Origin of the sequence: Kitasatospora sp. NPDC087861, from assembly GCF_044742585.1 — a bacterium.
Taxonomy (GTDB): Bacteria; Actinomycetota; Actinomycetes; order Streptomycetales; family Streptomycetaceae; genus Kitasatospora.
This window is the reverse complement of the sequence record NZ_JBIUUS010000007.1, coordinates 1-109,103: the sequence shown is the minus strand read 5'-3', so window position 1 is coordinate 109,103 and position 109,103 is coordinate 1. Positions and strand designations below refer to the sequence as shown.

The following is a 109,103-nucleotide window of genomic DNA, read 5'->3' as shown; positions in this document are numbered from 1 at the left end:
GACAATTGTCAGCAGGTCCGGGCGGGTCCGGGCGGGTCCGGGCAGGTCGGGGCGGGGAAGAGCGGGGCGGGGAAGAGCGGGGCCGCCGCCCGGCGGGGCCGGGCGGCGGCTGGTGGTGGTGCGGTGGGGCTCAGGCGCAGGTGGTGAAGGTGGGGCTGGTGTTGGCGATGTAGAGGGTGGCGCCGCCGCTGGGGTCGGAGGTGAGCGGGACGGTGATGGTGTCCTCGGCGGTCCAGGGGATGCCGCGGGCGTCGAAGGTCCAGGTGCCGGTGACCTTGCGGGCGAGCTCGGCCAGCGTCACCCAGCCGTACTGCTGCGGCGGGACGGAGACGGTGACGGCGTTGTTGACGGTGGTCGAGCCCTGCCAGACGTTGCTGTAGTTGACAGCGGTCTTGACCGCGGTGGTGAAGACGCCGCCGGGGGCGCCGCCGGAGATCTCCGCCCCGATCTCGCCGCCGATGCTGCTGGACCAGCCGCTCATGTTGGTGACCGCGAAGTTCTGCTGGGCGGCGCTGCTGGTGTTGTTGAACCAGACCGAGGAGACGCAGATCTTCGGCAGCGGCGCCGCGGGGGCCTCGCTCTTCAGCGCCCAGGAGCAGGAGGAGACGTCCTTCTGGCACTGCTTGGCGGCGTGGTCGATCGCCAGGCTGCGGGCAGCCTGCGGGAAGCCGGTGGACCACTGCTGGTTGGCGGTGCCGTTGCAGGTGTACTGGTCGGTCCAGGCGTCGTCGTAGTTGGCGCCGAGCAGCAGGTCCAGGCAGGTGTTGTCGCCCAGGTGGCGGATCATGAACGCGTCGTCGGACCCGGGGGCCGGCTGCAGGAACCACCGCTGGCTGGCCTGGCCGGCGCAGGTCTGCTGGCGCAGGGCCGGGGTGAAGAAGGCCAGGTCGATGCACTTGCCGGTGTCGTTGTTGACGATGGTGAAGGAGTAGTCGGACGGGTCGACGCTCAGCCGCCAGGACTGGTGGTAGCCGGGCGCGGAGTTGGTGACGATGTAGGCGCCGTCGCCCATCGAGCCGTTCTGCACGTCGAGTTGGCGGCCGTTGCTGAGGGACTTGAGGGTCAGGCACTGCTGCGGGGAGGCGCAGGCCGCGGCCGGGGCCGCGGCGGCCCGGGCGGTCGCGAACGGGGCGGCGGTGAAGCCCAGGGCGGCGCAACAGGTCACCAGGACGGCCGCGATCAGGCGCAGCCAGGGAGCCGGGCGGCTCGGGGTGGTGGTGGAGGGCACTGGGTCGGGTCCTTTCGTCGGGAAATGGGAGAGGGAGGAGGGAGAAGGAAAGGGAGGGCGGCGCGGTGGGCGGGTCAGGCGGCGGCGAAGGCCGCTTCCAGGCGCGGGACGTAGTCCACGAGGTCCTGCGCCCAGCAGCCCGGGCTGTGGCCGCCGTTGCAGTGGGGGCCCCAGGCCGCGCCGTCGCCGTAGTCGACGTAGTGGTAGGTCAGGTGGAGGGCGTCCAGGCGGTCCTTGACGCGCTTGGCGGTGCCCTCGGCCCAGAACTCCATGTCGGCGGCGCTGCCGTTGCCGTTGCCGGTGTAGACCGCGATGCCGGTGTCGGCCAGCAGACCCATCCGGGAGGCCGGGTCCGCGGCGTTCCAGCGCCAGTCGGCGTTGAACACCGGGTAGGGCGTTCCGAAGATCGCGTCGCTGGAGACCGTGGGGCCGAAGTCGAGGCCGCAGGGCTGCCCGTTGCTGGGCCCGCACAGCACGGTGCCGACGTTGGTCAGGGTGGCGACCACGGCGCCGCGGATGATCATCTCGTTCGCGGAGAGGTCGTTGGCGCCGGACATGGTGAGGACCTGGCCGAACAGCTGGGGGCGGTCCTGGGCGTAGTGCAGGGCGCCGAAGCCGCCCATCGACAGGCCGCCGACGGCCCGGCTCCTGCGGCCCGTCAGGGTGCGCAGGTTGGCGTCGATGAACGGGACGACCTGGTCGAGGTGGAAGGTCTCCCAGTTCTGCGCCCCGGCGGCGGTGCCCTGGTCGAGCCAGTCGGTGTACCAGCCGCGCAGGCCGCCGTCCGGGATGACGGTGATCATCGACTGCGCGGCGGTGAGGGCGGGGTAGGCCAGGGCCGGGTCGCTCGGGTTGTCCGAGGCGCCGTGCAGGAAGTAGAGGACCGGGTAGCGCTTGGCCGGGTCGGCCGCGTAGCCGGCGGGCAGCAGGATCCGGATGGTGTGCTCCCCGGCGACCTGGGGCGTGGTCACGGTGATCACGAAGTTGGTGGCGCTGCCGGTGGCGGCGCCGACCTGGGTGAGCCCGAAGCCGTCCTTCATCGGCGGCGGGGCACCGGCCTCGGCGCGCGCGGCGGGCACGCCCAGCAGCAGGAGGCAGGCGGCCAGGGCGGCGACGGCCGTCCTGGCGCGCCGCAGCAGGGCGCGCCGGGGCGTTGCGGGCGGGCGCCGGGCGGGCAGGGCTGGGGTCATGGTCGTCCTTGGCCGTGAGGGTGCCGTTCCCGGGGGAACCGCTGGAGCTGTCTGGACACCGACAACTCTTGCGAGGTCACCTCGCCGTCCGCCAGAGCACCCGGCGGCGCACCTGGGCCACTGGCGCATGTGCGCCACCGGTGCGGGTAGCCTCCGACGGTCCGTGCGCCCGGGCGGCACCGACCACCCGGGCGGCACCGACGAGATGACACACCGACACGATGACGGGGGGCGTCGTGCACGACGTGCTGGATCCCGACTCCGAGCGCGGCCGGGTCTACCACTGCCTGGTCGGCCGGCCACGGGCGCGGGTACCGGAACTGGCGGACGGGGCGGGCCTGGACGAGGACACCGTCCTGGCCGTGCTCAGGGACCTCGCGGACGAGGGCGTCGCCGTGGCCTTCGACACCGCCGGCACCACCGACGACCGCGACCACGCCTGGGAGGCGCTGCCGCCCGGCCGGGTGGTCGAGGCGGTGCTGCACAGCGACGCCGTCCGCCAGGCCACCGCGCGCCGGGCCGGGGCGGAGCTGGAACGCCTCTACCGCTTCGCCCGGCGCGACGCCGGCACCTACGGCGCCCTGGAGGTGGTCGAGGACGTCGCCCAGGTGCTGGCGGCCAGCCGCCGCCTCCAGCTCGCCGCCCGCCACCAGGTACGGGTCATCGACGTGCCGCCCTACTCCGGCAGTTCGGCCTTCTACCTCGACCAGGAGGTGCTGCAGCGCCAGCGGATGGCCGCCGGGGTCGTCTACCGCTCGATCTACCACGGCTGCGCCTTCGACGACCCGGTCGCCGGCCCCAACATGGCGCGCATGATCGAGGCGGGCGAGCAGGCCCGCACGCTGGACGAGCCGCCGCTCAAGCTGGCCCTGGGCGACGACGACCTGGCGATCGTCACGCTGGCGGCCGACGGCCGCCCCGGCGTCGTCTCGCTGCTGATCCGGCCCTCCAGCCTGCTGCGGGCCCTGGCCGCGGTGTTCGAGACGCTGTGGCGGCTGGCCGTGCCGGCCTCGGTGTCCGCCGTCGACCTGCAGATCGACGACCGGGACCGCCGCATCCTCACCCTGATGGCCAGCGGCGCCACCGACGACGCCATCGCCCGGCGGCTGGGCCTGGGGCGGCGCACGGTGGTGCGCCGTGTCTCGGCGCTGCTGGCCCAGTTGGGCGCCACCACGCGTTTCCAGGCGGGCGTGCAGGCGGCCCGGCGCGGCTGGTTGTGAGCCGGTCGCGCCGGGCCGGACCCCTGGGGGGTGGGGGTCAGGGAAGGGTGGTCAGCAGGTGCCCGCCGCGCGGTCGCGCACGACCAGGTCGGTGCGGCCGGGGGTGGAGTCCAGCCAGACCACCCGGGTGCCCTGGTCGGCCGCGGGCTGGTCCTGGCCGCCCCGGTTGCAGGAGAGGCGCTGCGGGGTGCCGCCGCCGAGCGGGAGCTGCCAGAGCTTGGGCAGCGCGGAGTTGGTCCAGCCGCCGGCGGGCTTGGTGCTCTCGACCTTGTAGGTGACGGCCTGGTCGGAGGCGGCGAGGTTGCTGCCGATCGTCGGGGCGTTCGGCGCGTCGGCGGCCAGCACCTCGTTCACGCCGGAGCCGTCCAGGGCGCCGGAGCGGATGGCGGCGTGGGCGCCGATGCGGTTGGGGGCGTCCATCCACAGCAGCCGTCCGCCGGCGAGCCGGGCGGAGGAGGCGGTGCTCGCGGCGGCGCCGGGGGCGGCGTGCGCGGTGTACTGCGCGGTGACCTTGCCGGCGGCGATCGAGTAGACGGTCGGCGCGGTGACGTGCTGCTGTCCGTCCTGCCAGGACTCGGTCCAGGCGAGGTAGCCGTCCTTGAGGGTGAGGTCGTCCGGGTGGTGCCCGTCGGCCAGCGGCAGTTCGACCGCGGGGGCCCCGTCGTGGGACAGCCAGATGCCGGTGCGGCCGGAGCCGTTCACCGTGAAGGCGATGTCGCCGCCGGAGATCTGGGCGCTTCCGGGTTCCTGCCCGGGGGCGAGGAACAGGCTGCGGACCGGGCCGGCGCCGGACAGCGGTGCGGTCAGCAACTCCCGGCTGTGGTCCTGGGCGGTGGTGCCGATGGCCTTCCACACGGCGTTGGTGCCGTCGGTGGCGGGCCAGCTGTGGTAGCGGCCGTCGTCCGGGCTGAGCCGGACGGGAGTGCCGCGCCCGGTGGTGGAGCCGGTGTACAGCGCGGTGGTCTTGCTGTCGTTGCCGCCGCCCGTGCCCTTGACCGGGTCGGGGGCGGGGGCCATCGCCACCCAGTGCCCGCCGGCGGCGGCCGGTGGGGCCATCGAGTAGGAGAGGCTGCGCGCCAGCGTGCGGCTGTCCATGCCGATCCGGCTCTCCCAGCCGGTGCGGATTCCGTGCCCGTCGAACGCGGCTGCCACGGTGCGCAGTTGGGCGGGGCTGAGGCCGAGGTCACGGCCGGCCGCGAGTGCCGCGTTGCGCCCGGCCACGAAGTCGTCGAGCGGGGTGAGGTAGGCGGTGAGCGCCCGGTAGACCACCCGGTCGGCGGTGAGCGGGTCGAGGGTGCGCCGGATGTCCCAGAGCGCGCCGCTGAAGATGGTGGCGTTGAGGTGTTGCCCGCCGTTGTCGATGGTGCCGCCGAGGTAGTCGTTCACGGTGGTGCGGTGGTCGTCCATCCGGCGGTCCGCGCAGGCCTGCGGGGTGCCGGTGCGGCACTTGCTCTCGCCGAGCAGCGCGGCCGCCGGGTCGTTCATGGACATGCCGCGGGCGGTGACCTCGATGGCGTTGCCGAAGTAGTCGGCGATCGCCTCGTTCATCGCGCCGGCCTGTCCCATGCCGGCCAGGTCGGCGGTGTTCGATATGACGCCGTGGGTCATCTCGTGCCCGGCGATGTCGAGGGCGGCGGAGAACGGGTAGTAGTTGGGGCCCCCGCTGCCGTAGATCATCTTCTTCCCGTCCCAGTAGGCGTTGGCGTAGGGGGCGCCGTCCTGGGTCACGTTGACGACGGAGGTGATCGCGCCGCCCTTGCCGTCCAGGCCGTTGCGGCCGAGCCGGTCGTGGTAGAAGTCGTACACGATACCGGCGTTGACGCTGGCGTCGGTGGCGCCGCTGGTGCCGGTGGAGGCCGGGAAGCCCGGGCCGGGGGAGTGGGCCGGGGGGAGGTCGGCGGGGATGCCGCCGCCGAAGTCCATCTCGTCCCGGCCGCCCGCGTCGTAGGTGGTGATGGCGGCGGGCCGGGTGAGGTCGGTGAGCTGGTAACTGCCGTCCGGCAGGCGGGCGATGTTCACCTTGGCGGAGTTGCCGCGGGCGTCCGGCGCGGTCCCGGTGGCGGGTTCGAGGCCGGCCGCGGCGGGCGCGGCGGCGGCGCGCTGGTCGGTGCCGCCCGCCGGGTGCGGGGCGCGGGTGTCGTAGGCGAGGGCGACCACGCCGACGGTGGCGTCCACGAAGACCTCGCGGGCCTGCGGCCCCCCGGTCGCCGGGTCGGTGGCGTGCACGGTGAAGCGCTGGGCGAGCCGGCCGGCGCCGTCCGGCAGGACGACCAGGCCGTGGTCCTCGGCGGTGGCCGCGGCCCGGGCCTTCGGGTCCTGGACCGAGCCGAGCGCCGCGTCCCGCAGGGCGGCGGCCGGGACGGTGGCGGTGGTCGGCGCGGTCAGGCCGGTGAAGTACCGGCCGCCGACCGACTCGACGCGCTGCCCGGCGCCCTCGCCCGTCAGGTGCACCAGGTACTGCGCGCCGAACACGGGCACGCCGTCGTGGCGCTGCTCGAACCTGACGGTGCGCCGGCCGTCGGCGGTGCTCTCGGAGCCGACCTCGGCCAGCTCGCCGGGGTCGACGTGGTAGCGGTCGGCGTGGGCCGCGAGGTGGGCGCGGGCGGCGTCGGCGGGGCTGCCGACGGCCGGCTCGGCCAGGCCGGTGACCAACTGCGGGGCGGCGGTGTCCTGACCGGCCACCAGGGAGGGCACCGGGTCGGGGGCGGCCGCGGGCCCGGCCAGGGCGGGCGGCGCGGCCAGGGCCAGCGCCACCACGGCGGTGGCGCCGATGCCGAGTGCTGTGGACGTGCGGGAACGACGGGGCACGGAGGTCCTCTCGCAGGAGCCGGACGGTGGTCGCGGCAGGCCGGCCGCGCCGGACCACCGCGACGATCACGATAAGTCATCCGACTGCATATGTCGATAGACTTTCTATTCGGTCCGGGGTGCGACCCGGACCCCGGAACCCGAGCCCCGGAGACCCCAACCCGCCCTGCCCGACGAGCGATTCGTTCAAGACGCCACGACACCCCCCGGCCGACACTGGCCCGCATGACCGATCGCGCCTTCACCCCCGCCGCCGGCCGCCTCGGCCCCGTACGCCTCTACGACCCCATCGTCTCCCTCACCCGCGAACGCCTGTGGCGCAGCCTGCTCGCCATGCACGTGGCCCCCCGCCCCGACGACGTGATCCTCGACGTCGGCTGCGGCACCGGCTCACTGGCCGTCCTCCTCGGCCGCGTCGAACCACGCGCCCGCGTCATCGGCGTCGACCCCGACCCCAGCACCCTCGACGTGGCCCGCCGCAAGGCCGCCGCCGCCGGGGTGGCCCCCGAATGGCGGATCGGCATGGGCGACGCCGTCGCCGACCTCGTGGGCGCCGAAACGGCCGACACCGTCGTCTCCAGCCTCGTCCTCCACCAGTGCCCGATCCCCATGAAACAGGCGATCCTCGCCTCCATGCACACGGCGCTGCGCCCCGGCGGCAAGCTCGTCATCGCCGACTTCGGGCGCCAGCGCACGGCCGCCATGCGCCTGGCGTTCCGCATCGTGCAACTGGCGGACGGCAAGGAGGACACCCAGCCCAACGCCGACGGCATCCTGCCCCGGCTGATCACCGAGGCCGGATTCCACGGCGTGCGCGAGACCGAGACCGTCTCGACGCTCACCGGCTCGCTGTCGTTCTACGTCGCCCGCCGGGGCTGAACCGCCGGTCGGCGCTGAACTTCCCGCCAGGGAATGGCAGTTCGGGACGGGGTCGGGCCGTCCGCCGCGCACGCGTCGCGCAGCACCGGAAGCACCACCGACGGCGTCAACCCCGTCATCTCCCGCATCTGCCGGCTGAAGTGCGCCTGGTCCGCGAAGCCGCCCGCCAGCGCCGCCTCGGAGAGCGTGCGCCCCTCACCCAGCGCGGCGGCCGCGCGGGCCAGCCGCCGCCAGATCCGCCAGCGCGCCAGCGGCACCCCCAACTGCCGCCGCGCCAAAGCCCGCAGGCGCTGCGGCGAGAGCCCCACCCGCGCGGCCAGCCCCGGCAGCGCGACCCGATGATCCGTCAGCGCCTCCATCGCCGCCCACAACCGCGCGTCCACCTCGGCCGACGGCAGCACCCCGGCCGGGCGGACGTCCTCCTCCACCAGGTCCCGCCACTGGGGCGCCACGGTGACACCGTCGCCGCACCCCGCCCGCAGCCGGTCCGCGAACGCGCAGTGCGGATCGACGAAGAACGCCACCATCTCCCGGACCGGCGCCATCCGGTGCCACACCATCGGCGCCACCACCACCGCCGCGCCCCGGTGGCGGACCCCAGCCCCGTCCACGATCGTCACCTCACCCCCCGCCGCCGCGACGGCGACCTGGAACGCGGCGTGCCGATGCAGCACGCTGTCCGCCAACGGCCCCCGGTACAGCGCGTACCCCGCGCCCACGACGAAGCGCCGCCCCGTCCCCTCCCGTTGCCCCATCCGCCCGATGCTGCCAGAGCACGGCCCCCGCCACCCCCGGTTCCGGCCCTACTGCCCCAACAGGCCCACCTCGCGGGCCTTCCAGGCCAGGAACGCCGAGAACCGGATCGCGCCCAGCAGCCCGGCCAGGGCGAGCACGCCCCAGAACGGGATCCCGAGCAGGCTCGGCCGACCCGTGATCATCCGCCCGCCGTCGAGCCACACCCTGGTCTCATGGCCGTCCGGATACAGCTCATCCGTCGGCCGTTCCTCGCTGAACTCCCGGCCGTCGACGCTCCAGTGGTACGTGCAGCCGTAAATGTCGCGGCCGTGGTCCTGGTCGTCCAGCTGGCGGCCCGTCGTCCGGCAGGCGGTCACGGTGGCCACCACCCTGCGCGGCTCGTGCAGCCGGGTCCGCACGCCGGAGGCGGCCTGGGCCGCCGCGAACACCGTGCCCAGGGCGAGCACCAGCAGCAGCACCAGCGCCACGCAGGAGACGACGTAGTCGCCGACGGAGACCTGACGCAGCAGCGGCAGCGAGGCGCCGACGGCCGCCAGCAGCGCGACCCCGCACACCACCAGCCACCACCGCCGATCACCCGGCAGATCCTGCGACCCGGCCCACACCACCGGCACGGCCGCCGCCCCCAGCACCGCCACCCCCGCCACCACGCCCACCGCGCACCGCCGGTGCAGCGCCCCCCACTCCACGGAAGCCTTGCGCACCACCCCGCCCCCTTCCCCCGACTCCTCCCATCCTCCCGCCGGCCACCCCCGCCGGCCCACCCCAACACCGCCGCTGCGCCCGAGCGGTGACAGACCCGCGACATCGTCACACCCGGGGCCCTCCCGCCGGAGGCCCCCTCAGTCGTGCAGCACGGTGATCCCCAGCATCCGCGCCCCGCCCTCCGTCCGGGGCCGGTGCCGGCTGCCCGGCGCGAACACCACGTAACTGCCCGCCCCGTGCCGCTCGTTCCCCTCGATCACCTCGCCGCTCAGCACGTAGTACCGCTCCTCGGTGGCGTGCACGTCCACGTCCGGCCACTCGCTGCCCGGGGCGAAGTCGATCAGCCAACCGCTCGCGTACCCGGTCACCGGCAGCCTGCGCCGCACGATCCCGGGCGCCACGTCCACCGGCGCCACCTCCTCGACCCGCACCACCGTCTTCAGGTCCCGCATCTCACTGTTTTCGCTCATGTGACCACTGTGGCCGCGCCCGCCCCCACCGGCCGAGAGTCCGAAAAGACATCCTCGGGTACATTCCTGCCATGACATCCGCCGCGAACCGCCACCGGGTGGTGGCCCTGCTCAACGCGCCCCAGTCGCCCTTCGAACTCGCCTGCGCCGCCGAGGTCTTCGGCACCCGGCGGGCCGGCCTGCCCGACCACTACGACTTTCAGGTGTGCGCCGCCCAGCCCGGACCCGTGCCCACCACTATCGGCTCCCCCCTGCTCGTCGACGCCGGACTGGACGCCCTGACCCGCGCGGATACCGTCGTCGTCCCCGGCTGGCAGCCACCCGGCGACCCCGTACCGGCCGCGGTCCTGGACGCGCTGCGCGCCGCGCACCGCCGCGGCGCCAGGATCGTCTCGATCTGCACCGGCGCCTTCGCCCTCGCCCAGGCCGGACTCCTCGACGGCCGCCGCGCCACCACCCACTGGGGCCGCACCGCCCAACTCGCCGCCGCCCACCCCACCGTCCAGGTCGACCAGGACGTCCTGTACGTCGACCACGGCGACGTCGCGACCAGCGCCGGCAGCGGCGCGGGCATCGACCTGTGCCTGCACCTGCTGCGCCGCGACCACGGCGCGGCCTACGCCGCCCAGGTCGCCCGGCACATGGTCCTGCCCCCGCACCGGGAGGGCAGCCAGCTCCAGTACGCCGCTCTTCCCACCCCCGCCCGGGTCGACGAGTCCCTGGCACCCCTCCTGGACTGGGCCGCCGCCCGCCTCGACTCCCGCCTCACCCTCGACACCCTCGCCCACCACGCCGGCCTCTCCAGCCGCACCCTCGCCCGCCGCTTCACCGAACAACTCGGCACCAGCCCCGGCCAGTGGCTGCTGCACCGGCGCATCGACGCCGCACGCGCGCTGCTGGAACAGACCGACCTGCCGGTGGAGGCCATCGCCACCCGGGTCGGCCTCGCCTCCGCCGTCAACCTGCGCCGCCGCTTCCACACCGCCCTCGGCACCACCCCCGGCGCCTACCGCCGCACCTTCGGCAGCCCTGGCGGACCGTGACCCCGGCCCCTCTCCTGCGGTCCGATGTCACGGTGCCAGGCCGCGCCCGGTCTTCACCGGTGAACAGGGCGCGGCCGACACCCGCGCCGCCCGGCTGGAGAAGAGGGACGAGCCATGGAGACCGTGACCGTGCGACGGGTCGTCGAGGCGCCGATCACCGAGGTGTTCGACTGGTGCGCCACGACCACCAACTACACCCGCTCCCCGTACGTGCTCAGGGCGCGGCTGGCCCGGCCCGGCCAGGGCGCGCCCTACGGGGTGGGCGCCGTGCGGCTGCACACCTGGCTGATCGGCCGGTTCCACGAGCGGATCACCGCCTACAACGCCCCGCACGACTTCGACTACACCGTCGACCGCAGCTTCCCGCCGGCCCGGCACGAGCTCGGCCGGATGACCTTCGAGGAGGTCCCCGAGGGCACCCTGGTGGTCTGGACGACCGGCTTCGAGCTCCCCGTCCCCCTCATCGGCGCGGCCCTCGCCCGCCGGATCGCCAAACCCGTCATCGCCCACGTCTTCGGCACCATCCTCGACGCCGCCGCCACCGAACTCGGCGGCCGCTGACCGAACGCCGCCGAGTCGGCAGGCGACCCGGTCAGCCCGGCGGGTTCGGCCGGTTCAGGCCGCGGTCGTAGGCGAAGATCACGGCCTGTACCCGGTCCCGGGCGCCGATCTTCGCCAGCACCCGGCTGACGTGCGTCTTGACGGTCGACTCCGCGAGCACCAGCCGCCGGGCGATCTCGCCGTTGGTCCAGCCCCGGCCGACGGCGACCAGGATCTCGCGCTCGCGCTCGGTCAGGGCGTTCAGCCGCGGATCGTCCTCGGCGGCCGTACCGGGCGGGCGCACCGGCAGGTGGTGGGCGTAGGCGTCCAGGAGGCGCCGGGTGACGGCGGGGGCGACGACGGCGTCGCCCTCGGAGACGGCGCGGATCCCGGCGAGGAGCTCCTCCGGGCGGGCGTCCTTGAGGAGGAACCCGCTGGCGCCCGCGCGCAGCGCGGCGTGGGCGTACTCGTCGAGGTCGAAGGTGGTCAGGACCAGGATGCGCGAGCGCCCGCCGGTGGCGACGATGCGGCGGGTGGCCTCGATGCCGTCCATGCCGGGCATGCGGATGTCCATGAGGACGACGTCGGGCCGCAGGTCGGCCGTCAGGCGCACGGCCTCGGCGCCGTGCGCGGCCTCGCCGACGACCTCGGTGCCGGGCTGGCTCTCCAGCAGCATCCGGAAGCCGTACCGCTGCAGGGGCTGGTCGTCGACGATGAGGACGGTGGTCACGTCAGGCTGCCTGTCGGGTCGGGGGTGAGGTCGAGGACGGCCTCCACGGTCCATCCTGCCCCGGGTCCGGGGCCGGCGGCGACGGTGCCGCCGTACAGGGCCGCGCGTTCGCGCATGCCCGTCAGGCCGTGCCCCTCCTCGCCCGTCGGCCCGCTCCGCGCGGCCCCGCCGGGCGGACCGCCGTCCTGCACCCGCACCCGCAGCCGGCCGCCCTCGGCCGCCAGCGTCACGTGCGCCCGGGTGTCGGGTCCGGCGTGCTTGAGGGTGTTGGTGAGCGCCTCCTGGACGATGCGGTAGGCCATCAGCTGCACCCCGCGGTCCAGCCGCTCCAGCTCGCCGCGCGCGGTGTACACCACCTGCGGCCCCGCGGCGCGGATGCGCGCGCACAGCCCGTCGAGGTCGGCGATGCCCGGCTGCGGGGTGAACTCGGGGTCCTGCTCGCCCTGGTCGCGCAGGACGCCGAGCATGCGCCGCAGCTCGCCCAGCGCCTGCCGGCTGGTCTCACCGATCAGCAGCAGCGCCTCCCGGCCCCGCTCGGGGGAGGCCTCGGCCGCGTACGCGCCGCCGTCGGCCAGGGTGACGATCACGGACAGGTTGTGGCCGATGATGTCGTGCATCTCCCGGGCCACCCGGGTGCGCTCGGTGGCCGTGGCCAGCCGGCTGCGCTGGTCGCGCTCGACCTCCAGGCGCGCCGCGCGCTCGCGCAGCCCGGCCAGCTGGGCCCGGCGGATGCGCACCGCGATGCCGACGGCCACGGCCGCCGTCGCCGCGCTGAACAGGAAGAACAACGCGTCCCCGACCGGCAGCCCGCCGGACAGCTCCACCGCGACCAGGGCCGCGGCGCCGGCCATCGCCGCGCACGCCCAGGCCAGGTGCCGCAGGCTCCCGTGCAGGGCCAGGCTGTAGAGGGCGACGAGCAGGGCGACGTCCGCGCGCAGCGCCACCCCCAGCGACCACTGCAGCACGAACACGGCCATGACCGCCGCGAAAGCCGCCGCAGGCCGCCGCCGGCGCCACAGCAGCGGCACCACCAGACCCGCCTGCAGGGCCAGCATTGCCGCCACGGGCGGCCGGGTGAAGACGATCCGGTGCTCGCGCGCCCCCCACTCGCCGCCGTCGTGGATCAGGTCCGGGACGCAGAACAGCAGGAACACCGCGGCCACCACGGCGGTGTCCAGCACCCACGGGTGGTCGCGGTCCGCCTGCCGCGCCCGCTGCCCGATCCGGGCCAGCCGGGCGAACACCGGGTGCCCCGACAGCGGGTCGCTCCCCGCGCCCGCGGCGGCGGTGTCGTACTCGCTCATGGCGTCACCTTCGTCCAGCTCGTCCAGCTCGTCCAGAACGGGCCCGGTGCGGCACCCGGCGGGCCGGGTACCGCACCGGAACGTGCACGGAGTCTCTCAGGCGTCGCTGCGCACCAGGCGCACGGCCGCGCCGGCCAGGGCGAGCACCGTCCACAGCAGGAAGACCACCAGCCCGGCGGCGGGCGACAGCGTGGTCGCGTCGTGGTGCAGGGCGAACATCGCCTCGCCCGCGTGGCTGGGCAGGTAGGGGCTGATGTGGGTCTGCCAGGAGGAGGGCAGCAGCGAGATCAGGCCGGGGACCAGCATCAGCGAGGCCACCAGGACGGAGATGCCGCCCGCCACCGAGCGCAGCAGCGCCCCCAGGGCGACGCCGATCACGCCCACCAGGGCGAGGTAGAGCCCGGCCCCCAGCAGACCGCGCAGGACACCGGCGTCCGAGAAGGTCATCGCCGCGCGGGTGCCGGAGAGGATGCCGCTGTCGGCCAGGAAGGCGGTGAACACCCCGACGGTGCCGAGCAGCAGCACGATCAGGCCGTACACCGTCGCCTTGGACCACAGCACCGGCAGGCGGCGCGGCACGGCGGCCAGGGTGGAGCGGATCATGCCGGTGGAGTACTCGCCGGCGGCGACCAGCACGCCGAGGACGCCGAGCGCCAGCTGGGCGAAGTTGGTGCCGAACAGCGACAGGCTCAGGGCGCTGGCGTCGGCGAAGTCGCGGTCCATCGGGCGGCCCGAGGTGATCCTCGACTTGAACTGGAACGCGGCGATCAGGCCGAAGGCGACCAGGAACAGCAGGCCCAGGCCGAGCGTGATCCAGGTGGAGCGCAGCGACCACAGCTTGGCCCACTCCGAGCGCAGCACGCGCGCGGGGGTCACCCGGTAGGCGGGGCGCGCGGGCCGCTGGGCGGCGGCCGCGGGGGTCTGGCTCGGTGCGACGGTGCTCATGCCGCGCTCCTCGGGGACTCGGCGCCGGCGCCCGCGGCGGCGGACTCGGCTGTGGTGGTGGTGCCGTGGTACTCCACGGCGTCCCTGGTCAGGTCCATGAACGCCTCCTCCAGGGAGACCGTGCGGGTGGCGAGCTCGAACAGGGCGATGCCCTGCTCGGCGGCCCTGAGCCCGATCGTGCGCGCGGGCAGGCCGGTGACCAGTAGTTCCTCCGACCCGGCCCGTCCGGTGACCTCCACGCCCGGCCCGGCCAGCGCCGCACGCAGCCGGGCCGGATCGGCGCTGGCCACCTTCACGACGTCCCCGCCGGCCTGGCGGACCAGCTCCTGCACGGTGGTGTCGGCCAGCAGCCGGCCCCGTCCGACGATGATCAGGTGGTCCGCGACCAGGGCGACCTCGCTCATCAGGTGCGAGGACACGAAGACCGTGCGGCCCTCGGCGGCGAGCGAGGTGAGGAGGTTGCGGATCCACAGGACGCCCTCCGGGTCGAGGCCGTTGACCGGCTCGTCCAGCATCACGGTGGCGGGGTCGCCCAGCAGCGCCGCCGCGATGCCCAGCCGCTGTCCCATGCCCAGCGAGAACGCCCCGGCGCGCTTCCTGGCCACCGACTGCAGCCCGGTCAGCTCGATCACCTCCTCCACCCGGGCGCGCGGGATGCCGTGGGTGTGGGCCTGGGCCATGAGGTGGTTGAACGCGGAGCGCCCGGGGTGGATCGACTTGGCCTCCAGCAGCGCCCCGACCTCCTGCAGCGGCGCCGCGTGCGCGGCGTAGCGGTGGCCGTTGACGCGCACCGAGCCGCTGGTGGGCGCATCCAGTCCGACGATCATCCGCATGGTGGTGGACTTCCCGGCGCCGTTGGGCCCGAGGAAGCCGGTGACCGTGCCGGGCCTGACCGTGAAGTCGAGCCGGTCGACGGCGGTCTTCTCGCCGTACCGCTTCGTCAGCTGGTGCGCCTCGATCATCGCTCACCCCTACGCTCCGGGGCCGGACCGTCCCGGCCTTCCTCACCCTCCACGCTAGGTGCGGCGGCGGCGCGATCCGTGGTACCCCGGACCGATCATCGGAGGGAGTGCGGTACCGCGGTACCACGCCCGGAGCGCCTGTTGCGGTTGCATCACGACGTGTCCGATTCATCGAGTATTGGACCGGAGTGCGGCGATTAACTTTGTTGGCAGTGGTGTGGACGGTCTCTCATAATCCCTGTTGAGACGCGTGATGGACGGTCCGGAGAACCGCTGGGGGAGCGGTTTGCGAGGGAGTCCGTGCGCGAGATCCCACATTTTCCCGGGGGAGTTCCTTGTCCGCGCCCGAAAACGACATGGCCGCCGTACCGGAGCAGCACGCCGTTGCACCGGAGCAGGCCGCCGTACCGGAGCAGCATGCCGTTGCACCGGAGCATGCCGCCGTACCGGAGCCGGTCGCCGTACTGGAGCCGGCCGCGCGCCGGCTGCCGCGCGCCGTCGGCGTCGTGCTGGCCACCGCCGGCCTGCTCGCCGTCACGACGGCCAGCGCCGCGGTGACCGTCGCCGTCGGCAGACCGGACGCCCGCCCGGCGGCCGCCGCCGCACCCGCACCGGCCACCACGGCCCCGACGAGCCCGAGCCCCACCCCCTCCGCCACCCCGGTGCCCGTGCCGAGCGCCGCCCCGACCACTCCCAAGCCGGCCAGCACGGTCAAGGGCACGGTCAACGGCGGCAAGCACGAGGGCGACCTGCGCTACTTCCTGCTCCCGATCCCGGCCGGCGGCGAGTCCTACGGGCCCGCGGACGGGATGACCATGAGCAACGACGACGTCGCCGACCTGTTCGGCAAGCAGGACGGCATCATGGACGTCCTCGGCTCGTACGGGTACCAGACGGGCGCCACCCGGACGTACCGGACGGCCGACGGCAAGTCCGAAGTGACCGTCACCCTGCTGCGCTTCGGCTCCACCGCGATGGCGGGCCGGTTCGTCAAGGGATACACCGTCAAGTCGCAGGACCCGATCGACATCGACGGCGACCCGGACGCCCACGGCTACGTGCACAAGCCCAAGCAGCAGGCGTTCACCGGCTCGATGACCGGCATCTCCAGCCAGGGCGACGTCCAGTACACGATCGACGTCGAGGTGAAGGGCGCGCCCGACAGGGCGCTGCTGAGCGAGCTGATGAAGCGCCAGCGCGAGTGGCTCACCTCCGGCGGCTGAGCCCACCGCCCGCCCCGACGCCGTCATCCTTCCCTCCTCCGCTGGAGCCACCCCATGACCACCGAACCCGCGCTGCCCCCACCCGGCGACGCACCGGCCCCCGCCGCTTCACCGCAGCCCCAAGTTACTCCCGGCGAACCGCAGTTCACTGCCGAGGCGCCCGACGCCCTCCGCTGCGCACCGGCCCTCGACGCGCCGCTGCCCGGCTTCCCGCCGGTCGGCCCCGAGCAGGCGCCCCGCGCCCCGCGCCGCCCGCGCCCGGTGCTGCTGGCGGTGTCCGGCCTGGTGCTGGGCACCCTGGTCGGCGGCGGCGTCGGCTACGCCGTCCAGGCCCAGCGCCCGCCGACGCCACTGCCGCCGATCCAGGTCGCGCGCCCGTCCTACCCGGCCCAGGCGGTCGACCCGGCCGCCCTCGCCGCCCAGCAGCCCAAGCCGCTGGCCATCGACGGCGACCTGGTCAAACTGCTGATCAGCGCCCCGGACGGCAGTACCGCCTGGGCTGACTACCCGGACAAGCCGAGCTGGATGTCGGTCGGCGAAGTATCCGATCACAGCGGCACCGCCGCCCGCGATTTCAAGGACCTGAACACACGCGGCTTCCGGCGCGCGGCCGAGGTGGACTGGAAGAAGGGCGACGCCAAGTACCGCGTGTTGCTGATCCAGTACGCGCCGGACCGCGCCAACGAGGCCGCCGTGTACACCGCCTTCGCCCGCAACCTGGAGTCGTTCGCCGACGGCGCCAACGGCGGCTACCAGGTGGAGAAGGAGCCCGGCCACTGGAACGAGAGCACCGAGCAGTTCTACTACGGCAGCGCCCTCGCCCAACGCGGCACGGTGGTGATGGTGGTGGAGGTCTTCGACACCAAGCCGGTGAACCCCGAGGTCGTGAAGGACCTCGCCAAGCAGCAGTGGGAGCGGCTGGTATGACCGACAACACCGTGACCGACAACACCGTGACCGGCAACACCGTGACCGAGACCCCGGCCCCCGAGCCGGTCCCGCCCACCGCCGGTGAGCCGGCCGCCGAGCACCAGCCCACCGCGCCGCGCCCCGCCTCCCGCCGCCTGCTGCGCGCGGGCGCCGCGACGGCCGCAGCGGCGCTGGCCGGGGTGGCCATCGGCATCGGCATCATCAAGACCCAGTACGACGAGCCGGCTCCGGCCACCGCCGCCGGGCCGTCGGCCGCGCCCGCCCCGGCCGCGACCGCCACGCCGTTCGGCGCCAAGTCCAACGGCAACCACTTCGGTTCGCTGCGCGACCTGTTGCTGCCCGTCCCGGCCGGCTACGAACTCGGCCCGGACGAGGGCGGGTACGGCAACGACACCGAGCTCGGCGCCGAGCGGCTGTCCGCCGACCTGGACGCCGAGCTCCAGCAGATCCCCAAGGACAAGCGCGACAAGCTCCGCTCCTACTGGGACGGGCTGCACGTCAAGGCCACCGGCGTGCGGACGTACCGCACCGGCGAGGGCGACCTGGTGGTCGGTCTGAAGCTGCGCCAGTTCAACCAGCAGGAGGTGCAGAAGCTCAACGAGTACACCGCGGTCTTCACCGGTGACACCGGCCTGTTCCGGATCGGCCCGGAGATCCCGGGCCACCCCGAGGCGCACTGCTACCTGATGCCGGCGCCGCCGTCCGCGCCGATCGACTACCTGGAGTGCTCGGCCGCCGAGGGCGACCTCCTGGTGGTCATGAACGTCGAGGGCGTGGCGCCGCTGCCCAAGGACCGGATCGTCGCCCTCTTCACCATGCAGCTCGACCGTCTCGCACGCCCCGGAGCGTCCGCATGACCGACCACGCCACCCCGCACGCCCCTGCGGACCCCTTCGCCGAGGTTTCCGCGGAGACCCCCGCGGAGACCCCTGAGGAGCACGAGGCCCGCCTCGCCCGGCGCCGGGCGAGGCGCGGGGCGGCGGCGCGCTGGGCCACCGCGACCCTGGTGTTCGCCCTCGCGGGCACCGGCGCCGCGCTGGCCGTCACCGCCCCCGAGCGCACCGACCTCCCCGGCCTGGCCACCCCGGGCGACGGCCGCTACACCTTCCCGCCGCTGACGCTGCCGCCGCTGCCCTCCGGCAGCAGCGCGCCGGACCGGACGGGCAGGAACGTCCTGCACACCGCGGACCTGCGGTACCTGCTGCTGCCCGCCCCCAAGGAAGCCGGCGGCACCCTCACCCCGGCGCTCTACCCGATCCCCACAGCCGCAGCCACCGCCTCCCCGTCGGCGAGTGCGACCCCGGCCCCGAGCCCGACCGCCTCCCCGTCCGCGAGCGCGAGCCCGTCCACGGCCCCCTCCGGCCAGGCCCCGGCCGAATGGGTCACCTGCGACGCGATCCTCGCCGAGCAGCAGGACCCGGCCAAGCTGCGCGAGCTGCTCCTGCGGGACGCCTGCCGCGCGGCCACCGTCCGGGAGTGGACGGCCTCCGACGGCACCCGCACCCAGATCCGGCTGCTCCGCTTCGGCGCCTCCTTCGAGTCCTGGGACGTCTTCTCCGCCCTGCGCTCCGACGCCCGCTCCAAGGCCCTGCCCGGCGCGAAGACCACCTCCCACGGTGTCTGGGACACCGTCGAGGGCGTCCACCTGGACGCCCAGGAGAGCTCGGCGACGGGCGCCAAGGGCACCCCGACCGCCCGCATCGCCTACCTCGGCGCCTCCGACCTCGTCGCCGTCATCACCATGACCAACCCCGACGGCGTCCCGGCCGCCGCTTTCCGCCAGGTGGTCACCCTCCAGTCCGACCTCCTCGCCTGACACCGGCCCGCCGCCTGCTCGCCCTACGCCGTGATCCGCGCGGCGGCGGGGCGGTGGTCGCTGGCGGTGGCGGGCAGGGTCCACGCGGCGGTGGCGGGGAGGTCCCGGGTCATGACGTGGTCGATCCGGGCCAGCGGGAAGGCCGACGGCCAGGTGAACCCGAAGCCGTCGCCGGCGGTGTCCTGCGCGGAGCTCAGCCGGCTGGTGAGCGGGCCGAGTTCGCGGTCCCCGGCGGCGGTGTTGAGGTCGCCCAGGAGCAGCACCCTGCGCAGGGGCTCCTCGTCCAGCGCCTGGCCGAGCGCGGCGAGGTTGCGGTTGCGGTGGCCGGTGGCGAAGCCGCTGACGGTGAGCCGGACGGAGGCGAGGTGGACGACGTACACGGCCAACGGCCCGCCGGGGCCCTGGACTTCGGCCCGCAGGGAGCGGCTCCAGCCGGGGTCGATGGTCAGCCGCCGAACCCTTCCTCCGGGGCCGCGGCCGCACCGCCCAGACCGACCCCGCCCGCCGCGGCCACGGCCTCGGCCTGGCCATCGTCGCCGCCATCACCGACACCCACCACGGCGAACTGCGCCTCACCCCCGGCCCCGCCGGCGGCCTGCGCGCCACCCTCAGCCTGCCCGGCCGCTGAGCCGGACCCTGAGCCGGCCGCTGAGCCGGACCCTGAGCCGCCTGCCGGGCCGCCCCCTCACCCGGCCGGCTGCCCGGGGCGCCCCGGGACCCACAGCGGCACCGGGGCGCCGCAGTCCATGTACCGGGCCGCGTCCTGCGCCAGCCACCCGCTGACCCGGGCCGGGTCGTCCTCGCTCAGCTCCACCAGCGCGGCGGCGGCGATCCGGGCGCAGGACAGCATCAGCGCGAGGGTGTCCTGGCGGCGGTGCCGCTCCCGGACGTACGCCTCACCCCGCTCGTCGATGCGCCGGCCGTGGCACTCCCGATCCGCCGCCGAAGCCCGCCCGCCGTCCGCGCTGACCGCCTGGACGCCGTGCCAGACCAGGGCGAGCGCCGCGGGTTCGGCCGGGTGCGTCACACCCTCCCGGCCCGCCTGCTCCCGCGCCTCCGCCGACCGCCCGCCCAGCCACTCCAGCACCGCCGGACCGTCCCCCGCCCGCGCCCGTAGGACCAGCTCCGCCGCCCGGAACACCAGCGCCCGCAGCACCGCCCCCGCCGGCACCCGCAGCCCCGGCGCCGACGACTCGCCGAACGCCAGCCACGCGTCCGCGAACGACGCCGCCCGCATCCGCCCCAGCCACGCCGGCGCCCCCGCCACCCCGCCCAACCACTCGTCCGTACCCAGACGAACCAGGCCCGCGGCAGCAAGCTGCGCCGCATCCCCGTCCAGTCCGAGCAGCCGTCCACTCCTCAACGCGCACCCCCGTCGGCGTCATCAACCCGTGCCGGCACATCCCACCACACCAGGACGCGAACGAACTAGACAGGGCCCCGACAAAAGTCCGGGACGGCTTCCGGCGGCCCGGTCGGCCCGGGACCGGCGGAAGCCGCGCACCCGGCCCACCCGGCCTGACTCGCTGCGCACCGGTCGGGGCCCGCCGCCCGGTACCGACCAGCGGCGCCTCCTCGCCGGAGAACGACGCCGGGAACGCGGCCCCCGCGATCGCCGCCGGCTCCTCGGCTACCTCCTGGGCCTGGACGCGGCGGAAGATTCGCCGGGACTCACCGGATCGGGTGGTCGCGCCGTGGCGATCCGGGCACCGCCGAAGGATTCCTGACGCATCGTCAGGAATTCTTCGGTGACGGCGGGTCTACCGGGTGAGCTCGGCCGGCGCGTCCAGTCGCGTCAGCTTCCGCGGGTTCGCCACCGCGTGGATCCGGGTGACCCGCCCGTTCTCCACGACGAGGCTGACCGTGGCCAGGCGGCCGTCGAGCTCGACCCGGCCGGCGGGCTCGCCGTTGAGCCACACGGTCGACACCACCCGGTCCGGGCGCGCGAGCAGCGCCGCCACGAGCTCGGCCCCGTGGATCGGAGCGCGGGCGGCGGCCGCGAGCCCGCCACCGTCGGCGATGAAGACCACGTCCGGGGCCATGACCTCCATCAGCTCCTGCACCCGCCCGGTGCGCAGCGCGGCCAGGAACCGCTCCACCACGGCCCTCTGCTCCGACCGGCTCACCGGTATCCGGGGCCGCCGGGCCGCTACGTGCCCACGGGCCCGCCGGGCGATCTGGCGCACCGCGGCCGGGGACTTCCCGACGGCCTCCGCGATCTCCTCGTACGGCACCTCGAAGACCTCGCGGAGCACGAAGACCGCCCGCTCCACCGGCCCGAGCGTCTCCAGCACGGTCAGCATCGCGATCGAGACGCTCTCCGCGAGCTCGACGTCCTCGGCGACGTCGGGGCTGGTCAGCAGCGGCTCCGGCAGCCACTCGCCGACGTACTCCTCGCGGCTGCGCGAGAGCGTCCGCAGCCGGTTGAGCGCCTGCCGGGTGACGGTCCGCACGAGGTACGCCCGCGGGTCGCGCACCTGCGCCCGGTCGACGTCGGCCCACCGCAGCCAGGACTCCTGCAGCACGTCCTCCGCGTCGGCGGCCGACCCGAGCATCTCGTAGGCGACCGTGAACAGCAGGCTGCGGTGGGCGACGAACGGGTCCCGGGTCATGCCGCGGGCGCCGCGCCGGACGGCTCGGGACGCGTGGCCAACGGAATCTCGCAGGCATCGGAGAAGCCCTGCGAGGTGACCCCGTTCGCGGCGTTGTTCCTGGTCGCCATGTTGACGAAGGCGATGTACGCGGTGAGTTCGACCATCGCCGCCGGGCCGAGCCGTCCGAGCAGGCCCGCGTACAGCTCGTCGGTGACGGTCGGCGGGGTGTTCGTCATGGCCTCGGCGTACTCCAGGACGTCCCGCTCCAGCGGGGTGAACACCTCCGACTCCCGCCAGCGCGGCACCTGGCTCGCCTTGGTGAGGTCCAGGTCCTGGTGCTGGGCCTGGAAGTAGCCGACGTCCAGGCACCAGCTGCAGCCGACCTGCGCCGCGACGGCCATGTGCGCGAACGACTTGAGGCCCGCGTCGGCCGCGTCCCACTCGCCCAGCTTGGCCGAGAACTCCAGATTGGACGTGGCGACCTTGGGGCTGTGCCACACCACCTCGATGGGCTCGGGCACTTCGCCGAGCTGCTTGACCAGGTTCTCGCTGAGCTCGACGGGAAGCTCCGCCTTCGGAACGCGTGGCGCCATGATGGTGTTCTCCTCGTGCGTGGGTGTGGTGCGTGTGCGTGTTCGACATGAAGACACCGCAGGGCCCTCGCGTGTGACAGCGCCGGCCTGGTGCTCGGCCGCCACTCTCGGTGCGGCCGTCGTTGCGCGAGCGCGCGTACCCGGAGAAACAGCGACAAACCGACCAAAACATGAATTCAATGTCGTATGTCGGGTAAAAAAAGACCGTGCAGCGGCCGCCGGAGGCCAGTCGGCCGCTCCCGCACCCCGCCGGGTGCCACCGGGACCACCGCTCCGAGCAGCCGGGCCCGGGTCCCGCGGGAAGGAAGCCCGCGACGCGCGAGCACGAGCCGTCGGCGCCGCCGGGCGTTCGCCCGATGCCCAGGAGACAGCAACCGTGTCCACCTCACCGGAAACCGTTCACCGTGCCGTCGCGCGGTCCGGCATCCCGCCCGACCTGCCCCCGCGCCCCACCGAGGCCGAGCTGCGGTCGATGGGCAAGTTCGAGGCGCGCGAACTCAGCGACGCGCTGTTCGAGCGCCTGGCCGGCCTCGCCCGCGAGACCCGCGCCTACAGCTACGTGCGCGGCACGATCATCGAGCTCAACATGCCGCTGGTCCGCTTCATCGCGGCCCGCTTCCGGCACCGCGCCGAGGACATGGACGACATCCTCCAGGTCGGCACGATCGGCCTGATCAAGGCCGTCGACGGCTACGACCCGTACCGCGGCACCGAGTTCGTCACCTACGCCATCCCCACCATCGCCGGCGAGATCAAGCGCTTCTTCCGCGACACCTCCTGGCCGGTCCGGGTCCCGCGCAGCATGCAGGAGCTGTACCTGGCCGTCGTCCGCGACTCCGACCGGCTGGAGCAGGAACTCGGCCGCCTCCCGCACCCCGAGGAGATCGCCGAGGACCTCCACCTCACCGTCGAGCAGACCACCGAGGGACTGGCCGCCGCCCGCGCCTGCCGCCCCAACTCCCTGGACGCGCTGCGCGACCAGGACGCCGACGAGACCGGCAGCGCCATGCTCGACCGACTCGGCTCCTGCGACCCCGGCATCGAACTCGCCGACTTCCGCACCGCCGTACGCCCCCTGCTCGCCCGGCTGCCGCGCCGCGAGCAGGCCATCCTCAAGCTCCGCTTCTGGGACGGCTGGACCCAGTCCGAGATCGCCGAACGCATCGGCGTCTCCCAGATGCACGTCTCCCGGCTGCTCACCGCCACCCTGACCCGGTTGCGCGAGCAACTGGAGGACCGCGACGCCCCGGGCTGGGCGGACGACCCGCAGGACCCGGACTGACGTCCCCGTCTGCTCGGCGCGACCCGCCGGCCGGGGCCGGGACGAAGGGAACCGAGACGAAGGGAACCGAGACCATGACCCGCCGACCGCCCGCCACGGACCCCGCCCCCGGGCCGGTCGGGCTCACCGTGCAGGCCCGGCCGTGGGCCCGGGGCACCGTCCTCGCCCTGTACGGGGAACTCGACCTCGACTCGGTCGACGCCCTGTGGGCGGCCCTCGACGCCGCCCTGGCCGCGCCCGCCGCCGTCGTCGTGATCGACTGCGCCGGGCTGGAGTTCTGCGACTCCACCGGGCTCGACGCGATGTTCCGGGCCCAGGACCGCGCGGCGGCCCGGGGCAGCCGGATCGAACTGGCCCGACCCCGGCCGCCGGTGCTGCGGATGCTCGAACTGACCGGTGCGACCGACGTCCTCCCGGTCCGGGACGTCCCGCCGTCCGGGCCTGGTCGGCCAACCGGTCGGGAGTGAACTCCACGCGGCACAGGGAGTGACCGAGGGTGGTCACGGGAGCCCGAATCCGTCGATGCTTCCCCGGGTCCCGCCACACCCGAGCGGCCGGCCGGGAAAGCCCCGGTCCGGCCATGGCCGCGTCGGCCATACCGGTCGGCACGATCGCCGTCATGGCCTGATCGGGGCCCGAACGGTGCTCACCGTTCGGGTACGACGGCCCGGCTCGGGAGGAGAATCGGCACAGGGCGGGAAACGAACGGGAGGCCGGTCATGAGGAGCCTCAATCGCCGCTACGCGGTGACCTTGCCGGGACCGATCGGCGGACACGCGCCGCCGGCCGTCGTGGTGGTCCACGCCACCGACGCCGTCGGGCCCGGTGGAACCCTCGTCTGGGAGAACGCGGACGGTGACCTGCGGGTCGAGATATTCGGCGAGGTGGCCACCGTCCTGACGGCGCCCGCCGGCGTCCTGCCGCACCCCTGCCTGCAGGCGGTACCCCTGCCGTGAGTGCCCGGCCGGCCCCGGTCGGCGCCTCACGGGCAGGGGCGGGGACCGCGGGACCGTTCGGAACCCGATGGTTCCGGTTGCCACCGCCGTTGCCGCCGTGGTCGGCGTCGCGACCACCGCCGGCCAGGGGACCTCGTCCACGACAACGGCAACGGCAGCCGGAGGGACGTGACCGTCTCCTCCGGCAGGTGGGGGCAGAGCCTGTCGTGGCGGATCTGCCGTTCGGGCGGCGGCGGTTGCCCGCCCTGGCTCTACGAGACCGCCTGACCCGGTCCCTCACGCGGCAGCCCGGTCCTGGCTCCTCCCGATGCCGGGCACCCGCCGCGTGTGCGCGCACCTGGGCGCCTACGCGGCTCTCAGCGCGCAAGCCACCCTGGGTGACCTGGCCGGCCAGGACGGCACCTCGCCGGCCTACGCACAGAGCGACCAGATCCGACCCGCCGTCAACACCTGCCTGGCGTCCGCGACGACGCTCTGGCTGCCGGTGTACGCGCTGGCGGCAGCCCTCCTGACCGCGCTCGGCGGCTGGCTGGTGGGCAGGGCCGGCGCGAGGCGGACGGCAACCGGGGACCGGTGACGAGGGTCCTCCGGGCCCGCTACGGACGCCCGGCTTCCGCCGCCCCGACGCCGTGCCCCGATGCCGGGCCCCGCGAGCGGGCTCAGGCGGGCAGCTTCGTGTCGACGATGAAGCTGATCTCGATGGCCTGGCCGGGGAAGGCCAGTTCGGTGACACCGAGGACCGTGCTGGCCGGGCGGTGGCCGCCGCAGTACGCCCGGACCGAAAGCGCGGACCCGGACGGCGCCCGTTCCGGGCCCGGGTCACCGGCCGGGGGCGGCGTCGTCCAGGATGGCGAGCAGGCGGGCGTGGACGGTGGCGGCGGCCTCGCGGGTGACCGGGTCGGTGTCGTCCAGGTGGCCGGCGATCAGCTCGGCGGCTGCGGCCAGGACCGGGACGGGGACGGTGGCCTCGCGCAGGTGGCGGAGCTGGGAGGCGGCCCGTTCGCCGGGCGTGGCCGTGGTGGGGGCGTGGGGGATCAGGGCGCTGATGCCCCGGGGGAACTGCTGACTGCCGGTCATCCGTCCATTCTCCCGTGCGCAGGCCGGGTGGTGATCACCACGGGGCCGGCTCCGCGCCCGTGCCCGTCTGCCAGAATCGCCGCATGGCTGAGCACGACGACGACCGTGGCTATCTGCTGGACAACAGGCAGAAGGAGGCCGGTACCCGCTTCGGCGCCCTCGCCGAGCTGTTCGACCCGGTGACGTTCCGGCACGTCGACCGGCTCGGCATCGGCGCTGGCATGCGGTGCTGGGAGGTCGGCGCCGGCGGCCCCTCCGTCCCGATCGGCCTGGCCGAACGCGTCGGTCCGACGGGGACGGTCGTCGCGACCGACATCGACGTGTCCTGGACCCGGGACGTCGCCGGAGACGTGATCGAGGTGCTGTCCCACGACGTGGCGGCCGATCCGCCGCCGCCCGGCGGATTCGACCTCGTGCACGCCCGGCTGGTCCTGGTGCACGTCACCGACCGCGCCGAGGCCCTGCGCCGGATGGTCCAGGCGCTACGGCCCGGCGGCTGGCTGCTCCTGGAGGACGCCGACCCCGGGCTGCAGCCGCTGCTGTGCCCGGACGAGTCCGGCCCCGAACAGCGGCTCGCCAACCGGCTGCGCTCCGGCTTCCGCACCCTGATGGCGGCCCGCGGCGCGGACCTCGCGTACGGGCGGACCCTTCCCCGGGTGCTGCGCGAAGCCGGGCTGGAGGACGTGCAGGCCGACGCGTACTTCCCGATCACCTCCCCGGCGTGCGCCGTCCTGGAGGACGCGACGGTCCGCCAGATCCGCCACCAGCTCACCGGGCACGGCCTCGCCACCGACGAGGAGATCGACCGCCACCTGGCGAACGTCGCCACCGGGCGACTCGACCTCGCCACCGCCCCGATGATCTCCGCGTGGGCCCGCCGCCCGTGACCCCGCCGCCGCGGGCCGGCGGCTCCGGGTGGCCCGGGCGCGCGCCCGGCCGTCCGCACGCCCGGCCGTCCGCACCAGCTGGCACGGGCCCGTCGGCGCGACGCCGGGCGGCGCCGCTGGTGGCGCTCCACGTCCCGCCCGCCCGGGAGCTCCCGGGCGGGCGGGACGAGGCCTTCGCCGCACGCGCCTCGCGGCCTACAGCGCCTGCATCGGGCCGGGCTTGATCACCGCGAACGGGGCGCCCTGCGCGTCGGCGACCACCGACATCCGCCCGGCCACCATGTCGAACGGCGGGGCGAGGACGCTGCCGCCGCGCTTGACCAGGGCGTCCACGGTGGAGTCCACGTCGTCGACCGAGAAGTAGGTCAGCCAGTGCGCGGGGGTGCCGGGCGGGTCGTTGGCGAGCAGCGTGAGGCCGCCGACGGTGCGGCCGCCGACCCGCAGCTCCCAGTACTGCTCGGCGCCCTCCGCGGGCTCGATCTCGATGCCGAACGCCTCGCCGTAGAAGGCGGTGGCGCCGGGCGCGTCGTTGGTGTGCAGCTCGTTCCAGGTCAGGGCGCCGGCCTCGTTGACGACCCGGGCGCCGAAGAACTCGCCGGGCTGCCAGACGCCGAACACGGCGCCCTGCGGGTCGGCGGCGATCAGCATCCTGCCGAGCGTGCCGACGTCCATGACCGGGATCAGCAGGGTGCCGCCCGCGGCGACGATCGCGTCCTGGGTGGCCTGGGCGTCGGTGCTGGCCAGGTAGCTGGTCCACACGGTCGGCGGGGTCGGCATCCCCTCGGGGGCCATCGCCGGGCCGATGCCGGCGGCGGCCCTGCCGTTCAGCTCGCAGACCGCGTACCCGCCGAACTCGGCCGGGCCGACCTGCCCCTGCCAGCCGAACAGGTCGCGGTAGAGGTCCAGCGCCGCCTGCTGGTCCTTCGCCATCAGATCGACCCAGCACGGGGTACCGGTCGCGTACGCAGTGGTGACTTCGGGCATCTCTCGCTCTTCCTGGTGAGGCCCCCCGGCAGTCACCCTGGCGTCGCGGACCGGAGTCCGCCACCCGACACGCCGCCCTCGCCGCCTGCCGCCTGCCCGCCACCGTCCCCGTAGGCCGGCGGTGGCCCCGGCGGCCCGACGACCGAAAGCCCTTTCGAGGTGGGCGCCGTTCATGGCAGGCTTCGGCCCGCCCGCACCACCATCACCGCAGGGAGCCGTTCCACCGTGCGCCGAAGCATCCTCCTGGCCACCGCCGCAACCGCCGCCGCCCTGGCCGCGCTCACCGGCTGCGACGGCGGCGACCGGTCCGCGCCGTCCGTCGCGGCCGCCGTGCCGGGGGCCTTCGACCCGGCGCAGGCCGTGGCGAACGCGGGCAAGGAGCCGTACGCCGTCTCGGTCCGGGCGACGGGCGAGCCCGACGGCGGGGTGATCACGGCGCGGCAGAACCTCAACACGGTGAACACCGGCCGCCGGGAGCAGAAGCGCGCCGACGGCACGACCCTGGAGTTCGTCACCACCGCCGACGCCGAGTTCATCCGCGGTCACGACGCCAGTGGCAGCTGGCTGAAGACCCGGAGGTCCTCCGGCGTCTCGGAGTTCGACTTCGGCGGCTTCGCCCCGCTGCTGCTCGCCCAGGGGCCGGCCGCCCGCAAGGGCATGGAGACCCGGGACGGCGTCCCGGTCTACCACCTCGCCGGCCACCTGGGCCTGGAGCAGCTCGCCCAGGCGTCCGCCCCGACCCACGCCATGGCGAAGGTCCAGGGCCTCACGGGCATCGACCTCGACCAGTGGATCGACGCGCAGGGCCGCACCCGCTACGTCGAGGAGCGGATGGTGCTGGAGGGGAAGGCGGTCGTCGCCAGGATGACCTTCAGCGACTTCGGCCCGGCCGAGACCTTCGACGCCCCGACCGGGACCATCGTCTGACCGCACCCGGCAGGCCGGGCGGCGACCGTCCTCGGCCGCGTCAGACGCACTGACGCGGGCCCGAGCCGGCGCTCCCGGCGCTCCCGGCACCCTCCGTGCTCCCGGCGCCCTCCGCGCCCCCGGCGACGTCGGCCGTCCGGCCCAAGGGAGCGGCGTCCTCGGACAGCATCGTGATCCGGACCTGGCGCACGTACCGGTCGACCAGGTGGCGCAGCACGCTGACGGTGGCGGCGACGTCCGGCTCCGGGATGCCGTCCAGCGCGTTGGTCAGGCCGGTGATGTTGGCCTGTTTCAGACGGTTGAGCATCGCCCGGCCCTCGGCCGTGAGCGCCACCTGCCGGGCCCGGCGGTCCAGCGTGTCCGGGGTGCGCTCCACCAGCTGCTGGCCCTGCAGCCGGTCGATCTGCCGCGTGACGTGGGAGGGCTTGACCATCAGCCGGGCGGCCAGGTCGCCCACCCGGCTGGCCTCCTCGGCCTCGGCGAGCGCGCGTAGGAGGTAGACGTCCGAGCGGGCCGCCGTGATGCCGGCCCGGGCCGTCTGGCGTTCGTGTTCCTGCGAACGGGTCAGCAGGTAGGCCAGCGAGGCCAGCACCGCCTCCAGTTCCGAGGTGGCGGTCCGATTGTCTGTCGCGTCTGGCATGGGGGGAACTGTAGCGATCCCGCCCGGGTGGTGGCCCTGGTGTCGACCTCTGACCGGTTTTCGGACAGATTCGTCCGTCGCCCGATGGGCCCTTTCGTCACCACGGACCGCGAGTTAGCGTGACGGTAAGTTAGTTGCTTAGGGCACATAACTGTCCTGGGTGCTACCCCCACGGCACCGCGGGCCCATCCGCTCGGCGCCGTCGGCATATCCCGCTCCGAGAAGGGAGCCCATGATGGCCACTGCCGCTCAGACCCCCCGGTTCACCCACCCCGCCGCCCGCGGCGCCTGCCCGTTCGCCCCGCCGCCGGCCTACCAGCAGGCCCGGCAGGAGGAGCCGATCAGCCGCATCTCGCTCTGGGACGGCGCCCCCAGCTGGCTGGTCACCCGCCACGAGGACATCAAGGCCGTGCTCAGCGACGCCCGCTTCAGCTCGGACGCCACCCGCTCCGGCTTCCCGTTCGTCAGCGCCGGCGCCCGGCAGCTGGGCACCGGTCAGCTCACCTTCCTCCGGATGGACGACCCGGAGCACGCCCGCCTGCGCCGGATGCTCACCGGCGAATTCATGATCAAGAAGGTCGAGGCGCTGCGCCCCGAAGTCCAGCGCATCGCCGACGAGCTGCTGGACGCGATGACCGACGGCCGCTCCTCCGGCGACCTGGTCCGCGAGTTCGCGCTCCCGCTGCCGTCCCTGGTCATCTGCCTGCTGCTCGGCGTTCCCTACCAGGACCACGACTTCTTCCAGGAGTGCAGCCGGGTCCTGCTGAGCCGCGAGGCGACGGTCGAGGAGGTGCGGGGCGCGCAGGACCGCCTGGTCGACTACCTGATCAAGCTCACCGACGCCAAGCGCACCGAGCCCGACGACGGCATCCTCAGCCGCCTGGTGGCCCGCGGCGAGCTGAGCACCGAGGAGATCGGTGCGATGGGCCGGCTGCTGCTGGTCGCCGGGCACGAGACCACGGCGAACATGACCGCGCTCTCCGTCCTGGCCCTGCTGCAGAACCCCGACCAGCTCGCCCACCTGCGCGCGCACCCGGAGTCGGTCGCCGGCGCGGTCGAGGAACTGCTGCGCTACCTGACCATCGTGCACTCCGGTCTGACCCGGGTCGCCGCCGAGGACGTCACCGTGGGCGGGGTCCGGATCCGGGCGGGCGAGGGCGTGATCTGCATGGTCAGCGCCGCGAACCGGGACGAGCAGCAGTTCCCGGGCGGAGACGGGCTCGACCTCTCCCGCGACGCGCGCCGGCACCTGGCGTTCGGCTTCGGCGTCCACCAGTGCCTGGGGCAGCCGCTGGCCCGGCTGGAACTGCAGATCGCGCTGAACACCATCCTGCGGCGGCTGCCCGAACTGCGCCTGGCCGTACCGTTCGAGGAGGTCCGCTTCCGCGGCGAGATGCTCATCTACGGCGTCCACGAGCTGCCGCTCGCCTGGTGACGCGGCGTCACCGGAACCGGCCCGGCTGACCGGCCGTCACCTCCACCGCCGGCCCCGCCGCGCTTCCCACCCCACCCGACCCCACCACCCGCCGCCCCCGGCGGAGTCCGAACCAGCCATGTCCCGAAGGGAAACCCATGCTCGTCCACATCGACCAGGAGAAGTGCTGCGGCGCCGGGCACTGCGTGCTCGCCGCCCCCGAGGTCTTCGACCAGCGGGACGAGGACGGCATCGTCGTCCTGCTCGATGCCGAGCCGCCCGCCGAACTCCACCAGGGCGTCCAGGACGCCGCCGCGGTCTGCCCGGCCGCGGCGATCCGCCTGGAGCGGGTGTGACCGCTCTGCGGGAGGTGGCCGTCGTCGGGGCCGGCGCGGCGGGCCTGCACGCCGTCGAGGCGCTGCGCCGGGCCGGCTACGACGGCCGCCTCACCCTGATCGGTGCCGAGACCGAGCCGCCCTACGACCGGCCGCCGCTGTCCAAGCACCTGCTCGGCGGGCAGTGGCAGCCGGACCGCCTGGCGCTGCGCGCCCCGCAGGCCCTGCGCGAGCTCGACCTCGATCTGCGCCTGGGGGTACGGGCCGAGCGCCTGGACCGCCAGGGCCGGGCCGTGCAGCTGGCCGACGGCCACCGGGTGCGCTGCGAGGCCGTCATCCTGGCCACCGGCGTGCGCCCGCGCCGGCTGCCCGGCGCCGAGGCGCCGCTGGCCGGGGCCCACGTCCTGCGCACCCTCGCGGACGCCCTCGCCCTGCGCGATGAACTGCGCCCGAGCGTAAGGCTGTTGGTGGTCGGCGGCGGGCTGCTCGGGGCCGAGGCCGCGGCCACCGCCGTCGGACTCGGCGCCGAGGTGACCTGGCTGGTCTCCACCGCCGCACCGCTGGCCGCCGTGCTGGGCACCGAGACGGCCGCGCTGCTGGCCGGCCTGCACCGCGAGCACGGGGTGCGGATCCGCCAGGGCGTGGCCCGGGCGGTCACCGAACGGCACGGCCGCGCCACCGGCGTCCGGCTGGCCGACGGCTCCCACGTCGCCGCCGACGCCGTCCTGATGGCCATCGGATCCGAACCGGCCACCGAGTGGCTGGCCGACAGCGGCGTCCCGCTGGACGACGGCGTGGCCTGCGACGCCTACTGCGCCGCCGGCCCCGGCGTCTGGGCGGCCGGCGACGCCGCCTCCTGGCCCGACCCGCGCACCGGCCGCCGCCGGCGCCTCGAACAGCGCACCAACGCCACCGAACAGGCACTGCACGCCGCCCGCAACCTCCTGGCCGGCCCGGACAGCGCCCGCCAGCCCTACGACCCGGTCCCGTACCTGTGGACCGACCAGTACGGGCTGCGGGTCCAGGCCTACGGCAGCCCGGGCGACGCCGACCGGTTCGAGGTGGTCGACGGCAGCCTCACCGAGCGGCGCTTCGCCGCCGCCTGCGCACGCGACGGGCTGCTCCGCGGAGCGGTCGGCATCGCCTGCGCCCGGGCGCTGCGCGGCCAGCTGCGCGCGCAGCTGGCCGCGCACGGCCCGTGGCCGCCCGGGGCGCAGTGAGCCCAGCCGGGGCGGCGCGGCAGTACCCCCCCGCGTCGACGGGCGCTCAGGGCGCGCAGCAGCCGTCCCGCCGCAGGGCCTGGCCGATCGCGTACCAGTCCTCGTCCCGGCCCGCCGCCCCCTGCGCCGCCGCCCCCTCCAGCGGCCGGGCCTGATCGCCCACCAGGTCCTGGCGGCGGTGGACGAAGCCGTCGCGCATCACCCACGACGTGCGGGCCAGGTCCGCGAAGTCGCGGAACGGATCGCCCTCGACCACCGTCAGATCCGCCAGCTTGCCCGCCTCCACCGTGCCGAGGTCGTCCTCGACCCCGAACAGCCGGGCCGGCACCACCGTCGCGCTGCGCAGCGCCTGGGCCGCGGACAGCCCGGCGTAGCGGTGCAGCGCGCGCAGCCCGAGGTGCACCTGGAGGCCGATCGGCGTGAGCGGGGCGTCCGTGCCCATGGCCAGGGCCCCGCCGTCGTCCAGGATCCTGCGGTAGACCGCCATCTCCAGCTGCACGGCGCGCCGCTGCTGCGCCGTGGCCGCCGTCCGGGCCTGGCGCTGCACGCCGACGGCGTCCCACGGGGGCATCAGCGCGGTGACCCGGGCGTCCTCGGCCAGTGACGGGTCGTCACCGAGCAGGTAGAACGCGGAGAAGGGGGTGATGACGACGGCGAAGTCGCCGCCGCGGTAGATCTCGTGGACGTCCTGGTAGGTGTGTCCGGTGGGGGAGAGCACCCGGCCGTACTCCTGCCGCTGGGTGGCCGACAGGTGGGTCGTCAGGTCCTGCCCCAGCTGGACCCCGGGCGTCAGCAGGTGGCTGCCGGCCGGGACGCCGAGGCGCTCGTGCGCCGTCCGGGCCGCCTGCGCCATGATCCAGCCGGGCGCGCGCACGTACGTCTTGACGAAGTCGTAGTCGAGCGCCACGGCACGCTCCAGGCTGCGCCGCACGCCCTCGGGGGTGCGGTGGGCGCGGCCCATGCTGTACGCGACGCGGGCGCCGTCGAGCAGCTCGCCGGTGGTGAGGAACCGGGGCCCGTCCATCACCCCGGCGTCGACGGACTCGCGGATGCGCGCCTGCTCGTAGGCGAAGCCTCCCAGCGACGCGGTGCCGGTGATCCCGTAGGCCAGGTTCAGGCGGGTCTGGCGCCCGCCGTAGGTGTTCTGGTACGGGTGCGTGTGGGCGTCCCACAGGCCCGGCAGGACGGTGCAGCCGGTGGCGTCGATCAGCCGCTCTCCCGCGCGGCGCGCGCCCGGGCGGTGCGGCTCGACGGCGGTGATGCGGTTGCCGGAGACGACGATGTCGACGTCCTCGCGGACGTTGTCGCCGGTGCCGTCCCAGAGCCGGGCGGCGTGGATGCGGGTGACGTCGGAGCGGGGCGGCAGGCTGCGGGACGTGCGCAGGGGGAGGGCGACGGTGCGCAGGCCGGTGCCGTCCGGGCCGATCAGCCGCAGCCGTCCGTTGGAGAGGTAGAGCAGCCGGGTGGAGTCGCCCGACCAGGAGGGGTGGTCGGCCGCCTCGTCGGTGAGCCGACGCGGCCGGCCCGTGGGCGAGCCGTCCGGCCCGACCGGCAGGACCCAGAGGGCGGATTCCACGACGAGCGCCAGCCGCGCGCCGTCGGGCGACCAGACCGGTCCGCTGTCGCAGCGGTCGGAGACCGAGGTGTGCGGCAGCGGCAGGAAGGCCGTGGAGCCCTTGTCGCGGGTGTCGATCACGCGGATGACGTTGTAGCCCTCGCGGAAGCGCTGGTTGAGGCGGTTGCGGTCGCACAGCGCGAGGTAGCGGCCGTCGGGGGACCAACTGGGCCGTCCCGGAAGGCCGTTGCCGCCCAGTGGCGCGGCGAGCAGGGTCTCCGTCCCGGTGGCGAGGTCGACGAGGAGGAGGTTGCCGGTGACGTCCTGGCAGGCCAGCCGGGTGCCGTCGGGGGAGAGCGCCGGGTTGAAGCGGCCTCCCGTGGCGAGCACCGTGTCGGCGCCGCCCTCCAGCGTCAGCCGGTGGACCGCGGCCAGGCCGTCGCCGCCGCTGCCACCGCCGTCGGACACGTACAGGACGCTGCGGCCGTCCCTGCTCCACGAGGGCATCTGCACGTAGTGGGAGGGGTCCGCCTGGAGGAGCTTGCGGGGCTGACCGCCGATCGGCAGCAGCCACAGGGCGTTGAGCGCGCAGAAGACGACGGAGCGCCCGTCGGGGGAGAGCGCGGGCAGGTGGACGCCGAGCACGGCCCGGTCGTCGGTGGAGTCGAAGTCGCGCACCTTGCGCCGGTACTCGGGGCGGCTCGGCACGTCCGTCCGGGCGGTGAACGGGATCTGCCCGGCCGTGTCCAGCGCGGGGGAGCGGTCGGTGATCCGGCCGTCGGCGAAGTAGACGAGCCCGCCGTCGGGAGTCCAGCAGGGCGGCAGCGGGGAGACGTCCTCGCCGCCGGAGACCACCTCGCCGTCGACGGCCAGCGAGGCGCTGGCCGCGGTGTAGGAGGTGGCGGCGGAGGCGTCGCCGACCCACACGTACGCCAGCCGGCCGTCCCGGGACACCACGGGGCAGACCACGCTGCCGCTGTCCACCGTGCGCTGGACGCTCACCGGCCCGCCCGAGGCCGACACGGAGGCGATGGTCCGAGCGCCGGCGCCGTCCGCGCGGACGAAGAGGATCCGGTCGCCGTCCGGGTGCCAGGAGGGGTCGTAGTCCTCGACCCCGGCCCGGTCGGTCAGACGCGCCAGCCTGCCGGTGGCGACCTCCACGGTCCACACGTCGTACGAGCCGCCGGACACCGCGTCACCCGCGCGCTCGGAGGCGAAGGCGAGGTGCGATCCGTCCGGGGACCAGGCCGCGCCCCGGTCGTCCCACGGCCCCGAGGTCAGCTGCCGCAGGTTCGTCCCGTCCGGGGACATCGTCCACAGGTGGAAGCCCCCGTCCTGGTACGCGCAGAAGGCGAGGGCCGAACCGTCCGGCGACCACGCCGGGCGCGTCGGCTCCAGCCCGGGGACGGTCAGCGCGGTCGCCGCGCCGCCGCCCCGCGCCAGCGCCCACAGGACGCCCTGGACCTCGATGACCAGCCGCCCGCCGTCGGGAGAGAGGGCGACGGCGGCGTTGGTGCCCTCCGTGAACGCCACCGTCCTCGACCGGCGCCCGGCCGCGGCGCCCGCCCCCTCGGCGCCCGCGCCCGCCGGGAAGGGACCGAGCGCGGCACCGGCACCCGCGAGTGCCGCCGCCCCGATGAACCCCCGCCGACTGACCCCCCGCGCGTGCCCACTCCTGGAGAACGACACACCCTCTCCCTTCCACCACGACCAGAGCGCGTTGCGCCGATGCGATCGCCACCGCCCGCCACACGGCCGGGCGGCAGCCCCGAAACCGCCCGCCGCCGCGCACCCGCGCGCCCCCGCGGTCAGGCGGGTCCAACCGTCCTCATTATTGTTCGGGGCTCGAACAGAACAACACCCCCTCCAGCACGCCGAGGCATCAACGCCCCACCCACCACCGAGAATTCACCCCTCCTGCCGCAGGCTGCCCGCAGTCGCGGCCGGGCCGATGTCCGGAAAACCCACCGGGCCGTCCGTATCGCCCCTCGGACCGGCCCGGTCCCCGCGTCTACGGTCGAGGCCATGAACGAGCCCCTCGGCCCCGACGACCTCGCCGCCTACCACGAGAACGGCTTCCTCCTGGTCAGGAACCTGATCAGCGGACAGGAGGCGGCGACACTGCGGGAGGAGTGCCACGCCCTCGCCGCCCGCCTCGACTCCGACGCCGACCCGACCTGGGCCAGCGCGCGCACCGTCACGGGAGCGTCCGCCGCACGCACCACCCTCAAGCACGCCCACGACACCCAGTTCCACTCGGCGGCATTCGCCCGGCTGCTGGTCGACCCCAGGTTCACCGACGTCGCGGCCGCGCTCCTCGGCGGGCCCAACGTCCAGCTGCACCACACGAAGATGTTCATCAAGCCGCCGGAGACCGGCTCGCCCTTCCCCCTGCACCAGGACCACCCGTTCTTCCCGCACGCCCGGCACACCGTCGCCGCCGCGGTCTTCCACTTCGACGACGCCCCGCAGGAGAAGGGCTGCATCCGGGCCGTCCCCGGCAGCCACCGCAAGGGCCCGCTGCCCCACGTCGAGGACGGCAGCTGGCACCTGCCGCCCGACACCTGGCGCCTCCAGGACGCCCGGCCGTGCCCGGCCCGGGCCGGCGACGTCCTGTTCTTCAACTACCTCACCGTGCACGGCTCGGGGCTGAACACCTCCGACCAGGCCCGCACCACCTGGCTGGTACAGTTCCGCGACCCCGAGGACCGGCCCACCACGGACGAGCACACCTGGTCCCTCGGCCAGGGCATGATGCTGCGCGGGATCGACCCCACCGCGCGCCGGACGGACGGGGCAGGCGAACCGAGGTGACCGAACTGGCCCGGACGGGCGCCGCCCTGCCCCTGCTCAACTCCGTACGGCTGGGCACCACCCTCGCCGGCCGACGGGTCGAGTTCGTCGACTGGGGGTTCTACCCGCCCGAGCCATGGCGCAACTACTGGCACAGCCACTCCTACTTCGAGCTCTGCTACGCCTACGCCGGACGCGGGACGTTCCGGATCGGCGGGCGGGAACACCCGGTCGAGGCCGGCCGGCTGTTCCTGGCCCGCCCCGGCGACGTCCACGAGATCACCACCGACCCCCGGGACCCGCTCGGCATCGTCTTCTGGTCCTGGACGATGGTCCCCGAACGCGCTCCACGCGGCGCCGCACCCGGCTCCCCGGACACCGCCGCCCTCCTCGACACCCTCGCGGCCGGCCCGCGCCACGTCGTCCCGGCCGCCGAGACCCCGCTGCCCCGGCTGCTGGTGACACTCGCCGAAGAGGCCGCGGCCCCGGGCCCCGCCAGCCCCGACCTGCTGGCCGCCCTCGCCCCCGCACTGGTACTCAGCTGCGCCCGCGCCGTCGCCGGCCGGCCCGCCGCCCCGCGCCCGACGCCCGCGCCGGGCGGACGCGCGGCGGCGACCGTCGCCCGGATGACCCGTTACCTCGACGACAACTTCGACCGCCCGGTCCGGGTACGGGACGTCGCCACCCAGGTCCACCTGAGCGAACGCCACGCGGCACGGCTCTTCCAGCAGGAGACGGGGTGCACGATCATCGCCTACCTGACCCGCCACCGGCTGGGCATCGCCGCGCAGCGCCTGGCCGATCCCGCGCTGCGCGCGCTGTCCGTCGCGGCCGTCGCCCGCTCCTGCGGCTACGCGGACACCCGGCACTTCAGCACCGCGTTCCGGCGGCACTGGGGCGCACTCCCGACCCAGGTACGGGCCCGGGGCGGCACCACGCACGGCCTGCCCGCCGACCGCGGCGCCGCCGTGCCCGGGGGCTTCCTCGGCCGGCCGGCCGAATCAGCCGAATGACCCGAAGCATCTCCTTGACCGACCGACTGTTCGCCGAATCCCCACGTCCAGAAAAACGATCGTCAACGAACACCAGCACCTTCGACGAAGCCCCCGACCGCCGACTGCCCCGGGCTCCCGAGGGGCAGTGATGGTGATGTGCGCCCGTCGGCGCCCGGGATTTCCGGGCGGTGGTGACGGGGCCAGGGGAAGGGGCCGGCGATGGCTGAACGGCGTGTGGGTGTCCTGTTGTCCTCGGCGGCTTTCGCCGTCCGTCTCGCCTGGCTGGCCGACCGGCGGGCGCTGATCCACGTGGTCCTGGTGCAGGTCCTCCTGGCGGCCGGGGTGGCCGGGGGACTGGTCGTGGCGCAGCGCGTGTTCGGCTCGGTGCTGGCACAGGGGCCGGCGGCGGCCGGGCGCTCGCCCGTGCTGGTGCCGGCCGTGATCGTGCTGCTGGTGACGGGCGCCGCGGCCGGCGCCCTGCGGCTGTCCGGGGCGGCGCGGATGGCGGTGCTGACGGCCAAGGTGGACCGCCTGGTGGCGGGGATGGTGCTGGAGGCCGCGGTGGCGGCCGAACTGCCGCGCTTCGAGGAGCCCGACTTCCACGACGGGCTGCAGCGGGCGGTCTTCGCCTCGCGCCGCCAGCCCGCCATGGCCGTCGTCCTCCTCGTCACGGCCTTCCAGGCGGCCCTGACCGTGGTGGCCGTGGGAGGGGCCTTCGTGGTCATGGCGTGGTGGCTGCTCCCGCTCGTGCTGCTCAGCGGTCCTCGCCGGCTACGCGGCCCACGCGTCCGCGGAGGCGGGGGCGATCCCGCTGCTGTGCGGAGCCGCCGTGCGGGACGGGGATCGGCACGACGGGGAGCAGGCGGTGCTCTTCCCCCGCGCCTGGATGTCCGACCTCGTCAAACGCGCCCGGCAGCTGGAACGGGCCGGCTGGCGGCTGCGGCCCGAGCCCTACACCGTGCTGCGCCCCGCCCCCGGCACCGGCGCCCTCCACCTGGCCGACCCGGACCGGTCCGGCCGGCCCGGCCCGGCGGTCACCGCGGTCCTGACCCAGGCACCCCAGGCCGGCGCCCCGCCGACCCGGGCCTGGCTGCTGGCGTCCATCGTCAACTGGATCGCCCGCCCCGCCACCGCCGACGCCGTCCACGCGCTGGCGGCAGCCCTGCGGCCCCTGCCCGTCCACACCGGCACCTGGCAGGACGCCCTCGCACACCTGACGGACCTGCACGCCCCTGCGGGCGGCCTCGGCTAGCCGCGACGGACGGTGGCCCCGGCGGCTCCTCGGATGCCAGGATCGGCGGGTCCGTGCGGGCCCCGCGAGACCACACCACCGCGGCCCCGCGCGGCCCGCAGGCTCACCGGGTCGGGCGGGGCAGGCCGGTGCGCTTGGCGGTGACCAGGATCGGGGTGGTCTCGACGGTGGAGATCCGCTCCAGGGCGCCGACGGTCTCGGTCAGGAAGGCGTACAGGGCGCTGAGATCGGCCACGGCCACCGCCAGCAGGAGATTGGCGGGGCCCGTGGTGGCGGCGGCGAAGCGGACCCGGGGGTGGCGGCCGAGCGCTTCGCCGGTGGCGTCCAGCGCGCCGGGGCTGACGGTCAGCCAGAGCAGCGCCTCGGCGTGGCAGCCGAGCAGCGCCAGGTCCAGCTCGGTGGCCAGCCGGACCACCCGGCCGCGGATCAGCGCGTCCATCCGGCGCCGGGCGGTGAGCGGGCTGAGGCCGGTCCGGGCGGCGAGTTCGGTGTAGCCGGCCCGGCCGTTCGCGCTCAGCGCCTCGACCAAGGGGTCGTCGAGCAGCGGTTCCGCCGGCTCGGGTGCGCCGCTCGACGGCGGGTCGGCCGAGAGTGGGTCGGCCGAGAGTGGGTCGGCCGAGAGCGGATCGGCCGCGTGGAGCAGCGAGGTCTCCCGCTCGGAGAGCAGGCCGGCACTCCAGGAGAACGAGGTCGGGAAGACCCGCAGCAGCGTGTGCGAGGTCCAGGAGGCGACGGCGGCGGTCGCGGGCAGGTCGCGCAGCAGCAGGGTGTCGCGGGCCTCGGGGCCGTCCAGGAAGAGGATCGTACTGATCTCGTCGCCGCCGCCCAGCACGTCCACCCAGACCGTGTCGGGCCGGCGGGCCAAGGTGGCGGCCACCACCCGGACCCGGTTCGGACGGCAGCGCACCCGCAGCGCCAGCGGGATCAGGGCGGGGAACCGGACGGGGTTGCGTACCGCGGTGGCCCGCAGCGTGCCGTCGGCGTACAGCGGGCCGGCCCGGCGGACGACCGTGCGCTCGGACAGGTCCAGGCAGTGCGCGAGCGTACGCCAGGAAGCACGGGGCGCGATCAGCAGCGCGGCGGCGATCCTGCGGTCGGTCCCGTCGAGTGAATGGCGCACCTTCGGCACTCTAGGGCACTGCCGCGTCCGCTTTTCATCACCGAACGAGCCAATACTGGCCGATCCCTTCGGCAGGCCGTACACCTGAACTGTCCAGCACGGCACGACGAGAGGGGACGGGACGGCGATGACGAACGGATCGAACGGATCGAACGGGACGGGCGGGACGAACGGGAGGGACGGCCGCGGAACGGGCCCGGTGCTCACCACCGGGCAGGGCCGGCTGCGCGGCACGCTGGAGGGCGCGGTGGCGGCCTTCCAGGGCATCCCGTACGCGGCCTCCCCGGTGGGCGCGCTGCGCTTCGCCGCACCGCACCCGCAGCCCGCCTGGAGCGGGGTCCGGGACGCGCTGCGCCCGGGCCCGGCGGTGCCGCAGGATCCGTCCCGGCTGGAGGCCGTGATGGGGGAGCGCGAGCCGGACTGGGACGAGGACGGTTGCCTCACCCTCAACGTCTGGACGCCCCGCCAGGCCCTGCCCGCCCCCGCCGGTGCCCCCGCGACCGACACCCCCGCGCTGCGCCCGGTGCTGCTCTGGTTCCACGGCGGCGGCTTCAGCAGCGGCTGCGGCGGCTGGGACCGGTACCACGGCGCCCGCCTCGCCGAACTCGGCGGCATCGTCGTGGTCACCGCCAACTACCGCCTGGGGCCGCTGGGTTACCTGTACCTGCCGGAGTTCGGCGCGGACAACCCCGGCTGCCGCGACCAGGGCGCCGCGCTGCGCTGGGTCCGGGAGAACATCGCCGCGTTCGGCGGCGACCCCGAGTCGATCACGGTCGGCGGCCAGTCGGCCGGCGCCTATTCGGCCCTCGCGCTGGCGCTCGACCCCGCCACCGGCGGCTCCATCCGCCGGGTGATCGCCCAGAGCGGCCCGTGGGGCCTGCGCCCGCAGGACCCGGCGGACGCCGCCGCCACCGCCACCGCCTACCTGCGCCTGCTCGGCCTGGCCGGGGACCGGAGCGGCTACGAGGAACTGCGCGCCCTGCCCGTCCAGCGCCTGCTGGAGGCCTACCGCCAGCTGGCGGCCGACCGTGGCACGCCCGGCGACCCGACCCCGCTCATGTACCCCGTCCTCGGCGGTGCGGGACTCCCGCAGCCCCTGCTCGCGGCGGCCGGCGCCGGCGGCCTGGGCGGCAAGGAGCTGCTGCTCGGCACGGTCACGGACGAGATGACGGCCTTCGGCCACCGCGGACCCGAGGGCGAGGCCGCCGCGGACCGGTTCTTCGGCGTCGGCGGTACGGAGCTGGCCGAGTACCGCGCCGCCCAGGGCACCCCGGCGTACGTCTACCGCTTCGCCCGCCGGCCGCCCACCGACGACCTCGGCCTCGGCGCCACCCACTGTGCCGAACTGCCCTTCCTCTTCGGGACCTTCGACGCCTACTCGGACGCCCCGATGCTGGGCGCCGTCAGCGCCTCGGACCGCGCCCTGGCCGCCGACTTCGCCGGCGCGCTCGCCGCGTTCACGGCCACCGGCGCCCCGGGCGGCGACTGGGCGCCGTACCACAGCGGCGCCGACGTCGAACGGTTCGGCTGACGGCGCCGCCCACCCGGCCCATGCCCGGCCCGGCGCCCACGTCCGGCGCACGTTCAGGAACCCGGCCGGGTGACGCCGCGCCGCGCCCGCCGGTGGACGCGCCGTCCGCCGCACCGGATCCCCGCCCCTGCCGGACCGGCTCCCGTGCACCGGTGTGCCGCCCGGCCGTCCATCCCTCCGGAGTACCACCGCTCGCGCGGCCCGTCGCCAGGCCGTAGGACGGACACGGCGGGCGGGCCGCGCGGAGGAGCGTACCGGGATGCAGATCGTTGTCGACCTCAATCGCTGCCAGGCGTACGCCCAGTGCGTGTTCCTCGCCCCTGACGTGTTCGAACTGCACGGCGAGGAGTCCCTGATGTTCACACCGGCCGTCCCCGACGGGCAGCAGGAGCGCGTCCTCCGGGCGGCGGCGGCCTGCCCGGTGCAGGCCATCCTCGTCGGCGAGCCGGCCGGTCCCGCGGCCCGATGAACGGCGTCGAGCGGATCGTCGTCGTCGGCGCCTCGCTGGCCGGCCTGCGGGCCGCCGAGACGCTGCGCGCGCAGGGCTACGCCGGCTCGCTGACCGTGGTGGGGGAGGAGCCCCACCCCCCGTACGACAGACCGCCGCTGTCCAAGCAGGTGCTGCTCGGACGGGTCCACGCCCTGGACGTCGGGCTGCCGCGCCGCCGGGCCGTCGAAGCGCGCTGGAAGCTCGGGGTGCGCGCCGACCGGGTCGACCCGGAGGAGCGGCGGGTGATCCTCGCCGACGGCGAACACCTCCCCTACGACCGGCTGCTGATCGCCACCGGAACCCGCGCCCGCCCCTGGCCGAAACCCGCCCAGGCCGCGCTGGACGGCGTCCTCACCCTGCGCACGGCCGACGACGCGGCCCGCCTCACCGAACGCCTCGACGCCGGGCCCCGCCGGGTGCTGGTGATCGGTGCCGGGTTCACCGGCTCCGAGATCGCCTCCGCCTGCCGCGAGCGCGGCCTGGAGGTGACGGTCGCCGAACGCGGCCCCGTCCCGCTCGTCGGCGCGCTGGGCGGGGCGCTCGGCGCCTTCGCCGCGGCGGCGCAGCGCGCCCACGGTGTCGATCTGCGCTGCGGCGTGACGGTCACCGCGCTCAGGAGCGAGAACGGCCGGTTCACCGGCGCCGACTTCTCCGACGGCGGCCGGATCGACGCCGATGTCGCGGTCGTCGCCCTGGGCGCCGTGCGCAACACCGAATGGCTCGAAGGATCGGGCCTGGCCGCCGGCCCCAGGGGCGTCGCCTGCGACGCGGGGTGCCGCGCCTTCACCATGTACGGGATCGTCACCGACGACGTCTTCGTCGCCGGGGACGTCGCCCGCTTCCCGCACCCGCTCTTCGAGTACCAGATGCTCTCCCTCGAACACTGGGGCAACGCGGTCGCCCAGGCCGAGGTCGCCGCCCACAACATGGTCAGCCCGGCACCGCGCCGGCGGCCGCACCTGACCGTCCCCGCCTTCTGGTCGAGCCAGTTCGGCCTCAACATCAAGTCCGTGGGCGTACCGACCTTCTCCGACCAGGTGGTGCTCGCCCAGGGCTCGTTGCAGGAGGGCCGCTTCGTCGCCGTCTACGGCTACCGGGGGCGCATCACCGCGGCCGTCAGCGTCAACCGCGCCAAGTGGCTGGAGCACTACCAGTACCTCATCGAGACGTCCGCACCGTTTCCCCCCGCGCCCGGCGCCGCCGACCGGCCCGCCGTTCCGGTGACCGTCCCCTCCGACGTGCCCGACCCGCACCTGCTGTCGCACGGACCGACCGTGGCCCTCACCGGGCACCTGCCGGACCGGCACCTGACCCTGGTCCGGCCCGGACGCCCCGGACCGCCGCCCCCCGCCGACGAGGAAACCCCCGGATGACCCCCGACACCCTCCTGCGCCGCATCAACGACTACACGAACCGTGCCGACCCCTACCCGCTCTACGCCGAACTGCGCGAGAACGGCGTGGTGCGCCAGGACGACGGCGCCTACCTCGTGGGCACCTACTACGAGATCGCCGCCCTGCTCCACGACCCCCGGGTCAGCTCGGACCAGCGCAGCCGGAAGGATCCGGACCCCACCTTCACCCAGGACGGCCTGACGCCCGCCTTCATCAGACTCGACGACCCCGAGCACGACCGGCTGCGCCGCCTCGCGATGCGCCCCTTCGGCCCGCCGCACTCCCCGGGGCGGATCGACGCCCTCCACGGCGACATCACCCGCATCGCCGAGGAACTGATCGACGCCTTCCCGGACAAGGGCCGGATCGACCTCGTCGACGACTTCGCCTACCCGCTCCCCATCACCGTGATCAGCCGGCTCATGGGCGTGCCCCACGAGGACGTGCCCCGCGTCCGCGCCTGGACCAACGCCGTCATCGCCGGCTTCGACCCGACGCCCGGTCAGGACCCGGAGCGGCGCCGGCAGGAGGCCCGGCAGGCCCGCATCGCGATGGGCCGGTACCTGGGGGGCCTGGCCGAGGAACGCCGCAGCCACCCCACCGCCGACCTGCTCTCCGCCCTGGCCAACGACGACGGCCCCGAAGGCCGCCTCACCCCGGAGGAGTTGATGTCCACGGCGGTCCTGCTGCTGATCGCCGGACACGAGACCACCGTCAACCTGATCACCAACGGCATGCTCACCCTCCTGCGCCACCCCGAGGCCCTGGAGCGGCTGCGGGCCGATCCCGGGCTCATGCCGGGGGCGGTGGAGGAACTGCTGCGCTTCGAGCCGCCCGTCCAGTACCTGCCGCAGCGTTCACCGCTCACCGACATCGAGGTCGCGGGGGTCACCGTCCCCCGGGGCGCCCCGCTGATCCTGGTGCTCGCCTCCGGCAACCGGGACCCCCGGCGCTTCGAGGACCCGGACCGCTTCGACCCGTTGCGCAAGGACAACCAGCACCTCGGCTTCGGCAGCGGCATCCACATCTGCTACGGCGCCCCGCTCGCCCGGATCGAGGCCCAGATCGCGCTCAACGCGCTCCTGCGCCGGCTGGACGACGCCCGCCTGGCCGAGGACCCGCCGCCCTACCGGCGCAGCCCCATCCTGCGCGGCCCCCGCCACCTCCCGGTCGAGCGCGACGCGACCGGCACCACCGGCTGACGGGGCACCGCCCGCCGCCCGCCGGCGGCGCAGCCCGGTGATCGGCGCGCAGCCGCCACAGGAGGCGGACGCTTCGCCAAGTCGAGGGACGGGGGCGGATGTCACGGCGGCGAAGCACTGGCGCAGACTGGTGGCGGCTCACCCCGACCGACCGGAGGACGGAACCCATGGCCGACCGGCCCCTGACCCTGATGGCAGTGCACGCCCACCCCGACGACGAGGCCACCAGCACCGGCGGCGTCCTCGCCCGCTACGCCGCCGAGGGCGTGCGCACCGTCCTCGTCACCTGTACCGACGGCGCCTGCGGCGACGGCCCCGGCGGCGTCAAGCCGGGTGAGGACGGGCACGACCCGGCCGCCGTCGCCGCCCTGCGCCGCAAGGAGCTGGAGGTCAGCTGCCGCATCCTGGGGGTCGACCACCTCGAACTGCTCGGCTACGCCGACTCCGGGATGATGGGCTGGCCGGCCAACCATGCGCCCGGCTCGTTCTGGAGCACCCCCGTCGCCGACGGCGCCGCCCGCCTGGCCGACCTGATGCTCCGCTACCGCCCCGACGTCGTCGTCACCTACGACGAGAACGGCTTCTACGGCCACCCCGACCACATCCAGGCCAACCGGATCACCGCGGCCGCCCTGGCGCTGACCCCCGACCTGGCGCCCAAGGTGTACTGGACCACCGCGCCGCGTTCGATGATGCGGCGGTTCGGCGAGGTCATGCGCGAGTTCGGCGCGGATTGGGAGGCCCCGGAGCCGGACGGGCAGGACCCCGAGCTGCCCCCGTTCGGGCTGCCCGACGAGGAGATCACCACCTGGGTGGACACCACCGTCTTCGGCGGCCGGAAGTACGACGCGCTGCTCGCGCACTCCAGCCAGAGCGAGAACATCTTCTTCCTGCGGATGGGCAAGGAGCGGTTCACCGAGCTGATGGGCGTGGAGACCTTCGTCCGGGTCCGCGACACCACCGGCGCCGCGCTGCCCGAGCGGGACCTGTTCGCCGGACTGCGCTGACCACCCGCCGCCGGGGCGCCTCAACCGGGGCGCCTCAACCGGGGCGCCCCGGCCGGCGAGGCCGGACCGGTGCGGTCCTGAATAATCGAACCCATCCCTGAAGGAATCACTCACACGTACTGAAACACCCCGCGTCGGGTACGGCGGACCAGCCCGCCCCACGGGCAACAGCAGGATTCGCCGGACCCGGTCCGGTCGGCGGCCTACCCTACGAACGGACAGGCCGCGCGCCCGCTACGGCCGTTCGCGAAGGAGTCCCGTGTCATCACCCTGTGACCCCCGGTACGCTTCCGTCGGCGATGTGAGCACAGCGCTCATGGTGATCGACTCCCGGCTCAAAGCCGTCTACGACGGCAGGACCGGGAAGGACCCCAAGCAGCAGCAGATGCTCGACCAGTTCGCCGCATCCCTGGGCCCCACGGAGTTCAACGCGCTGTTGGACGGCACCTGCACGCTCATCTACATGTTCATGAACTGGCTGCGGACGGCCTGCGAGGACCACGACAAGGACGTCATCGAGTACACGGTGCCCGCCCTCGTGGCCACGATGCGCATGATGCCCAGGACCTTCCGTCCCGAAGTCATCCCCACCATGGCCGGCCTGCTCATCGCCGCGGGCAGCGGCCTGAGCCCCAACCTGTGGCGCGCGCAGTACGGCCCCTGGACCGATGCCGAGATGAACCCCCTGGAAGCCACGGCCACCCTGCTCGCGGAGCACGTCAACCGGATGTCCGGCGACGACCACGACTTCGCCACCCGCCTGATCACCGACGCCCTGTCCAGGGCGGACGAAGGCTGAGGCGCAGCGTCCCGCACGTGCGCGGGACGACGACCGATCCGCCTGCCGCTTGCCGCCCGGGCGGTCGGGTCGGCGGAACCCGTCACCGCCCGACCGGTCGCCGCCACCGGACGGATGCGGAGGCGGCGACCGCCCGGAGCCTCAGACCGACCGCCAGCCGAGCCAGCGGGGAGGCTCCCCCGACACACCGGTGGCCCAGCGGGTCCGGCGTTCCAGGGAGAGCCCGGTCATCGGGTGGCCGGCACCGAGCACGCGGGCGCAGTCGTCCGCCAGCACCGCGTACAGGCGGGCCGCCTCGGCGAAGTCGCCGGCCGCCCCGCTCCAGTGGGCCTGGTTGTGCCGCGCGTCCAGCACGATCTGCTCATCGGGCCCGTAGGCCCGCGCGAACTCCTCCGCCAGGACACGGTAGCGGCTCGCGGCGTCGGCGGCGGCGCCGGAGCGGCCGATCCAGTGGGCGTGCTGATGGCGGGCCAGGTAGGTCTGCTGGTGGTAGGGGCCCACCTGATTCGCGAAGCCCTCGACCACCGCGCGCTCCAGCTCCGCCGCCCGCAGGGCGTCACCGGACTCCCCGACCCAGTGGGCCTGCTGATGGCGGATGACCAGGACATCCGTGCCGTCCAGGCCCGCCTGCGCGTGGACCGCGAGCAGGGCCGCGAGCAGACGGGCCGCCTGCGCGGCGTCGCCCGCGCGGCCGACGTAGCCCGCGCGGTTGTGGCCGACGGCGAGCGCCAGCGGATGCGCCGCGCCGAACGCCTCGACGACATCCGCTGCCAGCCGCTCGTACAGGCAGGCCGCCTCGGCGTACCGGCCCGACTCCCCGACGGCGTGGGCGTGCTGATGGCGGGCCCTGAGCGTGTTCAGGTCCCGCGCGCCCAACTCCCTTGCGCTGTCGGACGCAAGGCTGTCGTACCGGCGCGCGGCCCCGGCCAGGTCACCGGAGCGGGCCCGATCGCCCGCCGCCGCATAGCGGCTCTCGAACTCGTCGGCTTCCACGGCCTGCCCCCTTCGACGGACACCACGGGATCTGCGCCGCGAGAAGCCGGCGCCGCGCTCCCGACGAGGACACCGGCTGCCGTATCACGGCGTGCGAACAGTAGTCTGGCCAGCGGCGACGATCAGGTCCAACACACGGCGTTCACCGGGGGGTGAGGCGGGCTCATGGCGGTCAACCTGGCGCAACTGCGGGCCCTGGTCGCGGTCGTGGACACCGGCGCCTTCAACGCCGCGGCATCCGTCCTGGAGGTCAGCCAGTCCGCCGTCTCCCACGCCCTGGCCTCACTCGAGCGCACCCTGGGCGCGCCCGTGGTCCACCGGGGCGCTGCGCCGATCCGCCCCACCCCGCTCGGCGCCCAGCTGCTCCCGCACGCACGCCAGGCCGTCAGCGCCGTGGACGCCGTGCTCTCCCTGGGCGCGGCGCACCGCGCGGTCCCCGGCGGAGTCGTACGCGTGGCCGCGCCACCCACCGTCTGCCGCGGCCTGCTCCCGGATCTGCTCACCACGTGGGCGCAGGCACACCCGCACCTGAAGGTGCGCGTCTTCGAGGGGGAGGACACCGAGGTCGCCCGCTGGCTCGCGAACGGGACCGCCGACCTGGCCGTCCTGGTCGACCCCGACCCGGTGCCCGACGGCGCTCTGCTGCTGCTCCACGACGAATTCCGAGCGGCGCTGGCCGGCGACCACCCGCTCGCGCACGAGCGCTCGGTGACGCTGCGCGACCTCGATGACGACCCCATGCTGCTCTCCGACGGCGGCTGCGAACGCTATCTCCGGGAACTGCACCGCCTCGACGGCAGCGTTTACGTGCCGCCCCCGCGCATCCGTGGATTCGCCACGCTCCTGGACATGGTGCGCGCCGGGGTCGGCGTCGCCGTGGTGCCCGGGCTGGCCCGGTGCATGCTGCCGGCCGGCACCGTCCTGGTGCCGCTGCGGCCGACGGTGCACCGCCGACTGCTGCTGTCGGGACCGCCGAAGCGCCCCTGGGGGCCGGCGGTGCAGACACTCATGGCGAGCGCGGCGAGCACCGGGACCGCCGTCTGATCTGCCACGCGCCCCCGCTGGCGCGAACGGGCCCGGCGCGATCCGATTTCAGACATCTTGGCAAAGGTGACGCAAAGAAAGTTTATATACATAATCACATCGGCTCCATCCTTCCGGCGGCCACACGGTCGCCGGATGCCTTCGGTGTGGGCCTCGAAACTTGCTACTCCAGGGGGACCGCCCAGTGCGCCCACGCCGCACCATGAGGCTGCTGACCGCAGGCCTCGTCACCGTTCTCGGCCTGCCCGCAGTCGCGGCCGCCGGTACGCCCGGTACGCCCGGTACGCTCCGGGTCGACAACACCGACCCGGCCAAGTGCTCGGACTCCGGCGGCCAGGGCACCCAGGCCCTGCCGTTCTGCACCATCGGCGCCGCGGCCGCGGTCGCCGGACCGGGCCAGACCGTCGAGGTGGCGGGCCGGCAGGAGTACCGGGGAGAGGTGGTGCTCACCCGCTCCGGGGAGCCGGGGCGCCCCATCACCTTCCGCGGCGTCAACGGGGGCGTCGGCGCCTGGATCGGCGGAGGACTCAAGCTCCTCGCGGTGCACGACGTGGTGGTCGAGTCGTTCTCCACCTTCCGGACCGAGGTCGCCGACTCCAGCCGGGTCACGGTCAAGAACCTGAGGGACGGCGACCTGCGGGTCACCGGGGCCGGCAGCAGCGACGTGACCCTGTCCGGCAACAACGCCCGGACGATCTCGGTGGAGGCCGGTGCCGCCGGCACCACGCTCGTGCGCAACGGCGCGAACGCGATCCGGGTCACCGACGCGCCCCGGACGACCGTCACCAACAACACGGTCACGGATGGCTGCACCGCCGGTATCGAGCTCGCCGGCAACTCCCCGCAGGCGAACCTCTTCAACAACCTGGTGCGGAACCACTTCAGCCCCGCCGCCCCGTACCAGTGCGGGAACACCGGCGGTCAGGGCGCCGAGATCGTGGTCTCGGCCGCCTCCGCCACGGGCACCCGGGCCGGCTACAACACCGTCGCCCCGTACTGGGGCAACTCCAGCAACGGCAACGCGTACTCCTGGGCCGGCACCGTGCACCAGACCCCGCAGGCACTGGCCGCCGCCACCGGCGACCAGGCCGGCGGCCACGACATCGTGGTCCAGAACTGGGCGGACGGCAGCGCCCACAACTCCGCGGTGACCGATTCCGCCGACGCCACCGCGCCGGGCTTCGTCCCGCCCGCGTTCCCGGCCGACGACCCCGACGTCGAGAACACCGGTACCGGCCTCGGGTACTACGACCGGGGCAAGGACGAGCGTCAGGAGAACGTCGGCCGGGTGTGGCTGCAGACCGATCCGGCGCGCGCGCCCTACGGCACCGAGGTCACTCTGACGGCGACCACCGAGCGCACGGTCCACTGGCCGACCTCGGTCATGAGGTACCGCTTCGACTTCGGCGACGGCAGCCCGACGGTCACCTCCGCCACCCCGAGCGTGCGCCACGCCTACGCCCGCGCCTGCGACTGCACGGCGACGGTGGGCGTGGAGACCGGCGACGGCAACGTGGTCAACAACTGGGGAACGCCCCTCAAGGTCACCACCCCCGGCCCGCTCAAGGCGTCGGCGACCGTCGGGGCGAACATCCCGGACCAGTGGGACACCTCCGACACCCCGCCGCTGGGTGTGCGGGTCGACCCGTCCGGGACATCCTCCCCCTGGGCCGTCGGCAAGGTCGTGGTGGACTACGGCGACGGCACCGTCGAGTCCAAGAACGGCCTGGACGTCTTCCTGCACGGCTACGCCTCGCCCGGTGACTACACGGTCAAGGTGACGGTCACCGACAGCACCGGTCGCACCGACACCGCCGCGTACCCCTTCCGCGCCGCGTACGCCCCGTCGCGCTTCCTGCGCATCGACCCGTACCGGCTGCTGGACACCCGCGACGACCCGGCCGTGATCCTGCGGGGCGGACAGGAGGGCGGCTTCACGATCCCGACCGGCGACGCGCCCGGCTCGAACGGTACGCCCGGCAGCATCTCCTCGGTCGTCCTCAACGTCACGGTCACCGAGGCCACCCAGGACAGCCATCTGATCGTCTGGCCCGCCGGGCAGGAGCGCCCGCAGACGTCGAACGTGAACGTGGCGGCCGGCCGGACCTCCACCAATCTGGTGACCGTGCCGATCGGCCAGGCTCACCGGATCAGCACCTACCTCAGTGCCGGCCAGGCCGAGGTGATCGTCGACGTGGTCGGCTTCTACCGGCCCAACGGTGGCTACCTGTTCACCCCGCTCGAGCCCTCGCGGCTGGTCGACACCCGTGACAGCCGCAAGCTCGGCGCCGGGGAGGTCCGCACGGTGAAGATCGCCGGCGTCGGCGCAGTCCCCGCCGACGTGGCCTCCGTCGTGCTCAACCTGACCAGCACCGGGACCAGCGCCGACACCCACCTCTCGGTCTACGCCGGCGACCGCCCCCGCCCGATCAGCTCGAACCTCAACCCCGAGCCCGGGAAGGACAAGTCCAACCAGCTCATCGTCCCGGTCGGCGCCGACGGCAGCGTGAACGTCTACAACCACGTCGGGTCCACCGACGTCATCCTGGACGTCTTCGGCTACTACGCCAACGACGGCAAGGGCAAGTTCACCCCGACCGTCCCGGTCCGGTTGACGGACACCCGGTCCAACCCGTTCGCGAAGCCCGGCCCGGACAGCACCACCGTCGTCTCCGGCATCCCCGCCGGATCCACCGCGGCCGTCCTCAACGTCACGGCCACCAACACCACCGCCGACAGCTACCTCACCGTCCACGCCGACGGCAGCCCGCGTCCGATCACCAGCAACCTGAACCTGCTGCGCGGCGCCACCGTCCCCAACCACGTCACCACGCCGGTCAGCGCCGACGGCAAGGTCGGCATCTACAACCACGTCGGCAGCACCGACATCATCGCCGACCTCTTCGGCTACTTCACCGACGCCTGGCCTGCCTCCTGAGGCTTGCTGCAGAAGTCGTGCTTCGCTCATGCACCGGCTGATGCCGGCCACGCCCGGAAAGGCGTGGCCGGCATCAGCGCGGGCCGGGTACGAGCGGATGCACGCCAGGGAAATCCGGGGCCAGCCCGGGAAAAACCGGTATCCGGGAATGGGAGGTCAGTGAAAAACGGCCGTCCCGAGCAGCCGGCCCGTCACACGATCGACGACGGCGGAGGGTCGGCGTCAGCGCTGGCGCTGGCGCACGGAGGTGAAGCCGCAGACGGGGGTGCACAGGGTGACGATGCCGCTGTACCGGTAGGTGGTCCGCCCCTTGGAGATGCTGTGCACGGTCAGTTTCTCCCGCAGGGTCGGCTGGTGACACCGCGGGCAGGAGGCGTCGACCGGCTTGCCCCAGGGCCGCTTCGGATCCAGCTTGGTGGCCGACACCGCCATCAGGACCACGGCGAGCGCGGCGCCGCCGAACCCGACCACCCGCCACACCTGGTGCGACGACTCCCGACGGTCGATCATCTCGTCGTACGAGTAGGTGCCTCCGCCGCCGTGGTTGGACCAGATCCGGCACTCGCTGTGCCGCGTCATGGTCCGGCCGTCACAGGTCGGCGCGGTGTTCGCGTCCGCCTTGCCGACCACCAGCGCCAGGAACAGGCCGATGGCGCCCAGGAACCCCAACACGACCAGCGCGGTGATCCGGCTCCGGCCGGTGTGCAGCCGATTGCGCTCCTTGACCGCCGTCTCGATCACCGCGTGCGTCATATTGCTGCCGTCGGCCGCCACCACATATCTCCTGCTTCTCGTGCCGGGAGCCGAATGCTCCCATCGACGAAGGGAGTTGACAAGAACTCGCCACCGCCGACGTGCGGTCCTGCCGGATTCGGACAGATGTGACCTCTCCCCGGGAGGCACCACTGGTCCCGGTCGGCCTGAGCAACACCTCACCGCGGGACCACCACCCCCGGATCGGCGGGCTGCCGCCCCGGCCGCCTGCGCCTTCGACAGGTCAGAAGGCACTGTCAGTGCCTCCTCGTAGTGTGTGAACAACGTTGGAGGGGGCGCCGGAAAGGCGTCGAAAGAGCGTTGGAAAAGGGTTGGAAGTATGTCTGCGAACAGGATCAACCACAAGGTCAACCACGTTTCGCTCGTGGTCGACAAGTCCGGCTCGATGCGCCAGCACGAGGCGCAACTTGTCCGCGTGGTGGACGAGTTCGTGAAGGGCCTGCAGGAGGAGTCCGACCGGCTCGGTCACGAGACCCGCATCAGCCTCTACGCTTTCGATCACGAGGTGCAGAACCTTGTCTGGGACATGGACGTCAAGCACCTGCCGTCCCTGAAGGGCCTTTACCGGGTCGACAACGGTGCGACGGCGCTGATCGAGGCGGCCGTGAAGTCCGTCGACGACCTGAAGAACATCTGGGAAGGGTACGGGGAGCACTCCTTCCTCCAGGTCGTCGTCACCGACGGCGAGGAGAACGCCTCCGGCTGCTCGCAGACCGGCCAGATGCACATCCGCATGGGTGGCCGGGGCACCGCCGTCCTGCGCACGTGGATGGACCGCATCCAGAGCGCCATGGACGACCTCCCCGACCACTGGACCTCGGCGATCCTGGTCCCGAACTCCCTGGCCAAGCGCACCGCCCAGGAGTACGGCTTCCCCGCGGGCAACATCGCGATCTGGGACGCGGACTCCAGCAAGGGCGTCGAGGAGGCCATCGGCACCGTCAAGACGGCCGCCACCAGCTTCCTGCGGGGCCGCGAACAGGGCGTGCGCGGCACCAGGAACCTGTTCGCCATGGGCCGGGACCTGAGCACCGCCGAGGTGAAGGCCAACCTCGACGCCCTGGACACCGGCAAGTACATCCTGGTCCCGGTCGACCAGCAGATGCCGATCCGCGACTTCGTCACCAGCGCCGGGCACCCCTACAAGACCGGCTGCGCCTTCTACGAGCTGTCCAAGCGCGAGAAGATCCAGGGCAACAAGCAGCTCGCCGTGGCCGAGAAGGACCCGGCCACCGGCCGGATGACGGGCAGGGTGTTCTCGGGCCCGGCGGCCCGCCAGCTCCTCGGCTTGCCGAAGTCGGAGGCCACGGTGAAGCCGGGCGACAACCCGTCGTACACCGTGTTCGTCCAATCGACCTCCGTCAACCGGAAGTTGGTGCCGGGCACCAAGCTGCTCGTCCTCCTGTAGCCGGGAGCTGCGGTCTTGTCGGCATCATCACGGCGTGCGCCGCCGCATCCTCTGGGAAATAGTAGCCATGGACATAGTAGCTATGTAATCTATTCGGCATGAGCAACGGTTCGCCGGGCCCCACGCCCGGTTTCCTGGTCTGGCGGCTCGCCAACAAGTGGCGCGTCGCGGTCGATCGGGCAGTGGCCCCGCTGGGCCTCACCCACGCGCAGTACTCACTGGTCGCGTCGCTGCACGGCATGCAGCGCGCCGGCGAGCGGCCCAGTCAGCGCCGACTCGCCGACCACACCGGTATGGAGGCGCTGTACGTCTCGAAGCTGGCGCGCGCCCTGGAGTCGGCCGGCCTGATCGAGCGCACCCGAGATCCCCGCGACCCTCGCGCCGTACAGCTCGGCCTCACCGAGCAGGGCCAGGCCGTCACGCGGCAGGCCGTCGTGGTGGTCCAGGAACTGCTCCAGCAAGTGCTGGAGCCACTCGGCGGCCTCGACGCCCCGCGCACGCGCGCCTTCACCGACGAGCTGACGACCTTGCTCGACGCGCCTCTCATTCCATCCGTACCGAACGACGAGAGCACCCGGGGGACAACACCATGACCACCACCGCATCTGCCACCACCACCGCACCTGCCACCACCGCACCCGTCGCCGACGCCCGCGCCCTCGGCCTGGCCCACTACGCCGCCCGCGGCGTCCTGGAGCACGTCCTGGCCCGGCACGCCATCACGTTCCAGCAGCAGGTCGTCCTGCGCGCCGCCGTCACCGCCGACGCCCCGCAGACGTCTGACGATCTCGTCACCCAGGTCCGGGGCTCCCTCAAGACCGGTCCGGACGACATCCGCGCCATGTTCGACGAGCTGCTGGCCAAGCAGCTGCTCGTCGCAGACGGCGCGCACCTTCGCCCCACGGACGCAGGGCGCGCGCTGATCGCCGCCGTCGGCACGGAGACCGGCCCCATCAGCGCCCGCATCTGGGGCGGGATACCCGCCGAGGACCTGGCCGCCGCCGGCCGCGTCCTCGCCCTGGTCACCGAGCGCGCCAACGCGGAGCTCGCGGAACTGACAGCCTGACCGCCCGCCCGCCGGACCGAGCCGATGGGGACGCCAGCACGCGGACCAGGCCGGGCCCGGCGTCGGGGCGGCCGCCGGCCCGGCCCGGTACGCGCGTCGGGCGGAGCCGGCCGTTGCGGTCGTGGACCGTCCGATCCACCGGACGGCCGCGCGCGGGGCGCGGGCGGTCGGCGGGCTCGCCCGGCACGTCCGCGACGGGGACGAGGGCGTGCCGGGCGAGGGTTGGCGGGCCGGCGCTCAGGTGGCGTCGGGGGCGCAGCGGGCCGACGGGGTCGGCAGTGGGAGCGGCGGCCTCGTGGTGCGCCCGACGGATCCGGACGGTGCAGGGGCGGTATCCCGGAACTCGCGGGCGGTGGCCCGGAGTACGGCGATCAGCGCCAGCAGCATCAGCACGCCGTGGGCCGGCATCGACAGGTACGGCGCCACGCCGGGCGCGATGAACTTGAGGTAGCTGCCGAAGGACGAGAGCTGGACCAGGACCGGCAGGTACCAGAGCTGCCGCGGCAGTTGGAAGGCGGCGAGCACACTGAGGATGTCCGCGATGTAGAAGTAGCGCTCGTGCATGGACGGCAGCAGGAACGGCACCGTGATCGCGAAGGCGGTGGCCAGCAGCAGGATCCTCGTTCCGGTGAGCCCCGTGCACGCGTTGCCCGCGGTGCGGTCCTCCGGTTGGGCCCGGCCCGTGCGCCGTACGGCCCGGACCGCCGGCCAGATCAGTGCCAGGACCAGCAGGCCCGCGACCAGGACGCCCGCCCGGCGCACCGGGTCCTCCTCTCCGTACGGCACCGAGACGAACTGGTAGACCGTCGGCGCGTTGAGCGTGAGGTCCCGGTAGGTCCCCGTCTGCCGCACGTACACCGTCAGCAGCTGCCAGGGGTCGGAACCGAGCAGGATTGCGGGGACGTCGAGTGCCAGGTACACGGCCGGGACGGCCAGCAGGCTCCGCCACGGTATCCGCCGGGCCAGGACGGCAACGAGCAGCAGCGGGAACAGGAAGACCGCCTGGAGCTTGAAGGCCAGGGCGATCCCGAAGAACGAGCAGGTCCACCAGGGACGGTCGCGCAGGAGATGGTAGACGCCTGCCACCAGGAAGGTGGTGAAGACCGCGTCGGACTGGGCCCACCAGCCGCTGTTGGTCACGACCGTGGGCAGGAACAGCACGACCACCGCTGCGGCGAGCGCCCGCCGGGGCCGGTGCGGCCACCGCAGCGCGACGATGCGGTAGGTGTAGTGGGCGAGCGCCAGGTCGAAGAGGATCGATAGGCACTTGACGCCCTCCATCGCCGGCACCGGCAGGTAGGTGAGCGCGGCCATGAGGTACAGGTAGGGGACGTTGTAGTCCGAGAAGTCGGCGTTGCCGAGGGCGTGGAAGCCGCCCTGCTCCGTGATGTACCGGTACCAGGGACCGAGGAAGCGGTACCAGTCCGGCGACTCGTACTCCAGCAGCAGGAACCGGACCAGGAGCGCGGACGCCACCGCCGTCACCGCGGCCAGGACCAGGACCGTCGAGTCGGCTCGGTCCGGAGGCGGTCCTTCGTTCCGGCGTGGTCCCTCAGCGGCTGTCTCGGACATCGGTCTCCCGTTCGGCTGGGCGGAAAGGTTCGCGCGGCGGGGCACGGCGCGGCGAGGCACGGCGGCGCGGGGCGGGGGTGCCGTGGTTCTTCGTGCCGAAGCTCCCGTGTGCCGCCAGGGCATGGCGGAGCGCGGCGGGGCGCCCGTCGCGCGTCGGGGCGCGGCGGGGCATGGCAAGGCAGGGCGGGGTGCCCGTCGCACGGCCCGCCTGTCGTGTTTTCGTTGTTCCTTGGGGCCGCCGGCCGCCGTACCCCTCACGGGTGGGCGTGGCGCCGGCCCCTCGCGTCAGCCCTTCGCGTCGGGCCTCAGCGGACCTCGGCCACCTGGGGGCCGTATTTCGCTTCGATCTGCGCCGCCGCGGTCTGCCACTGCGGCGTGTCGACCACCACTCCGGCGCCGTCGATGGCGACCGTCACCGCCTCGATCTCCACGCCCTTGGCCCGCCAGTCCTCCCTGTCCGCTCGGATCCGGGCGCCGAACGCCGACAGCTCGTCGCGCGAACTGGCCGCGACGGCGAACTGCAGCTTCACCGCCGGCCAGTCGGTCAACGTCGAGGCCGCTGCCGCGTCCAGGCCGCTGCCGGGGACCCGCATCACGTAGAGCGTGTTCGTGCTCGTGTCGCGGCAGGTGCCGAAGTAGTGGTCGCGGTAGCTCGCCATCGCCATGTACTCGATGGCCTGACCCGCCCGTTCCAGATCGGACTGCGCCGTCGTGGCGTACGACAGCGGCGACGGCGAGCCCGAGGACGTGGGCCAGGACGACGGGTCACCGGACGGCGGGTGATCGGTCGACGGGCCACTGGTCGACGGGCCACCGGAGGACGGCACCCCCGACGAGAAGAAGCCCGGCGAGGGGAAGCCCGGCGAGGGGAAGCCCGGCGACGGGGTACCGGACGGCGTGAGCCCACCCGGCGACGGGGAGTCCGACAGCACCTGCTTCCCGTGCTGGTGCAGGCCCAGCGTCCGCCAGCCCGTGGGCCCGTTCGCGCACTCCAGGATCACGGCGACCGAGCGCGTCGCTCCCGGCGTCGGGCTCACCAGACTCACGCCCGCACCGGCCGGGCCCGTCCGGGAGTCCCCGGAACCGCCGCCCAGCTGCGTCAGCGCCCCCGCCCCGACGGCCAGCACCGCCACCGCCGCCGCGCCCCGCACGGCCCTCTGCCGCCGCGCCCGCCGCCGCCCGGCCGCGTGCAGCTCGGCCAGCGGCGCGCTGCCACCGATCCATGCCGCACGTTCTGCGAGCCGGCCCGCCAGCTCTTCCTCGAATGCGGCCTCAGCGCTCACGGCCCCACCAACTCCCTCACCAGTTCCATTTCCTGCCGAAGCGCCTTGATCCCGCGCGCCAGGTGCGTCTTCGCCGTGGGCAGCGAACACCCCAGTTCCTCCGCCACCTGAGCGACCGGCAGATCCAGGTAGTAGCGCAGCACCACCGCCGCCCGCTGCCGCCGCGGCAGCCCGGCCAGCGCCGCCGCCAACTGGTCGTCCCACCCGCTCTCCTGGACCACCGGCCGGTCCGGCAGCACGGAGGTGAGCTCCTCCCGTCTGGTCCGGCGCCACCGCGAGACATGGGTGCGGACCATCGTCATGCGGACGTATCCCTCGGTCGCCCCCGCGTCCCGGATCACCGACCGCTTCGGGTACACCTGCACCAACGCGTCGTGCAGGAGGTCCCGGGCGTCGTGAACGTTCCCGGTGATCAAGTACGCCCCCCGCAGCAGGGTCTGGTACCGCGCCGCGACGAACTCGTCGAACGGGTCGGATCGGCAGCCCCCCGGGCGCATCGGTTCGCGCTTCATACTCCTTGGACGCACCACCGGCCGAAAACGGATGACAAGACTTCGCTATCAATTTCCGCAGGCCGGCGCCGCCGCGCCGGCGGCGTTCACCGTGAGGCACCGAGTCGGGGCCGGCCTGGCCTGCTCGCCAGGCAACGCCAGGACACCGCCCGCAAGTGGGCCAAAGCCGTCGTCCGGGACCACGACGCTCTTGCGGTGGAAGGCTTCCGGCCGAAGTTCCTCGCCAAGAGCCCGATGGCGGGGAAAGCCGCTGACGCCGCGATCGGAGCGACCAAACAGGCCCTGATCGAGATGGGCCGCAAACACGGACGAGACGTTCGTCTGGTCCACCCCGCACACACCACGATGGACTGCGCGCACTGCGATGCGAGAACCAAGCACGCACTGCCGCTGGGAATGCGCACCTACACCTGCACCACGTGCGGAGCCGTGTCCCCCAGGGACAAGAACTCCGCCTACGTGATGCTCAACCGGGCAGGTCTGAATCCGGCTGACGCTGATGGCAGAAGACCCACCGGGACGCCGTCCCGGAAGGCGGTCTGAGTCAGAAATCCACCCAGCTGAAGCCGGAATCCCCCGGCTTCAGCCGGGGAGCAGTCAAGGGTCTGGACAGCGGCGCGGGGGTCGGCCAGTCTTCACCACCATGACCCTCCCGCTCCCCGAGCCGTTCCCCGGTGTCGCGCGCACCGCGCTCTTCGAGGCGGTCACCGCGGTCGGGGACGAGGCCGTCACCCTGCTCGCCGGCTGCCGCGGTGGCACCCCGATACCCGGCGCCGAGTGGACGGTCGCCGAGGCCGCCGCCCACTTGGCGATGGCCAACGAGCTGATGGCCGCACTGGCCGCCGGCGAGGAACGGCCGTACGGGGACGGCACTCCGGGCTCGCTGGCCGCGGCGAACGCGGCCTCGCTGGCCGAGCGCCCGGAGCGGGACCCGGCCGTGCTCGCCGAGGAGATCGCCCGGCAGACACGGGAGTTCACGACGGCAGCCGCCGCGCGCGCCGGCACCGAGCCGGTGCTGACCCCGCTCGGCCCGATGGACCTGGACACCCTCGGCGCCTACCTGCTGACCCACATGCTGGGCCACCTCTACGACATCGCCCTCGCTCTCGGGCGCCCGCATCCGATTGACCGGCACCGCGTCGAGCTGGCGATGCCCTTCGTGCGGACGGCGATGCCGTGGGTGCTGGACGCGCGCGCCGCGGCCGGTCACAACGCCTGCTACCGGCTGCGGATCCGCGGCCTGGGCGCCTTCGCGGTGACCTTCACGGACGGCGCCGCCGTGGTGAGCCAGGAGCCGCCGCGCCGCCCGGACTGCACGATCCTCACCGAGCCGGTGGTGTTCCTCCTCATCGCGCTGGGCCGCTACACCGCCACCGGCGCCCTCGCCCGGGGCAAGGTGCTCGCCTGGGGCCGCAGGCCGTGGCTGGCCCCGGGCTTCCCCAGGCTGTTCGCGGCCCCCTGACCACGGCCGTCCCGCCGCCACCCGTTCCGCCGCTCCCGTCCCGGCGCCCCCGTCCCGGCGCCCCCGTCCCGGCGCGGCAGGCCCGGCGACATCGAATCGGAATGCCTTCCGCACCGCCTGCTCCGGCGGACCGCCCAGGCGTCGGGGCGGTTGCCGGGCACCTGTATGTTGATCACTCGCCGACCCTGTCGGTGCCCCGTCCCAGGGTGTTGACGCGCGGGTCCGGCCTGGGCGGGTGACCGCTTCGCGGAAAACCGGGTCGCTGTCGCCGGGGGCCGGGAGAGCCTTCGGTGTCGAGGCTGAACAGCCAGTCGCTCATCATCTCAACGTGCTTGAAGGATTTCGTATGACCGTCCCCGCCCCGCCCGACAGCCCGCAGTCCGCCGAGGGGGCAACCGACACCGACTCGTGGGCACCGCCGAGCCCGGCTCAGGCCGAGGCCACGGTCCCCGCCGCACCCCTTGCCCCCGCCGCACCCCTTGCCCCCGCCGCACCCCCTGCCCTTGCCGTGGCCCCCGGTGCGGGCCCGGGTGTGCCGCTCTACTGGCCGCCGTATCCGATGCCGGCGCCACAGCCTCGCAACGGCCTGGGCATCGCGGCCATGGTGCTCGGGATCGTCGGTGCGGTCCTCAGCCTGGCCGTCATCCTGTTCTGGCTGTCCTGGCTGCCGGCCCTGCTTGCCGTGGTCTTCGGTGCCGTCGGCCTGGGCTACGTGCGCAAGGGCCTGGCGACCAACCGGGCGATGGCGCTCGCGGGCGTGATCCTGGGCATCACCGGACTGCTGGTCTCGGTCGGCGCCGGGGTGTTCGTCGTGACACGGGTGCAGGCGGTCAACGAGGAGCGGCGGGCGCAGGACGACGCCGCGCGCGCTCGCGCCGACGCCGCGATCAAGGCCGCCGAGGAGCGGGCGGCGAAGGAGAAGGAGCGGATCGAGGCCGAGCGGAAGAGGATCGAGGCCGAGCGGGAGAAGGCGGCCGCGGACGAGAAGGCCCGGCGCCTGTCGTTCGGCCAGTCCTACACGTACGGGGACGGGTTGAAGGTCACCATGGCCGAGCCGGAGCCGTACGTTCCGCGCGGAACCGTGGTCGAGGCCCCCAGGAACGCCAAGATCATCCAGGTGAAGATCACCGTCGTCAACACCGGATCCGGGGAACTCTCGCTCTACGGATCGGGGATGCCCTTCGTCAAGGACGCCAAGGGCAACCTCGTCTTCTCGCTGATCGACGGAAGCGGACGGTTGAAGGTCCTCGCCGGCTCGCTGGCTCCGGGCGAGGAGGCCACCGGTCTGTCCGCGTACGCCCTGCCGGCCGGCGCGGCCGACCCGTTCTCCGTCGAGTTCAACTACGGCTCCGGGCAGCTGCGCAAGAACGTCATCTGGTCCGGTTCTCCCAGCTGACCCGGGACCGTGCAGGGCGGCGCCGCCGGACGGGGCGCCGACCGACCTGCCCCGCGCCGCCCTCGGCGCGGGGCAGCCTCATGACGCTGCACACCGGTCGAAGTCCGCTGAGCCGCCCGCCGGTGTCCGCCGAGGCCCGGGCGTGGGCACGCCCGGGCCGGCTGCGCCTGTCGGCGGGCCGGCCGACCCGGCGCTCCGGACACCGTTCAGCGGGTCGTGGTGTCCAAGGCCAGGTCGCCGGCGGCGTTCCAGCGCCTTCTCGTCATCTCCCGGCCGTTCTCGTCCAGGACGACCGGCTCCGACATGTGGCCGTCGACGGTCCGTCAACGAACCCGTTGACGGACCGTCGACGCCGTGTACACCGCGGCCCGGTGGCATGACCGCAGGCCGGTTCCAGGGGGAGCCGCCCGAGAGGAGAGCCCCGAGATGATCACCCGTCGTACGGCCGCCGCCGTCGTCCTGTCCGCCGCGACCGTCGTGTCCGGGATGGCCTTCGGCGCCGGGACCGCCAGCGCGGCCGAGCCGCTGCCGTCCAGCGGCGCCGACTACCGCATCTCCAGCTACGCGGGCGGCGCCCTCCAGTGGGACAGCCGCAACCACGGCTCCAACGTGGTGGTCCGCGACTGGAACGAGTCCTCCGTCCAGCAGGTCTGGACGGTCAGGGACGAGGGCAACGGCACCTGGTCGGTCAAGGTGCCCGGCACCAACAACGCCGTCGACCGCGACCGGGCCAAGAACACCGTCGGTTCCTGGAACTACGTCGGCACGGACAACCAGAAGTGGCGGCTGGAGAACACCTCGGCGGGCAACGGCCGGGCCTGGCTGCTGCACAGCGTCTCGGACAACAACCTCTGCCTCACCCGCGGCGCGGACCTGAACGCCAAGGTGGCCGCCTGCAACGCCGGGGACCCGGCGCAGTCCTGGAACCTCGACCGCAACGGCGCCACCACCCCGCCGACCACCGGCCGCCCGACCATCGACCTCGACTACTCGCAGGCCCCGGACCTCGGTCCGTGGCTGGAGCAGCAGAAGAAGACCGTCGCGGACTACTACCCGACGATCTCCAACCTGATCACCAAGGGGGCCTTCGCCGCCCCCACCTACTTCAAGATCATCCTCGACCCGACGCTGACCACCAACCCCGCGTACACCACGGTGTCCCCCAACGGCGTCAAGGAGGTCCACGTCAACATCGGCTACACCCGGGGCAACAAGGGCGACACCGGCTTCCTGGTGCACGAGGCCGTGCACGTCGCGGTCTGGGACAACCCGACCTCCCGCCCGTGGTGGATGGGCGAGGGCCTGGCGGACTGGGTGCGCGACTACAACTTCCAGCCGGGCACCGGCGCCCAGCACTTCGGCCCGGACTCCAACTACGACAGCGGCTACCAGGCCACCGCCCGGTTCATCGACTACGTCTCGAAGACCTACAACAAGCCCGACCTGGCGCACCTGCTGAACACCACGAACTACACCGACCAGATCTGGGGCCAGCTCACCGGCAAGAGCGCCCAGCAGCTCTGGAACGAGATGCCCAAGTAGGACCGACCGGCACACCCCGCCCGACGGCCCGGCACCCACGAGGTACCGGGCCGCACGGCGTTGACGGCCGTCGATCCTCCGCGGACCCCCGCCCACCGCGCCGCCACCCGACGTCCGCGCCGTCCCCGGCGACGACTCCCGGCGGGTGACCAGGGCCTACTCCTCGGCACCCCGTTGATCGATCGTCAACACGGGCCTGGTGTCCTGCCCCAGTCCGCACTCGCATCCGCAGGCGGTCCACCGACAGCAGGAGAACCCCGTGTCCCACCCGTCCACCCGGACCCTCCGCACCCGTCCGAGCACCGGCACCCGCCGCCGCACCCGGCTGGCAGGCCTGGCGCTCGCCGTCTCCGCGATGTCCGCGGGCAGTATCACGCTGCTCGCGGCGCCGGCGAACGCCGCGCCCGCGGGCGTGGTCGAGCAGATGGTCACGATCCAGGACCACCAGAACCACAACTCGCTGGCCAGCGCCGACGGCGAGGGTTCCCGGATCGTCGCCCGCGGCTACCAGGACGCCTCCACCTCGTTCTGGATATCCAACAAGCCCGGCGGCCGGGTGGACTTCGCCCGCAACGTCAACGGCACCGAGCGCGTGCTGGAGATGGACACCAGGGACGGCCGGTCCACCCAGTTCACCCACTGGTGGGCGGGCGCCAACCAGCAGTGGACCCTGGAGCCCGCCGCCGACGGTGGCACCTACCTCCACAACGCCCTCGACAACCGTTGCCTGACCTACCACGGCCTCGACCGGGAGGCCACCGTCGAGAACTGCGACGGCAGCATGTCCCAGCGGTTCGACCTGGTCGGGTCGGGCACCGGCACGGGCCCGGTCACCTCCGTCGAGCAGCGCTTCCTCGACCGGCTCAACGCCGTGCGCGCCCAGAACGGCAAGCCGGCGGTGCGCCTCAACCAGACGCTCGCCCAGGCCGCCAAGTGCAACGCCGACCAGATGGACCAGCGCCGCGTCTCCGGCCACTTCTGCGACTCGGCGACCATCGCACGGGGCCTCGGCTACGCCTGGAGGGGATTCGGCGAGATCGCCTTCTACGGCCCCACCGACATCGACGCCGCCGTCGACGGCTGGATCAAGTCGCCGCTCCACCTGGGGATCATGCTCGACAACTACACCGAGGTCGGTCTGGCCCGCACGGGCGCGGCCTCCTGGAACGCGGACTTCGGCACCCGCTGACATCCACCAGGGCCACTCCACCGGGGCCGCTGCTCAGGCCCATGCCGCGCGGCCGACTCCGGCCCGGCCGGGCGGCGGCGGGTGCTGCCGGACCTGGTTCGGCGAGCACATCTCCCCGGGCGGGGTGGTCGTGCGGACGACCTGGCACGAGCCCGCGGGCGGGACCTGGGGCCGGCCGTGACCGCCACCCCCGGGTCGGGCGCCCGGTTCGAGCCCGGCACCACGGTCGTGCACCGCGACATCCACCACGGCAAGGTGTGGTCTGCATCCACCACGGCAAGGTGTGGTCCGCGCAGTGTCCATCCCTCCACACCCGGGACACCGTCAGCTGACGACGGACCGCCGACGCCCCCGCCTCCCGAAGAAGTGCCGGGGGCGGGGGCGCCGGGTGGTGGGGCGGGCCCGGGTCAGCTCCGGGTGACCACGAGCTGGCTGGAGCCGTCCGGCAGGCCGGCGATGGCCGCGCGCTGGGCCGGGAAGGTGCTCGAGCCGTACGGGCCCTGGACGGCGCCGAAGCCGGACCAGTTGCCGTTGCCGAAGCGGGTCTCGTGGTAGACGTTGCCGTCACCGCCGACCACCGCCACCTGGGACGAACCGTCCGGCAGACCGGCGATGCCGACCGTCCGCGCGGCCATGGTGGGCGTGCCGTTGCCGGGGAGCGCGGCGAAGCCGCTCCAACTGCCGTTGGCGAAGCGGGTCTGGTGGTAGACGTTGCCGTCGCCGCCGATGGCCAGCACCTGGGAGGAGCCGTCCGGCAGCCCCGTGATGGCCACCCGCCCGGCCGCCATCCGCGGGCTGTTCACACCGGGGAGCGCGGCGAAGCCGCTCCAACTGCCGTTGGCGAAGCGGGTCTGGTGGTAGACGTTGCCGTCGTTGCCGATCGCCAGGACCTGGGTGGATCCGTCGGGCAGGCCGGCGATGGCGACGTCCCCGGCCGCCATGGTCGGGGTGCCGATCCCGGGGAGCGCGGCGAAGCCGCTCCAACTGCCGTTGGCGAAGCGGGTCTGGTGGTAGACGTTGCCGTCGTTGCCGATCGCCAGCACCTGGGTGGATCCGTCGGGCAGGCCGGCGATGCCGGCCCGGCGGGCCGCCATGGTGGGCGTGCCGTTGCCGGGGAGCGCGGCGAAGCCGCTCCAACCGCCGTTCGCGGCGCGGACCCCGTGGTAGAGCTGGCCGTCCAGGCCGATGCCCAGCTCCTGCGAGGAACCTCCCGGCAGCCCGGTGATCGCGGCCTCCGAGCCGCGGAACACGCCCGCCCCGCCCGCCAGCGGGCTGAAGCCGGGCCAGTTGCCCGAGCTCTGGCGCACGCCGAGGAAGAAGCCGGAGGACTGGGACGGCGGGGCGCTGGTGAGCTGGGTGTCGAGGTAGTCCTGGTCGATCCCGATCGTGAAGCCGCCCCAGGTCTCCGGGTCCTTCGGCGAGGCGTACTGGTGGACGCGCTGGTGGTTGGACCAGTAGCCGGCCGGTATCGCCGGGTCGTTGGTGTCCTCCTGGCCGTTCCAGTTGGCGCTGAAGACGGCGTCGGGCATGGTGTAGGCGCTGTTGCCGGCGTTGGCGGCCAGGTCCTTCATGCCGGACGAGGAACTGCTGTAGACGCCGGAGTTGTAGCCCCAGGCGTGCAGCTCGTTGGTCCAGGCGGTGAGGAAACCGAGCACCGCGCCCGAGTACTGCGGGGCGTAGTCCTCCATGTCGTAGTAGAGGATCGTGCCGGGGCCGAAGCCGAGGGCCTGGGCCTGGCTCACCGCGTCGTCGGCGGCGTTGGCACCCTCGGAGGCGGGGGAGACGATCTTCGAGGCCTGCACGCCGACGTACATCGGCATGAAGGCCCAGCCGCCGGCCTGCTGCTGCTGGACCCAGGAGGCCGTCAGGTTCGGCTGGGCGCAGGCCCGCTTGGCACCGCCGATGTAGATGCCGACCGCCCGGTACGGGGAGGAGGTCATCCACGCGTTCATCGCGGAGCCGGAGGGCGCCGTACAGGCGTCGAACCCCTTGCCGGTGTAGTTCGTCGCCGACGCGGGTACGAGCGCCGGCGCCGCGGCCACGGCCGGGTCGGACGGCGGGGCCGCGGCGATGGTGGACCGCGGTGCGAGGGCCGTCCGGGGTTCGGCGGGCGCCGGCGTCGGTTGGTGCGCCGGCGCGGGGGTGAGCCCGGCGCCGGTGATGATCCGCCGCACCAGCGGCTGGTCCGTGTCGTACGTCCCGGTCACCGCGACGACACCGTCGTTCGCCCGGAGCGTGTGCGCGACGGGGTTGGAGCCCTCCCGGTCCGGTGCGGCCGCCGCGGCGGGCTCGACCAGCAACGCCTCCGTGCGGCCGATCAACCGCGGCGGGCAGACCTGCTGTTCGCCCGGGCGCCCGAGGTACACCGCGTGCTGGTCGAAGCGGACACAGGCCTGCGGGTCCACGGCCAGATCCACCACCGGCCAGGCCGCGGGCACCTGGAAGACGCGGCCCTGGTACGTCACCGCCTTGGTGACCGGACTGCCGGCGGGCGCTGCTTCGGCGGAGCCGGCGGCGGCGGGCACCGCCATGAGCACGGCCGCCGCGACGGCCGAGGCGCTCCGGAGCGCTGTCATACGGGACTTCACCCAGATCTCTCCTGACATGGTGAAAGGCCGCGCGCCCGAGAAGTCGGCCGCGCGGCGTCGGCGGCGGCCACGATATCCACGCCCGCGACGGATGATCGACACAGGCCCCTCCCGTCCGCCCGACCGCCCGTCAGCCGTCGCTCCGAAGGCGCCCGTTCGCCGCGTACCGGGGCGGTCCGGCGGGTTGCGGCCCACCGGCCCGGCCCCGGGCACGCCGACGGACACGGATCGGCCGGTTCTCAGAGCCCGCCGCGCGTGAGACCGTCGGCAGCAGGCGTCGTCGCGGAGAACTTCGTCGCGGGCCCCGGCAGGCCCGAAGCCGCCCCGGCGGAACAACCCCCGGGCCGGGGTGCGGTGGTGATCCGGCGGGGCGATCCCCGGTACAGCCGCCCAAGGGCCGAGCCGTCGGCTCTGCCCGTGGCGAATCTGCGGTGGGCAGAGAAAACGCGTCCGGGGGTCTTCCGGGGCCAAGAGTGGGTGTCGACGGCATCCCCGCCTCGACAAGGAGACCAGATGACTCCCCTCACCACGTTCGCGCCCCGCGCGGAGGAGGGCGGCACACCGCCCAGCCGCTTCGACGATCATCTCGCGGCACAGTTGCTCGCCCAGCGGATCGTCCTGCTCGGCACGCAGGTCGACGACGTGTCGGCCAACCGGGTGTGCGCGCAACTGCTGCTGCTGTCGGCGGAGGACCCGCGCACCGACATCAGCCTGTACGTCAACAGCCCCGGCGGGTCGGTCACCGCGGGTCTCGCCATCTACGACACCATGCGGCTGATCCCGAACGACGTCTCGACGCTGGCGATGGGGTTCGCCGCCAGCATGGGCCAGTTCCTGCTCACCGTGGGGGCGCCCGGCAAGCGGCTCGCGCTGCCGAACGCGCGGATCATGATGCACCAGCCCTCGGCGGGCATCGGCGGCACCGCCGCGGACATCGAGATCCAGGCGGAGAACCTCCAGTTCACCAAGAAGGCCATCGAGCGGATCACCGCCGAGCACACCGGGCAGAGCGAGGAGACGATCGCGCGGGACGGCGACCGGGACCGCTGGTTCACGGCCGAGCAGGCCAGGGAGTACGGGATCGTGGACCGGGTGGTGGAGTCGGTCGCCGACATCCGCCCGGCCGCGTCGCGCCGACGGATGGGGTTGTGACATGGGGTCGTACACGGTTCCCTACGTCATCGAGCGGACCGCGCAGGGCGAGCGGTCCTACGACGTCTTCAGCCGGCTGCTGAACGAGCGGATCGTCTTCCTCGGCACCGAGATCGACGACGGGGTCGCCAACGTGGTCATCGCGCAACTCCTGCACCTGGAGTCGGAGAACCCGGAACGCGAGATCTCGATCTATCTCAACTCGCCCGGTGGATCGTTCACTTCGCTGATGGCGATCTACGACACGATGACGTTCGTGCAGGCGCCGATCTCCACGTTCTGCGTCGGTCAGGCGGCGTCGACGGCGGCGGTGCTGCTGGCGGGCGGGGATCCCGGGCGACGGTTCGTGCTCCAGCACGCCCGGGTGCTGCTCGGCCAGCCGGCCAGCGGCGGCAGGCAGGGGACGGTCTCCGACCTCAGCCTCGCGGCCAAGGAGGTGGTCCGCATCCGCTCGCAGGTGGAGGAGGTCCTGTGCCGGCACACGCATCACGACGTGGCGACGCTGCGCGCGGACATGGACCGGGACAAGGTGCTCACCGCCGAGGAGGCCGTCGCCTACGGGCTCGCCGACGAGGTGCTGAGCCGACGGCGCGTATTCGCCTGACCCCGGCCGGTCCGGCGGCGGTGCGCACCACCGCACCGCCGCCGTACCGGCCGCCGTCTCGGTCAGGCGGCGAGGCAGAGCCCGTCGTGCCGCGCCGAGGGCCGGTTCCCGCCCACCCGGCTCCGGGCGTGCCGGGCCAACTCGTCCTGGGCGAGCGAGAGCAGGTCGGTGAGGCCGAGCCCGAGCGCCCGGGCGGCGGCCGCGAGCACCTCGGAGGAGGCCTCCTTGAGCCCGCGCTCCAGCTCCGACAGGTACGGCATCGAGATCCGGGCCGCCTCCGCGACGTCCTTCAACGTGCGCTCCTGGGCGAGCCGTTCGCGTCGCAGCGCATCGCCGACGAGGTCGCGCCACAGGGGCTCCCTCGGCGCGGGCGCCGGCGACGCTCCCGCCGGTCGCTGCGGGGCGCGGGTCGCCCCACCGGAACCGGGCGACGAGGCGTGCGGGCGCAGGGGGATGACGCGGGCTTCGTTCGGCGCATGAGTGCTCACCCCTTCAGCCTAGGGATCCGGGGCGCCGGGGGAAGGGAGCGGCGTTCTGCCCTGGGTGAAGCCGTGCGGCGCACTCCGCGGCGCGGCCACCACGGCGAGCGCAAGCCGCACCCGAGCGACTCATCCGACGAACGGTCGGGTGTCGATCGAGTCCGCGCCGGACTTCGTCCCCCACCCTCACCCGGGCACGCGCCCCTACGCTGGTGCCGGGCACCCGGCCCGGGCGCCCACAGACCCCGGGGGGACCGCGTGATCCGCGTACAGCGACGCACCTACACCCTGATCGCGTGGCCGTGGCGCGTCATGTCCTGGGCGCAGGCGCCCGAGGGGCTCGAGTTCACCCTGTACGACGTCCTGGACGACGTCGTCCAGCCGGTGGTGCGCGGCGTCGAGGTGCCCGGTTCCCCGCAGGACGCCGCCCGCTGGAAGGTGGCCCACGACGCCTGCCAGGACCTGCTGCGCCACGCCGAGGACGTCGTGCGCCACGCCCACGGCGTGCGCTGCAAGCCCGGCTTCATGGTGGACCACCGCACGGTGCGCCTGCGCCGCTACGGCCTGATGCCCGGTCGCAAGGCCCGCTCCCGGCGGCTGTTCGCCGAGTGCGAGACCCGGATGCGGGCGGCCGAGGAGGCCTACCGGCCGATCCTCGACGAGATCGAGTCCCGCCTCGCGCGGACCCCTGCGGACCCGGCCTGACGCCGTCGCCGCCGGGGCGGTCAGTCGCCGTCGCCGTCGCGGGGCGGGCCGGGTTCACCGTTGGAGGACGCGCCGCAGCCAGTGGGTGCGGGCGTCGTGGGCGTCGTGGGTGAGGGCCGCGTGCGGGGCGATGGTGTCGAAACCGTGGCAGGCGCCGGGCCACACGTGCAGTTCGGCCTCGCCACCCGCCTGCCAGATCGCGTTGGCGTAGGCGACGGCCTCGTCCCGGAACGTCTCGGCGGACCCCACGTCGACGTACGCCGCAGGCAGCCGGGACAGGTCGGTGGCGCGGGCCGGGGCGGCGTACGGCGAAAGGTCGGCGGCGCCGTACCGGTCGCCGAGCAGAGCCTGCCAGGCGGTGGCGTTGGAGGTGCGGTCCCAGGTGTCGTGGCCGGCCATCTGGTGGCCGGAGAAGGTGTCGCCGCGGTCGTCGAGCATCGGGCTCAGCAGCAGCTGGCCGACCGGCGCCACGGTGCCGCGGTCGCGGGCCAGCAGGGCCAGGGCCGCGGCGAGCCCGCCGCCGGCGCTCTTGCCGCCGATGACCACGCGCCGCGCGTCCACGCCCAGCGCGTCCGCGTGCTCGGCCGCCCAGAGGAGTCCGGCGTGGCAGTCCTCGACGGCCCCGGGGAAGCGGGTGCGCGGCGCCAGCCGGTACTCGACGGACACGACCGCCAACCTCAGGGGCAGCGCCCACGCGCGGAGCAGCCGGGGCAGGACGGACCACGCGTTGCCCGTCACCATCCCGCCGCCGTGCAGGTAGTACAGCAACGGCAACGCCTCGCGAACCCCGGTGGGCCGCGCGCTGACGAGCGTGACATCGCCCTCGCCGTCGGCCCGCGCCACGCGCACCTCCTCCACCTCGAACCGGCCGCCGTCGCGCAACCGGTCGAGCGTCGGACGGGGCCGGGCGGCGGCGTCCCGCTCCTGCCACGCCGTCAGGCACTGCGGCGTGAGCACCTCCCGCGCCCGCTCACCAGCGGCCACCACCGCGGCCCGCACCTGCGGATCCAGGGGAGGCACGCGCCGCGCCGCCGATCCACCCACCATCAGAACCCCCGCGCCGAGGGGCGCCCGGCAGCGCCCCGACCGGTACAGCCTGCCAGCCCCACCCGGTGCGGCTCCACCCGTTCGGGGTGACGCCCGGCGCGGGGGCCGGGCGTCACCGGTGGCAGCTCGGCGTTGTGGACGCCGGGGATCGGCCCGCACGGCGGGTCCGGTCGGACCGCCGTGCGGGCCGGGGCCTCGGGGTGCGGTGGTCAGCTGAGGGTGCGGGTCGCGGCGGCGTCGTAGGGGCGCAGGTCGGTGAAGCGGCCGGAGAGGACCTTGGCGGCCCACTGCGGGTCCTGGAGGAGGGCGCGGCCGACGGCGACCAGGTCGAACTCGTCACGCTCCAGCCGGTCGAGCAGGTCGTCGATGCCCTGGACCGGGGCGCCCTCGCCCACGAAGGCGCGGACGAAGTCGCCGTCGAGGCCGACCGAGCCGACGGTGATGGCGGGTCGGCCGGTGAGCTTCCTGGTCCAGCCGGCCAGGTTGAGGTCCGAGCCGTCGAACTCGGGGACCCAGTAGCGGCGGGTCGAGGCGTGGAAGGCGTCGACGCCGGCCTCGGCGAGCGGGGCGAGGATCGCCTCCAGCTCCTGAGGGGTCTCGGCGAGGCGGACGTCGTAGTTCTCCAACTTCCACTGCGAGTAGCGGAAGATCACCGGGAACCCGGGGGAGACGGCCTCGCGCACCGCGGCGACGAGTTCGGCCACGAACTTCGTCCGGGCGACCGGGGCGCCGCCGTAGGCGTCGGTGCGGCGGTTGGTGCCCGCCCACAGGAACTGGTCGAGCAGGTAGCCGTGGGCACCGTGCAGCTCGACGCCGTCGAAGCCGATCCGCTCGGCGGCCGTGGCGGCCTCGGCGAACGCGCCGATGACGGCGTCCAGGTCGGTTCGGGTCATCGCCCGCCCCGTTCCCTCGGTGCCGTCCAGCCGGATGCCGGACGGGCCGACGGCGGGGGCGTCGGCGAACGGCGGGTCGCCCTGCTTGCGCGCCATGCCGATGTGCCAGAGCTGCGGCACTATGGTGCCGCCCGCCGCGTGGACGTCCGCGGCGACGCGGGCCCACCCGGCCAGCTGGTCCTCGCCGTGGAAGCGCGGGATGTCGTCGCTCTGGCCGGCGGACTCGTGGCCGACGTACGTCCCCTCGGTGACGATCAGGCCGACGCCTGCGGCGGCGCGGCGGGCGTAGTACGAGCGCACGTCCTCGCCGGGCACGCCGCCCGGGGAGAACCTGCGTGTCATCGGCGCCATCACGATGCGGTTGGGCACGGTCAGCCCGTTGATCGTGACGGGCCGGGACAGGATCTCGGCCGCGCGGGAGGCGGCGGGGTCGGCGGACGCAGCGGGCTCGGTGACGGTCATGGGGATTCCTCGCGGGTACCGGTGGTGTGCGCCGGAACGGAAGTGGTCGCCCGTGCCAACCACCTTGACGGCCTTCGCATTTCGTCGGCCGCGCCGACCCGGCTGTGATCCGCGCCACTGCCCCGGTCCGCCCTCCCGGTCCGCCCCCGGTCGGCCGTGCCCGCGTGCCCGCGTGCCCGGGTGCCCGCCCGAGTCGGCCAGGGCCGGAGGCCGCCCCCACCCGCCCTCGTCACAGCCTCGTCAGCCGGACCGTGTCGTCACTCGAAGCGGGTGGGGTCGCCGGCCCCGCGTCGCACGATCTCCGCCGCGCCGCCGGAGAAGTCGACGACCGTCGTCGGGTCCGTACCGCAGTCGCCGGAATCCACCACGGCGTCCAGCACGTGGTCGAGGCGCTCCTTGATCTCCCACCCCTGGGTCATCGGCTCGTCCTCGCCGGGCAGCAGCAGGGTGCTGGAGACGAGGGGCTCGCCGAGTTCGGCGAGCAGGGCCTGCGTGACGACGTGGTCGGGGATCCTGACGCCCACCGTCTTCTTCTTCGGGTGCATCAGACGGCGCGGGACCTCCTTGGTGGCGGGGAGGATGAAGGTGTAGCTGCCCGGGGTGGCCGCCTTGACGGCGCGGAAGACGGCGTTGTCGATGTGGACGAACTGCCCCAGCTGGGCGAAGTCCGCGCACATCAGGGTGAAGTGGTGGCGGTCGTCGAGACGCCGGATCGACCGGATCCGTTCGAGGCCCTCGTGGTTGCCCATGCGGCAGCCCAGGGCGAAACAGGAGTCGGTCGGGTACGCGATGAGGGCGCCGGAGCGGAGGCTGTCGGCCACGGTGCCGATGGTGCGGGCCTGGGGGGTCTGCGGGTGCACATCGAAGTACTTCGCCATTGGCCGACCCTACGGGATCCACCCGGCCGACCCGGGCCCGGCGCGCTCCGGGCGTGTACTCGCGAACACTGCGGGCCACCCCGTTCGGAGACGACGAACGGAACACGGACTCTCCGTAGGCCGGTTGTCGGTAGACAACCGATCAACAACCGATACCCAGAACGCCGTTGGAAGCGGCTCGTGAGGCAGTGCCCACCGGGGCGATTGCCGTCGGCGTTCGTGCTGACCACGGGACAGGCCGCGGGTAGCCGCAGTCCGTCCCCGTGCCGGGGAAGATACGGGTCCTCGGCCCCCGCCGGCCGCGCCCGTGCCGCCCTGTCGCACCCGGCGCCGGCCGAGAAGGTCGTTGATCGCCTGTCTACCCGCACTGCCTAGCGTCCTTCCCCGTACCCGGCCCGACCCGGGCCGTCATCGAAGGGAGAACTCTCGTGCTGCGCAAGACCCGCGCCTTGCTGACCGGTTCAGTCGCCGTTCTGGCCCTCAGCCTCACCTCGACCACCTTCACCGCCAACGCCGCCGGGGACCAGAGCGGCATCGACGCCTGCGCCCGCGAAGCCCAGCTGGCGGGCTTCGCGAAGGACAAGTCCGGCGAGGGCCGCAACGACGACGCGATCTACGCCGTGGCGATCGCCATGGCCGAGTCCGGCTGCAACCGCCTGGCCGTCCACACCAACCTCCCCACCGACCCCGACCCGGGTACCAAGGACCTCGGTGCCTGGCAGATCAACGAGCGCTGGTACCCCGAGGTCCACTACCACGACGCCGAGGTCGTCACCGCCGAGAACTGGCAGGACATGGGCTGGTCGGCGCGCAAGGCCTTCAAGATCGACAACGACGGCACCGGCCGCGGCTGGGCCTCCTGGGCGGCCTGGCACCTGGGCACCTACCAGCAGTACCTCGGCCAGGCGCGCGACGCCGTCTACCGCGTCTGGCAGTGACGCCCCGCCGCGGGTGACCACCTCGACACCCGCACCCGCCCGGCCACCCCTGGTGCCCCCACCCGGCACCAGGGGCGGCCGGGCGGGGGCGGACCCGGCGCCCGCACCTCGCGCCATCCCGCGTCACTGGTGCTGCGGGCGCCATTCGAAGAGCAGGATGGTCGCGTCGTCCCGCAGCTGGTTGCGCTGGTGGTCGAGGATGGCGTGGATGAGCAGCCGCAGCACCTCGGCCGGGCGCTGGCCGGCGGCGGAGGAGCGGATGATGAAGTCGGTGAACCGGTCGAGGCCGAACTCCGCACCGTCCGCGTCGCGCGCTTCCACGACACCGTCGGTGTAGAGCAGGACGCAGTCGCCCGGTTCCAGTGTCGTCTCGTGGACCTGCCGGGCTGCCGGGGCGAGGTGGCCGGCCAGGCCGATCGGCGGCTGCGGGGGGCTGTTCAGCGCCCCGTCGAGCACCCGCTTGGCACGGATCAGCAGCGGTGGAGGGTGGCCGCAGTTGACCCAGTGCAGCACCCCGGTGTTCGCGTCGAGCCGGCACAGCACGCCGGTGCAGAAATGGTCGGGCAGCCACCGGGCGAGCGCCTGGTCGACGGAGCCGACGACGTCGGCCAGCTCGCCACCGCCGCGGCGGGCGTTGCGCGCCGCCGCCATGGCGACCGACGTGGTCAGGCCGGAGGACAGATCGTGGCCCATGGAGTCGAGGATCATGGTGTGCAGCACGTTCTTGACCACCGAGTGGTCGAAGGCGTCGCCGGCGGCGTCGTACGCCGGTTCCAGGACCGCGGTCGAGACGCACCTCCTGCTGCCGATGGTGTGGGGTGGCAGGAAGGCCCGGAGCATCTCGGTGGGTAACCGCATGGTCGCGGTGCGGGTGCGGGCCGCGAGCCAGTCGCTGTAGCCGCGTTTGGAGGTGATCAGCATGGCGAAGAGGTGGGCCAGCATCCGGCTGCGGCGCATCCGCACCCCGTCGAGCGAGGCGGTCCGCACCGCCAGCACGCCCAGCCGCTCCGCACCGTCGACCAGAGGCATCCAGACGATCACGCTGTCGCCGGCGTCGTTCACTCGCGGGGAGACCGTGCGGTACGCCAAGCCGGCCGACGAGCGGTCCACCGACAGCGGCTCCAAAGCCTCGTTGAGGGGGATGAGGAGCCGTTGTTGCAGGTCGACGAGGTAGATCAGCGCGGTGTCCAGGTCGAGGGCCGAGGCACACCGGTTCGCCAGATCGGACAGTTCGACCGGCAGGGCCGTCTGTGCCTCGATGATCAGCGCTTCCAGCCGATTCTCGTTGACGGAGGCGTCGGGACCGGTGGACGCGTGCGGTGGCTCCGACACGGGATCACCCCTTCCGTGCCCAGTTTCACACCGATCCCGGCCGCTCTCACGTCAGGCACGATCGCGCCGAGTGCGGCTCCGGCCGGGGCCTGGCTGGCCGGAGCCGGGCCCCGGCCCGCCGTGCGGACCTTGGCACGGCCAACCCGGCGACCAGAGCCCACCGAAGTCACGGGTGTGGCCGGTGGCGGTTGGCTGGCGCGGTTGCCGGACGTGGGCCGGACGCGGCGAGCGGTGCCGCGCCCGGCCCAGGGCGGGCCGGGGCCCGGCCCGTACTCCTGCGGCCCCTCGGGCAGCGGGGGTACGGGCCGGCGTGCGGCCGTCCGGGCGGGGTCAGCTCGGGAAGGGCCAGGTCGGGCACCACGGCCAGGTGATCTGGCCCGGGTAGGGCGGGCCCCACGGCGGGCACGGGGGCAGGGACGGCGTCGACTGGGCGGTGGTCCACAGGACTTTGCCGTTCAGCTGGACCGCGATGGCGCCCTCGTTGTAGACGGCCAGCTCGGCGCCGGGGTGGCCGCCGGTGTTGCTGGCCCACAGCGGGGTGTTGTCGGCGGCGTACACGACGAGGTTGCCGTCGCCCTGCATGACCAGGATGTTGCCGTTGGGGATGGCGCCCTTGGCGACCCAGATCGGGGTGGTGTCGCGGTACAGGACGACGTTGCCGTCGCCCTGCATGGCCAGCATGATGTGGCCGTTCGGCGAGTACCAGGCCTGGTTGCGGTTCAGCAGGCTGTTCATCGGGATGTGGGTGGGCTCGGTCAGCGCGGCGGCCACGGCGGGAGCGGCGGCCGGAACAGCCGGTGCGGCGTCGGCGATGCCGGTGGCGACGGCGCCGAGCCCGATCGTGGTGAGGGCGGCCAGGGCGGCGACCCGGGAGCGGAGTCTGGACATGGGTTGGCGTGAAGTCCTTTCGAGCAGTGGGAAGTTGACGGTGCATCACGATCTCTCGCGGCGCCGTACCTCACGCTAGGGCTGCGGTGTGCCGTCGAGCGGCAGGTCCAGCGGCAGCTTCCCTCCCGCCGCCGAGCCGCCGTCTCTGCCCGTGGCGAATCTGCGGTGGGCGGAGACGACGCTCCCGTTGGTCTTGCGCGGCCGGCTGCTCAGGGCGTCGATGCCGGGGTGTCGTCGAGCCGGTCGGGGAACGGCAACTGTTTCACGGCGGCCTCCTGAGGGGTCGGGGGCGGGAGGAGGGGCGGGAGGCGGGGTTCAGCGGGCGCTGCCGAGGTTCCGGTCGCCGTCGGCGCCTTCGAGCAGGAGGGTGGTCTCCTCGATGCGGCGGAAGCGGCCGTCGGGGGCGAACTCGGCGAAGAGGTAGACCTCCATGCGGACGGTGGACCCGTCGGTCTTGACGACGGTCATGGTGTGGCGGTCGGCGTAGCGGTCGCCGGCCGCGAGCTCGTCGTGGACCTCGACGGAGCCGTCGGCGACGACCGTGCGCAGGTGGGCGATGTGGGTGAGGAATCCGGTGCGGTCGGCCCACTCGCCGTCGGTGCGCTGGCGGTAGTCGGGGGCGAAGTGCCGGTCGGCGGCCTCGTCCAGGTCGAGGCCCGGGGTGAGGAGGAGGTCGGTGAGGGCGGCGCGGACGTCGGTGCGGTTCATGGGGATTCCTTCGGGTGCGTGCGGGGGCGGCCCGCCGTGGATCGATCGGTGATGCGTGCCTTAAGCACGCTTGTGACTGTACCGGAAAAGCGTGTGCGGCGCACGCTAATCTGGAGGGGTGAAGAACTCGACAGGACAAGACATCGCCGAGGCCCTCGGGCTGCTCCTACGGCGCAGCACCCGCGCCCGGCTCTACACCCACCTGACCGAGGGACTGGGGGAGGCCGTCGACGACCTCACCTACCCGGTCCTCAGCGGCCTGGCCCGCACCGGCCCGTCCAGCGCCGCCGACCTCGGCCGCGAGATCGGACTGGACCGCACCACCGTCACCCGCCGCGCCGACCGCCTGGAGCGGGCCGGCCTGCTCCAGCGCCGGCCCGACCCGGCCGACGGCCGCGCCACCCTGCTCGCCCTCACCGACGAGGGCCGCGCCGTCATCGCGGCCACCCGGCAGCGGCTCGCCGCCGGCATCGAGGACGCGCTCGCCACCTGGCCGCAGGCCGACGCCCAGGCCTTCGCCCGCCTCCTGCGCCGCTTCCTCGACGACGGCCCCTTCGCCGCCGGCCGCGACTGACCGTCACCGGCCCGGCCGGTGCGCCCGGGCCTTCGGCGCCGGCCCGGTCGAAGGCCCGCTCAGCGCGCCGGTGGTGACCGCCACCCGCCGACGGCCACGGAAAACGCGAGAGGACCCGGGAGCGTAGCCTGCTCCCGGGCCCCTGTTTGCCGCCCAATTGCGCACACCGGCACGTTTAAGGGTGGCGGATCAGATTGAAATCGACGCGTTCTGCCTTTGAACTACCGTGCCACGGAGCGGCACAGACAGGACTCGAACCTGCATTCGTCGACATTCGTCCGCACCCGGTCGATCCGGTGTTCGGCGGCGAATGCTGAGACTGGAGCGAGAGCCTGAGATTCACGGGGCCCGCCTCTGCCTGGCTTGGGCTACCCCGGCCGGTGGTGCCGGGGGGAGGACTCGAACCTCCACGGTGACCCCTGGTCAGCTTCAACATCAGTGTCAGCTTTTCGCACCGCGCAGCGCCCCCGCCCGGTCTCCCGGGACGGGGTCCTTGCGCGCTCGGTGCACCCGCCCGGCTCCCCGGGCGGGCGATCGAAGAGGCTACCGGAACAGGTAGCCGAAGACGGCGTCGCCCACCCGCTGGTCGGTGACCTCGACGGCGTTGGCCTCCTCACGGGCGAACTTGACCGCCTGCTGGAGCTTCTCCACCCGCTCGGCGAGCTCGTTCACCCGGCGGGCCGGCAGCGCGCCGGAGAACTTGACCGTAGTCCAGTAGCCGACCGCGATGTCCTCGTAGTAGACCTCGACCTGGGCCGGGTGCTTCTCGGTGGCCTCGGCCTTGACGTGGTTGCGCGGCACCTTCTTGGTCCGGATGGTGCGCACCGGCTCGGTCTTCCAGGAGTCGGTGGACGGGTCGAGGTTCCATGACTCGGAGGCGTCCAGCACCGGGAGCTTCTTCATGAAGGTGAACAGGTCGGTGAGCTGCTTCTCCAGGAACAGCAGGTACGGCACCGGCACCTGGGCGAGGAGCACCTGGCCGTCCACCACCACGTCGGCGCGGGCACCGATGTTGGCCCAGTCCTTGGTGGCCGTGACGTCGAAGAGCCGGGTGAGGGTGCTCGCGGTGGACCGCAGGATGTCCTCGGCCTTCAGCTGCACACGGGTCGACTCCGGCGGCAGTTGCTCGCCCTCCTCGTCCTTGGGCTGGTAGGTGCGGGAGATCCCGGCCAGCAGCGCGGGCTTCTGCAGGTCCTGGTGGGCCTGCGTCAGCTCCTGGAAGGACTTGGACTTGACGCCCTTTTCGACGGCGATGATCTGGTTCAGCTTTGCCACGCCGTGGACGCTACCAGCCTCGAACGGAACGGCGACACCCGATTTTTCGATCGAGCAGCCGTCCCGGTAAGTCTCCTGACACAGCCGCGGGTTGACGTCCGGACGGACCGGAGGCTCACACGTCTCGTGGTGAACCGGCCCGGGCGCAAGCGCCGGGCGGGCGTCCCCTCGACACCGGTTCGGTGGGCCGGGCCCGTGCGCCGAGGGGCCACGTGCTGCCGCAGTGCTCGTTCGCCGGCCCCGCCACCGTGGCGCGCGTTCCCGGGCTTCGCCGGCTGCGGCCCGCCAAGGCTGGAGACCGCCTCCTGTAGGCGAATTCCAGGGGGCGGCCTTCCGGGTTTCCTCAGGGTCCGGGGAGCGTAGCGCGGGCCACTGACACTGATACTCCTGACCGGTCCCCGGTGGGCGTGGCTCTGCCACTGACTGACGCCCTGCCGGTCTGTCCTCCGGTTGTTCTGTCCGGCCGTCGGGACCCGTCCCCGAGGCCCCGGCCGGGCGGAGCCACCTGCTGGCGCGAGACCGCCGGGAAGGGCGTGCCGCCGTGGCTTCCCCGCGGTGCCCGGGCCGACCTCGGCACGCTCGTCACCAGGTTGGGCGCCGAGTTCGACCGCCGGGCCGTTCTCCTCGGCTCCCACCTTGTCCGGACAGCCCCGTTCGGTGCCCACGGGTACCGGCACCGGCGATTCCTGGAGACCTGAGGGCCGGGCGGCTGCAACCGCCTGGCCACTACCGCGTCTGGCCGTGACGCCCCGCCAACCGCGCACGGCCCGCAAACGCGGGCGAGGCCCGGCACCCGAACGGGTGCCGGGCCTCGCCCGACAGTGGAGCGCCAGGCCCGGGTTGCACGGACTCTCCCTACTGAAAGTAGGGCGTGCTCTGGTAGCACCGCTGACGCCTGACGAGGAATCATCTCCCTCGCGACGAGAAGAATACTAGCAGGTCAGCGGCCCACTATCGAAGCCGGGACGCCGGCGGCGCGGTGGCGGGAGGTTGGGCGTGCCGCGGGGGGCCACGTACTTGGGGGCGTGGTTGAAGAGCTCGGCGATCGCGCCGTCCTTCTGGTGCGGCCAGTAGGCGGCGAAGATGTCATAGGTGCGTCGGCCGAGCAGGAGGGCGTCCGTGCCTTCGTACGCGGTGAGGATCTGTGCCCCGGTGGCCTCGTCGATCAGGGGCGCCTGCCAGCCGCCGAACGGGAACCCGACCGGGTCCTCGTCGGGGCCGCCGGGCGCCTGCCCGACGAGGTCGAGGGTCGTGAACAGTTCGATGTGGATGAGGCCCATGTCTGTACTCCCGATTCCTCGCCGAGTACATGCCCACCGATCGTGGAAGCGCGCACCGTGCCCTGACCACGCCACCTGGGCGGGACGCCGCACCGGGACTCCCGCCCACGGTGGATCACCGGACCCGTCCGGCCCGTCCGGCCCGTCCGACCGGCCCGCGCCGCGTGGTGTGAGCCCTGGGCGTCAGGCGCTGAAGGCAGCGAGGAGCTTGTCGGTGAGGCGGTCGAGGTAGTCGGGGGCGGTCGGGGTGTGGATGACCGCCAGGCGCCAGTAGAGCGGGCCGGCGAGCAGGTCGAGCGCGAGTTCGCGGTCCACGTCGGCGGGGAGTTCGCCGCGGCCGACCGCCCGTTCCAGGAGCTGCGTGGCCTTGGCGCGGCGGGTGTCGCGGACGGTGGTGAAGAGTGCCTCGGCCAGTTCGGGGCTGCGGCCGCCCTCGGCGATCAGGTCGGGGATGATCCTCGCGGGAAGCCGCTGGTTCAGCGCGTCGGCGACCTCCGTGAGGAAGGCGAGGACGTCGCCGCGCAGGGTCCCGGTGTCGGTGGGCCCGGAAGCGTCGACGGCGACGGCGGCGACCAGGTCGACGGTCATGTCCAGCTTGGACGCCCAGCGGCGGTAGATGGCCGCCTTGCCCGCACCGGCGCGCTTGGCGACCGCTTCCAGGGACAGCCGCGCGTATCCGGCCGACGCCAGTTCCTCGAAGAAGGCGGCGGCGATCGCCTCGGTCACCGAGTCCTGGAGCACGGGTCCTCCGGGGAGCCGGCGCCCGGGGGAGTGGCCGGAGGCGGGCGCGGACGCCGGGGCCGGGGCCGGCGGCTGGGGCTGGGGCGTGGGAGAGCTGGACATGTCCCGAACCTACACGAGGCGGAACGGTTGCGTCTCGACTCGGTGCGGCCTATCGTCATTCGAAGACGAGACGGAACGGTTCCGTCTCGACAAGTGTTCTGGGGTGTGCACCATGCGATTCCTGTACGAGGACGAGTCGTTCTCCTTCGAGGCACTGCGCGCGGCCGGCTTCGCCGGTGACGGCGGCGCCGACCTGGGCGAGGTCCTGGCCACCCTGCGCAACGTCGGCGAGGGCGACGAGGAGGCCTGGCTGCGCGAGTGGAAGAACACCGCGCAGCGCGTCCACGCCATCGGCACCGGCGCCCTGACGGCCGGCCACAGGGTCAGCGCCCGCGAGGCCCTGCTGCGCGCGTCGAACTACTACCGCACCGCCGAGTTCTACCGCCGCGACGACCCCGCCGCCGACCCCGAGGCCAAGACCCTCTCCGCCCTGTCCCGCGAGACCTTCGCGACCGCCGCGGCGCTGATGGACACCCCCGTCCAGGCCGTACGCATCCCCTACGAGGACACCAGCCTGCCCGGCTACCTCTTCCTCGTCGACGACTCCGGCGCCCCCCGCCCGACCGTCATCTTCACCAGCGGCTTCGACTCCACCCTGGAGGAGGCCTACTTCGTCATCGGCGCGGCCGCGCTGCGCCGGGGCTACAACGTGCTGGCCTACGACGGGCCCGGCCAGGGTGCGGCGCTGCGCGAGCAAGGACTCGTCTTCCGTCCGGACTGGGAGGCCGTGGTCACCCCGGTGGTCGAGTACGCGCTCACCCGGCCCGAGATCGCCCCCGACCGGCTCGCACTGCTGGGCTACAGCCTCGGCGGCTACCTCACCGCCCGCGCCGCCGCCCACGAACACCGCCTGGCCGCCCTGGTCCTGGACGACGGCCTCTACGACTACCACGACGCCCACACCCGGTTCATGCCCCCGTTCCTGGCGGAATGGATCGAGGCCGGGCGCGACGACCTCGCCAACCCCGTCGCGAGCCTGCTCATGCAGGGCAGCACCCAGCTCCGCTGGGCCCTGCGCAACGGCGTGTGGGCGTTCGGCGCCGACTCCGTCGCGGACTACATCCGCCGCACCGCCGACTACACCCTCGACGGCGTCGCCCACCTCATCGACTGCCCCACCCTCATCCTGGACGCCGAGGACGACCAGTTCTTCCGCGGCCAGCCCCAGCGTGTCCAGGCCGCACTGACCTGCCCCCACACCCTGATCACCCTCCCCGAGGCCGAAGGCGCGGGCGAGCACTGCCACATGGGAGCGATGTCGCGCTTCCAGCAGATCACCTTCGACTGGCTCGACACCACCCTGACCCCGGCCCCCACACCCGCCGCCTGACCACGCGGAACCCGCCCCTTTGCCCACGTCCACGGCCAGCACGAGCCGCCCGTCGCCGGCCCGGGGTTGCGGGAGCGCGGCCGGCGTCCGCCGTAGCCGCACCGCGTCGGTCCGGCCGCGGTTGAGCGCGTCGTCAAGCGCACCGTGCCCACGTCGGTGCTCGGCCACCAGCGTCAGGGGTCATCGAAGATCCCCACCCCTGCTTAGGGGGCAGGACAGGCCTGCTCACCTGACCTCCCCAGCCCCAGTGCGCCGACTACTGCCTCCAGACGACAACGCCGTCACGCACAACCAACGGCTCGACCTGGTCCGATTCGTAGAACCGGATCCACCCGAGGCGCACGCTGCCGTCGAGCTGCCGATGCCTGTCGTCGGCCTTGGCCGCAAGCCAGCTGAGCAGCTTCCCGGTGTCACCGAATTCGTCGGGGTGGATCTCCTGCCGACTGGTCAGGGCCCATACGCCGCACCAGGTGTCCTCCCGGCGATGGAAGGCGGAGACGAGTGCGCCGCTCACCTTGTGCGCCTCGCCGTGACGGCCCAGAAGGGGCTGGGGGTGGTTGTCGATGACGAGTTCACCGTCGTCGTCCTCGCCCCAGTACGGAAACGTGGTCACGATTCGGAGCGCCTCCGGTTCGGGGCCGAGCCCGAGGTGCCATCGGAGCTCGACGAGGTCGTCCTCGGACAACTCGTCGCGCAGGTCCAGCGTGAGGGTGAGTTCGAAGATGTCTGCCATGGCCGCACACGCTAACCCTCACCGCTGACAGCCCGCCCCTCACGGCTCCGGTCGGCATCCTCGTACGGGCGGGACGCTGCACCGATTCCCGCGGCGGCGCCGGTCAGGAGCCGGCCGCAACTCCGCTGCGGCGACCGCTGGCCGGCCCCGTGCGGTCCGGGGGCCCAGGCGTACGGGGAGGTCCTTCATGTGCCAGTTGAGCGGGTTGGTGCCGCGTTGCAGGGATCCCGGATCGACGGCGAGTTGCAGGTCGGGTACACGGTTGAACAGCGCGGCCAGGGCGACGGCGGCCTCCTCTTGGGCGAGGTGTGCGCCCAGACAGCGGTGGGCGCCGTACCCGAATCCGAGGTGGGGCTCCCTGCTGCGGCGGGTGCGGCCGAGGTCGAGGCGGTCGGGATCGGTGAAGGCGGCCGGGTCGCGGTTGGCGGCGGACACGATCGGAAGGACGGCTTCTCCGGCGCGCACCGGGGTGGCACCGACGGTGGTGTCACGGGTGGCGTAGCGGGGCAGCGCGCGCACGACGGGACCGCAGTAGCGCATGAGTTCGTCGACGGCGTGCGGCATGAGGGTGGGGTCCTCGCGCAGCAGGGCGAGTTGGTCGGGGTGGGTGAGGAGTGCTTCGGTGCCGTTGGCGATGAGGTTGACGGTCGTGATGTGCCCGGCGACGACCAGGTTGGTGATGAGCGAGACGAGCTCGTCGGTGCTCAACCGGTCGCGGTGGTGGGGCGCGAGCAGCTCGGAGATGAGGTCGCCGCCGGGGGCGGCGGTGTGGAGTTCGATGAGGACGTGGGCGTCGGCGACCATGCCGGCGAGCGCGTCGCCCAGCTCCTCACCGCAGGCGCCGGCGGCCAGTGCGGCGCTGCGATCCCGCCAGCGGTCGCGGTCGGCTTCGGGGACGGCGATGAGTTCGCAGATGACGGTGATCGGCAGCGGCCGGGCGAAGTGTTCGATCAGGTCGACGACGCCGTTCTCGGCGTGGTCCGGCAGCTGATCGAGCAGGTCGGCGGCGATGGCCTCGATCCTGGGACGCAGCGCGCCCACGCGGCGCGGGGAGAAGGCGGCGGCGACCAGGCCGCGCAACCGGCGGTGGTCGGAGCCGTCCGAGTCGAAGATCCCGGCGCGCAGGTACTTCTCGTGCCCTGAGTACATGCCGCGGGCCTGCCAGGTCTGTTCGGTGCGATGGGCCACCGACGCGCCGGGGACGGCCGCGGCGTCGATGGTGAAGCCGGGATCGCTCATGATCGTGCGGATGTCGTCGTGGCGGGTGGCCACCCACATGGGGTCGACGCCCCGTACGCACCCCCGCGTCATCTGCTCGCGTTCACGGATGTGCGCGTAGGAGGTGAACGGATCGCTGACCAGCTCCTGACCGGCCAGGTCCAGCGGTTCGTCGCCGGTCTCGGTGGCGGCCCGGCCTTGCGTCGTCATAGCGGGGTGCTCCCAACGGGCGGTCGTTCCGTGACGGCATCATGACGGCCGGACCGCGCCCCGTTGCCGCTACCGGCGCCAATCCACCCGAACGAACGTATTCGCCCTCGACCCCGAGCACGGAGACGGCCGTCCTTCAGATGCCGGCGGGGGCGTGGTCTGCCTACGCGCCTGCGGGTTCCTGAAGACCTTGGACCCGTCGTGGGGCGGCACCGATCTCACCGCCCCCGCCGACGCCGCCACCCCTACCGACCCGCAGAACGCCCGCGTGGCGGGCCTGCTGCTCGGCACCCGCCTGCCGTCGGTTTCCGGCGGCCCGATCGCCTACGTCCCCACCACGACCACCGCCGACCAGCCCGCCACCGAGGGGGAGTAAGCCCGATGGACCGCAAGACGTACACCGCCGAGCTCGCCGGTCTGCGCGAGCCGCGCGCCGAGATCGCGGCCGCCGAGGAGACGGTCGCGGCCGCGCGGAAGGAGTTGGACAAGCTCACCGCCCAGCGTGCGCGCTGGGTGGCCGGGCTCGCGGGGTACGAGGGAGCCCAGGCACCGGCCATCGCGAAGGCTTCGGGCCTGTCGGTCGGTGACGTCGTGCGGATCGCCCCGCTGCTGGACCCGACCCCGGCCGCCGTCCGTGCCGCCAAGACCGACGACCAGGCCGTCACCGCCGCGCCCGCCCCGGCGCCGTCACCCGTGGCGCAGCCGGAGCCCGCAGGTGCGGTCGCCCCTGTGCTGACCCGCCCCGCCCCCGTCGTCGAGCGGACGACCCCGGTGGCCCAGGCACCGGTGGGGGCCTCAGCAATGGCCGAGGACCCGGCCATCGTTGCCGAGCAGCCCTCCGCCTCGCCCGCCGAGCCCGCCGCCCCCGGCACCTGGGCCGCCGGGGAGACAGAACCCGGCGTACAGGCCAAGTCGTCCCCTGCGGTCGCGTCGGTCCCGGGCACCGCCGTACTGGCCGTTCCGGTCGGGCCGCGTGAGCTGCCGACCGTTCCCGAGGGCCCGGCGGGTGCCAGGTTCGAGGCGGTAGAGGTACGGGCCGTGCGGGCTGCCGGGCGGCACGAGCCCGTTGCCGCACAGGGCGACGTCGGCCACGCCGGGCAGCGGGGCGAGGACCTCCAGGAGCAGTTGGTGGAGGACGGTCAGGCCGGTCTTGCGCCGGGTTCCGTCCAGGCCGGGCAGCCCCATGGTCACCTGCGGAGCCCCTGCGGGCTCGTCATGCCGCACCGGCAAGGGCAAGGTGGTTATCCAGTGGGCTCGAAAGCGGGAACTTCTCTTCCTCGCCGACCATCACGGAATGCGGCACACCCAGCCCACCGGTCTCCTCGTGCCGCACCGGATCGCGGTCGACATCAAGGCCGTCGAAGCCGACCTCGCTGCCCGAGCGAGCATCACCCACTCCATCGTGCGCCCGGCCTGGGTGATGCAGAACTTCACCGACGCCCACCTGCCCGTCGTCAACGGGGCTGTCACGGTCCCCACCGGCAGTGGCACGGAAGCCTTCGTCGACGCGGCCGACATCGCCGCCGTCGCGGCGGAGACGCTCCTCGCCCCCGAGCGCCACGCCGGCGCTCGGTACGCGCCCACCGGCCCGCAGGCGCTCACCGTCGGCGACGTCGCCGATATCATCACCGCCATGACCGGACAGCCCGTCACGCACCAGGACCTCGACCCCGAGGCCTGGATCGGCGGCGCCGTCGCCGCCGGTGTCGTCCCCGCCGACTACGCGGTGATGCTCCGCTGGCTGACCGGCCCCATCATCACCGGCAACGGCTCCACGCCCAACGACGACGTCGAGAAGGTCACCGGCCAGAAGCCGACCGCCTTCGGCGAGTTCGCCCGGCGCAACGCCCACGCCTGGACCTCACCGGCGGCCGTGTGACCATGTCCATCGAGAACCTTGAGGATTTCGTGGCGCTGGACCCGTTCTTCCGGATCATCCAGGAGGGCCTCGAAGGGCTGGTCGACGGGGACCACTTCTTCGACCTCCTGGCCGAGGACGTCGTCGTCGAGTACGTGGTCTCGGTCCCCGGCTACCCGCGCCGAGTCCACGGTCGCCGTGCGGTCGCCGACCTGTACCGCGGCTACGGCGACGTCATGGTCCTGGCCGGCGCGGACGAGTTGGCTGTCCATCATGACCCCGAGGCGTCCGTGGTCGTGCTGGAGTACGCCGTGCACGGGCGGGCGGTCCACACCGGACGCGGCTACGACAACCACTTCGTCTCCGTGATCACCATCAAGGACCGCCAGGTGACGCACTGGCGCGACTACCTCGACTCCGTCGCCGTCTTCCGAGCCCTCGGATGGCCGGCAGAGACCCGCTGACGGGGCGAACCACGGCCTGCCGAAGTACTCGAGCATGCCGCCGCCCTCTCCGTGGTCCGGCATGGGCCTGGCAAGGACGGCGGCCGCAGGTCGGCACTGCTGTCTTTTCCCGTGAACATCGAACAGGGCCCTCCGTGGATGACTCCGGAATCGCTGTCCGTTCCCACCGAAGCCGGTCGCCGTCTCATCCACCCCGGTCGATGCAGTCCGGGCTGGGCAGCTGTCACCCGCTTGCGCCGACCTCGCGATTCACGTGCTCGGGAACAGGGGGCCGCCCGCCAGGAGGCCGCCGTCGACCAGGAGGATGTGCCCGGTGACGTAGCTCGCCTGGTCGGAACCCAGGTACTGGACGGCCTGGGCGATCTCCTCCGGGGTACCCGCCCGGTGCATGGGCAGCGCCGAATCGACTGCGGCACGTACCGTGTCGTCGCCGGTGAACCGGTCGTACATGGCGGTCCGCGTGAAGCCGGGCGCGACCGCGTTGACCCGGATACCGTGAGCGGCGCCTTCGAGTGCGGCCGCCTTGGTGATGCCGACGACGGCGTGCTTGCTCCCGACGTACAAGGCCGCCCCGGGGTAGCCCGTCAGGCCGAAGACGGAGCTGACGTTGACGATGCTGCCTGCGCCCTGTTCCCTCATGACCCGGAACTCGTGCTTCAGACAGAGCAGCGTTCCCTTGACGTTGGTGTCGAAGACGGCCTGGTAGGCCTCGTCGGTCACCTCGGTGACCGGGGCGGGTGTTCCCTCGGTGCCGGCGTTGTTGAAGGCGACGTCGATCCGCCCGAACCGCGCGACCGCGCGGTCGACGAGGTCCTTCACATCGGCCTCGAAGCGGACGTCGGCCCGCACGAACTCGGCCGGGGCGCCGAGGTCGGAGAGTTCCCCGGCGAGCTGCTCACCCACGTCCTCGTGGCGGCCGGAGACCACGAGGTTCGCGCCTTGACGGGCGTAAGCGAAGGCGGTGGCGCGGCCGATGCCGGTGAGCGCGCCCGTGATGAGGACGACGGGATCAGACACGTCGAGGGTCCTTCCTGCAACCACTCAGGTGAACGATGGGCAAGCGGTTCGGAACCCCACGACACCGGGGTCCTCGTCGGGCTGGGGCACATCCCCCGGTACGCCCACAAGGAAGGTGTCTCAGCCGGACGACAGCCGCATCGGACCCGACCGCCGCATCCGTCGAACGGCGGCACTCGACGACCCGTACGGCCCAGGGACGGCGGCCGGGACGTCCGACACCCACTCCGGAGCAGCCACGATCACCACGCACGCCACGGCCGTCTCCGCCGATGAAGCGGTCCGCAAGACCCACCAGGAACACGAGGCCACCCCGCCGGCGGATCCGCCCCCGCCGGCTCTGCCCGGCCGGCAGCCTTGCGTTTCCCGGGCCTCGTGATCGGAGGGCCGTGCGCGGGCCGTCGGTGCGGCGCGGATGCGCGGTGGGCCATCCGTGTGCAGGGTGGATGGGTACGGTCCGGGCTGCCCGGCGGCGGCAGTCCGTCCAGCCGTGGACGCGCTCGGTGGGCGGGTGATTGCCCGGCCGCCGGTGAACTTCCCGGGAGCGCCGTCGACGACCGAAGGAGACGCCATGCCCACCTGGAAGATCCTCCGCCGGGCTCTGGCCCCGGCCGCCCTCGTCGCCCTGTTGGCCACGGTGTTCGCGCTGCCGTCGCAGGCGCTCGCCACGGGGGACTTCGCCCCGCAGGTGGCGGCCGCTGCCGCGCCGGCCTCGTTCGTCGACCTGCCCGACCGGCCGCTGCCGTCCGACCACGCGGCGCACCGGATCACTGTCACCTACCGCAACGACTCGTCGGCGGACCGGTCCGTCGCCCCGCAGATCCTCGTCGAGTCACCGGACAACGGGCCCTTCCTCGCCCCGGCGGACATCAAGCTCGAGGTCCTGACCGGCGGCCACTGGAAGACCGTGCCGCTGGCCAGCCAGACCGGGACGCTGTACACCGACCTCACCCAGGCGAAACTGGTCCTCCACAGCCATCACACCCTCACCCAGCGGTACCGGCTCACCGTCGTCAAGGCCGGCCCGGGTACGGTCCAGCCCAGGGTCGCGCTGTACGCCTGAAACCCCCGGGGCTTCGCCGGCCGCGTGGGCCGCATCGAGATGCCCGGCGACTCGCGCACGGCCACGAACGACGCCGGGATGTCTTCGGAGCGGGGGATGCCGACGGTGACGTTCCAGGGCAAGCCGACTTGGACGTGGTCGCGGTGGTAGCTGCGCCGCCAGCACAGGTTCCATGGCCTGGCCTGCGCCCTCGAGTACGTGGTGGACGGCGAGACCGCCGGCCGGATGCCCCACCCGGCCCACCGGGAGGGCGCCGAGCGCCTCGACGCAGCCGTTCGTGCCTGGCCCAACGAGCACTGGACACCGGCGGGGCGGGCACCAGCCGCCGGTGCCCGCCGCGCCCCGCCGCGCCGTGAGGTCCTCGATGCGGGCGGTGCCGGCGGGACGAGCGTCTCGGTGGCCGACCGGGGTCCTGCGACGGCTTCGCGCCCTGCCCGACTGCCGCCGTGCCGACCAGGGGGCCGACAGCTGTGGCGACGCCCTGTGGTGCCGTTCCCGTGTCGGCCGGGTGTGGTGACGGTCTCAATGGCGGCCGATCGTCGTTGACTCGGTGTGATCGCGGTGGATCGGTCGGTGATGGTGCCGAGGCCGGGGCCGTGAGTGCGCTCACACGCGAATGTGCTGTACGACGACGGATAGTGATGTCCGTTTTGCACCATTTTGAGACTATTTGGTGGGTTGTTGGAGAGTGTTTGCGCAGGCCGGGAGGGGTCGACACGCTCCGGGCGACCCGCCTCTCGAACCGGTGCCGGTCTCTTCGGCTACGACCGCGGATCGTAGCGAGGGGGTCTTGTCGAGTGCCGATCCGGTCTGGCACCTTGGCATTCGTCGCCAGCCACACCGGCTCCTGTCCCGCCGGTGAACGGCTTACCGCCGAGTCACACCCCGCGACCGTTCGGCCCCTGTCCGGCCACGGTCGAAGCGGGGAGTGACACCGGCCCAACCCGATTGAGGTCTTGCTCTTCATGCCCGCTTTCAAGCTCCGTATGCGTACCTCTGCCGCGATTCTTGCCGGTGCCGCCGGTGTGACCGCCCTGGGTGCCGCCGTGGTCCCCGCCGTCGCCTCGGCCGCGGACGCCTCCCCGCAGGCCATCGCCGCTCAGATCGTGCCGGCGGACCAGCTGGCCTCGTTCAGCCAGATCGTCTCCCACGAGTCGGGCTGGAACGTCACGGCGACCAACCCGAGCTCGGGCTCGTACGGTCTGGGCCAGGCGCTGCCGGCCTCCAAGATGGCCTCGGCCGGTGCGGACTGGAAGACCAACCCGTCCACCCAGATCAAGTGGACGCTGGACTACATGAACACCCGCTACGGCAGCCCGAACGCCGCCTGGAGCTTCTGGCAGACCCACCACTGGTACTAAGCCGACCACTCGGCTTCCCCTCACCCCGGGGGCCGGACAGGGGCAACCGGAGTGACCCACGAAGGGCCTGTGCCCGCGCGTCTGCGCGGGCACAGGCCCTCGTGCCGTTTCCCGGCCGCCCGAAGCACCCCGATCGGCAGCAGCGCACCTACGCCGGCGCCCGGCAGCGCATCGCCGGGCGTCGCCGGGCGTCGCCGGGCGTCGCCGGGCGTCGCGTCCGTCGGCGGCCTGACGTCCTGGTCGTGCTCGACCTGCGTCGGCGCCCACACCCGCAGTGCCGGAAACCGAAGTCGAGGGTGTGGTCGTTCTCGCCAGCTTCGCGTGACCGGCCTGTGCACCCTGGCGGCCCCGCCGCTCGTCGCGGTGCTCCGGCGCCACCGCGTCGACTCGTGTTTGCGGTTGGGGTCAGAGGTAGGACTCCGGGGCCTTGACGAGCATCCGCGTGCGGTCAACGCCGACAGTCCGCCGTCACCCGCCCGTGCGATACCCGGCACGCGATCTCTCCGAGACGATAGGCCTGCGAACTGTACGCACCTGTAGGGAGGCCAGATGATCCGTTCCCGTACCGGGATGCGAAACGTGGGGCGCATCGCGGTGGCTGCGTGCTGCACCGCAGTTCTCGCCGTCAGCCAGGCCTCGCTGGCCTACGCCGCCAGCCGAACGGTGAGCTTCGAGTTTCAACACCTGTGGATCACCCCGGAGTTCGAGACCGGCGACGGCGACATCCGCTTCACCGTGAAGAGCTGCAACCGGCCCAAATCGGAAATGACCGTCACCTTGCGCAGCGCCGACGGCATCAACACGGACATCGGCCACAGGACCATCGAGTGTCGCGAGGGAAACGGGGTCGTGTTCGACGGGCTGCGCGGGGGGACGTTCGAGTTCGAACTCGGCAAGCTCGACGACGGCAAGACCTTCAAGGGAACCGCCACCTATTCGTTCCCCGCCCCCAAGTAGCAGCGCTGGCAGCAGGTTGACCGACGGAAGGTCGGCAACGTCGACGCGCGACGCCGGCGCACCATCAAGGCCGTGCCCGACCAGGAGTAAGCCACGCGGCACCTGCCCGAGGGCTGTGGCCAGTCGCGCTCTGTAACGTGCGGTGCTGTAGCGCACCCGGGGCAGACGGAGAAGTCCAACACCCGCGCCGCTCGGTCCTGGGCGCCGCCAGCGCCGTCGTCCCGCTCCGGCGTCGAACCTCGGGCAGCGGGTGCCGCAGATCCCGCAGCGGCGACGCGCCCGGGACCTGAGCCGGACCGCGACCACGATGACCTGCGACTTCTCCTCGAACCGGACGTCCTGCGGAACCGCCTGCGCGCATCCGACCAACGCGTTCAATACCGCTCTTCAGCGACCCACAGATGGAGCAGAAGAGCCCCGAAAGGCCTCCCGCAGGTGCGGCGCCTCGGCACTGAACGCGACCATGGTCTCGGGGCGACGACCAACCTGTTCATCAAGCCCGACCACGCCAGGGCGGAGAGGTCACCACTGGCGCTCTCGCACCCCACGACGACCTCTTCGGCGAGTTCCCTGCCTCGGCCCGCCCCGCGCACAGCCAACCGAGGCCGGTTCCGGGGCGCCGGCTCCCTGGCTCGGGGCACCAGCGGCGCGGAGCCCGGAGCACGGTCCTGCGACCGGCTTCCTCCCTCCCGGAAGGCGGAGACTCCCACCGCAGGTAGCGGGCGGGTGCTTGGGCCGGCCCGCCCGCACCCCCTGGAGGATTGCCGACCGGTCGTCCGGTCCCACGGAGCATCCCGCGGTGGGAGCCGGCCCGGGCAACCACTGGAGAAGGTCACCATGAGCACTCCCGGTCAGAAGGTCGCCGTCATCACGGGCGCGTCGCAGGGCATCGGCGCCAGCCTGGTCGACGCCTACCGCAAGCTCGGCTACGCCGTGGTCGCGACCTCGCGCAGCATCGCCCCGTCCCAGGACCCGAACATCCTCACCATCCAGGGCGACATCGCCGACCCCGCCACCGCCGAACGCGTGGCCGGCGCCGCCATTGAGCGCTTCGGCCGCATCGACACCCTGGTCAACAACGCCGGCATTTTCATCGCCAAGCCGTTCACCGACTACACCCAGGCCGACTACGACGCGGTGACCGGTGTCAACCTGACCGGCTTCTTCCGCATCACCCAGCTCGCCGTCGAGCAGATGCTCCGCCAGGGCTGCGGCCACGTCGTCCAGCTCACCACCAGCCTGGTCGACCACGCCATGTCCGCCGTGACCTCGGTCCTGGCCTCCCTCACCAAGGGCGGCCTGCAGTCGGCCACCAAGGCCTTGGCCATCGAGTACGCCTCCCGTGGAATCCGCAGCAACGCCGTCTCGCTCGGCATCATCAAGACACCGCTGAACCCGGAGGAGTACCACAAGACGCTCGCCGCCCTGCATCCGATCGGCCGGATGGGCGAGGTCGGCGACATCGTCGGCGCGGTGATCTACCTCGAGAACGCTCCGTTCGTCACCGGTGAGATCCTCCACGTCGACGGCGGCCAGAGCGCCGGCCACTGACCCTGGACAGTCACCCGGGCGCCTGAGCGCGGCGCCCAGGGCACGCAGGCGTCCTCATACGCGAGCCCCCGAAGACATTCCTCGTCACCCGCCGACGCGGATGAACCATGGGGCCGCTGTTCCGCAAGGCCAACTGCTCAGTCGCGACGCGCCGTCATCGTCCAGGGCCTCAACGAGCCGCCGCGCCAGCCAATAGCCTTCCGAGTCAGGAATCTCGACCCGAGTCGCCGTGCTGGTGCTGGACGAGCGCGGGCGGTGTCCTGCTCATGTACCAACCCTCGACGCGGGGTCCGACGAGGTCGGACGGCCAGCCTGCCGTCTCGACGGCGGCATCGTAGACGGCGTCACCGAACGCCACGATGGCCTGGTGCGGGTCCGCTGTCTCCCTGAGCGTGGCCCACGGCAGACGAACCAGACCTGCGTCGGGATGCCAGGAGGCGCCCTCGACACCCCAGGACCGGCCCCCGAGACCGTCCGGCTGGGGCCAGATGTACGCGTACATGCCGACGTTCGGCGCCTTGGCATCCCCGAAGGAGAATCCCACCGACACGTACGCGTCGAGCTGGGCGTTCTGCATGAACGGCGGCCGGTGGGGCGGCGGCACGGTGGGCTGCGCCCGGAAACGCGTGGCGGACAGGTCGAAGCCGCCCCACATCACACCGACCCGGGGGCGGTGTCCCAGGAAGGGGGCCTGCCACGCCTCGAGTCCGTCAGCGGCGAGGTTCAACGCTGTCCAGATCAGCCGGGCCGCGTGGCCGTCCCAGGTGCGTTCGACGTGATCGTCCTCGAAACGCGGCGGGGCATCCGGAATCTCGCAGATCAACGAGCTGCGCGGTCGGTGTATGCCGAGCTCGTCTGCCGCATCGCAGAAGGACGCATAGAACATGGCGACCGACCCTTTGGACAAGGGCACCGTCCGCGAGCCGTTGTCGGCCTCGATGACCACGCCACCGTCGAGCAGGCTGTAGTGCACCGTGAAGGTCACGCCTCGCTGCCGAAGGGTTGGCGTACGGAGCCCCCGGGGGGTGACATCGAGGACGATGTTTCCCCAGCCGACTTCGAAGGGCTCGTCGAGGGTGTACTTGCCCGCGACCTGTACCACCCGGTTCACGTAGCCAACCATGGGCGCCAGGTCCTCATACACCAGTGCCGGCCACGCATTGAGACGTTCGCTCACCGAGAGCCTCCCAGCGTGTCGATGGGATCAGCAGGAGGGGACGTCAGGTGCCGCACCCGCTCCCCGTGCAGCGACAGGCGGGCCTCGGACACCGAACTGCGAACCGGTAACCAATTCTCGCACGCAGGTCAGGGCCCTGCCCGCTCGGTGGCGCCGGGCGTGGGTCTGTACGGTCTTCGGCTCTGTACGGTCTTCGGCGCTGTCCCGTAGTCGGTGGTAGCGCTGTGTGGTGATCGCTGGAGGAGGATGCGGTGGCGGAGCAGGGGGGGACCCGGCTCGGCCGTGCATCTGGCGCATGGTCCTCTTGGTTCGCGTGTTGCCGCCCTCGGTGCGGCCGTTGTGCCAGGGGAGGGCGAGTCCGGCGTCGACGGCGGCGCGGTCGAGTTCGAGGCCGTTCGTGAAGGAGTGCAGGTGGGGCGGGTCGGTGGCGCGGACCGTGGTGATCCAGTCGGCAAGCGTGGCGTCGTTGCCCTCCGCCGGGGTCGGCAGCCGGGCTAACTCGCGGGTGAGGTGGGCGAGTTCGGTCATCTCCGGGCAGGCGTCGGTGAGTCCCCGCAGTAGTGCGGTGTCCTTGTCGCGCAGGTTCCCGGGGCGGCTGAGGAGGAGGCGGGCGAAGCGCTGCGGGGTGGTGACCGGCTTGTCGCCCTCGGCGCGGCCCTGGGTGATGGAGCGGTAGAGCGGGTTGAGGCTGCCGGTGTATCCCGATTCCTTGATCTCCCGGAAGAGTTGGAGGACGAAGGCAGCTCTTCGGACGGTCGACGGGACAGGGATCGGGACGCGAAGGGACGATACGGCGGACATCGGACACCCCTGCCGCGTCACCGACACCGATACCCGATCAAGCGCTCCCTGGTACGCGACGGACACAAAGCCCGGTACGGGCCGTGGCAGTCCGCTCGTTCCGGGGAGGCCGTGCGGCGCGGTCCGACGGAATCCAGGAGGCGGGCCCCAGGGCGTGTCATGACGGCGGCTTACGGGCCGGCCGGTGCACGGTGCGCACGGGGCATCGGCGGCTGATGAGCCTTTCGTGACACCAAGGTGCCTGTCCCGTTGGTGACAGGGCGAAGCCATTCCGCGGGGTCCCCAGGGCCAGCAGGATGGTGATCGCCGGCACGGGGGCGAGGACAACGCCCCCGGGACCGGATCCCAAGGGCCGTCTCGCCGGCTCACACCACCAACCGCCTCCCGGGGGACCACCATGCTCCGCGCCGTTTCGTCGATCGCCACCGCCGGCCTCGCCGCCCTGCTCCTGCTCGCCGCCGCCCCGGCCGCCTCCGCCGCGACCGCCGCCGCGGTCCGCACCGACACGGGTGTGGCCTCGCAGGTCATCGGCTGGGACTGAGCCCGCTTCGGGCCCCGCGACGCGCCGGGCCCGGCACTCCGCACCACCGGCCCGCCGAATCCTCCAGAGGCCACCGAGGCCACCGAGGCCACCGAGGCCACCGAGGCCTCCGCACCGCACCCGGATCCAGCCGTACCGCGCTGATGCTCCGCCGCGCCGTCGGTGCGATTCCGCCGCGCACAGCCTGGCGAACGTCGTCGCCGGCCCGCCCCCCTCCTTTCTCGCCGTCCTCCTCGACCTCGGGAGCCGTCATGCCCGCACGCACCCAGCGATCGACCTTCACCGCGGTGTCCGCCGCTCTGGCCCTGTGCACCGCCGCCGTGGTGACCGGCTGCGCCGCCGACGGGGCCGGCAAGCCGACGGCCGCCGTGACCGGCGCGGGCGCGCTCTCCTCCGGGGCGGCGAGCACCGCAACACCCGCTGACGGAACCGGAGTTGCCACGCCGACCGCGGCACCGGCGCCGTCCACGGGCGCAGCGACCGCTACGGCCGCCACACCCGCCACGCCCGGCGCGGGCGATCGGACCGGCCGCGCCGCGCCCTCACGGGTCATCGGCTGGGATGCGTACTCGCAGGTCATCAGATGAGACTGAGCTCCATGCGGGTCGTGCTCGCACGCCTGGAAGGCCTGGCCACCGGCCCTTCGGCCGAATCGGCCGGCCCGATCGTCGAGGACCTGATCTGGGCTCATGCCCGACCGGCTGAGGGGCTCGAACACCTCACCGTCCGGCCCGCCGCGGAGGGGCTGGAACTCTACCTCTTCGTCCGGTCCGGCTCCGAGTCGGCCGCCCTCGACCAGGTGCGGGCCCTCCTGGACCGGGCCCATGGACCGTTTTCCCGGCACGGCTACGCCCTGGACCGTCGCTGATCCCCGCCTGAAACCACCGGTCCGCCGCTTCCGGCGATTTCAGTCGCCGCGGCGCTCGGTCAATCGCCGCTCGGGATCCAGGCAGGACCACAGACCCCGGCCTCGCCCCCGGCGTGATCGTGGTCGGCGGCCGCCCGGCGTTCGGCGGCGGCCGCCGGGGCGCCGTACGGGCAGCCCGACGCCCGCGACGCGCGCCCGGCCGCGTGGCTGGAGCTGGCCGCCTCCCGCAGTCAGTCCGCACCCGGCGACAGGGACCTGGGCCGGGGTGTCCACTGTCGTCTGTCGGGTCGGGTCGGGTCGGGATTGTCTTCGGTCGGGTCCCGTCCTGGCCGTGGGGTCGCCTCCGGTGGCAGGTGCAGCAGTGGTCTTTCTGTCAGGAGATGGTCCACTGACCCGTGGTGGGAGCGAACCCGCTGTTCATGGCGGACTGGATCTTCGAGACCGTGGAAGCGGCCGGGACCGGCCGGTTTGTCACGCGATATTCCCGATGGCGGTGACCTGGTAGGTCAGCCTGAGCAGATTGCTTGTCCCGCGGACGGCGAGATCGCAGCTCAGCTGGATACGGCCGTCCACGAAATGGAAGTTCGACCTGTCCACGGCCCAGCCGGCGTTGTTGCCGTCTGCCTCCGTGCTGATGGCGGCGAGGGACACCGCGGGGGCGACCGCCGGGGCGCTGGACCACGCGACCTCGTCGAGGATGAAGGTGATGTTGAAGCGCTGCCAGTCAGCCCCTGTCGCGTTGGCAGCCTCGATCACCGTGCCGCTGAAAAAGACCATGCTGCCTTCACCAGCGGGCGTGATGAGGTGGAACCGGTTGTCAAAGGTAACCATTGAAAGCTCAACTCCTCTACGCTGATAGCGAGTTGTGAAACCCAGGCGGGTAAATCGTACGGTAACTACTGGGACTGTGCTCGTCGTCCGACCGACCGCCGACGGTCGGTCGGGGACACTGAGACCAGCGTCGAGCCACAGCACGGCCCATGGTGCAGATCCTGGGCGACGGGCGCCCGTCGAAGGCCTCGCCTGGCCGGGGCAAGGTGCCCCGGACCGCCTCCGGGCACCTCCACGCCCCGACAGCGGATCGGCCCGTTTCCGCAGGCCAGCGGCCCCGGTCAAGGGGCCGCGGCCGTGGCGACCACCCTCTTCCCCCTGCCGCCGGTGAGGTGCAGTGGAAGCGGGGTTCGACGGAACCGGTCAGGAAGGGGGTCCTGGTGGCGCTCGGCCTGTTACAGCGTGCCACCGCACGTGAGCTCTGGCACTGGTCCTGCCGGGACAGCGGACCGACAAGGCGACCCGCGACGCCATCGCTGACCTGGAGGACACCGGGAGGGTCCGGGAGGAACCGCGCCTGCCGGACGGCCGGAAGCTGTGGTGCCTGACCGCGGCCGGCCGTCTCGCCTCTGAGGTGTCCTGGTACGCGCCCGCGTACGGCGGCGACGCCGTCCACGCGCGCGACCACCAGCGGCTGCTGCGCCGTCTCGACGAGGTGGAGGACGGCTCCGCCGCCTACTGGAGCCCGCGCCCGTACCCCTTCGCCGGAGTGACGGCCGGCGACTACCACCTGGCTCTGTCGGTGGTCGCCACCACGCTGCAGCTGCTCGACACACATGGCGCCGGCGCCCCGGTGTGGCATCGGTTCGGCCGCCGCGGCTGGCACACCCTCACCGCCGCGCTCGACAACCCGGACGGCGACCGGGTCCTCGCCGTCGAGTGCCAGGCCGCGGCCGCCAGCCGCCGCGCCCGCGAACAGGCCGAACGGGAGGCGAGCCGCCCGGCCTGCACCCGCTGCTCGGCCAAGCTCACCGACGCGGAGTGGGACCGGGCACGCTGGGACGAGCGGCTGTGCACGTCCTGCCAGCAGGAGTAGTCCGACCGGAAACGGGCCAAGCGGGCCAAGCGGGCCGCCGCCGCGGCCGAAGCGGCCAGGGCGAAGAACACCGGCTCCTGGTGGCGCCGCTCCTGACCCCGCGTTGCACCGCTGATCTGCGAAAACCTTGGCGATCCCGGCCCGCGGGCAGCGTGTTGCACTCCCGTGTTGCACCCGGCCCGGCCGTTGTGACCTGCACGGGGGAGTTTCGCCCCGGGGCCGGTGAGTTTCGCCCCGGGCCGCTGGTGAGCTTCCACGCCGGCCTGGTGAGTTTCGGCCGTTGGCGCAGGTCAGCGGCCGGTGAGAACGGCGGTGGCTGGGCCGTCCGGGTGGCGGTCAGGTTCGGCGGGACGGTGGTGCGGGCAGAGCCTGCGGCATGACGACACCCTCGACCAGGCGCCGCCGTCGCTGCCGTCCGGCCACGCCCGCCGCCCCCGCCCCCGCTGTCCGCGCCGCCAGGCTGCCGGCTCCGGCCCGGCCGAGCGGCGGGTGCTGCCGGACCTGGTCCAGCGAGCACATCACCCCGGGCGGGATGGTCGTGCGGACCACCTGGCACGAGCCCGCCTGCCGGACCTGGGGCCAGCCGTGACCGCCCTGCCCGAGACCGCGCCCGAGGCACGGTTCGAGCCCGGCACTACGGCCGTGCGCCGCGACATCCACGCGGGCAAGGTCTGGTCCGCCCAGCCCGGAGGCCGGACCCGTGCGGCACCCGCTGTCCTCTATCCGAGCGTGAGCATCGCCTCGGTGACCTCGCCGACCGCCGCGTGGGGGATCGCGGTGGCGGCCTCGTCGAGGACGAGCAGCCGTGCCCCGGGGATCGCGCGCGCGATCGCCTCGCCGTTGCCGACGGGGAAGAACCGGTCGCGGCGGCCGTGGACGACGAGCGTGGGGACCGCGATCTCGGGCAGGCGCTCGCGCCAGCGGGGTGTGCAGTCGAGCCGGGAGAACACCAGGCCCAGCTGGTTGGCCATCTGGACCGGGGGTGCGGTGCCGGGCGTGCGGTCCCAGATGCGCGCGGCGATGGCGCGCGCGGCGACGGGGTCGTCGCCGCGGATCTCCGCGCCGGTGGCGGCGAAGTCCGCAACCGCCTCGCGGTCGGTCCAGTCGGGCATCGGACGCGCGAACAGCCGGCTCATCGTCGCCTGGTCGTGGTCGGGGAGGTCGTCGTCGGGCGGGCCGGGGGCAACCGCGCGGGTGCCGACCAGGGTGAGCGCGGAGAACGCGCCCGGATGGTCGAGCACGGCCACCTGGGCGACCATCCCGCCGACGCCGATCCCCGCGAGGTGCGCAGGAGCCCCGCCGAGCGCGTCGGCCAGGGCCGCCGCGTCGGCGGCGAGGCCGCGCAGGGTGTAGGCGGGCGCCTGCGGATCCGTCGTCGTCGACTCCCCGCTGTCGCGCAGGTCGTAGCGCACCACACGGCGCCCGCCGGCGGCGAGGCGCTCGCACAGCGCGTCGGGCCAGGAGAGCATCGTCGTCCCGCCCGCGAGCAGGACGAGCGGCGCGTCGACGTCACCGAACGACTCGACGCCCAAGGCGATCCCATCGGCATTGACAGTGGTCATCGGATCACCGGACGTCGTCGAGCCCGAGACCGCGGTCGGGCGCGCTCATGTCTCCCGTCCTAGGCGTGCCGTCGGCGAGCCCGTAGCGCAGGTACACGGTGCCCTGCGGACCGGCCACCGGCGGTTCGAGGAGTGTGAGGTTCGTGGGCACCGCGCCGCCGTCGAACACCTTCTTCCCGACGCCGAGCACGATCGGGTGCACCCACAGGTCGAGACGGTCGAAGAGCTTCTCCTGCAGGAGGGTCTGCACGAGGTCCAGGCTCCCGACGACCTTCACGTGTTCGTGCCGGTCACGGATCTCCCGCACCGCGGCGGTCAGGTCCGGGCCGAGCTGTGTGGATCCGGCCCACGGGAGGCCGGGCGTGCCGCGGGAGGCCACGTACTTGGGGACGCGGTTGAAGAGCTCGGCGATCTCGCCGTCCTTCTGGTGCGGCCAGTAGGCGGCGAAGATGTCGTACGTCCGTCGGCCGAGCAGGAGGGCGTCCGTGCCGTCGTACGCGGCGAGGATCTGCGCTCCGGTGGCCTCGTCGATCAGGGGCGCCTGCCAGCCGCCGAACGGGAACCCGACCGGGTCCTCGTCGGGGCCGCCGGGCGCCTGCCCGACGAGGTCGAGGGTCGTGAACAGTTCGATGTGGATGAGGCCCATGACTTACTCCCGATGAGTTGGTCGTCCCGGTCGAGATGTAGACCTTCCGGGGCCGGAAAACTCATCGCCGCGCCGGTACCCGGTTTCCACACCCGCCGTCCGGCACGCCCCGCCCGGCACACCGCCGCCCGCCGGCACCGCCTGCCGGGTTGGGCTTGTCGTCGTGTCGTGGTTTGGCTGGGTGCCCGGTGAACCCGTCGGTCCGCTGTCCCGGCCGCCTGCCGGGCGATGCTCGCTGCGCCGTCGGCTTGTCGTCCCGGTCGCCCGCGGGGCGGGCCAGCTTGTTGGACCGGGCCCGCCGTGCGGGCCGTCACCGGGGCCGTCGGCCGGGCTGTCCTGGTTGTCGTGGGACCGTCTGTTGCGCCGGGCCGGCTTCCGCGGCTGCGCCTGGCTGGCCCTTGTCGAGGTCTGGGCCGGGCTCGGCTCGCTGTCACGGTGTCTGCCTCTGTGTCGCGTTTGCTCTCCGGGGCCGGCCTGTCAGGCCGCCTCCGGCCGGGTTCAGCCGTCGGGCTGGCCCGGTCCCGCGACCTCCGTCTGCGCTGGCGCCGCGCCAGCCCGGGCCGTCCGTCCGGCCCGGCGCTGTGGGTGGCCGGTCCGCTGGCCCCTGCGCCGCGCCGGACGATAGGCCACCCCGCCGCTCCCGCCCGGCGGCTACAGCGCAGTCCACCCGCACGGCCGCCCGCCCCGGCCGCTGAGCGGGTGCCAGACGGGGGCGGACGATCCGCGCTGGACCAGGTCCTCGATCCGGGCGCCCCCGGTCGCGGCGGTCTTCCACCTCCAGCACGGCCACCTCGACCCCACCGACAAGACGAAGCACGCCGAGCTGATCTCCTGGCTCGCCCGCCAGCGCCACCTGAACGGTCAGGGCCTGCTGGATGCGGCCCGGGTCAGCGAGCTGGACGCGCTCGGCATGATCTGGTCGAAGCTCGCCAACGCCTGGGAGCGCGGTGCGGCGTACGCGGCGGCGTTCCACCGCCAGCACGGCCACCTCGCGATCCCAGCGACCGTGAAGCTGGACGACTACGCCGTGGGCGCGTGGATGCGCCGCCAGCGCAAGGCCGACAATCTCAACCCCGACCAGGCCGCCAAGCTCGACGGGCTGGACGAGCTGTGGCGGCTGGAGCCGGACTGGAACCGCTCCTACCGGCGTCTGCTCGCCTACCTCGCCGCCGGCGGCACCCTGGACGGCCCCGTCAACCGCACCGGCGGCGAGGCCGACCCGACGTTTAGGCCCGGCACCTGGCTGCGCAAGCAGGACAAGGCCCGCACCGACGGGAAGCTGACCCAGCAGCAGACCGCGCTCCTGGACGCTCTCCACCGGCACACCGAGACCGTCGCCGGATGCCCCCCCGCACACCCCGCTGTCCCGGCCCACCCCGGTCGGGACGGCCGACCCCCCCGTTCCGAGGAGAGGCAGTGACGACCCAGCAGCACACTTACAAGCCGCTGACCGTGAACTGGTGCGCCGACTGGTACTGCGGCGACTGCGGCAGCACGGGCGAGGCCTGGTTCGAGGACGGCACCATCGTGGACGCCGACCACGACTGCGACGAGGGCGACGGAGACCAGTCGGTTGGGAGGGCCGTGCCGAGTGCGGGGAGTGCGGCTGGACGCTCGACACCGACTTCGCGGACGGCGACTACGTGGAGGCCAACCACGACTGCGCCACCGACCAGTAGCACCACCGCCCACGGGGCGGCCCGGATATCGGGCCGCCCCGCTCCCGACTTCCGGAGGCATCACACGATGACCGACACCACCACGCTGCCCACCCTGATGCCGGGCGCGACCGGGCGGGGCACCCAGCGCGTCCCGGCCACCTCCGACACGCAGAGCTGCCCGCCGGTGCTGATCCTGGACCCTGGCACGCTGGCCGATCCGGTAGAGAGGGAGCGGGCGCTGGAGCACTGGGAGGAGGACGCCCGCGTCCGCGTGGACGCCCCGGCCGGCACCCTCGGCGTCATCACCAAGGTCCGCCGCCACCCGACCCCGTGGCCGTACGTCGTCGCCTTCGACCGCGGCCCCGAATGCGGCGTACGCGACCACCGGATCACCCGCTGCGCCGACCAGTCCTGACCCCCGCTGCGCCGCCGGCCCCGGCCCCAGAGCCGTGGTTACGCTGACCGCCCGCCAGGCCGCCACCTCCTGGCGGCGGCCACCGTTGAACCCGCACAGCCCGTGGGGGGCTCACATTGGTACCGGACCTCGACATCCTGGCTACTGCGTGCCAGGTGAGGTGCCTCCTGCTCCAGCGCCGTTCGTCGACGCTGCGTGGTTCCGCAACGGGCCGACCGTGAGGTTGCGGCGTTCGCACTCGTCCAGGATGGGTGGGAGGGCGCCGAGGGTGTTGTGCCACGAGCCGGGTGCGGACGTGCAGTCGGAGTCGTGGAGGAGGATGGTGCCGCCCCCGCGGAGGTCTGAAGTGACGGTCCGGTACACGCTGGCCGGCGTGGCACCTCGGCGCCAGTCCTCGCCCCAGCACGTCCACAGGACCGGGGTGAGCTGGAGCAGGCGGGCGGACACGTGTGCGGAGGCACTCATCACGCCGTACGGAGGGCGGAACAATCGGGGTGGGGCGCCGATGATGGAGCCGACAGCGTCCCGGGCCCGGGCGAGGTCGTCGTGGGTTGCTCTCGGGCCGCGGAGCAGCAGCGGGCGGTGCAGCCAGCCGTGGATGGCGATCTCATGACCGGCGCCCGCCAGTTCGCGCACCAGTGAGGGGTTGCGTGATGCGGCCTCGCCGAGCAGGAAGAACGTGGCCGTGAGGTTGCGGGCAGCCAGGAGCCGGAGGAAGTACGGGGTGGAGACCGGGTCGGGGCCGTCGTCGAAGGTGAGGGCGACGTGGTCCGCGCGTCCCTGACCGGCGAGCCGGGGCATGGAGCGGTTGCGCAGCGGGCCGAGGGTGGAGATGACCGGGGCGGCGTGCGCGAGGGCAACGGCGGGAAGCGCGGCGCGCAGCAGCCGGCGGCCGGTCATGGGCGCGTCCCCTCGGGCTGGATGTGCGGATGGTCGTCCGGATCGATGTGCTGGTTGATCGCGCGCAGGAGCGCAGGTGCGTCGTGCCCGGTGGCGACGGCTGTTCCGACCGCCCCGGCCCAGACGGCCGTGGCGGCGGTGATCGTCGCTGCCAGGCGCAGGACCGGCCGTTGCAGCGGCGTGCCGGGGGCCGGGCGCCTGGACACCGTTCCGGCTTCGGGATCGTGGCGCGTGGCGGAGATGGAACGGCTGATGGCGGCCGCCGGCCCGAGGCGAGGCTCGTCGGCGAACAGGGCGAGGCCGGCGTCGCGCTGCCGCATGCCGCACTCTCCGTCCATCAGGTCGGCCAGGCGACCTTGGAGGTCGTTCGGCTCGCGGATCCAGACGGCGACCCCTGCCTCGTCCAGGGCTGCTGAGTTGGTGGTTCCGTGACCGGGTATGCAGCGATAGCCAGCGACGGGGAGACCGCTGGCGAATGCCTCCAGCGACGTGAGGCCGCCGGCGTTCTGGACCAGCACATCGCAGGCCCACATCAGCGCTGGCATGTCCTCCGTCCAACCGTGGACGTGCTCGATCCCATCGGCCGTGAGACGTGCCGCAAGCGCCCGGTTGCGGCCGCAGACCACGACGGGCACCGCCACGCCGCTGCGGAGGATCTCGCCTGCGACCTGTCGTACCGGACCGACACCCCAGGAACCTGCCACCAGAAGGGCGTGCCGCACCCCTGGAGTGAGGGCGAAGCGCCTGGCTGCGTCGGCTCGTTCCGCCTCGCTCGGCGGGCGAAACCGCGGATCGACGACGGGCCCGCAGACCTGCACGCCTGCCGCTCCGAGTGCGCGAGCCTGCCTGGCCGGCACCTCGTGCACTGCCAGATGCGCGTCTACCCCTGGTGCCACCCACAGCGGGTGGACCGAGAAGTCGGTCAGGTAGGTCACGGCCGGAACGCTGAGCCGCCCCTCCAACCGCAGCCCACCGAGCACGTGGCTGGCCCCCGGATACGTGGACACCACGGCCCCGGTGCCAGCGGGAAGAGCACGCAGCACGCGTTCCTGCGCGGTGCGCAGTAGGGCGCGGGCCGCGGGGCCGGCACCGCCGGCCCGTTCCGTGCTGCTGTAGATCCGCTGATAGGCCCACGGGGCGTGTTCGAGCAGCCCGTGGTACAGCTCGCTGACGGCCCGCCCGGCGCGGGCGGGCAGCAGGTCGAGCAGGTCCCAGCGGTCCACCGTGGCGCCGTCGTCGGAGAGTCTGCGCGCGAGCTCAGCGGCGGCGCCGTCGTGTCCGGCGCCCACGGAGGCGGAGATGATCCCGATGCGGGGGCGGGCGCTGCTGCGTCGTTGGTGCGGAAGCGCGATCCTGGCCGCGTTCCGGTCCACCGGCATGCCGAGGTGCGACACGGGGTCCTCTTCTCCGGGCGTCGTTGAGCCGGGACTCTACAACATGTAGTAGGTGGGGGCATGCCGGGTCGGGGCGATAATCTCCCCGGGCGACCATGGACGCGCGGCCGCCAGGTGGAAGGGGCATGAACGATGAGCGATGACACGCACGCCGACGGCGCCTGCGGCGCCCTGCGGCGGCCCCGCGGGGCACTGGAGAGCGAAGTCCTCGCCGCCCTGTGGGCGGCCGACTCGCCCCTGAGCGCCACCCAGGTCCGCGAGGCGCTGTCCGGCGACCTCGCCTACACGACCGTCATGACGATCCTCGCCCGGCTCCACGACAAGGGCCTCGTCGCCCGCCACGCCCGAGGCCGCGGCTACGCCTACGAACCCACCCGCGACGAGGCCGCCCACACCGCCGAGCAGATGCGCTCCCTCCTAGAGCGCGGCTCCGACCGGCAGGCGACCCTGGCCCGTTTCGTCTCCGAACTCTCCCGGCAGGACGAGGAGTTCCTCCAGCGGCTGCTGACCGGCCAGCAGGAGCCCTGATCGGTGCACATCACCGTCTACATCCCGCTCCTGATCGCGGCCCTCGCCCCGGCCGTCGTCGCCCGTGCGGCCCGCCGCCTGCCCCCGCGGCCCGCCGCCTGGGCGCTGCTGTGCACCGCCGCCGTCGCCACCGCGGGCTGGCTCGGCTCCCTCGCCCTGCTCGCGTTCGCCACCCTCGTGCAGATCCCTGGCATCGCCCGCGAAGGCCACTGGTCCCCGCAGCTCCTGCGCGCCGCCGACCCGGTGTTCGGCCCGGTCGGCGTCCTTGGTGCGCTCGCCCTCGCCGCCTCCGCCGCCGCGCTCGGCACCGCGGCCCTGCGCCAGGCCGCTGCCCACCGCCTGGCCCGGCGGGAGGTCCGGCGGCTGCCGTCCGGCGGCGAGCTCGCCGTCCTGGACGACGACACCCCCGACGCCTTCGCCCTGCCGGGCGCCCCCGGCCGCATCGTCGTCACCCGCGGCATGCTGCGCAGCCTCGACCACGTCGAGCGGCAGGCCCTGCTTGCCCACGAACGCGCCCACCTCGCCCACCGCCACCACCGCTTCCTCGCGGCCTGGCGTCTCGCGGCGGCGGTGAACCCGCTGCTGCGGCCCCTGGCGGACACGGGCGCCTTCATGCTGGAACGGTGGGCCGACGAGGACGCCGCCACCGCGGTCGGCGACCGGACGGTGGTGGCCCGGGCCCTCGCCCGGGCCGCCCTCGCCACCGCGGGCAGCGGCGCTCGGCCGGCCCGACTGGCCGCCGCCAGCGGGGCCGTCCCGCAACGGGTACGGGCACTGGTTGCGCCGCCGCCCGCCCACCGGCCGCTACCGCTGCTGGCGGGCGGCCTCGTCCTGGCGGTCAGCTGCGCGAGCCTGACCTCGGCGGCCTCGGACAGCGACCGCATGCTCGACACCGCCCGGATGCCGGCCTGCTCGCATGTCGAGGCGCCCGGGAACCAGGACGACCACCGAATCGGCGGCCGTCACCATGACGACCGCGACGAACACCCCCAGCGCGACAGCCGAAGGGCCTGCGGCGGGGAGGGGCCGGACAGCCCGGAGCACCAGCTGCCAGCATGGGAACCGGCCGCTGATCGGGGCTCGCCCGTGCCACGTCCCGTCCATTAGCCCGTGGGAAGCGACACCACGAACCTCGCGCCGTCCGGCGAGGGTGCGAGGGTGATGTCGCCCCCGGCGGCGCGGGCGAGGCGGCGGGCCAGGGGGAGGCCGAGACCCGCGCCGTCGTGGCCGTCGTCCGGGTGGGCGCGGCGGCCCGCCTCGAAGACGGCCGCGCCCACCGTCTCGGGTACGCCGCAGCCGTCGTCGACCACCGCCACCAGCACCCCGCCGGGCCGCCGCTCGGACTCCACGGTGATCCGGTGCACCGCGTAGCGGCGAGCGTTGTCGAGCAGCGGGGTGAGGATGCGCTCCATGAGCGCGGCGGAGACGCCGGCGGTCGCGCCGTCGCCGACCACGGTGATGGGCGGGGCTTCGGGGTGTTCCTCGCGGCTGCGCCCGGCCAGTGCGCGGGCCACGTCCTCCACGGCGCAGCTGCCGGGTACCTGGTCGGTGCGGGTGCGGGCCTCGGAGAGCAGGGTCTCGCAGATCCGCTGCATCTGGGCCGCGGCGGCGGCGATGGCCTCGTGCGAGGCGCGCCGCTCGTCGGCGTTGCGGGGGCGGGCGGTGAGCCAGTCGGTCTCGGCGGTGATCCTGGCCAGGGGGGTGCGCAGTTCGTGGGAGAGCTCGGCCGTCAGCTGTTGCTCGTGGCGCAGCATCGCGGCCTGCCGGTCGAGGAGCTGGTCGAGGTTGCCGGCGAGCCCCGCGAGCTCGGCGAGGTGACCGTCGGCGCCGAACCTCTGGGCGGTGCCGTGCTCGCTCCACTCGGAGGCCTGGGCGCTCATCTCGCTCACCGGCCGCAGGGCCCGGCCGACCACTGTGCGGGTCACGAGGTAGATGCCGGCGAGCAGCAGTACGCAGAGCCCGATCGAGCCGGCCAGTGCCGACTGGGCGGTGAAGCGGTAGGCGTCCAGGCCGACCGAGGCGACGACTGTGCCCACCTGTCGGCTCCCTGCCATGACCGGCAGTGCGTACAGCCGGAAGGCGTGCGGTTCGGAGGTGTCCGTGAAGGTCTCGCCGTTTCCGGCCAGGTGGTCCGCGCGGTCCTGGAGCGTGCTCGATGCGCTGGGGCGCTGGATTGCCGTGGCGCCCTGGTAGATCCAGATGCCCACGTCGAGAGCCTGGTCGTCGGCCGGCTCGCGCTCCACGATCCGCCCGTCCGGCTGGGCCTCCATGGTCGCGGCCACCGCCACCGCACGGGTGCGCACCAGGTCGTCGGCCTGCTGGCGCAGGCGCGCGCCCAGCTCCACGTTGAAGGCGGCGGTGAGCACGGCGACCCAGATCGCGGTGCTGGCCAGCGCGACCAGGGCGAGGCGGCCGCGCAGGGTGGCGGGGGCTCTCATGACCTTCATGTGGTCCTCATGCGAAGCGGTACCCCACGCCGCGCGCCGTCAGGATGCCCCGCGCGCTGCCCGCCTCGCGCAGCTTGCGCCGCAGGCGCACCAAGTACTGGTCCAAGGTGTTGTCACTGACCTGGGCGCCTTCGGGCCACCCCGCCCGCAACAGCGCCCGCCTGCGGACCACCGCACCGGGGGCGGCCATCAGGCAGGCCAGCAGCCGGAACTCGGTCGGGGTGAGTGCCACCGACTCGCCGCTCGTGGATTCCAGCACGTGCGCGACCGGGTCCAGCCGCAGGCCGTCGACCTCCACACCGGGCTCGCGCCCGTTGCGGCGGATCGCGGCGCGTACCCGGGCCGCGAGCTCAGCCAGGTGGAAGGGCTTGGCGAGGTAGTCGTCGCCCCCGGCTGAGAAGCCCGACAGCCGGTCGGCCAGCGCGTCATGGGCGGTGAGGAAGAGGACGGGCGCGTCGAAGCCCGCCGCGCGCATGGCGTGGCAGACGTCACGCCCGTCGGAGTCGGGCAGACCGATGTCCAGGACCACGGCGTCCACCCGGTCGTGGACCACGCGCAGCGCGCCCGCCCCGTCGGTGGCGGTGAGCACCTCGAAATGCTCCTCGCGCAGGCCTCGGGCGAGCACGTCGCGGAGTCCGTGGTCGTCCTCCACGACCAGCACGCGGTGAGCAGTCATGCAGGCCAGTATTACCCGGCCGGTGCGTATCCCCGAACCGGTGCTCAGGTTGTGTTCAGGTCCGGGATGCAAGCCTCGCCCCCATGGCTACCACCACGGAACGGCTCTCGGCCGCGCCCGACGCCCGACGGATGCTGAACAAGGTCCCCGAGGTCACGATCTGGTTCTGGGTCATCAAGATCCTGTGCACCACGGTCGGCGAGAGCTTCGCCGACTGGATCAACACGACTCTCGGTGTCGGCCTGATCAACACCTCATTGATCTTCACCGCCGTGCTGGCCGGTGCCCTGGGCTGGCAGCTCAGCACCAAGCGCTACGTCCCGTTCGTGTACTGGCTCACCGTCGTGGTGCTGAGTGTGACCGGCACCCTCTACACCGACATCCTCACCGACAGCCAGGGCGTCCCCCTCGCGGTGAGCAGCAGTGTGTTCGCCGGTGTCCTCGCCGTCGTCTTCGGGACCTGGTACACCCGCGAGCGGACCCTGTCGATCCACAGCATCGTCACCCGCCCCCGAGAGCTCTTCTACTGGCTCGCGGTCCTGGTCACCTTCGCCCTCGGCACCGCGACCGGCGACTGGACCCTGGAGCTCACGGGCTGGACCCCGGGCGTCTCCGTGCTCCTTCCGCTCGGGTTGATCGCGGCCATCGTGCTCGCGTGGCGCCTCGGCGCGAGCGTGGTGCTCTCCTTCTGGCTCGCCTACATCCTCACCCGCCCGCTCGGCGCCAACCTCGGCGACTGGCTCGCCTCGCCCGGCAGCGACGGCGGCCTGGACCTGGGGACGGCGGTGACCAGTGTGGTCTTCCTGGTCGCGATCCTCGCGACCGTCCTCTACCTCACCCGAAGCCGCAGCGACGTCATCGAGACCCACCCCCAGGCCGCCGGGGTGGCGAACCCGGTGCGCGAGCGAATCATGCTCGGCTACTACGCCGTCGTGGCGGTCGCCACCGCGGTGCTCCTGGTCTGGGCGAACCATCAGCCGCACGCGGCTCCGGTCGGCGAGGGTGACGGCCCCGCACCCGCGTCCGCCCCACTCACCCCGGAGCAGGCGACCTCATCGTTCCCTCCCGCTGACATCGCCAACTTCCGTACGATCACCGCTGACACCCTGGCCAAGCTCAACTCGGGCCACCAGGCAGCCGCCACCACCCGGGTCACCGACCTCGAAAAGGCCTGGGATGACGCCCAGCCCACCCTCGAACCCAAGAACCAGCAGGCCTGGACCTTCCTCGACGGCGAAATCGACCACGTCCTCAAGGCGCTGCGCGCCTCGAACCCGGACAAGGCCACCGAGGCGGACGCCCTCAACGCCCTCCTCACCTCCCTCGGCTGAGAGCCCTCGGACGGCGCCTCGATGCCTGACCCGAACACGCCCAAGGGCGGCCCGGACTCCAAGTCCGGGCCGCCCTTCGCCGTGTTGACGGCCGCCCATTGCGCTTCCTGACCGGCACGCTCTGTCGTGGTCCGGGCGGGTGTTGATGTGCTCGTCCGGCGGTGTGCGTGGTGGCGTCTGGTGGACGCGGCCGGCGTGGCTGGTGACGCTGGTGGGCAGGCGGGCCGGTCGCGTCCACGCCCAAGTGACCACGCAGGCCGCCCGGATTGCCGACCTGGTCGCCGCCGAGAAGCCCGGCGAGCCGGTCACCGTGTACGCGACCTACGCCTCGCTGGAGCGCATCGTCCAGGCCCACCAGCAGTTCGTCTTGCCCGCCTGGGACCTGGTCGTCCTCGACGAGGCCCACCGCACCGCCGGAGCCGAGGGGAAGGCGTGGGCGGCCGTCCACGACGACGACCGGGTGCCGGCGAAGTGGTGCCTCTACTTCACCGCGACCCCGCGGATCGCCGACGACCGGCGCGCGAAGGACGGCTTGGCCGACCTCGCCGACGCCGACAGCGAGGGCGGGGAGAAGCTGCCCGCGCTTGAGGTCTTCGGCCGCACGACCGACGGTGGAGACGTTCCGATCCGTCGCTCGCAGCGCCCGAATTGACTCGGCTCGGGTAGGCCATCTGCAGGCAACGGACGACTACTGAACTTGAATGAGTGAAGTCGGGCCGTTCGCCTGACAGCGAGGGTTCGGGTCCGGTAGCTGTGGTTCTGTGAGGTACGCGCAGGGCGGCGGCTTGACCGACGCCGAGAGGGCCGCACAGGAGCGGATCCGGCTTCAGGCCGTGGTCCGCTTCGAGGGCAGGGAGAAGAACAGGGAGATCGCTGCCGCGTTGCGAGTGTCGGAGCGGTCGGTTG

General features: G+C 73.4%; 106 protein-coding genes and 7 pseudogenes. 62 read left to right on the top strand and 51 right to left on the bottom strand.

What is annotated here, in order from left to right; all coding sequences use genetic code 11:
• Window positions 1-130: 130 nt before the first annotated feature.
• Entirely contained in the window at window positions 131-1,228 is a 1,098-nt protein-coding gene (locus ACIOJE_RS12870; protein WP_400775698.1) for an RICIN domain-containing protein, read from the bottom strand.
• A gap of 74 nt (window positions 1,229-1,302) precedes the next feature.
• Window positions 1,303-2,418, bottom strand: a complete 1,116-nt coding sequence (locus ACIOJE_RS12865; RefSeq protein ID WP_400775695.1) for an alpha/beta hydrolase — start codon at window positions 2,416-2,418, stop codon at window positions 1,303-1,305.
• A 221-nt stretch (window positions 2,419-2,639) separates the two neighbouring features.
• Here ACIOJE_RS12865 and ACIOJE_RS12860 point away from each other — a divergent pair, with 221 nt between their 5' ends.
• Window positions 2,640-3,638, top strand: a complete 999-nt coding sequence (locus tag ACIOJE_RS12860; RefSeq protein ID WP_280677425.1) for a LuxR C-terminal-related transcriptional regulator — start codon at window positions 2,640-2,642, stop codon at window positions 3,636-3,638.
• Window positions 3,639-3,689: 51 nt separating this feature from the next.
• Here ACIOJE_RS12860 and ACIOJE_RS12855 read toward each other — a convergent pair whose 3' ends face one another.
• A complete protein-coding gene (locus ACIOJE_RS12855) occupies window positions 3,690-6,446 on the bottom strand; it encodes a M4 family metallopeptidase (RefSeq protein WP_400775693.1) in 2,757 nt (918 codons plus the stop codon).
• Between the two features lie 225 nt (window positions 6,447-6,671).
• On the opposite strand from ACIOJE_RS12855, the gene ACIOJE_RS12850 reads away from it, so the two are divergent.
• Entirely contained in the window at window positions 6,672-7,325 is a 654-nt protein-coding gene (locus ACIOJE_RS12850; protein ID WP_400775691.1) for a class I SAM-dependent methyltransferase, read from the top strand.
• Here ACIOJE_RS12850 and ACIOJE_RS12845 read toward each other — a convergent pair.
• From ACIOJE_RS12845 to ACIOJE_RS12835, 3 genes are all read right to left on the bottom strand, one after another.
• Window positions 7,304-8,080: a helix-turn-helix domain-containing protein gene (locus tag ACIOJE_RS12845; RefSeq protein ID WP_400775690.1), complete on the bottom strand. Its 777-nt coding sequence runs from the start codon at window positions 8,078-8,080 to the stop codon at window positions 7,304-7,306. The two genes, ACIOJE_RS12850 and ACIOJE_RS12845, sit on opposite strands and share 22 nt — an antisense overlap.
• A gap of 48 nt (window positions 8,081-8,128) precedes the next feature.
• A complete protein-coding gene (locus ACIOJE_RS12840) occupies window positions 8,129-8,785 on the bottom strand; it encodes a hypothetical protein (RefSeq protein ID WP_400775688.1) in 657 nt (218 codons plus the stop codon).
• A 138-nt stretch (window positions 8,786-8,923) separates the two neighbouring features.
• The gene (locus tag ACIOJE_RS12835) at window positions 8,924-9,256 is read right to left on the bottom strand and encodes a cupin domain-containing protein (RefSeq protein ID WP_280677416.1); all 333 of its coding nucleotides are present in this window, start codon (window positions 9,254-9,256) and stop codon (window positions 8,924-8,926) included.
• Between the two features lie 71 nt (window positions 9,257-9,327).
• Between ACIOJE_RS12835 and ACIOJE_RS12830 the strand changes: the two genes are divergently transcribed.
• Together ACIOJE_RS12830 and ACIOJE_RS12825 are read left to right on the top strand one after the other, a co-directional pair.
• Window positions 9,328-10,299: a GlxA family transcriptional regulator gene (locus tag ACIOJE_RS12830; protein ID WP_400775684.1), complete on the top strand. Its 972-nt coding sequence runs from the start codon at window positions 9,328-9,330 to the stop codon at window positions 10,297-10,299.
• A 114-nt stretch (window positions 10,300-10,413) separates the two neighbouring features.
• Window positions 10,414-10,860 (top strand): SRPBCC family protein, encoded by a 447-nt coding sequence (locus ACIOJE_RS12825; RefSeq protein ID WP_280677412.1) that lies wholly within the window; start codon window positions 10,414-10,416, stop codon window positions 10,858-10,860.
• 31 nt (window positions 10,861-10,891) lie between these two features.
• On the opposite strand, the gene ACIOJE_RS12820 is transcribed toward ACIOJE_RS12825, so the two are convergent.
• The 4 genes from ACIOJE_RS12820 to ACIOJE_RS12805 form a co-directional block, all read right to left on the bottom strand.
• Entirely contained in the window at window positions 10,892-11,569 is a 678-nt protein-coding gene (locus ACIOJE_RS12820) for a response regulator transcription factor (RefSeq protein ID WP_280677410.1), read from the bottom strand.
• A complete protein-coding gene (locus tag ACIOJE_RS12815; RefSeq protein WP_400775681.1) occupies window positions 11,566-12,873 on the bottom strand; it encodes a sensor histidine kinase in 1,308 nt (435 codons plus the stop codon). Before ACIOJE_RS12815 ends, ACIOJE_RS12820 begins: the two co-directional genes overlap by 4 nt.
• A gap of 96 nt (window positions 12,874-12,969) precedes the next feature.
• Complete coding sequence (locus tag ACIOJE_RS12810; protein WP_280677406.1) at window positions 12,970-13,818, bottom strand: ABC transporter permease; 849 nt, start codon at window positions 13,816-13,818, stop codon at window positions 12,970-12,972.
• Complete coding sequence (locus ACIOJE_RS12805; RefSeq protein WP_280677404.1) at window positions 13,815-14,780, bottom strand: ABC transporter ATP-binding protein; 966 nt, start codon at window positions 14,778-14,780, stop codon at window positions 13,815-13,817. Before ACIOJE_RS12805 ends, ACIOJE_RS12810 begins: the two co-directional genes overlap by 4 nt.
• Before the next feature lie 335 nt (window positions 14,781-15,115).
• Here ACIOJE_RS12805 and ACIOJE_RS12800 point away from each other — a divergent pair, with 335 nt between their 5' ends.
• From ACIOJE_RS12800 to ACIOJE_RS12785, 4 genes are read left to right on the top strand one after another with little or no spacing between them, the layout of a single operon-like run.
• A complete protein-coding gene (locus ACIOJE_RS12800; RefSeq protein WP_400775678.1) occupies window positions 15,116-16,003 on the top strand; it encodes a hypothetical protein in 888 nt (295 codons plus the stop codon).
• Between the two features lie 54 nt (window positions 16,004-16,057).
• Entirely contained in the window at window positions 16,058-16,930 is an 873-nt protein-coding gene (locus tag ACIOJE_RS12795; RefSeq protein ID WP_400775675.1) for a hypothetical protein, read from the top strand.
• Window positions 16,927-17,790 (top strand): hypothetical protein, encoded by an 864-nt coding sequence (locus ACIOJE_RS12790; protein ID WP_400775672.1) that lies wholly within the window; start codon window positions 16,927-16,929, stop codon window positions 17,788-17,790. Before ACIOJE_RS12795 ends, ACIOJE_RS12790 begins: the two co-directional genes overlap by 4 nt.
• Window positions 17,787-18,749, top strand: a complete 963-nt coding sequence (locus tag ACIOJE_RS12785) for a hypothetical protein (RefSeq protein WP_400775669.1) — start codon at window positions 17,787-17,789, stop codon at window positions 18,747-18,749. The genes ACIOJE_RS12790 and ACIOJE_RS12785 overlap by 4 nt, the downstream gene beginning before the upstream one ends.
• Window positions 18,750-18,772: 23 nt before the next feature.
• Here ACIOJE_RS12785 and ACIOJE_RS12780 read toward each other — a convergent pair whose 3' ends face one another.
• A complete protein-coding gene (locus tag ACIOJE_RS12780) occupies window positions 18,773-19,192 on the bottom strand; it encodes an endonuclease/exonuclease/phosphatase family protein (RefSeq protein ID WP_348534094.1) in 420 nt (139 codons plus the stop codon).
• A 23-nt stretch (window positions 19,193-19,215) separates the two neighbouring features.
• Between ACIOJE_RS12780 and ACIOJE_RS12775 the strand changes: the two are divergent.
• Window positions 19,216-19,377 (top strand): annotated as a pseudogene (locus tag ACIOJE_RS12775) (ATP-binding protein); the annotation flags it as partial.
• Window positions 19,378-19,434: 57 nt separating this feature from the next.
• Here ACIOJE_RS12775 and ACIOJE_RS12770 read toward each other — a convergent pair.
• The 3 genes from ACIOJE_RS12770 to ACIOJE_RS12760 form a co-directional block, all read right to left on the bottom strand.
• Window positions 19,435-20,112 (bottom strand): hypothetical protein, encoded by a 678-nt coding sequence (locus tag ACIOJE_RS12770; protein WP_400775667.1) that lies wholly within the window; start codon window positions 20,110-20,112, stop codon window positions 19,435-19,437.
• Between the two features lie 397 nt (window positions 20,113-20,509).
• Window positions 20,510-21,361: an RNA polymerase sigma-70 factor gene (locus ACIOJE_RS12765; protein ID WP_400775665.1), complete on the bottom strand. Its 852-nt coding sequence runs from the start codon at window positions 21,359-21,361 to the stop codon at window positions 20,510-20,512.
• Complete coding sequence (locus tag ACIOJE_RS12760; protein ID WP_280677390.1) at window positions 21,358-21,936, bottom strand: carboxymuconolactone decarboxylase family protein; 579 nt, start codon at window positions 21,934-21,936, stop codon at window positions 21,358-21,360. Before ACIOJE_RS12760 ends, ACIOJE_RS12765 begins: the two co-directional genes overlap by 4 nt.
• A 376-nt stretch (window positions 21,937-22,312) precedes the next feature.
• Between ACIOJE_RS12760 and ACIOJE_RS12755 the strand changes: the two genes are divergently transcribed.
• From ACIOJE_RS12755 to ACIOJE_RS12740, 4 genes are all read left to right on the top strand, one after another.
• Window positions 22,313-23,218, top strand: coding sequence for a SigB/SigF/SigG family RNA polymerase sigma factor (locus tag ACIOJE_RS12755; protein WP_400775662.1), 906 nt, complete (start codon window positions 22,313-22,315; stop codon window positions 23,216-23,218).
• A 74-nt stretch (window positions 23,219-23,292) separates the two neighbouring features.
• Window positions 23,293-23,685, top strand: a complete 393-nt coding sequence (locus ACIOJE_RS12750; protein ID WP_400775659.1) for an STAS domain-containing protein — start codon at window positions 23,293-23,295, stop codon at window positions 23,683-23,685.
• 252 nt (window positions 23,686-23,937) lie between these two features.
• Window positions 23,938-24,174 (top strand): DUF6296 family protein, encoded by a 237-nt coding sequence (locus tag ACIOJE_RS12745; RefSeq protein WP_280677384.1) that lies wholly within the window; start codon window positions 23,938-23,940, stop codon window positions 24,172-24,174.
• A 307-nt stretch (window positions 24,175-24,481) separates the two neighbouring features.
• Complete coding sequence (locus tag ACIOJE_RS12740) at window positions 24,482-24,751, top strand: hypothetical protein (RefSeq protein WP_400775656.1); 270 nt, start codon at window positions 24,482-24,484, stop codon at window positions 24,749-24,751.
• Window positions 24,752-24,833: 82 nt separating this feature from the next.
• Here ACIOJE_RS12740 and ACIOJE_RS12735 read toward each other — a convergent pair.
• Together ACIOJE_RS12735 and ACIOJE_RS12730 are read right to left on the bottom strand one after the other, a co-directional pair.
• Window positions 24,834-24,947, bottom strand: a pseudogene (locus ACIOJE_RS12735) (RidA family protein); the annotation flags it as partial.
• Window positions 24,948-24,993: 46 nt separating this feature from the next.
• Window positions 24,994-25,251 carry a hypothetical protein gene (locus ACIOJE_RS12730; protein ID WP_400775653.1) on the bottom strand — a complete coding sequence of 86 codons (258 nt, stop codon included), beginning with the start codon at window positions 25,249-25,251 and terminating at the stop codon, window positions 24,994-24,996.
• Between the two features lie 83 nt (window positions 25,252-25,334).
• Between ACIOJE_RS12730 and ACIOJE_RS12725 the strand changes: the two genes are divergently transcribed.
• Window positions 25,335-26,138, top strand: coding sequence for a class I SAM-dependent methyltransferase (locus ACIOJE_RS12725; RefSeq protein ID WP_280677377.1), 804 nt, complete (start codon window positions 25,335-25,337; stop codon window positions 26,136-26,138).
• Between the two features lie 195 nt (window positions 26,139-26,333).
• Here ACIOJE_RS12725 and ACIOJE_RS12720 read toward each other — a convergent pair whose 3' ends face one another.
• On the bottom strand, window positions 26,334-27,122 hold the full coding sequence (locus ACIOJE_RS12720; RefSeq protein ID WP_280677375.1) for a VOC family protein: 789 nt from the start codon (window positions 27,120-27,122) through the stop codon (window positions 26,334-26,336).
• Between the two features lie 225 nt (window positions 27,123-27,347).
• Here ACIOJE_RS12720 and ACIOJE_RS12715 point away from each other — a divergent pair, with 225 nt between their 5' ends.
• Window positions 27,348-28,049 carry a hypothetical protein gene (locus ACIOJE_RS12715; RefSeq protein ID WP_400775651.1) on the top strand — a complete coding sequence of 234 codons (702 nt, stop codon included), beginning with the start codon at window positions 27,348-27,350 and terminating at the stop codon, window positions 28,047-28,049.
• A 40-nt stretch (window positions 28,050-28,089) separates the two neighbouring features.
• On the opposite strand, the gene ACIOJE_RS12710 is transcribed toward ACIOJE_RS12715, so the two are convergent.
• Complete coding sequence (locus tag ACIOJE_RS12710) at window positions 28,090-28,689, bottom strand: MarR family winged helix-turn-helix transcriptional regulator (protein WP_280677371.1); 600 nt, start codon at window positions 28,687-28,689, stop codon at window positions 28,090-28,092.
• A 235-nt stretch (window positions 28,690-28,924) separates the two neighbouring features.
• Here ACIOJE_RS12710 and ACIOJE_RS12705 point away from each other — a divergent pair, with 235 nt between their 5' ends.
• The 3 genes from ACIOJE_RS12705 (at window position 28,925) to ACIOJE_RS12695 (ending at window position 31,658) form a co-directional block, all read left to right on the top strand.
• Window positions 28,925-30,124, top strand: coding sequence for a cytochrome P450 (locus tag ACIOJE_RS12705; protein WP_400776028.1), 1,200 nt, complete (start codon window positions 28,925-28,927; stop codon window positions 30,122-30,124).
• A gap of 137 nt (window positions 30,125-30,261) precedes the next feature.
• On the top strand, window positions 30,262-30,459 hold the full coding sequence (locus ACIOJE_RS12700; RefSeq protein WP_280677367.1) for a ferredoxin: 198 nt from the start codon (window positions 30,262-30,264) through the stop codon (window positions 30,457-30,459).
• Window positions 30,456-31,658, top strand: coding sequence for an NAD(P)/FAD-dependent oxidoreductase (locus ACIOJE_RS12695; RefSeq protein ID WP_400775648.1), 1,203 nt, complete (start codon window positions 30,456-30,458; stop codon window positions 31,656-31,658). Before ACIOJE_RS12700 ends, ACIOJE_RS12695 begins: the two co-directional genes overlap by 4 nt.
• Before the next feature lie 46 nt (window positions 31,659-31,704).
• Here the strand turns inward: ACIOJE_RS12695 and ACIOJE_RS12690 are convergent, their stop codons facing one another.
• Window positions 31,705-34,902: an amidohydrolase family protein gene (locus ACIOJE_RS12690; protein ID WP_400775647.1), complete on the bottom strand. Its 3,198-nt coding sequence runs from the start codon at window positions 34,900-34,902 to the stop codon at window positions 31,705-31,707.
• Between the two features lie 336 nt (window positions 34,903-35,238).
• Between ACIOJE_RS12690 and ACIOJE_RS12685 the strand changes: the two genes are divergently transcribed.
• The 3 genes from ACIOJE_RS12685 (at window position 35,239) to ACIOJE_RS12675 (ending at window position 38,253) form a co-directional block, all read left to right on the top strand.
• Entirely contained in the window at window positions 35,239-36,027 is a 789-nt protein-coding gene (locus ACIOJE_RS12685) for a phytanoyl-CoA dioxygenase family protein (RefSeq protein ID WP_400775646.1), read from the top strand.
• Window positions 36,024-37,019 (top strand): AraC family transcriptional regulator, encoded by a 996-nt coding sequence (locus tag ACIOJE_RS12680; protein WP_280677359.1) that lies wholly within the window; start codon window positions 36,024-36,026, stop codon window positions 37,017-37,019. Before ACIOJE_RS12685 ends, ACIOJE_RS12680 begins: the two co-directional genes overlap by 4 nt.
• A gap of 811 nt (window positions 37,020-37,830) precedes the next feature.
• Window positions 37,831-38,253: a hypothetical protein gene (locus ACIOJE_RS12675; protein WP_280677357.1), complete on the top strand. Its 423-nt coding sequence runs from the start codon at window positions 37,831-37,833 to the stop codon at window positions 38,251-38,253.
• Between the two features lie 103 nt (window positions 38,254-38,356).
• Here the strand turns inward: ACIOJE_RS12675 and ACIOJE_RS12670 are convergent, their stop codons facing one another.
• Entirely contained in the window at window positions 38,357-39,373 is a 1,017-nt protein-coding gene (locus ACIOJE_RS12670) for an Lrp/AsnC family transcriptional regulator (RefSeq protein ID WP_400775642.1), read from the bottom strand.
• A 199-nt stretch (window positions 39,374-39,572) separates the two neighbouring features.
• Here ACIOJE_RS12670 and ACIOJE_RS12665 point away from each other — a divergent pair, with 199 nt between their 5' ends.
• The 6 genes from ACIOJE_RS12665 (at window position 39,573) to ACIOJE_RS12640 (ending at window position 45,796) form a co-directional block, all read left to right on the top strand.
• Window positions 39,573-40,904 carry a carboxylesterase family protein gene (locus ACIOJE_RS12665; RefSeq protein WP_400775639.1) on the top strand — a complete coding sequence of 444 codons (1,332 nt, stop codon included), beginning with the start codon at window positions 39,573-39,575 and terminating at the stop codon, window positions 40,902-40,904.
• 259 nt (window positions 40,905-41,163) lie between these two features.
• On the top strand, window positions 41,164-41,373 hold the full coding sequence (locus ACIOJE_RS12660) for a ferredoxin (RefSeq protein ID WP_280677351.1): 210 nt from the start codon (window positions 41,164-41,166) through the stop codon (window positions 41,371-41,373).
• Window positions 41,370-42,767: an NAD(P)/FAD-dependent oxidoreductase gene (locus ACIOJE_RS12655; protein ID WP_400775638.1), complete on the top strand. Its 1,398-nt coding sequence runs from the start codon at window positions 41,370-41,372 to the stop codon at window positions 42,765-42,767. The genes ACIOJE_RS12660 and ACIOJE_RS12655 overlap by 4 nt, the downstream gene beginning before the upstream one ends.
• A complete protein-coding gene (locus tag ACIOJE_RS12650) occupies window positions 42,764-43,990 on the top strand; it encodes a cytochrome P450 (RefSeq protein WP_400775636.1) in 1,227 nt (408 codons plus the stop codon). The genes ACIOJE_RS12655 and ACIOJE_RS12650 overlap by 4 nt, the downstream gene beginning before the upstream one ends.
• A 167-nt stretch (window positions 43,991-44,157) precedes the next feature.
• On the top strand, window positions 44,158-44,997 hold the full coding sequence (locus ACIOJE_RS12645; protein ID WP_280677346.1) for a PIG-L family deacetylase: 840 nt from the start codon (window positions 44,158-44,160) through the stop codon (window positions 44,995-44,997).
• A gap of 259 nt (window positions 44,998-45,256) precedes the next feature.
• Window positions 45,257-45,796, top strand: coding sequence for a hypothetical protein (locus ACIOJE_RS12640; protein WP_280677344.1), 540 nt, complete (start codon window positions 45,257-45,259; stop codon window positions 45,794-45,796).
• 141 nt (window positions 45,797-45,937) lie between these two features.
• Here the strand turns inward: ACIOJE_RS12640 and ACIOJE_RS12635 are convergent, their stop codons facing one another.
• Window positions 45,938-46,789, bottom strand: coding sequence for a hypothetical protein (locus ACIOJE_RS12635; protein WP_400775633.1), 852 nt, complete (start codon window positions 46,787-46,789; stop codon window positions 45,938-45,940).
• Window positions 46,790-46,954: 165 nt separating this feature from the next.
• On the opposite strand from ACIOJE_RS12635, the gene ACIOJE_RS12630 reads away from it, so the two are divergent.
• Both ACIOJE_RS12630 and ACIOJE_RS12625 read left to right on the top strand, forming a co-directional pair.
• Complete coding sequence (locus tag ACIOJE_RS12630; RefSeq protein WP_400775631.1) at window positions 46,955-47,833, top strand: LysR family transcriptional regulator; 879 nt, start codon at window positions 46,955-46,957, stop codon at window positions 47,831-47,833.
• 202 nt (window positions 47,834-48,035) lie between these two features.
• Complete coding sequence (locus ACIOJE_RS12625; RefSeq protein ID WP_400775628.1) at window positions 48,036-50,771, top strand: PKD domain-containing protein; 2,736 nt, start codon at window positions 48,036-48,038, stop codon at window positions 50,769-50,771.
• A 222-nt stretch (window positions 50,772-50,993) separates the two neighbouring features.
• On the opposite strand, the gene ACIOJE_RS12620 is transcribed toward ACIOJE_RS12625, so the two are convergent.
• Window positions 50,994-51,545, bottom strand: coding sequence for a hypothetical protein (locus ACIOJE_RS12620; RefSeq protein ID WP_280677337.1), 552 nt, complete (start codon window positions 51,543-51,545; stop codon window positions 50,994-50,996).
• Window positions 51,546-51,864: 319 nt separating this feature from the next.
• Here ACIOJE_RS12620 and ACIOJE_RS12615 point away from each other — a divergent pair, with 319 nt between their 5' ends.
• The 3 genes from ACIOJE_RS12615 to ACIOJE_RS12605 all read left to right on the top strand — a co-directional run bounded on the left by ACIOJE_RS12615 (window position 51,865) and on the right by ACIOJE_RS12605 (window position 54,019).
• Window positions 51,865-52,953: a VWA domain-containing protein gene (locus ACIOJE_RS12615; protein ID WP_400775625.1), complete on the top strand. Its 1,089-nt coding sequence runs from the start codon at window positions 51,865-51,867 to the stop codon at window positions 52,951-52,953.
• Between the two features lie 98 nt (window positions 52,954-53,051).
• Complete coding sequence (locus ACIOJE_RS12610; RefSeq protein ID WP_400775622.1) at window positions 53,052-53,546, top strand: MarR family winged helix-turn-helix transcriptional regulator; 495 nt, start codon at window positions 53,052-53,054, stop codon at window positions 53,544-53,546.
• On the top strand, window positions 53,543-54,019 hold the full coding sequence (locus tag ACIOJE_RS12605) for a MarR family transcriptional regulator (RefSeq protein ID WP_400775619.1): 477 nt from the start codon (window positions 53,543-53,545) through the stop codon (window positions 54,017-54,019). The genes ACIOJE_RS12610 and ACIOJE_RS12605 overlap by 4 nt, the downstream gene beginning before the upstream one ends.
• Window positions 54,020-54,256: 237 nt before the next feature.
• Here ACIOJE_RS12605 and ACIOJE_RS12600 read toward each other — a convergent pair whose 3' ends face one another.
• The 3 genes from ACIOJE_RS12600 to ACIOJE_RS12590 all read right to left on the bottom strand — a co-directional run bounded on the left by ACIOJE_RS12600 (window position 54,257) and on the right by ACIOJE_RS12590 (window position 57,386).
• Window positions 54,257-55,495 carry a glycosyltransferase 87 family protein gene (locus ACIOJE_RS12600; RefSeq protein ID WP_400775616.1) on the bottom strand — a complete coding sequence of 413 codons (1,239 nt, stop codon included), beginning with the start codon at window positions 55,493-55,495 and terminating at the stop codon, window positions 54,257-54,259.
• 401 nt (window positions 55,496-55,896) lie between these two features.
• Window positions 55,897-56,874, bottom strand: coding sequence for a hypothetical protein (locus tag ACIOJE_RS12595; RefSeq protein WP_400775614.1), 978 nt, complete (start codon window positions 56,872-56,874; stop codon window positions 55,897-55,899).
• Entirely contained in the window at window positions 56,871-57,386 is a 516-nt protein-coding gene (locus ACIOJE_RS12590; RefSeq protein WP_400775612.1) for a SigE family RNA polymerase sigma factor, read from the bottom strand. The genes ACIOJE_RS12595 and ACIOJE_RS12590 overlap by 4 nt, the downstream gene beginning before the upstream one ends.
• A 123-nt stretch (window positions 57,387-57,509) precedes the next feature.
• On the opposite strand from ACIOJE_RS12590, the pseudogene ACIOJE_RS12585 reads away from it, so the two are divergent.
• The 5 genes and pseudogenes from ACIOJE_RS12585 to ACIOJE_RS12565 form a co-directional block, all read left to right on the top strand.
• Window positions 57,510-57,929: pseudogene (locus tag ACIOJE_RS12585) on the top strand (zinc ribbon domain-containing protein); the annotation flags it as partial.
• Window positions 57,930-58,029: 100 nt separating this feature from the next.
• Complete coding sequence (locus ACIOJE_RS12580) at window positions 58,030-58,848, top strand: maleylpyruvate isomerase family mycothiol-dependent enzyme (protein WP_400775609.1); 819 nt, start codon at window positions 58,030-58,032, stop codon at window positions 58,846-58,848.
• 346 nt (window positions 58,849-59,194) lie between these two features.
• Complete coding sequence (locus ACIOJE_RS12575; protein WP_400775606.1) at window positions 59,195-60,244, top strand: hypothetical protein; 1,050 nt, start codon at window positions 59,195-59,197, stop codon at window positions 60,242-60,244.
• A gap of 426 nt (window positions 60,245-60,670) precedes the next feature.
• Window positions 60,671-61,786 (top strand): basic secretory protein-like protein, encoded by a 1,116-nt coding sequence (locus tag ACIOJE_RS12570; RefSeq protein WP_400775603.1) that lies wholly within the window; start codon window positions 60,671-60,673, stop codon window positions 61,784-61,786.
• A 259-nt stretch (window positions 61,787-62,045) separates the two neighbouring features.
• On the top strand, window positions 62,046-62,975 hold the full coding sequence (locus ACIOJE_RS12565) for a CAP domain-containing protein (protein ID WP_280677315.1): 930 nt from the start codon (window positions 62,046-62,048) through the stop codon (window positions 62,973-62,975).
• A 407-nt stretch (window positions 62,976-63,382) separates the two neighbouring features.
• On the opposite strand, the gene ACIOJE_RS12560 is transcribed toward ACIOJE_RS12565, so the two are convergent.
• Complete coding sequence (locus ACIOJE_RS12560) at window positions 63,383-65,551, bottom strand: glycoside hydrolase domain-containing protein (RefSeq protein WP_400775600.1); 2,169 nt, start codon at window positions 65,549-65,551, stop codon at window positions 63,383-63,385.
• Between the two features lie 525 nt (window positions 65,552-66,076).
• Between ACIOJE_RS12560 and ACIOJE_RS12555 the strand changes: the two genes are divergently transcribed.
• The gene (locus ACIOJE_RS12555) at window positions 66,077-66,715 is read left to right on the top strand and encodes an ATP-dependent Clp protease proteolytic subunit (RefSeq protein ID WP_400775598.1); all 639 of its coding nucleotides are present in this window, start codon (window positions 66,077-66,079) and stop codon (window positions 66,713-66,715) included.
• 1 nt (window position 66,716) lies between these two features.
• Window positions 66,717-67,319, top strand: a complete 603-nt coding sequence (locus ACIOJE_RS12550; protein WP_280677310.1) for an ATP-dependent Clp protease proteolytic subunit — start codon at window positions 66,717-66,719, stop codon at window positions 67,317-67,319.
• 62 nt (window positions 67,320-67,381) lie between these two features.
• Here ACIOJE_RS12550 and ACIOJE_RS12545 read toward each other — a convergent pair whose 3' ends face one another.
• A complete protein-coding gene (locus ACIOJE_RS12545; RefSeq protein WP_280677308.1) occupies window positions 67,382-67,807 on the bottom strand; it encodes a helix-turn-helix transcriptional regulator in 426 nt (141 codons plus the stop codon).
• A 249-nt stretch (window positions 67,808-68,056) separates the two neighbouring features.
• Here ACIOJE_RS12545 and ACIOJE_RS12540 point away from each other — a divergent pair, with 249 nt between their 5' ends.
• Complete coding sequence (locus tag ACIOJE_RS12540; RefSeq protein WP_400775595.1) at window positions 68,057-68,503, top strand: hypothetical protein; 447 nt, start codon at window positions 68,057-68,059, stop codon at window positions 68,501-68,503.
• 54 nt (window positions 68,504-68,557) lie between these two features.
• Here the strand turns inward: ACIOJE_RS12540 and ACIOJE_RS12535 are convergent, their stop codons facing one another.
• The 3 genes from ACIOJE_RS12535 to ACIOJE_RS12525 form a co-directional block, all read right to left on the bottom strand.
• The gene (locus ACIOJE_RS12535) at window positions 68,558-69,550 is read right to left on the bottom strand and encodes an alpha/beta hydrolase (RefSeq protein WP_400775592.1); all 993 of its coding nucleotides are present in this window, start codon (window positions 69,548-69,550) and stop codon (window positions 68,558-68,560) included.
• Window positions 69,551-69,759: 209 nt separating this feature from the next.
• Window positions 69,760-70,905 carry an NADH:flavin oxidoreductase gene (locus tag ACIOJE_RS12530; RefSeq protein WP_280677302.1) on the bottom strand — a complete coding sequence of 382 codons (1,146 nt, stop codon included), beginning with the start codon at window positions 70,903-70,905 and terminating at the stop codon, window positions 69,760-69,762.
• A 257-nt stretch (window positions 70,906-71,162) separates the two neighbouring features.
• A complete protein-coding gene (locus ACIOJE_RS12525) occupies window positions 71,163-71,783 on the bottom strand; it encodes an L-threonylcarbamoyladenylate synthase (RefSeq protein WP_280677300.1) in 621 nt (206 codons plus the stop codon).
• A 428-nt stretch (window positions 71,784-72,211) separates the two neighbouring features.
• Here ACIOJE_RS12525 and ACIOJE_RS12520 point away from each other — a divergent pair, with 428 nt between their 5' ends.
• A complete protein-coding gene (locus ACIOJE_RS12520; protein WP_280677298.1) occupies window positions 72,212-72,721 on the top strand; it encodes a hypothetical protein in 510 nt (169 codons plus the stop codon).
• Window positions 72,722-72,844: 123 nt separating this feature from the next.
• On the opposite strand, the gene ACIOJE_RS12515 is transcribed toward ACIOJE_RS12520, so the two are convergent.
• The 3 genes from ACIOJE_RS12515 to ACIOJE_RS12505 form a co-directional block, all read right to left on the bottom strand.
• Complete coding sequence (locus ACIOJE_RS12515) at window positions 72,845-74,053, bottom strand: PP2C family protein-serine/threonine phosphatase (RefSeq protein ID WP_280677296.1); 1,209 nt, start codon at window positions 74,051-74,053, stop codon at window positions 72,845-72,847.
• Between the two features lie 330 nt (window positions 74,054-74,383).
• Entirely contained in the window at window positions 74,384-74,941 is a 558-nt protein-coding gene (locus tag ACIOJE_RS12510; RefSeq protein WP_400775587.1) for a hypothetical protein, read from the bottom strand.
• Window positions 74,942-75,256: 315 nt separating this feature from the next.
• The gene (locus ACIOJE_RS12505) at window positions 75,257-75,649 is read right to left on the bottom strand and encodes a nuclear transport factor 2 family protein (protein WP_280677292.1); all 393 of its coding nucleotides are present in this window, start codon (window positions 75,647-75,649) and stop codon (window positions 75,257-75,259) included.
• A 118-nt stretch (window positions 75,650-75,767) separates the two neighbouring features.
• Between ACIOJE_RS12505 and ACIOJE_RS12500 the strand changes: the two genes are divergently transcribed.
• Complete coding sequence (locus ACIOJE_RS12500; RefSeq protein ID WP_280677290.1) at window positions 75,768-76,223, top strand: MarR family transcriptional regulator; 456 nt, start codon at window positions 75,768-75,770, stop codon at window positions 76,221-76,223.
• Window positions 76,224-76,604: 381 nt separating this feature from the next.
• Here ACIOJE_RS12500 and ACIOJE_RS12495 read toward each other — a convergent pair.
• The 4 genes and pseudogenes from ACIOJE_RS12495 to ACIOJE_RS12480 form a co-directional block, all read right to left on the bottom strand.
• Window positions 76,605-76,695, bottom strand: a pseudogene (locus tag ACIOJE_RS12495).
• A 71-nt stretch (window positions 76,696-76,766) separates the two neighbouring features.
• Window positions 76,767-77,498: a hypothetical protein gene (locus ACIOJE_RS12490; RefSeq protein WP_280677288.1), complete on the bottom strand. Its 732-nt coding sequence runs from the start codon at window positions 77,496-77,498 to the stop codon at window positions 76,767-76,769.
• Between the two features lie 932 nt (window positions 77,499-78,430).
• The gene (locus ACIOJE_RS12485) at window positions 78,431-78,778 is read right to left on the bottom strand and encodes a hypothetical protein (RefSeq protein ID WP_400775583.1); all 348 of its coding nucleotides are present in this window, start codon (window positions 78,776-78,778) and stop codon (window positions 78,431-78,433) included.
• Window positions 78,779-78,961: 183 nt separating this feature from the next.
• Window positions 78,962-79,621 carry a TetR-like C-terminal domain-containing protein gene (locus ACIOJE_RS12480; protein ID WP_280677286.1) on the bottom strand — a complete coding sequence of 220 codons (660 nt, stop codon included), beginning with the start codon at window positions 79,619-79,621 and terminating at the stop codon, window positions 78,962-78,964.
• A gap of 112 nt (window positions 79,622-79,733) precedes the next feature.
• Here ACIOJE_RS12480 and ACIOJE_RS12475 point away from each other — a divergent pair, with 112 nt between their 5' ends.
• Entirely contained in the window at window positions 79,734-80,951 is a 1,218-nt protein-coding gene (locus ACIOJE_RS12475) for an alpha/beta fold hydrolase (protein ID WP_280677284.1), read from the top strand.
• Window positions 80,952-80,975: 24 nt separating this feature from the next.
• On the opposite strand, the pseudogene ACIOJE_RS12470 reads toward ACIOJE_RS12475, so the two are convergent.
• The 3 genes and pseudogenes from ACIOJE_RS12470 to ACIOJE_RS12460 all read right to left on the bottom strand — a co-directional run.
• Window positions 80,976-81,128: pseudogene (locus ACIOJE_RS12470) on the bottom strand (transposase); the annotation flags it as partial.
• Between the two features lie 79 nt (window positions 81,129-81,207).
• Complete coding sequence (locus ACIOJE_RS12465) at window positions 81,208-81,684, bottom strand: hypothetical protein (protein ID WP_400775581.1); 477 nt, start codon at window positions 81,682-81,684, stop codon at window positions 81,208-81,210.
• A 39-nt stretch (window positions 81,685-81,723) separates the two neighbouring features.
• A complete protein-coding gene (locus tag ACIOJE_RS12460) occupies window positions 81,724-83,112 on the bottom strand; it encodes a cytochrome P450 (protein ID WP_400775578.1) in 1,389 nt (462 codons plus the stop codon).
• A gap of 190 nt (window positions 83,113-83,302) precedes the next feature.
• Here ACIOJE_RS12460 and ACIOJE_RS12455 point away from each other — a divergent pair, with 190 nt between their 5' ends.
• Window positions 83,303-83,488 (top strand): hypothetical protein, encoded by a 186-nt coding sequence (locus ACIOJE_RS12455; protein ID WP_400775575.1) that lies wholly within the window; start codon window positions 83,303-83,305, stop codon window positions 83,486-83,488.
• Window positions 83,489-83,907: 419 nt separating this feature from the next.
• Here the strand turns inward: ACIOJE_RS12455 and ACIOJE_RS12450 are convergent, their stop codons facing one another.
• Window positions 83,908-84,303, bottom strand: coding sequence for a hypothetical protein (locus ACIOJE_RS12450; RefSeq protein ID WP_400775572.1), 396 nt, complete (start codon window positions 84,301-84,303; stop codon window positions 83,908-83,910).
• Window positions 84,304-84,406: 103 nt separating this feature from the next.
• On the opposite strand from ACIOJE_RS12450, the gene ACIOJE_RS12445 reads away from it, so the two are divergent.
• Together ACIOJE_RS12445 and ACIOJE_RS12440 are read left to right on the top strand one after the other, a co-directional pair.
• Window positions 84,407-84,991, top strand: a complete 585-nt coding sequence (locus tag ACIOJE_RS12445; RefSeq protein WP_400775571.1) for a hypothetical protein — start codon at window positions 84,407-84,409, stop codon at window positions 84,989-84,991.
• Between the two features lie 2 nt (window positions 84,992-84,993).
• Complete coding sequence (locus ACIOJE_RS12440; RefSeq protein ID WP_400775569.1) at window positions 84,994-85,434, top strand: nuclear transport factor 2 family protein; 441 nt, start codon at window positions 84,994-84,996, stop codon at window positions 85,432-85,434.
• A gap of 249 nt (window positions 85,435-85,683) precedes the next feature.
• Here ACIOJE_RS12440 and ACIOJE_RS12435 read toward each other — a convergent pair whose 3' ends face one another.
• Window positions 85,684-86,451: an SDR family NAD(P)-dependent oxidoreductase gene (locus ACIOJE_RS12435; RefSeq protein ID WP_400775567.1), complete on the bottom strand. Its 768-nt coding sequence runs from the start codon at window positions 86,449-86,451 to the stop codon at window positions 85,684-85,686.
• A 571-nt stretch (window positions 86,452-87,022) separates the two neighbouring features.
• On the opposite strand from ACIOJE_RS12435, the gene ACIOJE_RS12430 reads away from it, so the two are divergent.
• The 4 genes from ACIOJE_RS12430 (at window position 87,023) to ACIOJE_RS12415 (ending at window position 91,383) form a co-directional block, all read left to right on the top strand.
• Complete coding sequence (locus tag ACIOJE_RS12430) at window positions 87,023-87,514, top strand: signal peptide protein (protein ID WP_280677268.1); 492 nt, start codon at window positions 87,023-87,025, stop codon at window positions 87,512-87,514.
• A gap of 986 nt (window positions 87,515-88,500) precedes the next feature.
• Entirely contained in the window at window positions 88,501-88,875 is a 375-nt protein-coding gene (locus tag ACIOJE_RS12425; protein ID WP_280677266.1) for a transglycosylase SLT domain-containing protein, read from the top strand.
• Window positions 88,876-89,424: 549 nt separating this feature from the next.
• A complete protein-coding gene (locus ACIOJE_RS12420; protein ID WP_400775563.1) occupies window positions 89,425-89,832 on the top strand; it encodes a hypothetical protein in 408 nt (135 codons plus the stop codon).
• 837 nt (window positions 89,833-90,669) lie between these two features.
• Window positions 90,670-91,383 (top strand): SDR family NAD(P)-dependent oxidoreductase, encoded by a 714-nt coding sequence (locus tag ACIOJE_RS12415; protein ID WP_280677262.1) that lies wholly within the window; start codon window positions 90,670-90,672, stop codon window positions 91,381-91,383.
• A gap of 205 nt (window positions 91,384-91,588) precedes the next feature.
• On the opposite strand, the gene ACIOJE_RS12410 is transcribed toward ACIOJE_RS12415, so the two are convergent.
• Together ACIOJE_RS12410 and ACIOJE_RS12405 are read right to left on the bottom strand one after the other, a co-directional pair.
• Window positions 91,589-92,560, bottom strand: a complete 972-nt coding sequence (locus tag ACIOJE_RS12410; protein WP_400775560.1) for a DUF5996 family protein — start codon at window positions 92,558-92,560, stop codon at window positions 91,589-91,591.
• Between the two features lie 239 nt (window positions 92,561-92,799).
• Window positions 92,800-93,298, bottom strand: a pseudogene (locus tag ACIOJE_RS12405) (transposase); the annotation flags it as partial.
• A 460-nt stretch (window positions 93,299-93,758) separates the two neighbouring features.
• Here ACIOJE_RS12405 and ACIOJE_RS12400 point away from each other — a divergent pair.
• From ACIOJE_RS12400 to ACIOJE_RS12390, 3 genes are all read left to right on the top strand, one after another.
• Window positions 93,759-93,902: a hypothetical protein gene (locus ACIOJE_RS12400; protein ID WP_400775557.1), complete on the top strand. Its 144-nt coding sequence runs from the start codon at window positions 93,759-93,761 to the stop codon at window positions 93,900-93,902.
• Between the two features lie 251 nt (window positions 93,903-94,153).
• Window positions 94,154-94,489, top strand: coding sequence for a hypothetical protein (locus tag ACIOJE_RS12395; RefSeq protein WP_400775554.1), 336 nt, complete (start codon window positions 94,154-94,156; stop codon window positions 94,487-94,489).
• The gene (locus ACIOJE_RS12390; RefSeq protein ID WP_400775551.1) at window positions 94,486-94,770 is read left to right on the top strand and encodes a hypothetical protein; all 285 of its coding nucleotides are present in this window, start codon (window positions 94,486-94,488) and stop codon (window positions 94,768-94,770) included. Before ACIOJE_RS12395 ends, ACIOJE_RS12390 begins: the two co-directional genes overlap by 4 nt.
• Before the next feature lie 471 nt (window positions 94,771-95,241).
• Here the strand turns inward: ACIOJE_RS12390 and ACIOJE_RS12385 are convergent, their stop codons facing one another.
• On the bottom strand, window positions 95,242-95,601 hold the full coding sequence (locus ACIOJE_RS12385) for a hypothetical protein (protein ID WP_280686325.1): 360 nt from the start codon (window positions 95,599-95,601) through the stop codon (window positions 95,242-95,244).
• Window positions 95,602-96,175: 574 nt separating this feature from the next.
• On the opposite strand from ACIOJE_RS12385, the gene ACIOJE_RS12380 reads away from it, so the two are divergent.
• A complete protein-coding gene (locus ACIOJE_RS12380; RefSeq protein ID WP_400775546.1) occupies window positions 96,176-96,637 on the top strand; it encodes a hypothetical protein in 462 nt (153 codons plus the stop codon).
• A gap of 376 nt (window positions 96,638-97,013) precedes the next feature.
• Window positions 97,014-97,226: a hypothetical protein gene (locus ACIOJE_RS12375; protein ID WP_280686327.1), complete on the top strand. Its 213-nt coding sequence runs from the start codon at window positions 97,014-97,016 to the stop codon at window positions 97,224-97,226.
• A gap of 130 nt (window positions 97,227-97,356) precedes the next feature.
• On the opposite strand, the gene ACIOJE_RS12370 is transcribed toward ACIOJE_RS12375, so the two are convergent.
• Complete coding sequence (locus ACIOJE_RS12370; protein ID WP_280686328.1) at window positions 97,357-98,199, bottom strand: alpha/beta hydrolase; 843 nt, start codon at window positions 98,197-98,199, stop codon at window positions 97,357-97,359.
• Window positions 98,200-98,203: 4 nt separating this feature from the next.
• Window positions 98,204-98,845: a dihydrofolate reductase family protein gene (locus ACIOJE_RS12365; RefSeq protein WP_400775543.1), complete on the bottom strand. Its 642-nt coding sequence runs from the start codon at window positions 98,843-98,845 to the stop codon at window positions 98,204-98,206.
• Window positions 98,846-99,536: 691 nt separating this feature from the next.
• Between ACIOJE_RS12365 and ACIOJE_RS12360 the strand changes: the two are divergent.
• The 3 genes and pseudogenes from ACIOJE_RS12360 to ACIOJE_RS12350 all read left to right on the top strand — a co-directional run.
• Window positions 99,537-99,746: pseudogene (locus tag ACIOJE_RS12360) on the top strand (helicase associated domain-containing protein); the annotation flags it as partial.
• Between the two features lie 9 nt (window positions 99,747-99,755).
• The gene (locus ACIOJE_RS12355) at window positions 99,756-100,265 is read left to right on the top strand and encodes a helicase associated domain-containing protein (RefSeq protein WP_400775540.1); all 510 of its coding nucleotides are present in this window, start codon (window positions 99,756-99,758) and stop codon (window positions 100,263-100,265) included.
• 326 nt (window positions 100,266-100,591) lie between these two features.
• Entirely contained in the window at window positions 100,592-100,921 is a 330-nt protein-coding gene (locus ACIOJE_RS12350; RefSeq protein ID WP_400775537.1) for a hypothetical protein, read from the top strand.
• Window positions 100,922-101,062: 141 nt separating this feature from the next.
• Here ACIOJE_RS12350 and ACIOJE_RS12345 read toward each other — a convergent pair whose 3' ends face one another.
• Complete coding sequence (locus tag ACIOJE_RS12345) at window positions 101,063-101,821, bottom strand: polysaccharide deacetylase family protein (RefSeq protein ID WP_400775536.1); 759 nt, start codon at window positions 101,819-101,821, stop codon at window positions 101,063-101,065.
• Complete coding sequence (locus ACIOJE_RS12340) at window positions 101,818-103,215, bottom strand: UDP-N-acetylglucosamine--N-acetylglucosamine transferase (protein WP_400775533.1); 1,398 nt, start codon at window positions 103,213-103,215, stop codon at window positions 101,818-101,820. The genes ACIOJE_RS12345 and ACIOJE_RS12340 overlap by 4 nt, the downstream gene beginning before the upstream one ends.
• Before the next feature lie 132 nt (window positions 103,216-103,347).
• Here ACIOJE_RS12340 and ACIOJE_RS12335 point away from each other — a divergent pair, with 132 nt between their 5' ends.
• Together ACIOJE_RS12335 and ACIOJE_RS12330 are read left to right on the top strand one after the other, a co-directional pair.
• Complete coding sequence (locus tag ACIOJE_RS12335) at window positions 103,348-103,743, top strand: BlaI/MecI/CopY family transcriptional regulator (RefSeq protein WP_280686331.1); 396 nt, start codon at window positions 103,348-103,350, stop codon at window positions 103,741-103,743.
• Window positions 103,744-103,746: 3 nt separating this feature from the next.
• Window positions 103,747-104,850: a M56 family metallopeptidase gene (locus tag ACIOJE_RS12330; protein WP_280686332.1), complete on the top strand. Its 1,104-nt coding sequence runs from the start codon at window positions 103,747-103,749 to the stop codon at window positions 104,848-104,850.
• Here ACIOJE_RS12330 and ACIOJE_RS12325 read toward each other — a convergent pair.
• Both ACIOJE_RS12325 and ACIOJE_RS12320 read right to left on the bottom strand, forming a co-directional pair.
• Complete coding sequence (locus ACIOJE_RS12325) at window positions 104,847-106,190, bottom strand: sensor histidine kinase (protein WP_400775528.1); 1,344 nt, start codon at window positions 106,188-106,190, stop codon at window positions 104,847-104,849. The genes ACIOJE_RS12330 and ACIOJE_RS12325 overlap by 4 nt on opposite strands.
• 7 nt (window positions 106,191-106,197) lie before the next feature.
• Entirely contained in the window at window positions 106,198-106,866 is a 669-nt protein-coding gene (locus ACIOJE_RS12320) for a response regulator transcription factor (protein WP_400775527.1), read from the bottom strand.
• 83 nt (window positions 106,867-106,949) lie between these two features.
• On the opposite strand from ACIOJE_RS12320, the gene ACIOJE_RS12315 reads away from it, so the two are divergent.
• Together ACIOJE_RS12315 and ACIOJE_RS12310 are read left to right on the top strand one after the other, a co-directional pair.
• Entirely contained in the window at window positions 106,950-108,197 is a 1,248-nt protein-coding gene (locus ACIOJE_RS12315) for a hypothetical protein (protein WP_400775524.1), read from the top strand.
• 244 nt (window positions 108,198-108,441) lie between these two features.
• Window positions 108,442-108,849 (top strand): DEAD/DEAH box helicase family protein, encoded by a 408-nt coding sequence (locus ACIOJE_RS12310; protein ID WP_400775522.1) that lies wholly within the window; start codon window positions 108,442-108,444, stop codon window positions 108,847-108,849.
• Window positions 108,850-109,103: the final 254 nt, after the last annotated feature.

What these genes read in the sequence shown, in the direction of transcription:
- ACIOJE_RS12725 (WP_280677377.1), top strand. Translation starts at nt 25,335, where the DNA reads ATGGCTGAGCACGACGACGACCGTGGCTATCTGCTGGACAACAGGCAG.
- ACIOJE_RS12350 (WP_400775537.1), top strand. Translation starts at nt 100,592, where the DNA reads ATGACCGACACCACCACGCTGCCCACCCTGATGCCGGGCGCGACCGGG.
- ACIOJE_RS12830 (WP_400775684.1), top strand. Translation starts at nt 9,328, where the DNA reads ATGACATCCGCCGCGAACCGCCACCGGGTGGTGGCCCTGCTCAACGCG.
- ACIOJE_RS12615 (WP_400775625.1), top strand. Translation starts at nt 51,865, where the DNA reads ATGTCTGCGAACAGGATCAACCACAAGGTCAACCACGTTTCGCTCGTG.
- ACIOJE_RS12335 (WP_280686331.1), top strand. Translation starts at nt 103,348, where the DNA reads ATGAGCGATGACACGCACGCCGACGGCGCCTGCGGCGCCCTGCGGCGG.
- ACIOJE_RS12420 (WP_400775563.1), top strand. Translation starts at nt 89,425, where the DNA reads ATGATCCGTTCCCGTACCGGGATGCGAAACGTGGGGCGCATCGCGGTG.
- ACIOJE_RS12710 (WP_280677371.1), bottom strand. Translation starts at nt 28,689, where the DNA reads ATGCCAGACGCGACAGACAATCGGACCGCCACCTCGGAACTGGAGGCG.
- ACIOJE_RS12345 (WP_400775536.1), bottom strand. Translation starts at nt 101,821, where the DNA reads ATGACCGGCCGCCGGCTGCTGCGCGCCGCGCTTCCCGCCGTTGCCCTC.
- ACIOJE_RS12765 (WP_400775665.1), bottom strand. Translation starts at nt 21,361, where the DNA reads ATGACCCGGGACCCGTTCGTCGCCCACCGCAGCCTGCTGTTCACGGTC.
- ACIOJE_RS12530 (WP_280677302.1), bottom strand. Translation starts at nt 70,905, where the DNA reads ATGACCGTCACCGAGCCCGCTGCGTCCGCCGACCCCGCCGCCTCCCGC.
- ACIOJE_RS12415 (WP_280677262.1), top strand. Translation starts at nt 90,670, where the DNA reads ATGAGCACTCCCGGTCAGAAGGTCGCCGTCATCACGGGCGCGTCGCAG.
- ACIOJE_RS12605 (WP_400775619.1), top strand. Translation starts at nt 53,543, where the DNA reads ATGACCACCACCGCATCTGCCACCACCACCGCACCTGCCACCACCGCA.
- ACIOJE_RS12650 (WP_400775636.1), top strand. Translation starts at nt 42,764, where the DNA reads ATGACCCCCGACACCCTCCTGCGCCGCATCAACGACTACACGAACCGT.
- ACIOJE_RS12745 (WP_280677384.1), top strand. Translation starts at nt 23,938, where the DNA reads ATGAGGAGCCTCAATCGCCGCTACGCGGTGACCTTGCCGGGACCGATC.
- ACIOJE_RS12825 (WP_280677412.1), top strand. Translation starts at nt 10,414, where the DNA reads ATGGAGACCGTGACCGTGCGACGGGTCGTCGAGGCGCCGATCACCGAG.
- ACIOJE_RS12730 (WP_400775653.1), bottom strand. Translation starts at nt 25,251, where the DNA reads ATGACCGGCAGTCAGCAGTTCCCCCGGGGCATCAGCGCCCTGATCCCC.
- ACIOJE_RS12385 (WP_280686325.1), bottom strand. Translation starts at nt 95,601, where the DNA reads ATGGTTACCTTTGACAACCGGTTCCACCTCATCACGCCCGCTGGTGAA.
- ACIOJE_RS12485 (WP_400775583.1), bottom strand. Translation starts at nt 78,778, where the DNA reads ATGGGCCTCATCCACATCGAACTGTTCACGACCCTCGACCTCGTCGGG.
- ACIOJE_RS12375 (WP_280686327.1), top strand. Translation starts at nt 97,014, where the DNA reads ATGACGACACCCTCGACCAGGCGCCGCCGTCGCTGCCGTCCGGCCACG.
- ACIOJE_RS12475 (WP_280677284.1), top strand. Translation starts at nt 79,734, where the DNA reads ATGCGATTCCTGTACGAGGACGAGTCGTTCTCCTTCGAGGCACTGCGC.
- ACIOJE_RS12550 (WP_280677310.1), top strand. Translation starts at nt 66,717, where the DNA reads ATGGGGTCGTACACGGTTCCCTACGTCATCGAGCGGACCGCGCAGGGC.
- ACIOJE_RS12590 (WP_400775612.1), bottom strand. Translation starts at nt 57,386, where the DNA reads ATGAAGCGCGAACCGATGCGCCCGGGGGGCTGCCGATCCGACCCGTTC.
- ACIOJE_RS12555 (WP_400775598.1), top strand. Translation starts at nt 66,077, where the DNA reads ATGACTCCCCTCACCACGTTCGCGCCCCGCGCGGAGGAGGGCGGCACA.
- ACIOJE_RS12325 (WP_400775528.1), bottom strand. Translation starts at nt 106,190, where the DNA reads ATGAAGGTCATGAGAGCCCCCGCCACCCTGCGCGGCCGCCTCGCCCTG.
- ACIOJE_RS12805 (WP_280677404.1), bottom strand. Translation starts at nt 14,780, where the DNA reads ATGATCGAGGCGCACCAGCTGACGAAGCGGTACGGCGAGAAGACCGCC.
- ACIOJE_RS12445 (WP_400775571.1), top strand. Translation starts at nt 84,407, where the DNA reads ATGCGGCACACCCAGCCCACCGGTCTCCTCGTGCCGCACCGGATCGCG.
- ACIOJE_RS12400 (WP_400775557.1), top strand. Translation starts at nt 93,759, where the DNA reads ATGCTCCGCGCCGTTTCGTCGATCGCCACCGCCGGCCTCGCCGCCCTG.
- ACIOJE_RS12700 (WP_280677367.1), top strand. Translation starts at nt 30,262, where the DNA reads ATGCTCGTCCACATCGACCAGGAGAAGTGCTGCGGCGCCGGGCACTGC.
- ACIOJE_RS12785 (WP_400775669.1), top strand. Translation starts at nt 17,787, where the DNA reads ATGACCGACCACGCCACCCCGCACGCCCCTGCGGACCCCTTCGCCGAG.
- ACIOJE_RS12750 (WP_400775659.1), top strand. Translation starts at nt 23,293, where the DNA reads ATGACCCGCCGACCGCCCGCCACGGACCCCGCCCCCGGGCCGGTCGGG.
- ACIOJE_RS12810 (WP_280677406.1), bottom strand. Translation starts at nt 13,818, where the DNA reads ATGAGCACCGTCGCACCGAGCCAGACCCCCGCGGCCGCCGCCCAGCGG.
- ACIOJE_RS12860 (WP_280677425.1), top strand. Translation starts at nt 2,640, where the DNA reads ATGACGGGGGGCGTCGTGCACGACGTGCTGGATCCCGACTCCGAGCGC.
- ACIOJE_RS12370 (WP_280686328.1), bottom strand. Translation starts at nt 98,199, where the DNA reads ATGACCACTGTCAATGCCGATGGGATCGCCTTGGGCGTCGAGTCGTTC.
- ACIOJE_RS12525 (WP_280677300.1), bottom strand. Translation starts at nt 71,783, where the DNA reads ATGGCGAAGTACTTCGATGTGCACCCGCAGACCCCCCAGGCCCGCACC.
- ACIOJE_RS12760 (WP_280677390.1), bottom strand. Translation starts at nt 21,936, where the DNA reads ATGGCGCCACGCGTTCCGAAGGCGGAGCTTCCCGTCGAGCTCAGCGAG.
- ACIOJE_RS12625 (WP_400775628.1), top strand. Translation starts at nt 48,036, where the DNA reads ATGAGGCTGCTGACCGCAGGCCTCGTCACCGTTCTCGGCCTGCCCGCA.
- ACIOJE_RS12535 (WP_400775592.1), bottom strand. Translation starts at nt 69,550, where the DNA reads ATGGTGGGTGGATCGGCGGCGCGGCGCGTGCCTCCCCTGGATCCGCAG.
- ACIOJE_RS12440 (WP_400775569.1), top strand. Translation starts at nt 84,994, where the DNA reads ATGTCCATCGAGAACCTTGAGGATTTCGTGGCGCTGGACCCGTTCTTC.
- ACIOJE_RS12560 (WP_400775600.1), bottom strand. Translation starts at nt 65,551, where the DNA reads ATGACAGCGCTCCGGAGCGCCTCGGCCGTCGCGGCGGCCGTGCTCATG.
- ACIOJE_RS12460 (WP_400775578.1), bottom strand. Translation starts at nt 83,112, where the DNA reads ATGACGACGCAAGGCCGGGCCGCCACCGAGACCGGCGACGAACCGCTG.
- ACIOJE_RS12850 (WP_400775691.1), top strand. Translation starts at nt 6,672, where the DNA reads ATGACCGATCGCGCCTTCACCCCCGCCGCCGGCCGCCTCGGCCCCGTA.
- ACIOJE_RS12505 (WP_280677292.1), bottom strand. Translation starts at nt 75,649, where the DNA reads ATGAACCGCACCGACGTCCGCGCCGCCCTCACCGACCTCCTCCTCACC.
- ACIOJE_RS12835 (WP_280677416.1), bottom strand. Translation starts at nt 9,256, where the DNA reads ATGAGCGAAAACAGTGAGATGCGGGACCTGAAGACGGTGGTGCGGGTC.
- ACIOJE_RS12610 (WP_400775622.1), top strand. Translation starts at nt 53,052, where the DNA reads ATGAGCAACGGTTCGCCGGGCCCCACGCCCGGTTTCCTGGTCTGGCGG.
- ACIOJE_RS12575 (WP_400775606.1), top strand. Translation starts at nt 59,195, where the DNA reads ATGACCGTCCCCGCCCCGCCCGACAGCCCGCAGTCCGCCGAGGGGGCA.
- ACIOJE_RS12355 (WP_400775540.1), top strand. Translation starts at nt 99,756, where the DNA reads ATGATCTGGTCGAAGCTCGCCAACGCCTGGGAGCGCGGTGCGGCGTAC.
- ACIOJE_RS12645 (WP_280677346.1), top strand. Translation starts at nt 44,158, where the DNA reads ATGGCCGACCGGCCCCTGACCCTGATGGCAGTGCACGCCCACCCCGAC.
- ACIOJE_RS12845 (WP_400775690.1), bottom strand. Translation starts at nt 8,080, where the DNA reads ATGGGGCAACGGGAGGGGACGGGGCGGCGCTTCGTCGTGGGCGCGGGG.
- ACIOJE_RS12580 (WP_400775609.1), top strand. Translation starts at nt 58,030, where the DNA reads ATGACCCTCCCGCTCCCCGAGCCGTTCCCCGGTGTCGCGCGCACCGCG.
- ACIOJE_RS12660 (WP_280677351.1), top strand. Translation starts at nt 41,164, where the DNA reads ATGCAGATCGTTGTCGACCTCAATCGCTGCCAGGCGTACGCCCAGTGC.
- ACIOJE_RS12570 (WP_400775603.1), top strand. Translation starts at nt 60,671, where the DNA reads ATGATCACCCGTCGTACGGCCGCCGCCGTCGTCCTGTCCGCCGCGACC.
- ACIOJE_RS12395 (WP_400775554.1), top strand. Translation starts at nt 94,154, where the DNA reads ATGCCCGCACGCACCCAGCGATCGACCTTCACCGCGGTGTCCGCCGCT.
- ACIOJE_RS12740 (WP_400775656.1), top strand. Translation starts at nt 24,482, where the DNA reads ATGCCGGGCACCCGCCGCGTGTGCGCGCACCTGGGCGCCTACGCGGCT.
- ACIOJE_RS12510 (WP_400775587.1), bottom strand. Translation starts at nt 74,941, where the DNA reads ATGTCCAGACTCCGCTCCCGGGTCGCCGCCCTGGCCGCCCTCACCACG.
- ACIOJE_RS12705 (WP_400776028.1), top strand. Translation starts at nt 28,925, where the DNA reads ATGGCCACTGCCGCTCAGACCCCCCGGTTCACCCACCCCGCCGCCCGC.
- ACIOJE_RS12315 (WP_400775524.1), top strand. Translation starts at nt 106,950, where the DNA reads ATGGCTACCACCACGGAACGGCTCTCGGCCGCGCCCGACGCCCGACGG.
- ACIOJE_RS12655 (WP_400775638.1), top strand. Translation starts at nt 41,370, where the DNA reads ATGAACGGCGTCGAGCGGATCGTCGTCGTCGGCGCCTCGCTGGCCGGC.
- ACIOJE_RS12480 (WP_280677286.1), bottom strand. Translation starts at nt 79,621, where the DNA reads ATGTCCAGCTCTCCCACGCCCCAGCCCCAGCCGCCGGCCCCGGCCCCG.
- ACIOJE_RS12865 (WP_400775695.1), bottom strand. Translation starts at nt 2,418, where the DNA reads ATGACCCCAGCCCTGCCCGCCCGGCGCCCGCCCGCAACGCCCCGGCGC.
- ACIOJE_RS12685 (WP_400775646.1), top strand. Translation starts at nt 35,239, where the DNA reads ATGAACGAGCCCCTCGGCCCCGACGACCTCGCCGCCTACCACGAGAAC.
- ACIOJE_RS12390 (WP_400775551.1), top strand. Translation starts at nt 94,486, where the DNA reads ATGAGACTGAGCTCCATGCGGGTCGTGCTCGCACGCCTGGAAGGCCTG.
- ACIOJE_RS12815 (WP_400775681.1), bottom strand. Translation starts at nt 12,873, where the DNA reads ATGAGCGAGTACGACACCGCCGCCGCGGGCGCGGGGAGCGACCCGCTG.
- ACIOJE_RS12365 (WP_400775543.1), bottom strand. Translation starts at nt 98,845, where the DNA reads ATGGGCCTCATCCACATCGAACTGTTCACGACCCTCGACCTCGTCGGG.
- ACIOJE_RS12795 (WP_400775675.1), top strand. Translation starts at nt 16,058, where the DNA reads ATGACCACCGAACCCGCGCTGCCCCCACCCGGCGACGCACCGGCCCCC.
- ACIOJE_RS12720 (WP_280677375.1), bottom strand. Translation starts at nt 27,122, where the DNA reads ATGCCCGAAGTCACCACTGCGTACGCGACCGGTACCCCGTGCTGGGTC.
- ACIOJE_RS12320 (WP_400775527.1), bottom strand. Translation starts at nt 106,866, where the DNA reads ATGACTGCTCACCGCGTGCTGGTCGTGGAGGACGACCACGGACTCCGC.
- ACIOJE_RS12425 (WP_280677266.1), top strand. Translation starts at nt 88,501, where the DNA reads ATGCGTACCTCTGCCGCGATTCTTGCCGGTGCCGCCGGTGTGACCGCC.
- ACIOJE_RS12630 (WP_400775631.1), top strand. Translation starts at nt 46,955, where the DNA reads ATGGCGGTCAACCTGGCGCAACTGCGGGCCCTGGTCGCGGTCGTGGAC.
- ACIOJE_RS12465 (WP_400775581.1), bottom strand. Translation starts at nt 81,684, where the DNA reads ATGGCAGACATCTTCGAACTCACCCTCACGCTGGACCTGCGCGACGAG.
- ACIOJE_RS12430 (WP_280677268.1), top strand. Translation starts at nt 87,023, where the DNA reads ATGCCCACCTGGAAGATCCTCCGCCGGGCTCTGGCCCCGGCCGCCCTC.
- ACIOJE_RS12790 (WP_400775672.1), top strand. Translation starts at nt 16,927, where the DNA reads ATGACCGACAACACCGTGACCGACAACACCGTGACCGGCAACACCGTG.